Below are 115,343 nucleotides of genomic sequence, written 5' to 3'. Positions count from 1 at the left end.
CACGACGTGCACCACCGGCTCACGCCCATCGAGGCCGCCCGGCTCGGGCGCAGCCTGGAGCCGTACGCGCTGACCTGGATGGAGGATCCGGTCCCCGCCGACCTTCAGGAGGGCTTCCGGTTGATCCGGCAGCACACGACCACCCCGGTGGCGGTCGGCGAGGTCTTCAACAGCATCTTCGACGCCGCCCAGCTCATCCGGGAGCAGCTCATCGACTACATCCGCACGACAGTGGTGCACGCCGGTGGCATCACCCACCTGCGCCGGATCTTCGACCTGGCGGCGCTGCACCACGTCCGCAGCGGCTCGCACGGCGCCACCGACCTCTCCCCCGTCTGCATGGCCGCTGCGCTGCAACTCGACATCTCGATCCCCAACTTCGGGTTGCAGGAGTACATGCGGCACACCGCGCAGACCGACGAGGTGTTCCCACACGGCTACCACTACGCCGACGGCTACCTGCACCCCGCCGAGGCCCCCGGTCTCGGTGTGGACATCGACGAGGAGGCGGCGGCACGGTATCCGTACGCGCCCGCGTACCTTCCGGTGAACAGGTTGGAGGACGGCACCGTCCACCCCTGGTGACCGGAGGATCAGTAGATGCGTCGCCCCCGCGCGTCCGGCACACCCGACTTGCGGAAGAAGTACGTGTTGATCTGGTCGCGCCACTCGGTGGCGCAGCGCACCTGCTCGTCGAGGCGTTCGGACACCCGCTCGTACACCGCCGGGTCGATCATTCCGTTGAGCGTCCGCCACCGGCGCCGCATCGTCTCCACCTCCTCGACGCCCGCGAAGTGCGTGTCGTAGATGTGCTGGATGACTGTCGAGCCGCTGTGCAGGACGTGCGAGTACGGGACGTGGTGGAAGAAGAGCAGCACCTCGTCGGGGCAGGTCCGGGGCGACTCGTACACCTGCGCCCAGTACGGCGGGTACTGCCCGGCGAAGCCGGTGCCCGACGCGCGACTGCGGTCCACGCCGACGCCGTCCCGGTCGGCGAAGTGGTAGGTGCCCCACCGTGAGTACTCGTACCCGTCGACGTCGGGGCCGTAGTGGTCACCCGGGTGAACCATGAAGCCGACGCCCAGCGGGGCGGTGTACCGCTCGTAGGTACGCCACGAGTCGTCCATGATCTCGTGCAGGGTCCGCCGGACCAGTTCCGGGTCGGCTGTCGCCGACGGCGGGAAGGTGAGCGTCATCCACTCGTCGAGGATCTCCGTCGGGTCGCGCCACGGGTCCCAGGCGAGGCGCCCGAAGGTGTACAGGTTGGCCTGCGCCAACGGGTGTCCGGTCCAGGACGGATCGTCGCCGGTGTTGGCGACGGCGACCAGGCCACCGCCGGCCCCCGCCTCCCCGACGGCGACGTCGGCGATCGTCCGTCCACCCGGTCCCCAGGGGGCGAACCGCAGCACCTCACCCCACCAGGGGCCCAGATGGCAGATGTGCCGCTGCTGGCCCGTGTACTCCTGGGTGACCTGCAACTCCAGCGCCAGCCGGGTCGCCGGCATCGCGGCGAGGACCGGTGAGACAGGCTCGCGCGTCTGGAAGTCCACCGGGCCGTACTTCACCTGCAGGACCACGTTGGTGCGGAACCGCCCGTCCAGCGGTGTGAAATGGTCGTACGCGGCCCGCGCCCGGTCGGTGGACCTGTCCCGCCAGTCCTGGTGGTGGTTGTAGACGAACGCCCGCCAGTGCACCACTCCCCCGTGCGGGGCGAGGGCCTCGGCGAGCAGGTTCGCCCCGTCGGCGTGGTCGCGCCCGTACGTGAACGGGCCGGGCTGCCCCTCCGAGTCGGCCTTGACCAGGTAGCCGCCGAAGTCCGGGATGCGGTCGTACACCCGGCGGGTGGTGGCGGCCCACCAGTCGCGCACGGCCTCGTCGAGCGGGTCGGCGGTCGACAGCCCGCCGAGGAGCACAGGCGCGGCGAAGCTGACCGACAGGTGCACCCGGATGCCGTACGGGCGCAGCGCGTCGGCGATCTCGGCCACGTCGCCGAGCCGGTCGGTGAGCAGCAGCGCCTCGGTCCGGGCGACGTTGACGTTGTTCACCGAGATCGCGTTGACGCCGCTGGCCGCGAGCAGCCGCCCGTACGCGCGCACCCGGGCCAGGTCGCCGCGCGGACGGCCGTCGCGCCAGAAGATCGAGCCGCCCGCGTACCCCCGTTCGACCTGGCCCATCACCGGGTGCACGGCCACGTTGTCCCAGTGGTTCAGCATGCGCCGGCGCAGCGCCGGCCGGTGTCGCTCCGGCGGGCGGGCCGGGTCGAAGGCCGCCGCGCAGAGCCGGACCACGTGGAACAGCCCGTACAGCAGGCCGGCGGGCGCGTCGGCGAGCACCACAGTCACCTCGCCCTCGCGGGCCAGCAGGAATCCCTCCTCGCCGAGCGGTTCGCCGTGGCCGATGTCGGCGAGCGCCGCCTCCCCCGCCGACCGTGCCGCCTCCACCGCCGGATTGGGCAGCTCACCGGCACCCCGCAGGGCGAGCACCAGGTCCACGTCGACGTCCCACGACGGGGAGTGCCACACCCGTCCGCCGTAGCGCGCGCAGGCACGCGCGACCTCGTCGAGGACGGTGTCGACGAGCAGGCCCTCGCCGTGTACGAGGACGCGGCGCGCGCCCAGCGACCGGAACGCCTCAGGGGGCAGCCAGGCGGCGTGCACGCGCGGCTCGTGGGTTTCCAGTGGCTCGTCGACGAACACGAGGTGCTCCACATCGGCGGACTTGTCGGCCTTCACACGTCCTCCCGCCCGACGACGCTGTACGCCGGGTGCGGCCCGGCCTCGGGGTCGTGGTCGCCCCCGAAGGGCACCTCGGCGGTGACGGGCAGGCTCATGCGGTGAACTCCTTGCGGATCAGGTGGAGCATCGGGTCGCCGACGCGCAGGAACGCCAGGACCGCCACCGAGGCGAGCATCGCGAGGACCGCCTCGGAGAACACCGCCGTGACGCCGGCCGCCGCGGCCAGCAGCAGGGCGTTGCCCACCGTGACACCGGGGGTACGGACGACGAAGTGCACGGCCAGGCGGAGCACGTCGCGGGTACGGAAGTCGAACAGCGCGGTGATCAGCAGGGCGTTCGCCGCGCAGAGCGTCACACCCACCACGATCAGGACCAGCGGCACGGTCCACCAGCCCGGCAGATCGACGGCGTCCCGGTAGGCGAGGTTCACGGCGAGCACTGTCAGCCACAGCAGCGTCGGCACCCAGATCCGCAGCGCGCCGGCCAGGTTGGCCCGGTACCCGCGCCAGAACACGGCGGCGGGGCGTAGCTCGGCCAGGTCGGGACGCTGGTGGCGCAGCGCGTACAGGGCGGCGGCGACCGCCGGGCCGACCGGCACCAGCAGGAGCGCCGCCAGCGGCAGGTTGCTGGCGTCACGGCCGAGCAGGATCAGTGGGAGCAGGCCGGGCAGTGTGGTGAGCAGGAGCAGCAGCTCGACCACGAGCAGAATGTAGACCCGGGAGGCGGCCCGGGACAGCGGCCCGTCGCCGAACTGCCGCCAGGCGTGCCCGGCGCCGCTCACGGCCGGCCTCCCGGGTCGGCCCGAAGCGGGCGCTCGACGCGGCGCCGCCAGGCGTCGGTGCGGCCGTCGGCGCGCTCGTCGGAAACGGTGATGCGCATCGCTGTCCTCGTGGTCGTCGGGGTTTGGTCGGGCGACGGGGCGCCGCCCGACCGGACCCCACAGGTCAACCGTTGTTCTTCTGGAACCGCTCGTACGCCTTGTTGACCAGGTCGATGTACTGGTCGGAGTTCTTCGCCTTCAACTCGGCCACGTACGCGTCCCACTCGCTGAGCGGACGCTGGCCGAGGGCGAACTTCAGCGTGTTCTGGGTGACGTAGTCCTTCAGTGGGGTCTCCCAGAGCGACACCTGCTCGCGCTCCTCGTCGCTCAACGGGGCGGGCGGGGGCACCTCCCTCGGCTTGCGGGCGTCCATCACCTTCTGGAACTCCAACTCCTCGGGTGAGAAGAACCCTCGGACCAGGTCGGGGGTGCCGCCGTAGGCGAAGACGCCGTTGTGGAACCCGAAGTCCTTCTGCAGGTGCTTGGGCGCCTTCGGGTGGAGCCCCAGGAAGTCGATGCCGGGGTCGAGAGTGCGCTTGCCGGACGCGTCCTTGGTGAAGGTGGTGCCCTCGACGCCCCAGCGGGCGAACTCCAGGCCTGCGTCGGAATACCACAACCAGTCGATGAACTGCATCATGGCCACGAAGTTCTTGCTCTCCCGGGCCTTCGTGGAGATCATGATGCCGTTCTCCAGGCGGGGGAACGGGTTGATCTCGCCAGCCGGGCCGATCGGCAGCGGGATCTTCGCCATCTTCGCGTTCGGCAGGGTCTTGGCCAGGTCGGGCCGGTGGTTGTTGACAAGGGTCTGCGCGTTGCCTGTGACCACGAAGGACTTGCCGTTGGCGAGCTTCTGCCGGGCCTGGTCGTCGGTCTGGGTGAAGCTCTCCGGGTCGAGCAGGCCCTCGGCGACGAGCTTGTGCAGGTACGTGACCATCTGCTTGTACTGCTCGGACGCGCCGGTGTAGCTGAACTTCTTCGCCGCCGGGTCCCACGTGGCGTGCTGGTAGTCCCAGCCCGCCTGGGTGCCGTGGGCCGAGCCGAGGATGTTCAGCAGGGCGCCTGTCGGGTTGGGCTTGCTGAACAGGTCGGAGTACGGGTAGACGTTCGGGTACTTCGCCTTCATGGCCTTGAGCACCGTGTACAGGTCGTCCCAGGTCTTCGGCACCGCCAGGTTGAGTTCCTGGAGGATGTCCATGCGCATCAGGACCGTGTAGTCCTGCGTGGGCTTCTCGTGCATCCCGGGCAGCAGGTAGAACTTACCGTCGGACTGCCGCAGGTTGTCGATCTCCGGCTTGAGGTTCCACTTGGCGATCTTGTCCTTGAAGTTGGGCATCAGATCGATGTAGTCACTCACCGGCAGGATCGCCCCGGAGGACACGAACGCGTTCTCCTGCGGGTGGTACGTCTTCGGGATGATCAGCGGGGCGTCCCCGGCGCCGATCAGCAGGCTGCGCTTCTGCTCGTAGTCGCTCAACGGGACGGCGACCGGCTCGATCGTGACGTTCGTCCGCTTGGTCAGCTCGGACCAGAACAGCCAGTCCTGCTTGAGCGGGTAGAAGGTGTGGTTGTTGTAGAGGGTGGGGAAGGACAGCGCCTCGGTGGCCTTGAACTGGTCGCCGACGCCGTAGCTGGCCATCGCGCCTACCTTGTTCTCCGAGAGGTCCGACGACTCGCCGGGATCCTCGGAACAGGCGGCGATGACTGTGAGCGCGAGCAGACCCGCGGTGGCTGTCGCCACGCGACGCCACGGCTTGAAGAGCATGGCTCGTCCTTTCGGTGGTGGGGTGGAAGGTGATGCGCCGCTCAGCCCTTGACCGCCCCGAGCATCACGCCGCGGACGAAGTACCGCTGGACGAAGGGGTAGACCGCCAGGATGGGCAGGGTGGTGAGCACGACGGTCACGGCCTGGAACGTGGCAGCCGCCTGGACCTTGTCGGCGTCGGCGGCGGCCGACTCGGCGCTGGTGGCGCCGACGATCAGGTTGCGCAGGTAGACGGTGACCGGGAGCAGCTCCTGCCGGTCGAAGTAGAGGAACGCGCTGAACCAGGAGTTCCAGAAGGAGACCGCGTAGAAGAGGACCATCGTCGCGATGATCGCCTTGGACAGCGGCAGCACGATGCGCAACAGGATGCCGTACGTGTTCAGCCCGTCGACGGCGGCGGCCTCCTCCAACTCGGTCGGCAGGCTCTCGAAGAACGCCTTCATGACCAGCAGGTTGAACACGCTTATCGCGTTGGGGATCACCACCGCCCAGATGGTGTTCTTCATTCCCAGGCTGGTGACCAGCACGTAGTTGGGGATCAGGCCGCCGGAGAAGAACATGGTGAACAGCGCGACGCCGACGAGCAGGCCACGGCCCTTGAGCTGCGGCTTGGACAGCACGTACGCGTAGCACGTGGTCAGCACTATCGAGATGAGCGTGGCGACAACCGTGTACACCACCGTGTTGCGGTAGTTCGTCCAGAACATCGCGTCGGACATCACCAGCTTGTACGCGGTCAGGTCGAACCCGCGCGGGACCAGGCTCACCTTCCCCGCGAGGAGGTACGCCTCGTCGCTGAGCGAGCGGGCCACGATGTTGAGGAACGGGAACAGCGTCACGATCACGACGCCGATCAGGACGATCGTGTTGACCACCCGGAAGATCCGGTAACCGCGGCTGTCTGCCGGCCCGCGCGTCGTCGGGGCGTCCGCCTTCCGGCCGAGGATCACCACAGGCTCGTCCCCACCGTGCGACGGGAGATGAGGTTCGCCGACAGGACCAGGACCAGCCCGATCACCGCCTCGAAGAGACCGATCGCGGCCGCATAGCTGAAGTTGCTGGACTGGAAGCCCATCCGGAACAGGTAGGTGGAGACCACATCCGCGGTCGGGTATGTCAACGGGTTGTAGAGCAGCAGGACCTTCTCGAACCCGACAGCCATGAAACTGCCGATGTTGAGGATCAGCAGCGTCACCATCGTCGGCCGGATCCCCGGAAGCGTGACGTGCCAGGTCTGCCGCAGCCGGCTTGCGCCGTCGATCCGGGCCGCCTCGTAGAGGTCCTCGTCGATCGTGGTGAGCGCGGCGAGGTAGAGGATCGTGCCCCAGCCGACGGTCTGCCAGACCTCCGACGAGACGTAGATGGTGCGGAACCACTGCGGCTGTTGCAGGAACGCCACCGGGTCTCCCCCGACCATCCGGACCAGTTGGTTGGCCGCGCCGTCGATGGAGGTCAGCTGCATGACCATCGCCGCCACGATGACGATCGACAGGAAGTGCGGCAGGTACGACACCGACTGCACGAACCGTTTGAACCGGCGGGCGCGCACCTCGTTGAGCAGCAGCGCCAGCACGATCGGCAGCGGGAAGCAGAAGAGCAGCGTCAGCGCCCCGAGCACCAGCGTGTTGGTGAAGACCTCCCAGAACGTCGGGTCGGTGAAGAACATCCGGAAGTACCGCAGCCCGACCCAGTACTCACCGAAGATGCTGCCGCCGGGCTTGAAGCGCCGGAACGCGATGATGTTCCCGACCATCGGCAGGTACCGGAAGATCAGGAAGAACAGCAGCGGCAGGACGGCCAGCGAGTAGAGCTGCCAGTCCCGACGGAGGGCCTGGCGCCAGCTCCGGCGCCGCCGCGGGTGGGACGCGGGCTGCGCGGACCCCGCCGCAGCTCGGGGAGCGGCCGGCGGCGGAGGCCGTAACGTCGATGTCATCCTCGGTCTCCTAGTCGGAGTGCGGGACGGCCACGAGGGGCTGGACCCGCACCGACGTGAGCAGTTCCCGTTGGTGACCGACCTGGCGCTCGACGCCTGTCAGCCGCAGCGCCAGGGTGGCCACCACGTCGCCACTGGACCTGCCGAACCGCAGCTCGACGTCGCCGGGTTCGACGATGCGTCGCCCGGACAGCCCGACGAACGACGCGACGTCGGCCGGTACGCCGAAGGTCACGTGCGCCGCCTCGCCGGCCTCCAGCGGCACCCGGGTGAAGCCGACCAGCCGGACCACCGGTCGGGTGGTCTGCGCGACCGGGTCGTGCAGGTAGAGCTGCACGACCTCGACGCCGGCCCGCGCGCCGGTGTTGCGGATGGTGATCCGCACCCGGGCCGTACCGTCGACCGGCCAGGCCGCCGGGTCGGCGGGGACCTGCTCGTCCGCCGGCCCCAGCACCGTGGCGTCGGACCAGTCGAATGTGGTGTAGCTCAGCCCGTGGCCGAACGGGTACGCCGGCGTCGGATCGACCGACGAGACCTCGTTGCGGCGACCCAGCGGCGGCATCAGGTAGGTGCCGGGCAGTCCGCCCGCGTCGCGGGGAACGCTCACCGGCAGGTGCCCGGACGGATTCACCTCGCCGGTGAGCACCTCGGCGAGGGCCTGCCCGCCCCGCTGGCCGAGGAAGAACGCCTGCACCACGGCGGCCGCCGCGTCGACCTCGGGACCGAGCGCGTACGGCCTCCCGGTCATCAGCACCAGGACGACTGGGGTGCCGGTGGCAAGGACCGCCCGGACCAGGTCGGCCTGGACGCCCGGCAGTCGCAGGTCTACGGCGTCGCAGCCCTCGCCGGAGGTGCCCCGGCCGAACATGCCCGCCCGGTCGCCGACGGCGAGCACGCAGACGTCGGCGTCGGCGGCCGCGGCGACCGCCGCCGGGATGCCCGAGGTGTCCTCGCCGGTGACTGCGCAACCCGGCTCGTGGGTGAGCTGCGGGACCCGGCGGGCCAACTCGTCGCGCAGCGAGGGGATGTCCAGCCCGAGCCCGTACCCGCTGTGGTGCACGCCGACGTGGTTGGGGAAGGTGTAGCAGCCGAGCAGGGCCATCGGGTCGTCGGCGAGCGGACCCACCAGGGCGACCCGCCGGCCGGCGGGCAGCGGCAGCACGCCCGTGTTGCGCAGCAGGACGACTGATTCCCGGGCCAGGCGTACGGCGACGTCCTGGCTGGTCTCGTCGTCGAGGCGCAGGTCCGCCACGTCGTCGGGCAGTTCCCGCCAGTCCTCGTCGAGCAGGCCGACCTCGATCTTCTGGGTGAGCACCCAGCGGAGCGCGCGGTCGATCAGCGCCTCGTCGACCTCGCCTCGGCGGACCGCCGCCACCAGCGGGGGGCCGAAGGCGTCAACTGTGGGCAGTTCGACGTCGATCCCGGCGCGCAGGGCGAGCCGGGCCGCGTCGGCGGCGTCGGCGGCGACGCCGTGCAGGGTCTGCAGGAAGCGCACGGCGAAGTAGTCGGCGACCACAGTCCCGGTGAAGCCCCACTCGTCGCGCAGCAGACCGGTCAGCAGCTCCTCGTCGGCGGCGACCGGCAGGCCGTCGATCTCGGCGTAGGAGTTCATCACCGAGCGGGCGCCCCCGAGCCGCAGGGCCATCTCGAACGGCGGCAGGATCACGTCGGCCAGCTCGCGGGGACCCATCGGCACGGGGGCCAGGTTGCGCCCGCCCCGGGAGGCGGAGTAGCCGGCGAAGTGTTTCAGGGTGGCCACGACACCTGCGCGTTCCAGACCGCGCACGTACGCCGCCCCGGTCGTCCCCACCAGGTACGGGTCCTCGCCGATCGTCTCCTCGGTGCGGCCCCAGCGGTAGTCCCGGGTCACGTCGAGGACGGGCGCCAACCCCTGGTGGACGCCCGCTGCGCGCATCGACCGCCCGATCCGGCCGGCCATCTCCTCGACCAGTTCGGGATCGAAGGCCGCGCCCCAGCCCAGCGGGGTGGGGTAGACGGTGGCCCGCCAGGCGGCGAAGCCGGTGAGGCACTCCTCGTGCACCTGCGCCGGGATACCGAACCGGCTGGCGGCCACGATCTGCGCCTGGGACGCGGCAAGCGACCGGGCGCCGAGCACCGGGTCGACGGGCGCGGTGCCGAACGGGCGGGTGAGCTGGCCGAGCCCGTACCTGATGATCTCGGCCCAGGGCGGCGTGCCGTCGATCATGTCGGACTGGTGCGGAGCGACGCCCTCGCCGGACGCCTCGGCGCCGACCCAGACCCCGACCAGCTGGGCGATCTTCTCCTCCAGCGACATCAGCGACACGAGTGCCTCGACCCGCTCGGCAGGCGGCAGGTGCGGATCGCGCCACGGCGCGACGCCGCTGTCGACGGGCGACTGACTTCTCATGCCGAGACCCCTTAGCTCCGGCCACATCCGCGCCCTGAGAGGCCAGCTTCGCGGCGGACATTTCACGATCCGAAATTTTCCGGAAACCTGCGTAACCTTTTCGGCAACCTAAGTGTCCCGCCGGGGCATGTCAAGAGGTTCATCGATGCCTCGGTGGGGTCGAGTCTGCGCTCCGTCAGGTGATCGCTGACCTCCGTTGCGAGCGAGCGACGCCGACGCGGGGAACGGGAGGATCGACTGCCGGATCGGCTGGCGTGAATGGCCCGTCATGTTAGGGTCTTCCGAAACTTTCGGATGCTGTTGAGGCTGCGATGACAGAGCACCGCCCGCTCGACCCACCCGCCTCCACCACCATCGCGACCATCGCCAATGACGTCGGAGTCTCGGTCGCGACGGTTTCCAAGGTCCTCAACGGCCGAGGTGATGTGGCGCCCGGCACCAGAGCGCGGGTCGAGGAGAGCCTGGACCGCCACCGGTACCAGCGCCGCAACCGCCGGTCCTCGTCCGGCGGCGGACGCGTGGATCTCGTGTTCCACGAGTTCGACACCGGTTGGGCGATGGAGATCCTGCGCGGCGTCGAGGCGGTGACAAGCGCCGCCGGGCTCGGTCTGTCCGTCGCCCAACTCGACGGCGCGCACCGCCCGCCGCCACGCTGGCTGGACGCACTGCTCGCCGACCGTCCACTGGGGGTGGTGTTAGTCCTCTCCCACCTGGCCGAGGTCCAGCAGCAGCACCTGCGACGCCACGGCATCCCGTTCGTCGTCGTCGACACCGACAGCGCGACCTCGGCGTCGGTGCCCACCGTCGGGTCCAACAACTGGAACGGCGGCCTGCTCGCCGCCCGGCACCTGCTGGACCTGGGACACCGGAGGATCGCCATCATCTCCGGCCCACCCGACATGCTCTGCAGCCGCGCTCGCGCCGCCGGCTTCCAGTCAGCGCACGAGGAGGCAGGGGTGCCGATCGACCGCGAGTTGACCCGTTACGGCAGCTTCTCGGCGGGTGCCGGGCACAGCCACGGGCTGCAACTGCTGCGGCTGGCGGACCGGCCCACGGCCATCTTCGCCGGCTCCGACATCCAGGCGATGGGGGTGCTCCGGGCCGCGCGGCAGTGCGGCCTGCGCGTGCCCGAGGACCTTTCGGTGATCGGGTACGACAACCTGCCCGTCTCGGCCTGGACCGACCCGCCTCTCACCACCATCAACCAGCCGCTGCGCGACATGGCCGGCATCGCCACCCAGATGCTTCTCGAACTGGCCCGCGGCAACGAGCCGGCGACCAGCCGGATCGACCTGGTGACCGAGTTGGTCGTCCGGGAGAGCACCGCGCCCCCCGCCCAGCCGCACTGACCCTGTGAGGACCCGTGCCGCATCCACCCCCGCACCTCGACGACCTGGAGCGATACTCGCCCACGATTGTCGAGCCGGACGACTTCGAGCAGTTCTGGAGCGACACCCTCGCCGAGGCGGCCGCCCGACCGGTGCTCGTCGACGTCCGCCCCGAGCCCACCGACCTGCCGCTGCTGGACTGCTGGAACGTCACGTTCGCGGGTTTCGGCGGCGACCCGGTCCGCGCCTGGTACACCCGTGCGGCGGGGGCGCGAGGTCCACTGCCCGCCGTGGTGGAGTACGCCGGGTACGGCCGTGGCCGTGGACTACCGCACGAGCGGCTCACCTGGCCGGTGGCCGGGTACGCGCACCTGCTGATGGACAACCGGGGCCAGGCGGGGCAGTACGGCGCCGGCGACACCCCCGACCCGCACGGCGCTCCCGGCGGCCCGTGGCCTGTCACCTGGGGAATCCTCGATCCGCGTGACTACCACTACCGCCGGCTGATCACCGACGCGGTCCGGGCGGTCCAGGCGGTCCGCGCCCTGCCGGGGGTCGACGCGGGCCGGGTCGCCGTGGTCGGCAACAGTCAGGGCGGCGGACTCGCGCTTGCCGTTTCCGGCCTGGTGGACGACCTCGCGGCGGTGCTGTCCACCGCCCCGTTCCTCTGCGACATGCGACGGGCCGTCCAGCTCAGCGACGTCCCGCCGTACGGCGAGATCGCCCACTACCTGGCCGTGCACCGGGAGGCCGAGGAGGCGGTGTGGCGGACGCTGTCCTACGTGGACGCCGTCAGCCTCGCGCGTCGTGCCACGGCGCCGGCGCACTTCGGGATCGGTCTGCGCGACACCGTCTGCCCGCCGAGGACCGGCTTCGCCGCCTACAACCAGTACGGCGCCGCGGCCGGCCGACCGGTCCCGCCGGAGCGGGAGATTCACGTCTACCCGTTCAACGGCCACGAGGGCGGCGAGGCAGTCCACGTCCGTCGTCAGCTGCGCTGGCTCGGCGCGAGGCTCCGTCCGACGTACTGAGCGAGCGCACCCTGCCCCGCGTAACAGGCGAAGGGGCGGCGACGGCGGGTTTCAGCCCGCCGTACCCCGGTAGAGCCGGCTGACCGTCTCGGCGACGCAGACCGGCTTGCCACCGCCGTCGCTCTCCACGGTGACCGTCGCGACCAACTGCACCCCGCCGCTGACCGGGGACACCTCGGTGAAGGTGACGGTGGCCCGGACGGCGGCGCCGACGCGGACCGGGGCGGGGAAACGCACCCGGTTCAGGCCGTAGTTGACACCCATCGCCACCCCCTCGACCCGGTACAGCCCGCCGGCCAGCGCCGGCAGCATCGACAGGGTCAGGTAGCCGTGGGCGATCGTCCCGCCGAACGGTCCCGAAGCCGCCCGGACCGGGTCGAGGTGGATCCACTGGTGGTCGTCGGTGGCGTCGGCGAAGAGGTCGACGCGGCCCTGCTCGATCCGCTGCCACGGGCCGGGGCCGAGGGTCTCGCCGACCGCCGTGGCCAGCTCGTCGAGGGAGGTGAAGACTCGCATGCCGGGCTCCTTCGAGCTAGAAGGCGTTGACGCCGGTGAGCGCGCGTCCGATGAGGAGGTGCTGGATCTGGCTGGTGCCCTCGTAGAGGGTGGCGACCCGGGCGTCGCGCAGGTACTTGCCAACCGGGTACTCGTCGATGTAGCCGTACCCCCCGAAGACCTGGACCGCGTTGTTGGCCGCGCGTACGGCGGCCTCGCTGGCGAACAGTTTGGCCATCGACGCCTCGGTGGCGAACGGCTGGTCACGGTCGATCAGGTCGGCGACCTGCCACACCAGCAGGCGGGCGGCGGCGGTGTCCACCGCGATGGCGGAGAGCAACTGCTGCACGAGCTGATGGCCGGCGATCGGCTTGCCGAACTGGGTCCGCTGCCCGGCGTAGCCGACAGCGGCGTCGAGGCAGCCCTGGGCGATGCCGACGCAGCCGGCGGCGACCGACATCCGCCCCTTGGCCAGGGTGGCCAGGGCCAGGCGGAACCCCGCGCCCTCGGTGCCGAGGCGTGCCGCGTCGGGTACGCGTACCTCGTCGAAGCGCAGCTCGCCGGTGGCCTGCCCGCGCAGGCCGAGCTTGCCGTGGATCTCCCGGCGGGTCAGCCCCTCGCTGCCGGTGGGCACCAGGAAGGCGGTGATGCCCCGGTGGCCGGGACCGCCGGTGCGGGCGAAGACTAGTGCCACGTCGGCTGTGGTGCCGTTGGTGATGAACGTCTTGGTGCCGGTGAGCAGCCAGTCGTCGCCGTCGCGGACCGCTCGGGTCCGCAGCGCGGCCGCGTCCGAGCCGCTGTCCGGCTCGGTCAACGCGAAGCATCCGAGGGCGGTGCCGGCGCAGAGCCGGGGCAGCCACTCGGCCCGCTGCGCGGCGGAGCCGTGGGCGGCGATCGACTTCGCGACGAGGCCGAGCGATACCGAGACGATGCCGCGTACGGCCGAGTCGCCGCGGCCGAGCTCCTCCAGGACGAGGCAGTACGCGAGGTGGTCGCCGCCGGAGCCGCCGTCGGACTCGGCGATGGTCAGGCCCAGGAAGCCCAGGTCGCCGAGCATGCCCACGACTGCCGGGTCGACCGACTCGCGCCGGTCCCAGGTGGCCGCGTGCGGCACCAGCTCCCGGTCGACGAACTCGGCGGCGAGTTGTCGGACGGCCACCTGTTCGGCGGAGAGGGTGAGCTCCATGGCCCATAAACTAGCGGTGATAGTTTACCGCGTCCAGAGCGGATGATCACCGGTCCGGCTCGGCCCCCGGCCCAGGCACCGAAACGAACGCGCGCGCCAGCTCGGTGCGGGAACGGATCCCGAGCCTGTGGAACACGTTGCGCAGGTGGTGGTCGATCGTGCGGGTGGACAGGAACATCCGGGCGGCGATCTCCCGGTTGGTGGCGCCCTCGGCGACAAGCTGGGCGATCCGCAGCTGCTGGCCGGTGAGCAGCCGTGCCGCAGGCAGAGCCGGTGGCCCTACCGACTCCCCGGACGCGCGCAACTCCGAGGTGGCCTGCTCGGCCCAGCACCCCACCCCGAGCAGGGTGAACGTCTCGCGGGCGCGGTGCAGGTGCCCACGGGCGTCGCGGGGGCGTCGGCTGCGGCGCAGCTCCCGGCCGAAGAGCAGCTCGGTACGCGCCCGTTCGAACGCGCCGGCCTCCGTCGGGTGCAGCCGCAGCGCGGTCTGGAACTCCCGGTCGGCCTCCGCGCTGCCCCGGGGTGCGAGCAACGCGTGACACCTGGCGGACAGCGCCCGACGCAGTGGACTGGCGGTGCTGCTGGCCCAGCGGTCGAACACGGTGAGCGCGGCAGTCGCCGCCGGGCGGTGGGCCAGGTGAGCCGCCGCCTCGACCAGGTACGGGGTGGCCATCACCTGCACCAGGACCTGCCCGCGTCCGGTGCCCAGCCGCGCCAGCGACGCCAGTCGGGTCGCCGCCTCGTCGTGCCGACCGTCGACCAGGTCGAGGACCGCAAGCGCCCACCCCGCGAGCGCGTGCGGGCGGCTGCCCGGTGTCGGCGCCTCACCGATCTCCCGGATCCACCGCAGGCTCGTGTCGCGGTCGGCCCGGACGGCGGCCAGCACGGCGAGCATGCCGAGGTGGACGTTCGCGCCGTTGGTCTGACCGCTCGCGCGGGCGACCCGCAGCCCCTCGCGGGACGTCTCCGCCGCCGTCTCGTGCCGTCCGAGCCAGTACTCGGCGACCGCCCGCAGCTCCAGCGCCCGGGACATCATGGACAGCTCGCCCCGGTCCCGGGCCAGGGCGACGGCCCGCTCGGCGAGCCGGTGCGCGGCGCCGTCGACGGCGACCACCAGGCCGGCGGCCGCCGCGCAGGCGAGCACGGTGGGGGTCAACGCCGGGCCGGTCAACCGGCCGCCCAGCACCACCGCCCGGCGCAGCGCCGGGCCGCCCCGCTCGTGATCGCCCCGCAGCGTCGCCGCCACCCCGGCGACCAGACAGCTCATCAGCTCCAGGGCCGGCGGGTCGTTCGGGCGCCGCAGCGCCGCCGCCCGGTGCCCGACCTCCGCGTACCGGTACTGGTCTCCGGCGAAGCAGACGGCCTCTCCTGCGCGGACGAAACCGGTCAACGCCTGGGCCCGATCGGCGGCGGCGACCGCGTCGGCGGCGGCGAGCAGGGTCGCCGACGCGTCCGCTGCCGGCTCGCAGCGCAGCTCCAACTCCCCGCGCAGGAGACCGGCGCGCCCGTCGACGACCCCCGAGGGAGCGGTACGGAGGCGGTCGAGCAGCAGTCGCGCCTGATCGGGCCGGCCGGCGATCCAGGCGTAGCGGGCGGCGGACAGCAGGCGGGCAGCGGCGTGCGCCGGATCGGCGCTGAGATCGGCGGCCCGGCACAACGCGGCGGAGGCGGCGGACCAGTCCCGCTCCCCGTCGGCCGCGGCCTGCTCCAACTCGGCGGCGAGAGCGGGGTCGGCGCCCTCCGCCGCGGCGGCGAGGTGCATCGCCCGCCGGAGACGCCGCGTACGCGGATCGAGCGCGTCGGCGAGCAGCCGGTGCGCCGCCCGACGCTCCGCGAGCGGTGCGCTGGCCGCGACCATCGCGCGGGCCAGCGGGTGGTGGAAGGTGACGCCGCCGGGGTCGACGCGGACCAGGCCGGCGACCTCCGCCGGGGCGAGCGCCACGGCGGCGGCCCGCGCCGGCGCGCCCGGCCCGCTCTCCTCGTCCAACGCGGCGAGCAGCAGCAGCCGGCGGGTGGACGGCGGCAGCCGGTCCAGCCGGGCCCGGTAGGCACGGCCCAGCGCGCCGTCGGTCGGTGGCGCGGCGGGCAGCGACTCCTCGCCCCGCCACTGCCCCGGGGTGAGCACGTCGGCGAGATCCCCCAGGGCCTGCGGGTTACCGCCGCCGATCGCGCCGAGCGCGGCGACCACAGGCGCGGCGGGCCGCTCGGGCAGTCGGTCGGTGCCGGCGGCATCGCCCTGCCGTTGACGCCGCAGCCGGAACCGGTCGGCCAGGACGGCCGCGCTCTCCCGTTCGGTGAGCGGCCGGAGCCGGCACGCCGGTATCCCGTCGATGGTGGTGGCGGCGTCCGCGGTGAGCAGGACGACGACCGGCAGGCGCCGCAGGCGGCGCGCGGCGAAGGCCAGCACCCGTCCGGTCTGCGGGTCACCCAGGTCGACGTCGTCCATCGTGACCAGCAGCGGACGGTCCCGGGCGGCGGCGGCGAGCAACCCGAGCACACCCATCGACAGCGCGAGTTGGCGGGCGTCGGGGCAGTCCTCCCCGCCCAACGCCCGTCGCACCAGGTGCCGTTGCTCCCTGGGCAGGACGGCGATGCGGTCGAGCAGCGGGTCGAGCAGGCGTTGCAGCCCGGCGTACGGCAGGGCGGCCTCCTCGGCGAGCCCGGTGCCGGCGAGCACTGTGGTGGCGCGGCCCTCGACGTGCCGGTGGGCGTGACCGACAAGGGCGCTGCGGCCCGATCCGGGCTCACCGTGCACCAGCAGGGAACCGCCGCCGTCGGTGATGCCGTCGAGCAGGCCCCGGATGGTCCGGCACTCGTCGTCCCGGCCACGCAGCACGGTTAGTTGCACTCTTGATGCAGTAACCATGCGTCCCAGTGTCACCCATCGGTAACCGGATGGAAAGAGGGGACGACCGTCGGCGAGGGCCGGGTCAGTCGGCGGTCACCTCGGCCAGCAGCGCGCCCACCGTACGGGCCATCACCGCGCGGGCCGCGTCCACGCCGAGCCCGAGGCCGTCGCGCAGCATCGACCAGGTCGACCACATGCTCGCCGCCATCAACGCGTTGAGTAGCTGCTCCCGCCCGCGCCCGGCCCGCGCCAGCTCGGCGGCGAACAACTGCTCGACCTCCTCGCGGACCCGGTCGACGTGCTTGAGGCGGTTGCGGCGCAACTGCTCCGAGACCGGCTCGCGCATCTGGGCGGCCCGCGCCGACGGCGCGACGAGCTGGAGCAGCCGGGCTCGCTGCCGGCAGTACGCGTCGACCCGCTTGGCCAGCGGCAACCCGGGTGGGATCGGTCGGTAGGCGGAGTCCTGCTGGCGGAGCACCTCGGCGCCGCTCGCCTCGAACAGGGTCTCCATGTCCTTGAAGTTGGTCCAGAGCGTCCGCAGCGAGATGCCTGCCCGTTCGGCGATGCGTTCCCCGGTCGGCCGCAGGTCGCCCTCGGAGATGAGCGCGAGGTGCGCCTCGACGATGGCCGCGCGGGTGCGCTCCGCCCGGGCGGTCCGCCCGTCGACCCGCCCCGTCGCCTCGACCGTCTCCATCCGCCTTCGCCCCCTCACCGCCACGGCGTCTCCCGCCGCGTCGCCGAGTCTAGCCACGCGATGATCAGCCGGTGGCGGCCGGTGACGATGGAGCGCGGACATAATTTTGCAGCCATGGTGCGGATAGTAGGAGGGCTGATCTGTCTCGGTCAACGCCCCCCGCCGCCGCGCCGGGGCCCGCGCAGCCGTACGACCGGGTGTGGTCACGAGCGGCCACACCCGGTCGACGGCCGGTGGTACGGGTGGTCAGGAGACGGTCGGCACCCCGTTCGCGGGTGGCGCGACAGGCGCCGCGGTGTACTCCTTGACCGCGCCGTCCGCCTCGTCGGTCTCGTACGCCGGCCCGAAGTAGCTCTGCACTCCCCCACTCACCCGGCTCAGCCGCTGGCCGCCGTAGCCGGAGTGGTCGTTCGCGGAGAAGCGCAGCGGCACCAGCCCGGGGCCCTGGAAGCCGCCCTTCTGCACGGCCTCGAGCACCTTCTCCCGGGTGAGGTCCTTGCCGGCGGCGAGCAGCGCCTGCACGAACAGGTAGCCGACCGACATGCCGTAGACGGTGTTGCCGTCGAAGGGCGCGTCCCCGTTGTGCTCCTTGTTCACCTTCATGAAGAGCTGGATCCACGGGTTCGCGGTGTCGTTCTGCATCGGCAGGTAGTTGGTGCCGATCATGCCCTCCAGCAGCGGCGCGGCGGCGCCGAGCTGCTTGGCAAGGGTGGGGTGGTCGGCGCCCACGTTGGAGACCAGCCACTGCGGCTTGAAGCCCAGCCGCGCGGCGGTGCCGATGGACAGCGCCGTGAAGCCCGGAACCGTGGCGAGCACCACGACCTGGCAACCGGCCGCCTTGAACGCGCCGATCTGCGGCGCGACGTTGGTGTTGCTGGTGACGTACGTCTGCTTGACCGCCACCGCACCGGCGCCCAGGACCTTCTCCACGCCGACCAGGCTGTCCCGGCCGAAGTCGTCGTCCTGGCCGAGGAAGCAGACCTTCTGTCCGGCCAGGTTCGCCTTCGCGTAGTTGGCGAGGATCTTGCCCTCCACCGTGTAGTCCGGGTTGAACCCGAACGTGCCCGGATACTTGTCCGGCTGGTCCCAGCTGCGGCTCCCGGAAGCGACGAACAGGTCGGGCACCCGGTTGCTCTTGAGGAAGTCGAGCACGCCCGTGTGGGTCGGCGTGCCGAGGCCGTTGAGGATGGCGAAGACCTTGTCCTGAAGGACGAGCTGGCGGACCACCTGCTGGGTGTTCGCCGGGTTGTAGCCGTCGTCCATGATCTTGTAAGTGATCTTGCGACCGTGCACGCCGCCGGCCGCGTTGACGTAGTCGAAGTACGCCTTCGTCGCCGGAGCGATCTTGGAGTATCCGGCCGAGGCCGGCCCGGTCAGCGGCATGTGGGTGCCGACGACGATCTCGGTGCCGGTGACGCCCGGCACCGCTGCCCCGCCGGGGCCGGAACCGTCGTCACTGCAAGCGGCAGCGGAGACCAACAGGGCTATGGTGCTGGCGATCGCGAGACCGCGTTGTGCCGTACGGTGCATGAGGAACACCGACCTTTCTCGGTCCGGTTCTGTCGGGAACGGTGTGGTGGTGGGGCGCCCGGCCGAGGCCGGGCCGGAAACAGCTCAGGAACGCCGGGCCGACCAGCGGGCCAGCAGTGCCCGGCCCGGACGAGACAGCAGGCCCTGCACACCGCCGGGGGCGGCGATCATGACGACGATCAGGGTGAGTCCGAAGATCGCCAGGGGGAGGTTGCCCTCCAGCCGTTGGGCCACCGCGGGCGAGAGCGTGAGCAGCTCCGTCGCGGAGTGGGTGAGATCGGGCAGGGCCACGAGCAGCACGGCCCCCCACAGGGCGCCGGTCAGCCGACCGAGACCACCGATCACGACTGCCATCAGCAGGAACAGCGACAGGGTCAACGAGAACGCGCCGGGCGACACGCTCTGCGCGAGCACCGCCAGCAGCGCGCCGCCGAGACCGGCGGTGGCGGCGCTGACCACGAACGCGAGGACCTGGGTGCGGGCCACGTGGATGCCGGCGAGGCGCGCGGCCACCTCGTCGTCGCGGACGGCCCGGAAGGTACGCCCGTACCGGCTGCGGATCAGGTTGGCCAACAGCAGCAACGCGAGCAGGGTCGCCGCGCCGGTCAGCCAGAGCTGCCACCGCTCGTAGGGGAAGTACGCGCCGAGCGACGCCGGCGGCGGCTCCACAGGCACCGACAGGCCCTGCTCGCCGTTGAGGACACCGTCGAAGGTCACGGCCAGCGCCGGCACGACGACGGCCACGGCGAGCGTGACCCCGGCCAGGTAGGGGCCGCGCAGCCGGGCAGCGGCCACGCCGACCACCGCGCCTACCGCGACGGTGCTGACGATCGCCGCTCCCAGCGACAACGGCAGCAGCCAGCCGCCGGTCATCCCCCGGTCGGCGAACGCGTTCTGGCACAGGGCCACGGTGTACGCCCCGACGGCCATCAACGCCCCGTGCCCGAGCGAGAGCTGACCGTTGAGCCCGGTGAGGACGGTCAGGCCGGCGGTCGCGCAGAGGTAGGCGGCCACCGTGGCGAGCTGGAAGTTGCGGAACGGCTCGACCGTGTAGCTGACCGCCACCAGCAGCACCCCGACGGCGAGCACGACGGCGAGGTGACGCAGCAGTGTGGAGCCACGGCGCCGGTCGGCCGGCCGGTCCCCCGGCTCGGCCGGGCGGTGTCTCGGCGGCAGGACCGCCCCGGTGGCGCTCACACCCGCCTCGCCGCGACCGGGGCGAACAACCCGCCGGGCCGGACCAGCAGCACCGCCAGCAGCAGGACCAGCACCGCCAGCGGCGTGAGGTCACTGCCGGCGTACCCGCTGACGTACGAGAGCAGCAGGCCCACCACCAGCCCTCCGACCACCGCCCCCGGTGGACTGTCCAACCCGCCGACCACCGCCGCGGTGAACGCCGAGACGAACACCAGGTCCATCGCGTGCGGATGCAACCCCAGCTCGGTCGGGATGACGAGCATGGCGGCCAGCGCGCCCACCCCGGACGCCAGCGCCCAGCCGAGCGTCAACATGCCACCGACGTTGACCCCGAGCAGTCGGGACACCTCCGGCGCGAAGGCCGCCGCGCGCATCCGCAGACCGACAGGGGTACGGGCGAACATCCAGGCCAGCCCACTCACCACGACCCCGATCGTGGCGAAGACGAACAGGTCGTACGGCGACAGCACCGCGACCCCGCCCACGGTGAGGGCCGAGCGGGAGAACGGCGTCTCGGCGGGGCGGAACTCGTTGCCGTACACCATGCCCAGCACGGCCTGGATCAGCAGCACCAGACCGAGCGCGACGATCACCGGATTGAGTGGTGACGCGTGGTCGACGTGCCGCATCACGACGCGGTCCACAAGCGCGCCCAGCAGCAGCCCGGCGACGATCGCCACCCCGAAGCCCAACCAGTACGAGCCGGTCGCGGCGGACACCGAGTAGGCGACGTACGCGGCGGCGACCGCCATCGCGCCCTGGGCGAAGTTGACGACCCGCGCCGCCCGCCAGATGAGCACCAGGGCCAGCGCGAACGCGGCGTACACCGCGCCCCGGGACAGGCCGTCGACGGTGAGGAAGACGAAGCGGTCCAACAGTCCTCCTTTCCGGGGACGAGGTGGTGGTCAGAAACCGAGGTACGCGTGGCGCAGGTCGACGTCGTCGCGCAACCTGGCCGCCGGGGCGGCGACGACGACCCGGCCGAGGGACATCACGACGCCCTGGTCGGCGACGGCGAGCGCGCTGCGGACGTTCTGCTCGACCAGGAGCACGGTCAGGCCGGTCCGGTCACGCAGTTGCCGCAGCAGGGCCATCGTCCGGGCGACCACCCGGGGCGCCAGGCCGAGCGACGGCTCGTCGAGCAGCAGCAGTCTCGGCCGACCGACAAGCGCCCGGCCCAGCGCGAGCATCTGCCGTTCGCCGCCGGAGAGCTGGTGCCCGAGATGCCGCCGGCGGCGGGCGAGCGGCTCGAACAGCTCGTACACCTCGTCGAGGGCGCGGCCCGCGTCGGCCCGGTCACGCCGCCACAGCCCGCCCAGGCGCAGGTTCTCGTCGACGGTCAGCTCACTGATCACGCCCCGCCCCTCCGGCACGTGCGCCATGCCACGCCGGACGAGCTGCTCCACGGGCGTACCCCGCAGGTCCTCCCCGGCCAGGACGACCTGACCGGCGCTCGGGCGGATCATGCCGGAGAGCGCGCGCAGCAGGGTGGTCTTGCCGGCGCCGTTGGCGCCGACGACGGCGGCGATCGTGCCCGCCGGGATGGTGAGGTCGACGGCCCGCAGCACCGGCGCGGCACCGTAGCCGGCCACCAGCCCACGCACCACGAGCAGATCCGGCGCGCTCACGCGGCACCTCCTCCCGCTCGCGACTGCGGGGCTCGCAACCCCGGCTCACTCCTCGCGCTCATAGGGCCTCCTCGACCAGGGCGCCCAGATAGGCGTCGGTCACCGCCGGGTCGTCGCGGATCTCGTCCGGGGTGCCGGCGGCGATCACCCGACCGAAGTCGAGCACCACCAGTTCGTCGCAGACGGCCATCACCAGGTCCATGTGGTGTTCCACGAGCAGCACCGCGCACGGGTCGTCGTCGCGGCGGGGCAGCTGGCGGACCAGCTCGGCCAGCTCGGCGATGTCGTCGGCGCCGAGACCGCCGGCGGGTTCGTCCAGCAACAGCAGTCGGGGCCGCGCGGCGAGCGCGCGGGCCAGGGCCACCCGCTGGCGTACGGCGAAGGGCAGCGTGCCCGGCGCGGCGTCGGCGTGCTCGGCGATGCCCAGGCTGTCGAGGATGTCCAGTGCCTCCCGGCGCAGCCGCCGCTCGTCGCGGTCGCTGGCCGGCAGGCCGAACAGCGCCGCAGCGAATCCCGCACGCGCGGTGTGCGAGGCGCCGGTCAGCACGTTCTCCAGCACGGTGAGCCCGGCGAACAGTCCGGTCCCCTGCAGGGTCCGGGCGATGCCGAGCCGGGTCAGCCGGTGCGGCCGGGGCCGCAGCGGCAGGCCGTCGAGGGTCAACGAACCGGTGTGCGGCGCGACGAAACCGCAGATCACGTTGAACAGCGTGGTCTTGCCGGCGCCGTTGGGACCGATGACGCCCACCACCCGGTTGGGTGGCACGCGCAGCGAGACGTCGTCGAGGGCGGTGAGGCCGCCGAAACGGACGCCGATCTTGTGCAGTTCGAGGCCTCGCTCCATCACCCATCCCTCTGCCGTGGCGGGTGTTATTTACACTCGCAGTGTACGTTTCTTGGGAATTGCGTCAAGACCTTCGATGATCGGACGCGGACGGGGCGGCCGCCCGCCGGCGGCCGCCCCGAAACCCCACAGTCAGGCGCTGGGGCAGGTGTTGCGGTACTCCTCGATCTGCGAGCCGCTCGGCCCCGGGCAGAGGAACTGCTCGTAGCGGGTGTCGTCGTCGACGAACCTCTTGAGCCAGGCCACCATCTGCCGCGCGGTCGGCGTGTTCACCGTCTGCGGGAAGAAGTGGCTCGCGCCGTTCAGCTCCAGGTACGCCTTCTCGGCCGACGACGGGATGCTCGTGTAGAACGGCACCGAGTGCGACGCGACCGGGGCGACGCTGTCGCTCTCCCCGCCGATGATCAGCGTCGGCACCTGCAACTCGGACCAGCTCTTGTCCAGGTTCCAGGGTGCCAGCGGCACGGCGGCCTGCAGCGACGGCCGGGCCGAGGCCGCCTCCAGGCTGCCCCCGCCGCCCATCGAGTGACCGGCCACGGCGAGCCGGCTGCTGTCGATCCGGCTGCGCACCGAGCTGCGCTCGGTCAGGTAGTCCAGCGCGGCGAGCAACTGCCGACCACGGCTGTCCGGCTGGTCGAGCCGGGTGTTGGTCTCGATGCCGATCACCACGAAGCCGTGCGAGGCGATCCGCGGTCCGAGCCAACTGATGCTTGACCAGGAGGCGGTGTAACCGGGTGAGATGGCGACGGCGCCGAAGGTGCCCTCGCTGGTGCTTGTCGGGTAGTAGATGACGCCGCCGCCGAAACCGGTGACGCTGAGTGAGGACACACTCTGCGACGCGGTGGCGAACGGGCCGCGGCTGGCCTCCAGGATCGCGGTGGTCGGGGCGGGGCCCCGCTCGTACGGGCCCGCAGCCTGGGCGACGCCGGTCGGGCCGGCCAGGACGGCACCGGCGACCAGGGCGGCGGCCACGCCGAGCCGGGCTGCGATGGAACGGGGACGGGTGGTGGTTGGTGAGGACACGTCGGGCGCTCCCAAGGGTCGAGGGATATCGACGTGTGTCAGTTTTGGCCGGTCCACCCATCCGCGCATCGGTGAAATCACCAGTCCTGCGGCATCGATTGTGTTTTGACCCCCTGGCCAGGGGTAGCAGGGCAAACGCCCGCTCGTAAAGCGCTCCATGGAGGGGTTCGTCAAGTGGATTCCAGCAAGCCCGCCGAGGCTGTCAAGAACGTCGTGAAGACCGCCTCAGAGAAGATCGCCGACGCGTTGACGCCGGAGGTACCCGGCGCGCCCGGAAGTGCGCCGCCGACGATCGATGAGCCGACGGCCCCGCACGACCCCCTGCCGCCGAAGCCGGAACAGGGTGCGCCGCAGACGCGTACGCCGACCGGCGCCGAGACCGGCGCGCCGGCGACCGCCAAGGGCCAACAGGGCGCCTACCTCACCACCGCGAACGGTGCGCGACTGCGCGACACCGACCATTCGCTCAAGGCCGGTCCCCGTGGCCCGGTCCTGCTCCAGGACCACCACCTGCGCGAGAAGATCACCCACTTCGACCACGAGCGCATCCCGGAGCGTGTGGTGCACGCCCGGGGCGCCGGCGCGCACGGTGTCTTCACCGCGTACGGCACCGCCGAGGCCGTCACCCGGGCCGGCTTTTTGAAGAAGGGACGCGAGACCGAGGTCTTCGTACGGTTCTCCACGGTCCTCGGCTCGCGCGGATCGGCCGACACCGTCCGCGACACCCGCGGCTTCGCCACGAAGTTCTACACCGACGAGGGCACCTTCGACCTGGTCGGCAACAACATGCCTGTCTTCTTCATCCAGGACGCGATCAAGTTCCCGGACATCATCCACGCCGCCAAGCCGCACCCGGACCGCGAGATCCCCCAGGCGCAGAGCGCCCACGACACCTTCTGGGACTTCGTCTCGCTGCACACCGAAGCGCAGCACCACACCATGTGGAACATGTCCGACCGGGGCATCCCCCGCTCGTACCGGACCATGGAGGGCTTCGGCGTCCACACCTTCCGCCTCGTCAACGAGGCCGGGGAGACGGTGCTGGCCAAGTTCCACTGGAAGCCCAAGCTCGGCGTGCACTCCCTGACCTGGGAGGAGGCGCAGATGCTCAACGGCATGGACCCGGACTTCCACAGGCGCGACCTCTACGACGCCATCGAGGCCGGCGCGTACCCGGAGTGGGAGCTGGGCATCCAGGTCTTCCCGGACACCCCGGAGGAGACCTTCGGGGACATCGACCTGCTGGACCCCACCAAGATCGTGCCGGAGGAGCTGGCGCCGGTGCAGCCGATCGGTCGGCTGGTCCTCAACCGGACGCCGACGAACTTCTTCGCCGAGACCGAGCAGGTCGCCTTCCACCTCGGCCACCTGCCGCCGGGCATCGACGTCACGAACGACCCGCTGCTGCAGGGGCGGCTCTTCTCGTACCTCGACACGCAGCTCACCCGTCTCGGCGGACCGAACTTCGCGCAGATCCCGATCAACCGACCGCACGCGGCCGTCAACGACATGCTGCGCGACGGGTTCCACCAGCACGCCGTGCACGCGGGCGTGGCGCCGTACCGGCCGAACTCGCTGGACGGCGGCAACCCGTTCCCGGCCGGCGACGCCGAGAACGCGTTCGTCGACGTGCCGGTGACCGTGGCACAGGCGCCGAAGGTGCGCGCCAACCCGGCCTCCTTCGACGACCACTACAGCCAGGTCCGCCTCTTCTGGCTGAGCATGTCGCCTGTGGAGCAGGAGCACATCATCCGCGCGTACACCTTCGAGCTGGGCAAGTGCTACCACCAGGCGATCAAGGAACGCCAGCTGCAGAGCCTGGCCAACATCGACCCGGTGCTGTGCGCGCAGGTCGCCACCGGCCTGGGCCTGCCCGCGCCGCAGCCGACCGTGCCGCTCGCCGACGTCGCGCCCAGCCCCGCGCTGTCGCAGGTCGGCCGGGAGTGGCCCACCGACGGCCGTACCGTGGGCATCCTCGTGGACCCGGACGGTGACCTGGACGACCTCGGTCAGGTCCAGCGGGCCATCTTCGAGGCCGGCATGGTGCCGCTGCTGATCGCCCCGCACGGCGGCATGGTGGGCGGCCTGCCGGTGCAGCGCACCTTCGCCACCGGCCGGTCCGTCGAGTTCGACGCGCTCCTGCTGGCCGGCGCGCCGGCACCCGCGCCGGACGCGATCCCGGCCCGCGACGCGAAGGCGGGCCGGCCGGGCCCGGCAACCGTGGACCCGCGCGTGCTGCTCCTGGTCGAGGAGTGCTGGCGGCACGTCAAGGCGATCGGCGCCTGGGGCGCCGGCGTCACGGTGCTGGAGCAGGCAGGCGTGGCCGGCACTCCCGGCATCGTCACGGCGGGCTCCGGCACCGAGGCACTGACCGCGGTACAGCAGTTGATGGCCGCGCACCGGGTGTGGGAACGGTTCCCGGCCACGGTGGCCTGACACTGTCGGACGTACACGAGGGCTGACCTCCCCCCACCTGGGGAGGTCAGCCCTCGGTGCTGCGCCGACCCGGCCGGCGACGGCCATTACCGGTTCATGACAATTCGTGGATCACGCGCGGATATCCGGCTGACACCGTCGGACGGGTGATCCGAGGAACGACTGCCACCGTCGACCGGCCCGACGCCGCGATAGTCCGGTCCCACCGCCGCAGCGCGACCGGGCCGGCCGCCGGAGCGCCGCAACGGGCCCAGTGGGCCGACGCCGCGAAGGGCGTCTGCATCATCCTTGTCGTCCTGTGGCACGTCGTCGTGAAGGACTACCTGGGGGTCGACTGGCACATCGGCGTCCCGGTGCCCGGCCTGTGGGGGGCGTTGGGCGAGCAGTTCCTGCCGCTGCGGATGCCGCTCTTCTTCACCATCTCCGGGGTCTTCGCGGCGAACGCCGTCCAGCGGCCGTGGCGGGTCGTCGCCCGCGGCCGGGTCGCCGGCTTCCTCTACCTGTACGCCCTGTGGCTGCTGATCCACACAGTGGTCCTCGCCGTGGCGCCGGACTTCCCGACCGACCGGGCCACGTCCGTCCTCGGTCTGCTGGAGCAGCTCACCGTCACGCCCTCCAACCTCTGGTACCTGTACGCCCTGGCGCTCTACTTCACCCTGGCGAAGGTGACCCGTACGGCGCCTCGCCTCCTGGTGGTCGTACCCGCCGGGGTGCTGTCCGCGGTCGCCGCCGCCGGCCTGCTGGAGACGCCTGGCAACCGGGCGGGCCTGTACCAGAATCTGGTCTTCTTCCTCGCGGGCCTGTACCTGCGGCCGCAGATCGAGCGGTGGGCGGCCACCGCCACCCGGCGCCGGCTCGTCCTGACCTCGGGCGCCTACTGTCTCGCGCTCGTCGCGATGGCGGTGGCCGGCGCCCAACGCTGGTGGGGTGTGTGGCCGCTGGTCTCAGTGGTGGCTGTCGCGTTCGGTGTCACCGCCGCCGCGCGGCTGGAGCGGTGGCCCACCCTCAGCGGCCGGCTCGCCACGCTCGGCCGGGTCACGCTGCCCGTCTACGTCATCCACATGCCCGTCCTGGCGGTGCTGCACCGGTTGCTGCACGGTCCGGTCTCCGGGCTGGGGGATGTCGGCCAGGGGCTGATCGTGCTCGGCTACCCCGTCGTGCTGACCGGTGTCGTGCTCGGTACGAGTCTGGCTCTTCATCGGGGCCTGCTGGCGGTACGCGCGGGCTGGCTGTTCGCCCTGCCCGGGACTCGTCGGGTGGAGCCGGCCCGATGAGCGCGTTGGCGCGGGCGTCCGTCGACCTCGGCGCGATCGCCAGGAACGTGCGGACCATCGCTGCGATCACCGACACCGACCTGATGGCGGTGGTGAAGGCCGACGCATTCGGCCACGGCGCGGTCCCGGTCGCCCGGGCGGCCCTGCGCGCCGGCGCCGGCTGGCTCGGCGTGACCTCGGTGTCCGAGGCGTTGGCGCTGCGCGACGCAGGCATCACGGCCCCGACGCTGAGCTGGCTGCACCGCCCCGACGACGACTTCGCGTCGTTGATCGCCGCCGGCGTCGACGTCGGCGTGTCGACGACCACCCACCTGCACGCGGTCGCGGCGGCCGCCCACCGACTGGGCGCACCAGCGCTCGTGCAGCTCAAGGCCGACACCGGCCTGGCCCGCAACGGGGCCGACGGCGACGAGTGGCCCGAGTTGGTCGGCTGGTCCCGCAAGTACGAGGTGGAGGGCACGGTCCGGGTACGCGGCGTGTGGTCCCACCTGGCCGACGCGGACGTGCCGGGCAGTCCCGCCCTGGCCCGGCAGGTGGCGCGCTTCGAGGAGGCGCTGCGGGTCGCCCGTGGCGCCGGCCTCGACCCCGAGCTGGCACACCTGGCCAACTCGGCGGCCGCGCTGTCGGCGCCGGCCACCCGGTACGACCTCTGCCGGATCGGGCTCGCCCTCTACGGCGTGGACCCGTTCGGCGCGGCCGGTCCCGGGACGTTCGGACTGCACGCCGCGATGACGCTGCGGACCACCGTGGTCAACGTCAAGCGGGTGCCGGCCGGCACGGGCGTCTCCTACGGACCGGAGTACGTGACAAGCACCGCGACCACACTGGCGCTGCTGCCGGTCGGCTACGCCGACGGGCTGACCAGGGCCGCCGAGGGCCGTGCCTCCGTCTGGCTGGGCGGTCGGCGGTGCCCCGTCGTCGGGCGCGTCGCCATGGACCAGTGCGTCGTCGACGCCGGGGACCTGCCCGTGTCGATCGGCGATCAGGTGGTGGTGTTCGGCCCCGCCGACGGTGACCGGACCCCACCGACTGTCGGCGAGTGGGCCCGGTGGGCCCGCACCAACCCGCACGAGATCCTGACCGGCATCGGGGCCCGGGTGGCCCGCGATCACCACCACGAAGGGGCAATGAGTTCATGACAACCCGACTGGCATTGCTGTACGGCGGGCAGAGCGGCGAGCACGAGGTGTCCCGCCGGTCGGCGGCGAGCATCCTCGCCGGGCTGGACCGTGACAGGTACCAGGTCACCGAGGTGCTCATCGGCCGCGACGGCGGCTGGCACGTCGACGGCCGCTCGACGCCGCTGCCCCACGCGCTGCGGGTGCTGCGCGCCCAGGACGTGGTCTTCCCGGCCCTGCACGGCCCGTACGGCGAGGACGGCACAGTCGCGTCGCTGCTGGAGTGGCTCGGCGTGCCGTACGTCGGCAACGGGGTCTTCGCCAGCGCGGCCGGCATGGACAAGGGTGTCACCAAGCGGCTGCTCGCCGTGGAGGGCCTGCGGGTCAGCCCCGGGGTGACCCTGCGCCCCGGGGAGGATCTGACGGCGACCGACCGGGGACGGCTCGACCTGCCGGTGTTCGTGAAGCCGGCGCGGGCGGGTTCCAGCCTGGGCGTCGTGAGGGTGACCGACTGGACGGACCTGCCCGCCGCGCTGGAGCGGGCCCGCGCGGTCGACCCGAAGGTGCTGATCGAGCAGGGAGCGCGCGGGCGGGAGATCGACGTCGCCGTCCTGCAACACCCCGACGGCCGGGTGCAGGCCGGCCCGCCGCTGGAGATCCGGGTGAGCGGGACGGGCTTCTTCGACTACGACGCGAAGTACGACGGTGGGGCCGTGTTCCAGATCCCCGCCCCGCTCGACGCGGCGACGACCGAGGTGCTCCAGGACCGGGCGATCCGCGCCTTCCACGCCCTGGACTGCCGGGGCCTGCTGCGCGTCGACTTCTTCCTGCCCGAGCACGGGTGGCGCGAGCCCATCGTGAACGAGGTGAACACCTTCCCCGGCTTCACCACCGCGTCCCAGTACCCGCAGATCTGGCAGCGGGCGGGACTGGGGTTCGCCGACCTGCTCGACATCCTGGTCGACGGCGCGTTGGCCGACCACGGCCGGGCCCGACCCGGGACGGTCGTCCCGGTCACTTGATCGAGCAGGGCTCAGCCGGTCGGGCGCCGTCGGACCCGACGATGGTGACGGGGACGAAGTACTCCGCCTGACCGGCCTGCGCGGCGGCGTCGGCCACCGTGCAGATGATCTGGTCGGCCGCGTCGGTCGACAGTGGACGCACCGGACCCTCCACCGTCGCCGTGAGGCCGTCCGGTCCGCCCGACACCGCCGCCGGGGAGCCCGGTGCGGCACCTGTCGGCGGCGCGATGGGAACCGGGCGCAGACCCGCCGGCACCTCGCTGGTGAACCCGTGGCGTCGTTCGTTCTCGTTCGGACCCGCCAGGAGCAGGGCCAGCGACGCCTCGGGCGACGGTGTTCGGTCCGGTTTGGCCGCACGGACGACAACCGCGACCTGCCCGCGCCACAGCAGGTAGAGCCGAATCCCCTGGGACGCGCCGGACTGCGCCGGTCGGCCCTCGATGACCTCGCTGGGTCGTACCCCGCAGCCCGCCACGAGCAGCGTGAGCAGGAGCCCGCCGGTGAGCAGCGGGCGGACCACCGCCCGTCGCGCCCTCACCGGGTTTCCCCGGTGTCGTCCGCCGCCACCCGGGGCAGCCGGAGGGTGAACACCGCGCCGCCGTTCGGGGCGTTGCCGGCGGTGAGGCTGCCCTGCTGCCCGGGGGCGCGGTGCAGTCGCGCGTTCTCCCACGCGATGGCGAGGCCGAGGCCGCTGCCCTCGGACCGGGTCCGCGCGGTGTCGGCCTTGTAGAAGCGGTCGAAGACGTGCGCCAGCACCTCCGGTCGCAGACCCGGCCCCTCGTCGGCGACCTCGATGGTGAGCCAGTCCGGCTCGGCGCGCAGGAGCAGGGACACCGGCTCGGCGCCGTGCCGGAAGGCGTTGCCGACCAGGTTGGCGACGATGACGTCCAGTCGGCGGGGATCGAGGCGGGCCACGACACCGGGCGGCAGGTCCGCGCGCACCCGGTCGGTCCAGCCGCGCAGCCGCAGGGTCGCGGTCACCGCGGCGGCCACGTCGACGTCGTCGAGAGCGAGCCGGGCGGTGCCCGAGTCGAACCTGCTGACCTCGATGAGGTCGTTGACCAGCTGGGTGAGGCTCTGCGTCTCCTGGCTGACCAGTCGCGCGGCCCGACCGGCGTCCCCGGGCAGCCGGTCGGCCTCCTCGTCCAGCACGTCGGTGACCGCCGTCATCGCGGCCAACGGCGTACGGAGTTCGTGCGACACGTCCGCCACGAAACGGCGCGCGTCGGCCTCCATCCGGCGCAGCTCGCCGACCTGCCGTTCCAGGGTCGCCGCGGTGTCGTTGAAGGTCCGCGCCACGTCGGCCAGCTCGTCGGCGCCCCGCACCGACAGTCGCGTCGTCAGGCGGCCCTCGCCCAGACTGCGCGCCGCGCGCCCCAGTTCGCGTACCGGTCGCAGCACACCCTGGGCCGCCAGCAGGGCCAACAGGACGGCGAGCACGAGGGAGAGCCCGCCGGTCAGCCAGGCCAGCGTGGCGAGCCTGTCGATGCTCTGCTGCTCGGGGGCGAGGCTACGCAGCGAGTAGACCTCCAGGCCGGACGGCAGCGACGCGCCGTCGGGTCGGTCCAGCTCCAGCTGGGTGCCGATGAGCAGCACCGGTTCGCCACCGACCGAGACGCGTTGCCAGGCCACCACGCCGTCGCGGACCGCCTGGCGCAGCTGCGGGGTGATCAGGTCGGGCGCTTCGGAGCCCTGCGCCCGCATGTCCCGGTACACGACCACGGCGTACCCCTCCCGGTCGGACAGGCGCTGGGCCAGCGTGTCGAGGTCGTCCTGGGTGGGCGGAAGTTGACGCAGTGGGTAGAGCTGGGCGAGTTGGTCGGTCAACGACATCACCGCGGCGTCCTGCGCCTGTTGGAGGATGACCGTCCGGGCCTGGAAGTAGCTGCCGCTGGCCACCACGGCCGTGGTGGTGACGCCCAGCAGGACGAAGGCCAGCAGCAGCCGTACCCGCAAACCGAACGCGCGCGCGTCGGCCCAGCGCCGCCGTGTCACAACGGCCCGAACCGGTACCCGAAGCCGCGGACGGTCTGGATGTACACCGGCGCGGACGAGTCGTCCTCGATCTTGGCGCGGACCCGCTGCACGCAGGCGTCCACGAGCCGCGAGTCGCCGAGGTGTCCGTGCTCCCACACGGCCTCCAGCAACTGTTGGCGGCTCAGCACCTGCCCGGGGGTGTGGGACAGTTCGAGAAGCAGGCGCAGTTCCGTCGGGGCGAGGCTGACCGGCACCCCGTCCTTGCTGACCACCAGCGCGGCACGGTCGATGCGCAGGGCGCCGTGCTGCTCCGGCCCGGACCGGTCGCCACCGCCGCGCCGCGACTCGCCGGCGGTCCGGCGCAGCACCGCGCGGATGCGTGCCTCCAGGACGCGCGACTGCACCGGCTTGACCACGTAGTCGTCGGCCCCCGCCTCCAGGCCCGCGACCACGTCCATGTCGTCGTTGCGGGCGGTCAGCATGATGATCGGCAGGTCGCCGAGCCGGCGGATCCGGCGGCAGACCTCGAACCCGTCCATCCCGGGCAGCATCAGGTCGAGCACCACGACGTCGGCCGAGCCCCCGTACAGCCGTTCCAGCCCCTGCTCACCGGTGGCGACGGCGTCGACCGTGTGACCCTGGCGGGTCAGCGCCAGCTGCAGTCCGTCACGCACCGTCTGGTGATCTTCGATCAGCAGGACCTGGGACATGTCACCAAGTATCGCATCATGAATGGGTTTAGCCTTTCGTCGATCGGTTCACCGGCCGGGCGAGGTCGACCGACCGCAGCAGGTACACCGCCGACCCCACGGCCAGGACGACGGGTACGGCCACCGCCAGGACGGCGACGAGCGCCCCGGGCGGCAGAGCCGCCCGCAGGCCGGGCACCACCAGCAGGAGCAAGCACCCCAGAGCGAGCAGGCCGACCACCCCCTCGGTGAGCCCGGGCCGGACCGCGCCCGCGCCGGCGGGCGCGGATCGGACAGCACCGGGCGCGGACCGGACAGCGCCGGGCCGGCCTGCCAGCACGGCCGCGGCCAGACAGAACAGCGCGACCCCCAGCAGGACGCCGCCGAGCGCGTCGCTGAACCGGTGCCAGCCCGCGACCATGGTGGCACCGGCGATCACCGTGACACCCGCCGCGCCCGGCAACGCCAGCCACCACCGCGCCCGGGCGGGCAGGACCAGCAGGAACGCGAGCAGCAGGGTCATCGCCGCCGCCACGTGACCACTGGGAAAGCTGTTGTGGGTGGTGGAGGTCTCGACCTGGAGATCCGGGCGCAGCAGCGCCGACTTCGTCGCGCCGGCGACCAGCACCGCGCAGACGACGGTGCCCACACCCGCGAGGCCGGCCAGCAGACGCCGGCCGACGAGACCCACAAGCAGCACCGCGCCGAGCAGGCCGGCCAGCGTCGTCGTCCTACCGAACGCGGCAAGCACGCTGCGGGCCGGGTCGAGCAGGGTGCTCTGCTGCGCGTACCCGCCGCCGCGCTCCGCGCGCGGCAGGAGCACCCCGTCCAGCCACTGACCGGGGTACGTCCAGACGAAGAACGCGCCGGTGAGCGCCAGGCCGAGCAGGACGCACACGGCGGCGGCGAGCAGCCTCGGGCTCGACGACACGGCTGCGCGGGTGTCGGGCAGCGGCGGCGGGCCGGGAGTCGCCCGACCGACGGAGTACGACGATCCGATGGACATGTCGAGCATGCTCGTCCCGGCAGGTGCCGGTGCCGTCCGCGGATTGTCTTCGTTCTGTCACAGTTTCCGGCCGCGCCGGCACCGGCGTCGCGACCGGCCGTCAATTTACATGCTTACATGCAACTATGTTTTACCCGGCCGAGACGCACCACCACTAGGGTCAAGACGCCGATCGATGTGGGCGATCGGTGATGCGGGAACGCCATCCGGAGTGAGCTGGAACCGGAAGGGGTGGAGAACATGCCCGGAATTCCGGTCGCCTCCCTGGTCATCGGCATCGCGTCCTCGCCGGCCGAACGCCGACAACTGGCGCGACTGCTCGGCGGGAGCGACGCCTTCCTGATCGTGTCGAACGTCGACCAGGCGCGGGAGTTCCTCGGAGTGGTCGAGATGCCTCCCGTCGCACCTCCCCCGGCCCGGGCCGTCCTCGCCGACGCGACGCCGAGCCAGCCGCCACCACCGGCCGACCTGATCGTCGACTCCGACCGCCGGGTGGTGCGGTGGCGGGACAAGGAGATCGACCTGACCCGGTTGGAGCACGACGTCCTGCTCTGCCTCGTCCACGCCCCCGGGCAGGTGTGGACGTACGAGCGGCTGCACCTCGAGGTCTGGGGCAACCGCCACCTCGGTCGCGGGTCGGACATGCACTCGGTGGTCCGGCGGGTACGCCGCAAGCTCGCCCGGCTGAACGCGACAGCGACGATCCACGCGGTGCGCGGGGTCGGCTTCCGGCTCGCCCCCGTCTGATCCCCGACACGGTCCGGCCCGCCTGGTCGACGACCAGGCGGGCCGGGATCGGTGTGCTACCGCTCAGTTGTCAGCACCGCACGGGCGCCAACCCGAAGTTCTCCACGGTGGGCGTGGTGGTGTCGATCCTCGTCTGACGGGTCTGGGGCTTCCAGCCGTCCTTGGCGACGATCATCGTGAGCGGGTTGTTGCGGCGGTCCACCCAGTGGGCGTACCGGCCCTGGGCGTCGGTCGTGAAGGTCCACGACATGGCCCACGAGTCGACCTGGACCAGCGCACCGGCGATCGGCGCGGACGCGCCCTGACAGCTGGTGCCGGTGACCGTACCCATCAGCTTGCCCCAGGTCTTCGGAGGGTTCGCCGTCATGGTGACCTCGACCGGCGCCACCGAGTAGGGCGTGTTCTCCCTGATCGTGACCGCACCGGAGTACGTGCCCGGCTGGTCGACGTTCGCCGTCATCCCGACGGTGACCGTGACCTTCGCTCCCGGAGCGAGGGTGACTGTCGACTTGTCGATGGTCATCCAGCTGACGTCGGCCGCCGCCTCGGCGCAGCCCTCGAAGCCCGGCAGCACCTCGCTGTCCGGCGCGGCGTTGAAACTGCCGGACGAGCCGCCGATCTTGTAGAAGCCGCACGCCGCAGCACCGCGGTAGCGGGCCGTGTTGGCGTTCGGCAGGTTGGACCACGAACCGACGGCCGGGTCGAAGGCGAAGCCCGCGTTGCTGATGGCCCCACCCTGCGAGCCACCGACGACGAGGAGCTTGCCGTTGGCGACCGCGTACGAACTGGCCCAGTTGTCGACCGGAGCGTCGGCGACGGCGGTCCAGGTGTTGGCACCCGGGTCGTACGCGTAGCTGGCCTTCTGCGCCGCGGAGCCGTCGTTGCCACCCGTGCAGTAGACGACGCCGTCGATCCCGCCGCAGGAGGCGAAGGCCACCGACTTCGGGTAGTTGGCGAGCGTCTCCCAGCTGTCGCTGGCCGGGTCGTACCGCACGACGCTGTTCGACATCGGCAGGCATTCCGCGGTGGTGCAGCCGCCGATGGCGTACAGCTTGCCGTCGGCGACGGCCTGCCCGGCGGCGGCGCGCGGCGCCGGGTTGTCGGCCAGCTCCGTCCAGGTGTTCGCACCCGGGTCGTACGACCAGGTGGCGGCGTTGGGGCCGGCGTCGCCCCAGCCGCCGGTCGCGATGATCGTCCCACCGATGACGCCCACGGTCAGGGCGTTGCGGGCACCGGGAAGGTCGGCGATCGCCGTCCAGGTCTGCGCGACCGGGTCGTAGGCGTAGTTCTTCGTGGTGGAGGCGTTTCCGTCGCCACCGCCGATCGAATACACCTTGCCGTCCAGGTTGACCACCCGGTTGTCCATGATGTTCGCCGGGAAGTCGGTGATGTCGGTCCACGGCGCGGCCTGCGGTCCGTCCGCGGCGACCGCCGCGGTGGCCGCCTTGCCGGACGCCCTGGCGGCGACCGAGGTCGCGACCTTGAGCCGCTGCTCCGGCGCACCGCTGCCGCCGAGCACCTGCGCCCTGGTGACGGTGGACCCGTCCGCCCGCAGGAGTTCGAACCCGTTGTCGCGCTCACCGAACCCGACCTCGACAGGCGCGCCGCCGGTGTTGGTCACCGTGAACGTCCTGCTGGCCTTGCCGTTGGGCATCTGGAGCGTCGCGCTGAGCTGCGTGGGCGTCACCGACAGCCGGCCGGCCGCGAGCTGGAAGTTCGCGGCGGTCGCCCAGTCGGCCTCCACGTCCACCTGCTTGGTCTGGCTGACGTAGTTGCCTGCCGACGCGGTGAACGGGTGGGTGCCGGTGAGCGTCGAGTAGATCCAGTAGAAGCCGTCGGGCAGCCCCGGGTCGTCCGGGGTCGCCACGGTGACGGCCTTCTCCGCCGGCCGGTCCTTGCTGGTGACTGTCGCGCCGTTGACGTAGCTGCTGTCGTTCTTGTCGCGGACGTTGCCGACGACCAGCCCACCGTCGACCGGCACACAGGTGACCTGGCTGCCGATCAGGACGTTGTCGACCTCCCACCACCACTCGTACGAGGCGTCGTAGTAGTGGAAACGGACCTGGACCTGGGCCTTGCCCGCCGCCTGCGGGATCGGGATCTCGGTCACCCTCGGCCCCCGGACGTCGGTCTCCTGGCGGAGCACGTTCGTCCAGGTGGCGCCACCGTCGATGCTCAGGTCGACGTCGGCGGTGTCGTCGTCCAGCTGGTTGAAGTCCTGGTTGAAGCGGATGACCGGGGCCGTGACGGCGGTCAGGTCGACCACCGGGCTGACCAGCGAGGTGTCCTGGCTGGTGCCCGCTCCGTAGTCGTCACTGTCGATCATGGCGAAGTTGCCGCTGCCGCCGGTCAGGTTGCCCCGGCCGCCGTCGTCGGTGAACTTCCAGACCTGCCCGCTGCCCGCGTTGTCCACCACCGTCCAGCCGGCCGGCGTGGTCGTGCCGTCGAAGGTCTCGTACTCACCGTCGGACCCGAAGGTGTAGCCGGGCGCGGTCGTGCAGGTGGTGGTGTCCACCGGCACGGCGACGTTGGCGGTGGTGTTGCCCGAGCCGACCACCACCTGCTTGGTGACGGTCTGGTAGCCGGGGTACTGCGGCTCGTACGTGAGGGTGTACGTCTGCCCGGCCGGCAGCTTGATGCTGTAGCGGCCGTTCGACGGGGTGGTGTAGTCGTAGACGCCCGAGACGCCCGTCACGGTGACCTTCGCGTACAGCGGCCACCCGTGCCCGGAACCGTCGGTGACGGCGCCTGTGACGTTGACGCTCGGCACCGGCGTGAGCGCGACGGTGAGTGTCGTGGTCGCGCCGTCGGTGACCGTGGCCGTCCTGGTCGCGCCGCCGTAGCCGAACGCCGCCACGGCGACCTGGTACTCGCCGGTCGGGAGCTGGGTCGAGAACTTTCCGTCCGCCCCGGTGGTGATCTCCCGGGCCGTCGGGCCGGTGAGCGTCAGCGTCGCACCGGCGATCGGGGCGCCGGTGGCCGCGTCGGTCACCGTGCCGGCCAGCGTGCCGATGTCACCGGTGGGTGCGGCGTTGAGCAGCGCGAGCGCGTCCAGCAGGCCCTCGCCGTAGACGTTGTTGTCGGCCGCCGTGCCGCCACACTGGGTGTCGGACTTGTCGACCGCGGCGCCGTTGAGCAGCGCCCGGGTCGCGGTGACGTCACCGACAAGCGACGGCGCCGCCGAGTACAGCAGCGCGATCGCGCCCGCCAGGTGCGGCGCGGCCATCGAGGTGCCGCTGATGCTGCCGTAGGCACTGCCCGGGATGCTCGACCGGATGTTCACGCCCGGAGCCGAGATGTTGGGCTTGATCTCGCCGTTCTGCCCGGCGCCCCGGCTGGAGAACCCGGCGATGTTGTTGTTGATGTCGTACGCGCCGGTCGAGTAGTTGCTGGCCAGGCTGCCCGGCGAACCACTGGTCTGGCACGCCGGCCCGCTGTTGCCGTTGGACCAGACGCCGAAGATGCCCGAGGCGGCCCAGGCCAGCGTCACGTCCTCCATGAAGGGCTCGTTGGACGGGTCCCGCGTACCCCACGAGTTGTTGATGATGTTCGGGCGCTTGCTGGCGTCCGGGTTCTGGCCGGTGAGGTCGGTCGGCTCCAGCATCCACTGGCCGGACTCGACGAGTGCGGCGTCGCTGGGGCAGCAACCGTTCGCCGCGATCCACTTGACCCCTGGCGCGACACCGATCTGGTTCGTATCGGCCGATCCGGCCATGGTGCCCATCGTGTGCGTGCCGTGTCCATCGTTGTCACAGGGGGCGGCAGAACACGTTCCGGCGGCGTCGAACCAGTTGTAGTTGTGGTCGAACGTGCCGTCGCCGTTGTTGCCCCGGTAGGAGTTGACAAGCGCCGGGTGGTCGAACTGGACCCCGGTGTCGATGTTGGCGATGGTAATGCCCTCGCCCCTGACCCCGTACTGGGACCAGACGTCGTCGGCGTTGATGTTCGCGACGCCCCACTCCAGGGCGTTCACTGTCTTCTCGTCGGTGCCCTTGACGGTTTCGGGAACCTTGTAGGCGACCGGGGCGTAGAGGCCCTCCACCTCCGCGTGGTTGGCGAACTTCTGCGCCATCGCCAGCGAGCCGCTGCTGACCTTGATGGCGTTGGTAGCCCAGAAGGTCTGGTACTTCGCCCCCGAACCGTCCAGTTCGGCACGGACCCGGCCCTGGCTCTCGGCGGCCGTCTTGCGCAGCGCGTCCGCGACGGCGGTGCCCCGCTTCGCCCAGTCCTTGACGGCGCTGGCCTTGCCCAGGTCCGGCCGGTCCTTGAACCGGATCCAGAAGTCCCCTTCGCTCTTGGCCTGGAGCTGCTTGGCGAGGTCCGGACGGATCTTGTCGCCCGGCGCGGTACCCACGCCCATCGCACCGGGCGCGGCCTGCGCGCCCGAGCCGATACTCGCCAGACATGTGGCGGCGAGGATCATCGCCGCGCCGGCGCTCACCAGTGATCTGGCCGAGCGCCTCCATTGTGGACGTCTGAACATCGGTGCTGCCTCCCTCAGAACGACCCAGGGTGAAGATGGGCCATGGTGGACCTCCCCCATGCACCGTGCGGGTCACGCCGGTTGCCCGAGTGGACACTATGATCGAGAAGAAAGGACGATCAAGAACTTGCCGTGAGCAACTTGTCGCTAACGGTTGCCTTGCTGGCGGGGCGCCTGCCCATCATTGTCAGAACCATGACGAAAGCTGGGCAGGGATGCCCTTCGATCCCGGGCGGTGTGGTGGCCGAGGACGAGGACGCTGCGGTGCACGAGGCGGCACCGGCTGACGAGCCGTTCCCGCTGCTGATCGCGGTGACCCCGTCACCTGCCGAGCGCATCCGGCTCGCGGAGCGCCTCGACGGCATCGCCCCCCTGCTGCTGGTGTCCGATCTCGACGAACTGCGCCGGCTCATCGCGGCGCCGGCGCAACCGCCCGGAACGACGGCCGCGCCACCGGCCGCACCGGTGCCCACCGCGACCACCGAACCCGCCCTGGTCATCGACTCGGCCCGCTGCACCGCACGGTACGGGGAACGCGAGGTCGACCTGACCCGGCTGGAACACGACCTGCTGGCCTGCCTGACCGCCGAACCGGTCCGGGTCTGGAGCTACGCCGAGCTGCACCGGTCGGTCTGGCACGACGAGGGGCGCGAGCGCAAGGCGGACGTGCAGTCCCTCGTCAAGCGGCTGCGGCGCAAGCTGCTCGGTCTGGGCACCAACGCCACGATCGAGGCGGTACGCGGCGTCGGCCTGCTGCTCACCGACCGGCAGGAACCCCGGATCGGCCGGGCCTGACACCTGCCTGATGTGGGCAGCCAGCGCGCGTCAGATCAGCCCGGCGCGGGTCCACAGCACCCGACCCGGCCCGGCAACCAGCCCGACGCCCGCGAGGTGGTCGTACACCCTCGACGCCGACCAGCGCAGGGTCTCGCGCCAGTGCGGGTTGGCCCGGGCGGCCGCCCGCCCCACCTGCGGATCGATGCCCACCGCGGCGTACGCCTTCGGGTTCACCAGGCGGTTGGCGATCGTGTAGGCGGCGCGACCGACAAGCAACCGGGCGAACGCCATGCCCATCGGGCCTGTGGCGTCGACCTGGCGGGCCAGTTCGTCGCGGGCGAACCTGACGTGCCGCGCCTCCTCGACCACGTGGATGCGCGAGACCATCCGGATCAGCGGCTGGAGCGACTCGTCCGCCATGATCTCGCGCTGGAACGCGTCGAGGATCTCCTCGGCGATGAGGATCGCGGCGTACATCCGGGGACCGCTGGCGGTGGCCTTGAGGTACCTGCCGAGCCATTGGTCGACGGCGTTCGCGCGGTAGACGGGGCAGCCCGTGGCCTCGATGAGCCGGCCGAACATGATCGAGTGCCTGCACTCGTCGGCGACCTCGGTCAGCGCGTACTGGGCTTGAGGGCTGGTCGGGTCGTCGTCGTAGTACTGCCGGATCAGCATCTGCATGAGGATCGTCTCGAACCACAGCCCGGCGCTGGCCGCGCTGGCCACCTCGTGCTTGGTGAGTTCGATCCGCTGCTCCTCGCTCAACCCGGACCAGAGCGGGGTGCCGTAGAGGCTGCTGCGGTGCGGCGGAAGCCAGTAGGCGCCCGGGGTGTGCGGGGCGTCCCAGTCGATCTCGACCACGGGGTCGTAGCTGGTCCGCAGGGACGAGGTGAGCAGCCGCTCGGCGACCGCAGCGCCCTGGGTTTCCGCCGTCTCCATGGTTCCTCCATATTGACGTGACGACCGGTAACTGTTACGAGTAGTAGCATGCAATCGCCGCGCAAGGATGTCAATGGATCGGACCCGCCGGACGCGTCCGGCGCCGGCACACCGAGAGCGAAGGGCAACGGTCGCCGGGACCGCTGGGCCGACCATCGCGAGCAGCGCAGACAGGCACTCGTCGGTGCCGCCGTACAGGCCCTGCTGCGGCACGGGCCAGAGGTCGACATGGACCAGGTGGCCGCCATCGCCGGCGTCAGCAAACCGGTGCTCTACCGCTACTTCACTGACAAGACGCAGCTCTGGATCGCGGTGGGCGAGGTGGTGGCGGCACGGGTCGTCGACGCCATCGCGCCGGCGATCGACCAGGTCCGCGAGGAACGCGCCCTGGTCGAGGCGACGATCGACGCGTACCTCAGCGTGATCGAGTCACAGCCCGCGCTGTACCGGTTCCTCATGAGCCAGTCCGGGCAACCCGGCATCCACCAGGTCGTCGCCGGGACCAGCCGGCAGGTGGCAGCCGGGCTGGCCCGGGTGATCGGCGACCGGCTGCGCGCGCTGGGCCTGGACGCCGGCCCGGCCGAGCCCTGGGCGTACGGCCTGGTGGGGTTCGTGCAGGCGGTCGGCGACTGGTGGACCACCCACGGGCAGCCGATCAGCCGCGGCGCCCTCACCGACTACCTCACCACCCTGCTCTGGAGCGGGATCGAGGGCGTCCGGGCAAGCGCCGACCTGCCGCCCGAGTTGACCCGCGCCCACGAGCGGATCGTGCCGTGAGCTACCACGGCCCGGCGAGCATCGCGGGCTCCCCGGTACGGGCGCACCTCAGCGGACGGTGGGAACCCGTCGACGGCCGCTTCCACTGGGGTGGGCGCATCGAGCCCGACCCGAGCGTGGCACAACTGCTGCGCTCCGGTCGCCGCGACGTCGAGCTGCGCATCGCCGACCGGGCCCGACCCGCCCGACTGGCCGAGGTCGACCCGTGGGGCGGCGTACGGATCACCGGCGTCGGTGAACCGCCCTGGCCGTCACCGACCGGACCGGATGTCGCAGCCGAGCATATGGAGGACTGATGGAGACAGACGTTGCCATCGTCGGGGCCGGTTTCGGCGGCCTGGGCGCGGCCATCGCCCTGCAACGGGCCGGCTTCACCGACTATCTCGTCTTCGACAGGGGCGACGACGTCGGTGGCACGTGGCGGGACAACACCTACCCCGGCTGTGCCTGTGACGTCCCGTCGCACCTCTACTCCTTCTCCTTCGCCCCCAATCCCCGCTGGTCCACCACCTTCTCCAGCCAGCCGGAGATCAGGGACTACCTGCGCGGCTGCGTCGACCGTTTCGGGATCGGCCCGAAGCTGCGGCTGCGCCACGAGGTGCACGAGGCACGCTGGGACGACAAGCGCCAGCGCTGGCTGCTGCGGACCTCCGGCGGCGATCACACGGCCCGGGCGCTGATCTGCGCGACCGGCCCCCTGAGCGAGCCCGCCACGCCCGACCTGCCAGGCATCGACGAATTCGCCGGCACGGTCTTCCACTCCGCCCGCTGGCGGCACGACCACGACCTGACCGGTCGCCGTGTCGCGGTCATCGGCACCGGCGCGTCGGCTGTCCAGTTCGTGCCGCGGATCCAGCCGGCCGTCGAGAGGCTGACGCTGTTCCAGCGCTCCCCCGCCTGGATCATGCCGAGACGCTCGCGCCGCATCAGCCGGGTCGAGCAGGCCGCGTTCCGCACCGTGCCCGGCGCGCAGCGGGCCGCCCGGGCCGGGCTCTACCTGCTCCGCGAGACCATGGGCCTGGGCTTCCTGCACCCGACGGTCAACCGCCTCGCCTCGCGGCTGTCCCTGCGGACGCTGCGGCGCCAGGTCACCGACCCGACCCTGCGGGACAAGCTCACCCCCCGGTACGCGATGGGCTGCAAACGGGTCCTGATCTCGAACGACTACTGGCCGTCGCTCACCCGGCCGAACGTCGACGTCGTCACCGAGGGCATCGCCCGGGTCGTGCCGGACGGCCTGGTCACCTCCGACGGCGTGCACCACCCGGCGGACACGATCATCCTCGGCACCGGCTTCCACGTCACCGACTCCCCCGTCGTACGGCGCATCCACGGCCGCGGCGGGTGCAGCCTGGGTACGGCCTGGACGCCAAGCATGCACGCGTACCGGGGCACGACCATCGCCGGCTTCCCCAACCTGTTCTTCCTGCTCGGCCCGAACACCGGGCTCGGGCACACCTCGGTGGTGCTGATGATCGAGGCGCAGTTGCGCCTGGTGCTCGCGGCACTGCGCCACCTGCGGGCCACCGGCGCGCAGGCCATCGAGCCGACCACGGACGCGCAACGACGCTGGACCGAACAGATCGACAGGAAGATGGCCGGCACCGTCTGGCAGACCGGCTGTTCGAGCTGGTACCTGGATGCCACAGGCCGCAACACCACCATCTGGCCGGGCTTCGCCACCAGCTTCCGGATGCGCCTGCGCCGGTTCCGCCCCGCCGACCACCGGCTCATCACTGCCGACCACAGCCCCAACGAACCGGAACGGGAGCACGCCGATGCGGTATGACCTGGCGGACCGGACCATCTTCATCACCGGCGCGGCACGCGGCATCGGTGCCGAACTGGCCCGCGCGGCCGTCGCCAGAGGTGCCCGGGTCGCCCTGGCGGGACTGGAGGGCGAACGGCTCAGGCAGCTCGGCGACGAGCTCGGCGCGCACTGGTACGAGTGCGACGTCACCGACCAGGCGGCGTTGGACGCCGCGGTGGCCTCCACGGTGGACCGTTTCGGCGGCATCGACGTGGTCGTCGCGAACGCGGGCATCGCGAACCTGGGCACCGTGGCCGTCGGACCGGTCGACGCGTTGGTGCGTACCGTCGAGGTCAACCTCTGCGGCGCGATCCGCACGGTCAGCGCGGCCCTGCCGCACGTCACCGCTGCCCGGGGTCACGTCCTGATCGTCTCCTCCGCCGCCGCCTTCACGGCGATGCCCGGCATGGCCGCCTACTGCGCGTCCAAGGCGGGCGTGGAGCAGTTCGCAAACGTGCTGCGCCTGGAGGCCCGCGCCGCAGGCGTCACCGTCGGCACCGCGCATCCGATCTGGATCGACACCGACCTGGTCCGCGACATCCGTGCCGACCTGGCGTCGTTCAACGCCACGCTGCGCCGGTTGCCGTGGCCGCTGTCCACTGTGGTTCCCGTCGAGCAGTGCGTCGACGCCCTGCTGAGCGGCATCGAACGCCGCAGACGCAAGGTGTACGTGCCACGGTCGTTGGCCCTGGTGCAGGCGCTGCGGCCGGTGGTGCTCAGCAGCCTCTCGGACGCGCTGATCACCAGGTTCGGCGGCCGCACGATGGTCGGTCAGATGGAGGACGAGGTACGCCAGCTCGGCCGGTCCTTCGGCAGGTCGTCGGTGGAGGTGCGCAGATGAGCATCCACTTCCGTCGCGCGGGCAGCGGTGAACCGCTCGTGCTCATCCACGGCATCGGTCACCGCCACCAGGCGTGGGAGCCGGTGTTCGACAGACTCACCGCCCACCACGACGTGATCGCGCTCGACCTGCCCGGCTTCGGGAACTCGCCGGCGCCCGGCACCGGGATGCCCGCCGACATGGCCGCCACCGTCGCCGCGATGCTGCCCGTCCTGAGCGAGTGGGGGCTGGAGCGCCCGCATGTGGCCGGTTACAGCCTCGGTGGGGCGATCGGTCTGGAACTCGCCGCTACCGGCGCGGTCGCATCGGCCACCGCCTTCTCCCCCGCCGGTTTCTTCACACCTGCCGAGCGGCGCCGGGCGCTTGCCATCCTCAGGATGCTGCGGGCCAACTCGCGCCTGCCCACCCCGATCATGCGGGTCGCGCTGCGGTCGGCGTACCTGCGGGCGTTGTGCTTCGCGCCGCTGATGGCCCGCCCGACACTGTTGGACGTCGACCGCGCGGTGGGCGACGCGCTGGCCCTGCGGCGAGCGGTGGGCTTCAACGCCGTGGCCCGAGCCGCCCGCGACTACCGCTTCGACTGCCTCCGGCTGGCCGAGGCGCCCGTGCCGGTGACGATCGGCTGGGGCGACCGCGACCGCATCTTCGGGGTTCACCAGGCCGAGCGCGCCCGGGCCGGGTTGCCGGCGGCCCGGGTGGTGACGCTGGCCGGCTGCGGGCACGTGCCGATGAGCGACGACCCGGACCTGGTCGCCGCGCTCATCCTGGAGACCACCGGGGCCGTGCCCCGCGGTCAGGTACATCACTTCACAGACTAAAAACTTGCAGGCTATGCAAGTTTGCTCCTAGCCTCGGTCGCGTGACCGACACCGACCACGCTGCCATCGGGCGTCGAGACCGCAAGAAGGCACAGACCCGGGCCGCGCTGACCGCCGCCGCGTTGCGACTGGTGGCCGAACGCGGTCTGGAGCACGTGACCGTGGAGGAGATCAGCGAGGCCGCAGACGTCTCCTCGCGTACCTTCTTCAACTACTTCACCTGCAAGGACGAGGCACTCACCGACGATCCGGCACTCGACGGCACCCCGGTCGTGGCACGTCTGGCGGCAGTCCCCGCGCACGTACCGGCGTTGCGTGCCGTCCGGCTGGCCCTCGACGAGGCGATCGACACGATCCAGGCCGACCGGGAGTTGTGGCGGCTGCGGCTCGCGGTCATCACCCAGAACCCCACGTTGCTGCCTCGACTGGTGTCCAGCAACATCGCGACCGAGCGGGCCATGGTCTCGGTCGTCGCCACCCGCCTCGGCGTGGGGCCCGACCACGGCCTCCCGCCGCTGATCACCGCCGTCACCAGCGCCGCCTTCCACACCGCGATGCTGCGCTGGGCCGCCGGCGACGACACTCGCCCGCTTCGCGACTTCGTCGACGAGGCGTTCGCCGCGCTGGCCGCCGGCCTGCCGGACCCGCCGCCCGCCTCCTGACCCACCGGATCCCGCCCCGCCGCAGATCGGCTACGGGGACAGTCACTCCGCCACAAACCCGACAAGGGAGCATCAATGACCACAACCGTCCCGCCCGCCGACACCGCCGCCGTCGGCACGCGCATGTCGCGTCGGGAGGTTCTCCAGGCCCTGTCCGGCCTGATGGTCGGCCTGTTCGTGTCCATCCTCGCCTCCACCGTGGTGGCGAACGCGCTGCCGCGGATCATCGCCGACCTGAACGGCAGCCAGACCGTCTACACCTGGATCGTCACCAGCGAACTACTCGCCATGACCGCGACGGTGCCGCTGTGGGGCAAGATGGCCGACCTGTACAGCAAGAAGCTGCTGATCCAGCTCTCGCTGGGCCTGTTCGTGGTGGGCTCACTCATCGCCGGCCTCACGCCGAACGTCGAGGTGCTGCTGCTCAGCCGTATCGTCCAGGGAATCGGCGCTGGCGGCATGACGGCGCTGGCCACGATCGTGATGGCGGCGATGATCCCGCCGCGTGAGCTGGGCCGCTACGCCGGCATCTTCGGCGCGGTCTTCGGGGTCGGCACCATCGCCGGCCCGCTGATCGGTGGCCTGCTCGTCGACACGTCGTGGCTGGGCTGGCGGTGGTGCTTCCTGATCGGCGTCCCCTTCAGCATCATCTCCATCGCCCTGCTCCAGCGCACCCTGCACCTGCCGGTCGTCCGCCGCAAGGCGAAGATCGACTGGCTGGGCGCCCTGCTCATCACCTCGGGCGTCTCCACGCTGCTGATCTGGTCGTCCCTGGCCGGGAACAAGTTCGACTGGGCCTCCGGCTGGACGGCCCTGATGGTCGTCGGCGGTCTGGTCCTGCTGGCGCTGGCCCTCGTGGTCGAGTCGCGGGCGGTCGAGCCGATCGTCCCGCTCGACATCTTCCGCAACCGCACGGTCTCGCTCGCGACGATCGCCAGCGTGCTGGTGGGTGTGGCGATGTTCGGCGGCACTGTCTTCCTGTCCCAGTACTTCCAGATCTCGCTTGGCAAGTCGCCCACCGTCGCGGGCCTCATGAGCCTCCCGATGATCTTCGGTCTGCTGGTCTCGTCGACGGTGGCCGGTCAGCTCATCACGAAGTACGGACGGTGGAAGGCCTACCTGGTGGCCGGCGCCGCCGTGATGACCGTCGGCATGCTGCTGCTGGGCACCATCGACGCCGACACCAGCGTCCTCGTCCTGTCGGTCTACATGGCCGTGCTGGGCGTCGGCGTCGGCATGCTCATGCAGAACCTCGTGCTCGCCGCGCAGAACGACGTGCCGGCGCAGGAGCTCGGGGCCGCCACCTCCGTGCTGACGTTCTTCCGCAGCATGGGCGGCGCGATCGGGGTCAGTGCGCTGGGCGCGGTCCTGGCCAGCCGGGTGACCTCGCTGACGACCGAGCGGCTCGGCCCGGCGGCGACTGCCGGCGGCGGCTCCACGGAGGTGCCCGACCTGTCCACCCTGCCCGAACCGGTGGTCCGGATCGTGCAGGACGTCTACGGCACCGCCACCGCCGACCTCTTCCTGGTCGGCGCGCCGTTCGCGCTGCTCGCACTGATCGTCGTGCTGTTCATCAAGGAGAAGCCGCTGCACACCGTCAGCGGGGACGAACGACGCGCCCAGGAGGAGGCGGCCGCGAAGGCCGCGATCCACTGAGCCGAACGACCACAGTCGGGGGCGGGCCGGTCGGCCCGCCCCCGTTTCTGTGCCGGCACGCCAGCGGGCCGGTCGGGCGGGCTGCGAGGGCATTCGTTGCCGCCTTTGCTCTGCTTCAAGCCGCCAACGGTTTCGGGCCGTAAGTGTTGCCACGGTTGCAGCAGAGCAAAGGCTACGAGCGGATTCCGACCCCTCGGTTTGCGAGCCGGCGTCCCCGTGCCCGTGTTTCGCATTATGACGAGGTGCGAACCGGCCGCCACGTAACGTGAGAATGCAGCCGGCCAACGGCTGACGCAGGCGGGCACCGGGCCGCCACCAAGGGCGGCACCGCTCTGTCAGCTACCGGCACGGGCAACCCTGCCCCGCCGCCGGCCCGCTCAGCCGCAGGAGGTGCGGACGATGCCCATGCTGTCGGTATTCGACCCTCGGCACACCGTCGCTCCCCCGGGATACAGCCGCTGGCTCATCCCGACCGCGGCGCTGGCGGTGCACGTGTGCATCGGGCAGGTCTACGCGACGAGCGTCTACAAGAACTCCCTCATCGCGCATTTCGACACCAGCCAGACGGCGATCGGTGCCATCTTCAGCATCGCCATTGTCATGCTGGGTTCGTCCGCGGCGGTGGGTGGACGGTGGGTGGAACGCAACGGGCCGCGCCGGGCGATGTTCGTCTCCGCGTGCTTCTGGGCCGTCGGCTTCCTCGTCGGTGCGCTCGGCATCGCCACCCAGCAGTTGTGGCTGCTCTATCTCGGGTACGGCGTCATCGGCGGCATCGGGCTCGGCATCGGCTACATCTCGCCGGTCTCGACCCTGATCAAGTGGTTCCCGGACCGGCCGGGCCTCGCCACCGGCCTCGCCATCATGGGGTTCGGCGGCGGCGCCCTGGTCGCCGGCCCGCTCGCACGCCAACTGCTCTCGCTCTACGACTCGGACTACAACCCGGCCAACCCGGCGGCCGTCGCGTCGGGCCATGCGCTCGTGGCGCTCTTCGTCACGTTCGGCATCGGCTACTTCGTGATCATGATGTTCGGCCCGTTCAACGTCCGGGTTCCGGCGCCGGACTGGCGGCCCGCCGGGTTCGACCCCGCGACCGTCGCCAGTCGGCCTCTGGTGACGAGGGCGAGCGTGTCCGCGACGAACGCCGTGCGTACCCGGTCGTTCTGGCTGTTGTGGATCGTGCTGTTCTGCAACGTCACAGCCGGCATCGGCATCCTGGAACAGGCCAGTCCGATGATCCAGGACTTCTTCCGGGACAACGGGTCCACCGCCGTCTCGGTGTCGGCGGCTGCCGGTTTCGTGGGAGTGCTGTCGCTGTTCAACATGGCGGGACGGTTCGTCTGGTCGACGACGTCGGACCTCATCGGCCGCAAGCCCATCTACATGGTGTACCTCGGCGTCGGCATGATTTTGTACGTGCTGCTCGCCGTCGCCGGACACGCCGCGACGGCTGTCTTCGTGCTGATCGCCGCCGCGATCATCTCCTTCTACGGCGGCGGCTTCGCCACCATGCCCGCGTACCTGCGGGACCTGTTCGGCACCTTCCAGGTCGGCGCCATCCACGGCCGGATCCTGACCGCCTGGTCGGCAGCGGGTGTCGCCGGCCCACTGATCGTCAACGGGATCCTCGACACCCAGGGCAAGCCGGGCACCCTCACCGCCTCGGCGTACCGGCCCGCGCTGTTCACCATGGTCGGCATCCTGGCCATCGGCTTCATCGCCAACCTGCTCGTGCGTCCGGTGCCCGACCGGTTCCACGAGCCGGACCGGGGATCGACGTCGCCCGTGGCCAAGGCCACCGTCACCGAGCCGGTCGCCCTCGACCCGCAGAGCAACCCCCCGGTACCGCAGCACGTCGGCAGTCAGACCGGGCGGCTCTGGATATCGTGGCTGCTCGTCGCGGCACTGCTCGGCTACGGCATCGTCCAGACCGCCATCACCGCAGCGAAGCTGTTCACGGGCTGAGCGGGTGGCGTCGCCGCCGACGTGGTCCGGAGGCGGCGACCCGTCCTGCGGGTGGCGCGTCGCGGCCGCTCAGGATCGGGGCGCCGCCGTGTTCTTCTCCTCGAGTCGCTCCCGCTGGGGTACGACCGTGTACTTGGGGTCACGCGCCGAGACGCGGCCGGCCTCGAAGACGCCGAACCGGGTGGCCACCGACGAGGCCACGAGGGCCGCGCCGGAGATCGCCGCCAAAAGCCGGCTTCGGCGACTGACAAGCGCGGCGGCGGTGCCCACGGCGAGCAGTACCCGCCCCGCGGTGATCAGCCGGCCGCTGCGGCCGCGCGCGTACGGCTCTCCGGTCAGACCGAGCCGTTCCAGCTGGCGTCCGCCGGCCATCTCGACCGTCGCGGCGGCGAGGGCGAGTCGCCGCAGCGGAGCGGCCTGCCTGGCCGGCGCCGCGATCAGGCCGACCCCGGACGCGGCGGCGAGCGCGCTTCCGGCGAAGACGAACGGCAGCGACGGGTAGGCGTCGTGCCAGGACGGCACGGCCGTGTCGGCGAGCAGCACCCCGGTGTACGTGGCCAGCGCCGGCGCGACGGCGGCGGCGGCCAGGCCGGCGGCGGCGCCGACCGGGGGCGCCAGCCGGCGGGCGAGGCCGAAAACGCCGTGCTGTGGGAGCAGCGGCGCGAGTTCGGCGACAGCCGCAACCCCGGCCAGCGGCCCGAACGCGGCGAGGATCCAGGTCCCGACGGACATGGGCGAGGTCAGCTTCGCGACCCGGAGCATGTGGTGGAACCGGTCCGGCCGCCCGAGGTCGTGAATCAGCAGGTACGTGCTGGCGGTGACACCGCCGAGGGCCGTCCAACGGCCCACTGTGCACAGTTCGGGACGGCCGGTCACCTGGGCGCCGGCGCCGATCAGCGCGCCGCCTGCCGCGAGGCCGCCGGTGAACAGGTACCCCGCGATGTCGTACTTCCAGACCGGCGGTTTGAGCACCGGCCTGCCGTAGTACGAGCTGAAGTCGGCGGGCGGGACGGCGAGCTGTTCGCCGCCTGCGCGTCCCCGCCGCCGGTGCCCGTCGGGCGATGTCGTGTCGGTCATGGCCGCCTGCCCAGGAACGCGACAAGAGTGACGGCGGCCATCGTCACCGCGGCGAGGCCTGCGCGTTTCCACATGGCCGGCAGGTCGCGGGTGGTCACGATCGGGTCCGGTGGCAAGCCGTACACCTCGGGCGCGTCCAACAACAGGAAGAACGCCCCGTCGCCACCCACACCATCATTGGGGTCGTGCCCGTACAACCGGGCCTCGGGCACCCCCCGCTCATGCAGCGTCGCCACCCTGGCCGCAGCCCTCTCCCGCAACTCCTCGAGCGGCCCGTACTGGATCGACTCCGTCGGACACGCCTGCGCACACGCAGGCGTCATCCCCGCACCCAACCGGTCGTAGCACAACGTGCACTTCCACGCCCGACCGTCACCCTTACGCTGATCGATCACCCCGTACGGACACGCCGAAATGCAGTACCCACACCCATTACAGATGTCCTCCTGCACCACCACCGTGCCGAACTCCGTCCGAAACAACGACCCCGTCGGACACACATCCAGACACGCCGCATGCGTGCAGTGCTTGCACACATCCGACATCATCAACCACCGGAAATCCGTCCGACCCCCCACACCCGAACCCCGCCCCGGCGGCTGCGCCCCCGGCATCCCCAGAAACTGCGGGCCGGCCGACATGCGGGCCGCCGCGGCCGGCGAGCCGGGCGAAAGACCCGGGACCGTTCCGGTGTCGCTGCCGGTGCGCGCGCCGACCGCCGCCGTGGCCGCGCTGACCGGCGGCCCGTCCGGTTGCCCCTCGAACGGTGGGATCTCCTGGCCCGTCGTGCGGGGTTGCTCGACGAACGCGACGTGCCGCCACGAGTTCGCCGTCAACGCACCCGTGTTGTCGTACGACATGCCCAGCAGGTCCAGGCCGCTCTCCGGGACGAGATTCCACTCCTTGCACGCCACCTCACACGCCTTGCACCCGATACACACGCTGGTGTCGGTGAAGAACCCCATCCGGGGCGGCGCGTCCACGTAGCCGGCATCGGGCGCCGGGTCCAGCGGCCCGTACAGGGCGTTGGGGTGGGGCATCGGTCAGCCCTCCTGGTCGCTGCTGCTGTCGGCGACGTCGGTCGTGACCAACGGTGGATAGCGGTGGCTCAGGTCTCCCGACCGCCGCCGGTAGTCGTACACGAGGTCCCGCAGATCCGGTCCCCTCGGGCGCCGGCCGGGCCGGATGTCGCAGGTGCCGACCTTGCTCTCCTGGATCAGCACGTTCGGGTCCAGGGTGATGCCGAACAGGTCGTTCGCCGAGTCGCCGGTCACCAGGCCCTCGTAGCCGAAGTGGTACGGCAGCCAGACCTGGTGGATGACCCGGCCGTCGACCCGCAGTGGGGTGACGCGGTCGGTCACCAGGACCCGCGCCTCGATGGCCGCACGGGTGGTGATCAGGTGCGCCCAGCCGAGGTGGTCGAGTCCGCGTTCGGCGGCCAGCTCCGGTGACACCTCGACGAACATCTCCGGCTGCAACTCCGCCAGCGGCGACACCGTACGGCTCATCCCACCCGCCGTGTGGTGCTCGGTGAGTCGGCTGACAGTGAACACGAGCGGGAAGACGTCACTGTGGTCCTCCGGCGGGCTCGGGTTCAGCGTGTTGATGGGGTGTGTGTAGACCTTCCGGGTCGGGTTGGCCTGCTGGCGGTACAGCGGGTTGCGCACCGGCGACTCCACCGGCTCGTAGTGCGTCGGCAGCGGCCCGTCCAGGACACCGCTCGGCGCGAACAACCAGCCCTTGCCGTCGCCCTGAAGGATGAACGGGTCGTCGCCCGCGATGCCCGCCACGCCAACCGTGTTCGGCGGCGGCCGGTACGACGGCGGCTTGGCCTTCTCGAAGTCCGGCACGTCGTAGCCCGTCCACTCGCCCTTGTCGGGGTCCCACCAGACGTACTTCTTGCGCTCGCTCCACGGGTTGCCGTCCGGGTCGGCGGAGGCACGGTTGTAGAGGATGCGGCGGTTCGACGGCCACGCCCAGCCCCACTCCAGCGCCACCAGGGACTGCTCGGCGCCGGGTTTGCGCCGGGCCGCCTGGTTGACGCCGTCGGCGTACACGCCCGTGTAGATCCAGCAGCCGCCGGCAGTGGAGCCGTCGTCCTTCATCTCGGTGTAACTCGACAGCGGGCGGCCGCTGGCCACGTCGTACCCGTTGATCTCGTACAGCACCGACTCGGCGCTCGGCTCCGCGGTGGGGCCGTGCGTCGGATAGTTCCAGTTCAGGTCGAGCAGTGCCCGGTCCCGGGGACGGGTCGACTGCGCCAGCCGTTCCCGGATGATGCGGCCGAGGTGGTAGAAGAACCACAGCTCGGAGCGGGCGTCGCCCGGCGGCTCGACGGCCTTCTCCCGCCACTGAAGCAGCCGCTGCGTCTGGGTGAAGCTTCCCTCCTTCTCCACGTGCGAGGCGGCGGGCAGGAAGAACACCTCCGTCCGGCACGCCTCGGGCACGATCTCGCCGGTCTCGATCTCCGGCGCGTTCTGCCAGAACGTCGCACTCTCGATCATGAACAGGTCCCGGACGACCAGCCAGTCCAGGTTCGCCATACCGAGCCGCTGTGCGCGACCGTGCGCGGAGCCGACCGCCGGGTTCTGCCCCAACAGGAAGTACCCCTTGATCTTCCCGTCGATCATGTTGAGCACCTGCTGGTAGGTGCCGTGGTCGCCGGTCATCCGCGGCATGTAGCCGTAGCAGAAGTCGTTCTCGGAAGTGGCCGCGTCACCCCAGTACGCCTTGAGCAGGTTGACCCCGTAGGCGCGGGCGTTGCCCCAGAAGCCCTTCTGCCCCGGGTGCCGGATGCTGTCCACCCACTCGTCCAGAGTGGGGTGGTCGGCGTGGTGTGGCATCGGCAGGTAGCCGGGCAGCAGGTTGAACAGGGTCGGGACGTCGGTGGAGCCCTGGATGCTGGCGTGTCCCCGTAGCGCCATCACACCGCCACCCGGACGACCCATGTTGCCCAGCAGCAATTGGATGATCGCTCCGGTCCGGATGTACTGCACACCCACGCTGTGCTGCGTCCACCCCACCGAGTAGACGAGCATGCTCGTCCGTTCCCGGCCCGAGTTCGCCGTCCAGGCCTGCGCAAGTTCGAGGAACTTCTCCTGAGGGATCCCGCAGACCCGCTCCACCATCTCCGGCGTGTAGCGGGCGTAGTGCCGCTTGAGGATCTGGTAGACGCAGCGCGGATCCTGCAATGTCTCGTCGCGCTGGGTCTGCCCGTTCACAGGCGCGCCGTGCGACTCGTGTTCCAACCCGGCTGCCGTTTCCCGCTGGGTCTCGGTGTCGCCGCTGGAGGGGTTCTCGTCGGTTCCCTCGTACTGCCAGCTGCTCTGGTCGTAGCTGGCGTTGTCCTCGTCAAAGCCGGAGAAGAGGCCATGCAGGTCCTCGGCGTCGCGATACTCCTCGGTCACGATCGTCGCGGCGTTCGTGTAGGCGACGACGTACTCCCGGAAGTCCAGCTCGTTCTCCAGGATGTAGCGCACGACCCCGCCGAGCAGGGCGATGTCGGTGCCCGCCCGGATCGGCAGGTATGCGTCCGCCACCGCACTGGTCCGGGTGAACCGCGGGTCGACGTGGAAGACCTTCGCGCCGCGACGCTTGGCCTCCATCACCCACTGGAAGCCCACCGGGTGCGCCTCGGCCATGTTCGAACCCTGAATGACGATCATGTCGGAGTTCGAGAGGTCCTGCTGGAACTGGGTGGCCCCGCCGCGACCGAAGCTGGTCCCCAGACCGGGGACGGTGGCGGAGTGTCAAATACGGGCCTGGTTCTCGATCTGGAGAGCGCCCATCGCGGTGAACAACTTCTTGATGAGGTAGTTCTCCTCGTTGTCCAGCGTCGCCCCACCCAGACTGGAGATGCCGAGCGTCCGGTTGAGTGGTCGACCCTCGTCGTCGACGTCCTCCCAGGTCTCGTCCCGGGCCGCCAGCACCCGGTCGGCGATCATGTTCATCGCCGTGTCGAGGTCAAGGTCCTCCCACTCGGTGGCGTACGGCCGGCGGTAGCGGACAGTCGTCTGCCGCAACGGACTGGTCACCAGGCTCTTGCTCGCCGCCCCCTTGGGACAGAGCCGGCCCCGCGAGATCGGGCTGTCCGGATCACCCTCGATCTGGGTGATCTGCCCGTCCTTGACGAACACCCGCTGGCCACAACCCACGGCGCAGTACGGGCAGACCGAGCGCGCCATCGAGTCGGCGGTGTCGGTGCGGGCGGTCAGCGACAGCGAGCCGGCGGACTTGGCCGCAGCGCCCCGGCCGAGCGGGTCGGTGCCGGTGAGCTGCCGGTAGAGGGGCCAGCTCTGGACCCAGCGGCGCACCCCCATCGCAGCACCTTCCCGACTAATACCGTCAAACGTGAACAGTCCGACACTAGACGAGGCGTGGGTGGGGTCGCAGCCGGATACCAGAGCCGTACCTCCTGCTGCCGTTTCCGAGCAGACCAGGTACGACCTGGTGTAGGCGGTCGGTGGTGTTCTGCTTGTCGCCGGGATTCCACCTGTTCAGAGGTCGTGCACCAGCCGGAAGCGCTCGGTCACCACGAGGGTGTCGTCGTCGACGGTGAAGTCGGGGTCGCCCAGCGGGGCCGGCGCGACCAGGCGTCAGGTCTCCTAGGGCCGCCACCACGGTTCGAGCAGGGCCGGGTCGGCGACGTAGTCCCTGACCTGCGTACGCTCCGCCTCGGTAAGCGTGAGCGCGCGCAGCCGGGCTCCCCATTCGGGCACCCGGTCCGTCTTGCCCAGCGCGACAGACAGTTCGATGAGCCCGGCGAGCGCCATCGCCTGCTCGACCACCGGAGGGTCAGCGGCCCGCCGGCGCATGCCCGAGTCCAGCGCCCGGTAGGCCGCCCGGTCGTCGGTCTTGAACTCGCGCAGGATCCGCGCGTTGTCGAGCACCCGGGCCAGCCCGTCGAGTTCCTTCGACCCGCCGTACTCCAGATCCTGCGGCTCGTCGCGGCGGATGAAGACGATGGTGTTGCCGGACGGGTCGACGATGCTGAACCGCGACGCGCCGGCACGGTAGCGGGTGATCCGGGGTAGTCCCTTGACCAGCACCTTTCCGTAGGCGCTGCGCATTGCGTCGGTGAACGCCGCGTGGTACGGCGCGACCGAGTCCACCAGGACGAGGCAGCCGCCGCTCTGCTCCCTCGCCGGGTCGAGGTCCTTCGACGCGGGGCCGTAGTGCAGGTCGAACCCACTCCACCGCAACGCCAGGTACACGTACGGTCTCGTCTGCTCGTAGGTCACCTCGAACCCGAGCGCACGCCAGAACGCCTGGGTCTCCTGCGGTGCCGGGCAGGGCAGCAGCGGCACTGTCGTCTCGTTCGGGTGGACACGGTCCTCATTGGTCGTCATCGTCACTCCCGGTCCGGCTCGGCAGGCCGGCCATTGTGCCAGCACCCGTGACCCGGCCTCGACAGATTTCGTCGCCTCCTACCCGGGGAGGAGGCCGCCTCCCACCGTAGGTCGCGGACGGGGCTCCGGGTCGGACGCGACCGACGGGTACGACAACGAGCATCTACAGACATGACTACCGTTCTGCACAGGGCGACACACTGGAACCGCCCACTCATGGTCCTTGTCGGCGCGATGGCGGTGCTCGCCGTCGTCGCCACGGCTGGCGTTCTCGTCGATCCACGCGTCCTCACCGGGGTGCCGATCTGGCTCAAGCCGCTCAAGTTCGCGGTGTCCTTCGTCCTGTACGGCGGCACGCTCGCCTGGATGCTCTCGCTCCTCCCGCGACGCAGCCGGATCGCCGAGGGCGCGGTCACGGTCATCGTCGCGGTGGCGGTGGTCGAGATGGCGGTGATCGTCGGTCAGGTGGTACGCGGGCAGGCCAGCCACTTCAACGACAGCACTCCCCTGAACACCGCGCTGTTCGCGACGATGGGCGCGGCGATCATGGTGTTGTTCCTCGCGCACCTCGTCCTCGGGATCGTCGTGTTGATCAGGCGGATCCCCGATCGGGTCGCCGCGACCGCCGTCCGGTGGGGACTCGGCCTGTCCCTGCTGGGGATGCTCGCGGCGGTGCCGATGACGCTGCCGACGCAGGACCCGGGGATCGAGGGGATCTCCGGGGCGCACAGCGTCGGCGTGCCCGACGGTGGGCCGGGACTGCCGGTCGTCGGCTGGAGCACCACCGGCGGCGACCTGCGGATCGGGCACTTCGTGGGCTTGCACGCCCTGCAGGCGCTGCCGATCCTGGCGATTCTGCTGAGCCGGTTCGCGGCGCGGCTGGACGAGCGCACCCGCGTCCGGCTGCTGGTGGTCGCGGGCGGCGCGTACGGCGTCCTCACCGTACTGTTGACCTGGCAGGCACTGCGCGGCCAGCCGCTGCTGCGCCCGGACGCCGGCACGCTCGCCGCGGTCGCGGCCCTGGTCGTGGCGTCGGCGACCGCGACCGGCCTGGTGCTGGCCCGCCGCCGCCGACCGGAACTGGAGCTGGTCGCATGACCGCCGCGCTGTTCTCCCTGACGTTCGCGGTGGCCGCGCCGTTCTGGGCGTTGATGATCCTGCTGCCCCGCTGGTCGTGGACCACCCGGATCATCGGCTCGCCACTGATAGTGCTTCCGGTCGTGGTGATCTACGCGCTGCTGGTGCTGCCGGCGTTCGGTGAGGTGCTGCCGGCGGTGGCGTCGCCGACCCTGGCCGGAGTGCGCGACCTGCTGGGCACCTCCGACGGGGCGGCGGCGGGTTGGGCGCACATGATCGCGTTCGACCTGTTCGTCGGGCGGTGGGCGTGGTTGGACAGCCGGGCACGGGGGGTGCCGGCGCTGGTCATGGCCCCGGTGCTGGTGCTGACCATCCTGCTCGGACCGCTCGGCCTCGCCGCGTACCTGGCGGTCCGGACCCGGTGGCGGCCACCGGCGGCCGCCACGGCCGTTCCGCAGCACCTAGGCTGACGTCCGTGGGGTGGCCGCGGCGCGTGTTCGACATGCGGGACACGCTCGTGCGGATGGTGCTACTCGACCTCACAGGCGTGGGCTACCTGCTCTTCGGTCCCCATTCCACACGCACACCGCCTGCGACACAGTGGATCCTCGCCGTGCTCGCGTTCGCCGTGGCGCTGCTGGCGCACCGCCGGCCGCTGGTCAACCTGGTGGCGCAGGCCGCCCTGCTGGCGGTCGCGGTCCAGCTGGTCGACGACTTCACGATCAACCAGGTCGGCGCCAGCTGGGCGCTGCTCGAGGTCACCATGCGGGCCCGCCGTCCCCGCGTCATCTGGTTGGCCACCGCGCTGCTGGTGGTGGTGGACCTGACCGATTCGATCGGCGACCCGGCCCGCCGGGTCGCCTCCGGCGTCGTCGGGCTGGCCCTGGAGGTCGGCGTGCCGGTGCTGCTCGGTCTGGTCATCCGCGCCAACCGGGAACTCGGCCGGCAGGCCGTCGAACGGGCAGCCGCCGAGCAGCGGCGGCACGAGTCGGAGAGCCGCGCGGCCCGCGCCGACGAACGCAGCGCCATCGCCCGCGAGCTGCACGACGTCGTCGCGCACCACGTGGCGTCGATGGTGCTGCGCGTCGGCGTGGCCCGGCACGTGCTCACCGACGTCGACCCCCGGGTGGGCGCGGTCTTCGACGACGTGCACGGCACTGGCACCGCGGCCCTGGCCGAGCTGCGCCGGCTGGTCGCGGTGCTGCGCGACCCCGACGGGGTACGCGGTGACGCGGCGCTGACCGCCATCGACCCGTCGGCGCTGCCGGCGGCCCTCGGCGCGACTGTCGACCGGGCCCGGCAGACAGGCGTCAGCGTCGAGGTCGACATCGACCCGGCGGTCGGCGCCCTCGACGCGGTGCGGGGCCTCGCGGTGCTGCGACTGACCCAGGAGGCGCTGACCAACGTGGCCAAGCACGCGGGCACCTCCGCGCTGGCGCGTCTCGTGGTCGCCGTCAGGGATGGGGCCGTGCACTGGGAGGTGTCCGACGACGGGCTGGCGGGTGAGCCGGCGGCGGTGCCGACCGGCGGTGGCCACGGCATCACCGGCATGCGTGAGCGCGTCGAGGTCCTCGGCGGGCGGTTGGAGGCGGGCCCGACACGGACGGGGTTCCGGGTGCGTACCGTCCTTCCGGCGCTGACCCCCGCCGCCGGGGCGTCGGCACCGCCGGCTCCCCGGGACCGCGCGGCCGGGTCGCCCACGCCGGAGCCGGCGTGATCCGCGTCCTGCTGGTCGACGACCAGCACCTCATCCGCGCGGGGCTGCGCATGCTCTGCGACGCCCAGCCCGACATCGAGGTGGTCGGCGAGGCGGACAACGGTCGCGACGCCGTCACCCTCGCCGCGCGGCTGCTCCCCGACGTCGTCGTCATGGACCTGCGGATGCCAGGTGTCGACGGGATCACCGCGACCAGCCGGATCCTCGCCGAACGTCCGGCCACCCGCGTCCTGGTGCTGACCACGTTCGGCGACGACGACCACCTCTACCCGGCGCTGACCGCCGGGGCGTGCGGGTTCCTGCTCAAGGACGCTCCCCCGGGCGACCTGCTCGACGGCATCCGCCGCGCCTCGGTCGGTGACAGTCCGTTCAGCGCCGACGTGCTGCGCCGCCTCGTCCAGCGTGCGGTCGACGCGCGCGCCGAGGCGCCGCGACCGGCGCCGGGCCTCACCGGCCGCGAGCGGGACGTGCTGGCGCTCGTCGCCGAGGGCCTGTCCAACACCGAGATCGCCGACCGGCTGCACATCGGTGTCACCACGGTCAAGACCCACATCACGAGCCTGATGACCAAGACCGGCAGCCCCAACCGGGTACGCCTGGCGCTGTTCGCGCGCGGCGTCTGAGGGGTCAGGCCCGGATCCGGGTGGACAGGGCGATGACGAGCACGAGCGGCACGATCAGCAGCACCGGCGCGGCCAGCGGCAGGTGCAGGGCCACCAGGGCGCCGACCGCCGCGCCTGTCATCAGGGCCAGCAGCACCTGAGCCTTGGGCCGCAGGCCGCCCCACGGGCTGCGCGCGGCGACACCGGCGATGAGGCTCGTGAGGGTGCCGGTCAGGTACGTCGAGGACAGTCCCGGCACGCCGAAGCGCTGGATGGCACTGCTCTGCACGCCGAGCGCCGTCGCCGACAGCAGGAGCAGGGCGAGGTCGACTCGGTCGCTGTGGGTGGGGAGGTTGACCACCCAGACGACGAGGAAGACACCGAACACGAGCAGCTCCAGGACGAGCGCCCAGGTGACCCGGCGGGGCCAGACGGGATCGTCCGGTTGTGGCGAGCCGACGACGCGTGCGCCGGCCAGGACGCCGACGATGAAGCTGACGATCGCGCATCCGGAGGTCAGGGCGAGGTCCGCGTCGCCTCTGCCGGCCGAGAGTCCGAGCAGGACCATGTTGCCGGTCATGACGCTGGAGAAGGCCCCGCCCAGGGACAGGAAGCCGACCGCGTCGGCGCTTCCGGTGAGGAACGTGAGCAGGACGACGAGGGCGTGCCGTCGTCGCAGGAGACGATCGTCGTCCCGGGGGCCGACGCGAGGACTGGTGACGCGGGGCGCGGTGCTCGACACTGTCGCTGTCCTCCAAAAATTGTTCTTCGTATACACTTTTCCCGGACGGATCACGGAGAGGCGACCAGGTGGCGGAAGACCTGCGGGACAAGCTTGGCGCTCAGCACCTGCCGCTACGCGACCAGGTCCTCACGGCGCTGCGGACCGCCATCATCGACGGCGACTACCTGCCCGGCGAGCGGCTGACCGAAGACCGGCTGGCGGAGGACTTCGGCGTCTCCCGCAACCCCGTCCGGGAGGCGCTGCGCGTCGCCGAGGCCGAGGGCTTCGTGGTGATCCTCCCCCGCCGGGGCGCGGTCGTCGCCTCGCCGAGCAGCGGCACCATCGGGGACATGTTCGCCGTCCGCGAGCGCCTGGAGGCGCTGGCCGCCCGGCTGGCCGCCGAACGCGCGAGCGCGGCGGACGTCGCGGCCCTGCGCGCGCTGCTCGACCAGGGCCGCGAGGCGACCGAACGGCAGGACCTGCCCCGGGTCGCCGAACTGAACAGCGCCCTGCACCTGCGCATCCTCCAGATCAGCGGAAACCCCTGGCTGTCGTCGATCGCCAAGTCGCTGTACCTCCACGTCCAGTGGGTCTTCCGGCTGGGGGCCGAGCAACGCGCGCCGCACTCGTGGGCCGAGCACATCCAACTTGTCGACGCCATCGAGTCAGGCGACGGTGACCGCGCCGAACGGGCCGCGCTGGCCCACCTCGACGCGGCCTCCGCGGCGGCGTACGAGAACGCCGAGGGCGGGTACGGCGCCCGCTAGCGACCGCACGCGTACCCCTGCATACCGCGCGGGTTCGCCCCGGCGGCGAGCACCCCGGTGCCCGGATCCCTGGTGACCGCACAGAGCCGGCCGAGACTCCACGCGTCGGAGATCCGCACGTCGTGCCCGTACGACAGCAGTGCCTCCCGCACGTCCTCGTCGAGGCGTTCCTCCACCACCAGGACGCCGGGCTGCATGTCGCGCGGATAGAACGACCCCGGCAGGCTGACCGTGTGCCACGCGGGCGCGTCGATCGCCTCCTGGAGCGACTGCCCCGCGACGAGGTGACGCAGCAGGAACGGCAGCTGCCACTGGTCCTGCTGGTCGCCACCGGGCGTGCCGCACGCCAGGATCGGCTCACCGTCGCGGTGCACCATCGTCGGGCTCAGCGTTGTACGCGGCCGGCGGCCGGGCGCCAGCGACGACGCCAGACCCTCCTCGAGCCAGAACATCTGCAGGCGGCTGCCGAGCGGGAACCCGAGCTCCGGGATGGTGGGCGAACTCTGCAACCAGCCGCCACTCGGGGTCGCCGAGATCATGTTGCCCCACCTGTCGACCACGTCCACGTGGCACGTGTCGCCCCGGGTCACGCCGTCGGACTGCACGGTCGGCTCCCCTGTCGTCGCGTCCGACGGATCGGTACGACGGCCGGCGCCGGGCCGGACGTGCGCCGCGAGGCGTGGCCGCGCCCCGTCGGGGTGCCCTGGCCGCAGCTCCGCCGAGGCGCGGTCACCGATCAGGGCGGCCCGCTCCCGCGCGTACTCCCGCGAGAGCAGCGCCTTGGCGGGCACGTCGGCGCTGTCGCCGTACCAGGCCTCCCGGTCGGCGAAGGCGAGCTTGAGCGCCTCGACCTGGGCGTGGATGCCGGCCGCGGTGGCCGGGTCGTACGCGCCCGGATCGTCGAGCGCGTCGAGGACCGACAGCGTCTCCAGCAGCACCGGCCCCTGCCCCCAGAAGCCTGTCTTCGCCACCGAGTAGCCGTGCCAGTCCAGGGTGGCCGGCTCCTCCCACGTCGCCGAGTACGCGGCCAGGTCGTCGCCGGTGACCAGACCGGCGTGCGGGCGTCCACTGGAGTCCTGGAACGGCAGCCGGCTGAACCTGTCGACGGCGTCGGCGACGAAGCCCGTACCCCAGGCCCTGCGCGCCGCCTCGATCTGCGCCTCCCGGTCGGGACCGGCGGCCCGTCCCGCCTCGACGAGGCGGCGCAGGGTGTCGGCGTACGCCGGGTTGGTGACCATCTCCCCGGCGGCCGGTGGCCGGCCGTCGCGCAGCCAGAGCTGGGCGGACGTGGGCCAGTGCTCCTGGAACAGCGAACGCACCGCCGCCACGGTGTCGCCGACCCTGCCCACCAGGGGGTGGCCGGCGGCGGCGTAGCCGATGGCCGGCTCCAGCACCTCGGCGAGGGACAGCGTGCCGTGCTCGCGCAGCAGCAGGAGCCAGGCGTCCACGGCGCCGGGTACGGCCGCCGCGAGCGGCCCGGCGCCCGGGATCAGGTCCATGCCGAGGGACCGGAAGTGCGCGATGGTGGCGCCCGCCGGCGCCGGGCCCTGCCCGCACAGCACCTTCGGGGTCGGGTCCTGGGCGGTCGCCACGATGGCCGGCACCTCGCCGCCCGGCCCGTTGAGGTGGGGCTCGACGACGTGCAGGACGAACCCGGCGGTCACCGCCGCGTCGAAGGCGTTGCCCCCGCGTTCCAGGATGCCCATGGCCGACTGGCTGGCCAGCCAGTGCGTCGAGGACACCATGCCGAACGTGCCCTGCAACGTCGGTCTGGTGGTGAACGTCATGACAACACCTCACTCGGATCTGCGGTGCGGACGTCGGGGCCGGTGCCATCCGGCTGGACCAGGTGGCAGGCTGCCATGCCGTCGCCGATCGGCACCTGCGGCGGCACCTCGGTCGCGCACCTGTCGAACGCGAGCGGGCACCGGGTCCGGAAGCGGCAACCGGACGGCGGGTCCAGCGCGGACGGCAGGTCGTCGCCGAGCAGCACCGGCTGTCGCTGGCGCTGGCGTACCGGGTCGGCCACCGGCGCGGCCGCCAGCAGCGCCTGCGTGTAGGGGTGGGCGGGTCGGGCGAAGATCCGCTCGCGGGAGCCCTTCTCGACGAGCTGGCCCAGGTACATGACGGCGATGTCGTCGGCCAGGTACTCGACAGCGGACAGGTCGTGGGTGATGAACAGGCAGGCGAAACCGATGTCGCGTTGCAGGTCGGCGAGGAGGTTGAGCACCGAGGCCTGCACCGACACGTCGAGCGCGCTCGTGGGTTCGTCGGCGATGAGCAGCATCGGCTCGGAGACCAGTGCCCGCGCGATGCTGACCCGCTGGCGCTGCCCGCCGGACAGCTCGTGCGGGTAACGCCGCGCCACCTCGGCGCGCAGGCCCACCCGTTCGAGCTGCGGAGCGACGCGGGCCTCCCGCTCGCGCCGCGGGACGCGCCGGCCGGCCAGCCGCAGCGGCTCGGCCACGATCTCACCCACCAGCATGCGCGGGTCCAGGGAGGCGGCCGGGTCCTGGAAGACGATCGACACCGCGTGGCGGTGCGGACGCAGCTGCCGGCGGGACAGGTGGGTGACGTCCGTGCCGGCGATCCGGACCACGCCCGCCGTCGGTTCGACGAGGCGTACGACGCACCTGCCGACTGTCGACTTGCCCGAGCCGCTCTCTCCCACCAGGGCCGTGACCCGGCCGGCGGCGATGGTGAGGGACACCCCGTCCACGGCGCGGACCGGGCCGAAGTGCATCACCAGGTCCTCGATCTCCAGGGCGTTCGGTCGGGATGTCATCGGTTCGCCTCCCGGGGTTGCGGCGGGCACGGGTGCCAACACGCCGCGAGGTGGTCGATCCCGTCCCCCGCCACCTCCAGCGGCGGCGCGGACTCGCGGCACCGCGCGTCGGCCGCCGGGCAGCGGTCGGCGAACGTGCAGGCGTCCGGCTGGGTCGACAGGACAGGCACCAGACCGGGGATCTCCGCCAGCCGCGCGGTGCTGGCGTGTCGCCCCGGCTTCGGCGACGCCGACAGGAGTCCGGCCGTGTAGTGGTGGTACGGGCGCGCGAACAGGTCGGTGACCGGCGCCCGTTCCACCACGCGGCCGGCGTACATAACCACGACGCGGTCGGCGATGTCGGCGATCACCCCGAGGTCGTGCGTGATGATGAGGATGCTCGTGCCGAGCCGGTCCCGCAGGTCCCGTAGGACCTGGAGGATGCCGGCCTGGACGGTGACGTCGAGCGCGGTGGTCGGCTCGTCGGCTACCAGCACCTTCGGGCCACAGGCGACAGCCATCGCGATCATCACGCGTTGGCGCATGCCACCGGACAGTTGGTGGGGGTACGCGTCGACGCGGTGCGCCGCGGAGGGGATGCCGACGAGGGTCAGCAGCTCCACGGCGCGGGCGTGGGCGGCCCGCCGCGACATCCGCTCGTGAACCTGGAGCACCTCGGCGATCTGCCGCCCGACGGTGAGCACCGGGTTCAGCGACGTCATCGGCTCCTGGAAGATGTACGCGATCTCCCGGCCGCGTACCCGACGGAGTGCGGATTCGCGGGCGCCTACCAACTCGGTGCCGTTGAGGCGTACCGAGCCGGTGACCCTGGCGCTGCCCGGGAGCAGACCGGCGATGCTCATGCCTGTGACGCTCTTGCCACAGCCCGACTCGCCCACCATCCCGACGATCTCCCCGGCCGCCAGGTCCAGGGTGACCCCGTCGACAGCCGAGACGGTGCCGGTCTCGGTCGGGAACGAGACCGACAGGTCGCGCATCTCCAGGACGGCCGTGGCGGTGCTCGCGGGGGCCGTGGTCATCGCCGGTCTCCCTTGGGGTCGAGGGCGTCGCGCAGGGCGTCACCGAAGACGTTGAACGCCAGCGCCAACCCCATGATCACGACACCGGGCAGGACGGCGGCCCAGGGTGCGCGGGCGGCGAACTGCTGGGCGGTGGCGAGCATGGTGCCGAGGCTGGGGGCCGGGGGTTGGATGCCGAGGCCGAGGAAGGAGAGCACGGCCTCGCCGAGGATCGCCGCCGGGATCGCGACAGTGGCCTGCACGAGGATCACCGACGTCGCGTTGGGCAGGATGTGCCGGGCGAGAACCCACAGGTCACTGGCGCCGTCCACGACGGCCGCCGCGACGAAGTCCAGCGACTTGAGGCGCAGCGTGTCCGACCGCACCACCCGGATCACGCCGGGGATCTGGGCGATGCCGATGGCCACCGCGGCGTTGCCGAGGCTGGCGCCCCGGATCGCCGCGAGGCCCACCGCCATGATCAGGAACGGAAACGCGAGGAGCAGGTCGGTGAAGCGCGAGATCACCGCGTCCCAGGCCCGGAAGTAGCCGGCGGCCAGCCCGAGGGGTACGCCTATGACAAGCGAGGTGGCCACGGCCAGGAGCCCCACCTGCAACGACGCCCGAGCACCGAGCATGATCCGGGACAGGACGTCGCGCCCCAGGTCGTCGGTGCCGAGCAGGTGACCGGAGGTCCCGGGTGGCGCGAAGGTGCGGGCGAAGTCGGTCTGGTCGACGGAGTAGGGGGCGAGCCACGGCGACAGCAGCGCGACGGCTGCCGCGAGCGCGAGGACGACGAAACTCACGACGGCGAGCGGGTTGCGACGCAACCGGCGCAGGACGCGGGTCCGGCGGGTGATGCTCACCGCGTCGGTCTCCGCCATCGGTACGGCGAGGACGGTCATGCCGGATCTCCCGTCACCCGAATGCGGGGGTCGATGACCGAGTAGAGCAGGTCCACGAAGAAGTTGATCACGATGTAGGCCGTCGCGGTGAGCAGCACGACCGCCTGGATCACCGGATAGTCGCGCTGGAACACGGCGTCGATTGTCATCTTGCCGAAGCCCGGCAGTCCGAAGATCTGCTCGGTGACGACCGCGCCGGAGATCAGCCCTCCGAGTTGGAGGCCCACGACCGTCACCACCACGATGAGGCTGTTGCGCAGCGCGTGCCTGGTGACGACGGCGCGGGGGCGCAGGCCCTTCGCCTTCGCCGTGCGGACGTAGTCCGAGGAGAGTGAGTCGAGCATCGCCGACCGGGTCTGCCGCATGATGATGGCGGCCAGGCCGGTGCCGAGGATCACCGCCGGCAGGACGATGTGGTGCAGGTTGTCGACCGGGTCCTCCAGCAGCGGCACGAACCCGGACGCGGGGAACAGGCCGGTCGCCACCGACAGGTAGAGGATCGCGAGCAGCCCGAGCCAGAAGTGCGGCACCGACAGCCCGATCAGGGCGAGCGCGTTGGCGCACCACTCCGCCGGGCGGCCACGGCGGACCGCCGCGAGCACCCCGGCGCCGACCCCGAGCAGCGAGGCGATGGCGATCGCCAGGACGGACAGCTCGACTGTCACCGGCAGGGCGGTGGTGAGCATCGACGAGACGGGCGTTCCGGTCCGGATCGACACACCGAAGTCGCCCTGCGCCACGCGTTCCACGTACTGCGCGAACTGGACCGGCAGCGGCTGGTCCAGGCCGTAGTGCCGGCGGATGGCCTCGAGGGCCTCCGGCGACCGGTCCTCCCCCGCCAGGGCGAGGGCCGGGTCGCCGGGGAGCGCCCGTACGCCGACGAACACCACGATCGTCGACATCAGCAGGGTCAGGGCCGACTGCCAGGCGCGGGTGAGCAGGTATCGGGCCACGGCGACCTACTTGGTGTAGCCGGCGAACGCGGCCCGGATCACGCCGTCCGGGAAGACCTGCAGACCCTGGATCTGCTTGGCGACGGCGGTCAGGTTGCGCTGCCGGTACAGGTAGATGAGCGCGTCGTCCTGCTGGAGCAGCGTGACCGCCTGCCCGTACAGCTTCTTGCGCTCCTCGACGTCGCCGGCCTGCCGGGCCTGGGTCAGCAGCGTGTCGAGCTGGGGGTTGCTGTAGCCGGAGACGTTCTGGCTCGCGCCGGTGCCGACGAAGTTGGTGATGTTGGCGTCCGGGTCGATCCGTCCGCTCCACCCGAGTTGCAGCAGCTCGAAGTTGCCCCGGTCCTGTTCGTCGAGGAGCGACGAGTACTCCACCGGGTTGATCTTCAGGTCGAACCCGCCCTCCTTGACCATCGCCTGGAGTGCCTGGGCGAGGCGCAGCGTGTCAGGTGTGTTCGACGCGAGCACCGTCACCGGGTACGGCGTCTGCACGCCCGCCTCGGTCAGCAGTTGCTTGGCCTTGGCGGGGTCGTGCGCCGGGCAGGTCTGGGCTTCGGGGGACGAGAAGGGGCTGGCGGGTGAGATGGGCGAGCAGGCGGCGGTGTGCACGCCGTTGAAGACGGCGCCGACGAGGGCCTTGCGGTCGATGGCGTGCTCGAAGGCCTGGCGGACCTTGGCGTTCTGCGCGAGCGGCCGGTTGATCGGCTTGGGTGCGGTGCCGACCCCGTCGACGTTGCCGACGTTGATGGTGAGGCCCTGGTAGCCGAGGGACTGCGACTGCAGGACGGTGACCGAGGAGTCCTGCCGCAGCGACGCCACGTCCTGCGTGGAGACGCTGTCGGCGACCTGGGCATCACCGGAGCGCAGGTTGGCGGCCCGGATGCTGGCGTCGCTGAGGATCCGCCAGGAGATCGCGTCCAGGTGGACCTTGTCGGCCTCGTAGTAGTTCGGGTCCTTCACCACGTCGATCGAGTTCTGCGGGACCCGCTTGGCGAACTTGAAGGGGCCCACGCAGACCGGCGCCGACGCGAAGTCGTCGCCCAGACTCTGCAACGCCCTGCTGCTCATGATCATGCCGGCGCGGTCGGCGAGGGCACCGACCAGCGGCGCGAACGGCTGCTTCAGCCGCAGGACGACGGTCTGCGCGTCGGGGGTGTCGACGCCGTCGATGGGGCCGAGTTCGCTCTTGCGCGCCGACCGGGCGTTGGTCAGGTGCCGTTGCAGGGTGGCCTTGACCGCGGCGGAGTCGAACGGGGTCCCGTCCGCGAAACGCACGCCCTGACGCAGCGGGATGGTGACCGTCCGCCCGTCGCCGCTCGTCGTGGGCAGCGCGGTCGCGAGCTGGGGTACGACCTGCGCCTGCTCGTTGACGTCGTAGAGCTTCTGGCACATGGCCTGGAAGACGTACCGGGAGTAGAGGCTGCGCGAGAGTGTCGGGTCCAGCGCGTCGGGCTCCGCGGAGAGGGCGATGACCAGCTTTCCGCCCTGCTTGACGGCGGCGGGGTCGGCAGGCGTACCGAAGGAGTCCTGGCCTGCCGACTGGCTGTCGCCGGAGCCGGTGCCGCCCCCGTCGTCCGACACCGGTGAACAGGCGACGACGGTGCAGGCGACGGCGACGACCGCCACCGCGGCCCGGAGTAGACGGCTCGGTTCGCTGGCGGAGAGGTTCGTCATGGAGAGCTCCTCGAGTGGGCGATTCGGGGAGCGTATGTTGTATACGATGACCGCCGCAAGACCTCCGCGCCCCGGACAAACCCGACCCGCGATCAGCCCGGGGACCGGGTCCGGCCGCCGCGCAGCAGGCTGAACAGCACACCCAGCGCGAGCACCGCCACCACCCCGCTGAAGATCTCACCGGCGGGACGCAGCCCGGTCGCCTGGATCAGCAGCCCCACCCCTACCGCTGGGACGCCGAGCGTGGCGAAGAGGATGGCGAAGAAGGTCGACACCACCTCGGCCTGGTGCTGCGGCGCCGTCCTCATCGTGATCGTCGCGACGCCGTCGCCGACGGCCACCCCGGCGGCGATCCCGATGAGCGCCGCGCTGACCATCAGCGTCGCCAGCACCGCCCTCCACATGCTGAACCCGAGCAGACCGGCCCCCACGACCAGACCGGCGCAGGCGTACGCCAGCGCGGCGCGCGACGACAGGACGCGGGTCAGGAGCTGACCGAAGGCCGCGCCGATGAACGCCAGGAAGACCACGAGCGCGGCAAGCGTGTGGGACGTCCTGTGCAGGACCATGCCGAGGAACAACCCGGTCACCGACGTGAGCACTCCGAGCGCGGCGAAGCCCGCACCGCCGGTGATCGCCGAACGGACGAAGTCACCGCGGATGTTCGCCGGTACGGAGAGCCGCTGCACCCGGATCGTCACAGGGGAACGCTCCCGCACCGTCTCCGGCACCCCGCGCAGCGCGACGATCGCGACCACCGCGAAAATCAGCACGATGGCCCAGGGCAGCCGCAGCGGCTCGGGTGCCACGTCCGACACGACCCCGGCCAGCAGCGTGCCGGCGGCGAGACCGCCCAAATTCGCGAAGATCGAGACGGTGGCGGCACGCTTGGGGTGCCGGGGGTCGATGAGCTCGGCCAGGGCGGCTGTCGCCGCTCCGATGACAAGCGCGGCCGAGAGGCCGGCGAGCACCCGACCCACGATGATCATCGCGAGGTCCACGGCGAACAGGAAGACGGCGTCGGCGGCGACGGAGAGGATCAGCGCGGCCAGGATGACCGGGCGACGGCCGATCTGGTCCGAGAGCCGGCCGAACACCAGCAGCCCCACGACCACCCCCAGCGCGTAGAGGGCGTAGACCACTGTCACCGTCAACGACGAGAAGCCGAACTGCCTCTCGTAGAGCGGGTAGAGCGGGGTCGGCACCGTCGTCCCGACGAGAGTGATCCAGAAGGCGAACGCGACGCGTACCGCGCCGGACGTGGAACGCGACCGAGCCCGGACGCCGTCGGCGTCGCTGGCCTTGGACATGGTCAGTCCCTTCCGGGTCCGGACCCGTGCTGCGGGCCGCCGCGCCTCCTGTCCCCCGTGCAGCATGGGTCGTGACCACCGGCCCAGGTGCGGCAACTGCCGCAAACGCCCCTCATCAGGTGGCGCCACCTGCGGGGCGAGACCCGGCCGCGCCGGCCGGGAGAGGCCGCGTCTCCAGCCCGCCGCGTCTCCAGCCCGCCGCGTCCTCAGCCCGCCGTGTCGGTCCGGCGCGCACCCGGCGGCCACAGGACCGTCGTCGGGATGTCGCGCTGCCGCGCCCAGCCCACGGTACGGTCGGTCGCCGCCTCGTGGCAGCCGCGCTCCCCGTCCCAGACGGCCACCAGACGCTGCACCCGGCGCAGCAACTCCCGGTTCGCGGCCACGTACGCGGCAGTGCCGGAGTGCCGGAATCCGGTGTGGACGACCTCGACCGCCCCGCCGAGCAGTTCGTCGAAGGCGGCCCGGCCCGCCACCGGGATCGCCCGCTCGCGGTAGTCCGGTGCCGGCAGGACCACCTCGTACACGCCGCCGGTGGCACGCACCGCCCGCGCGAAGACCTGGTCGGCGCCCGCGGCCAGACAGGTGACACCCCGCACCGGCCGCTCGCTGATCCGGCGCAGCTCGGTACGCAGCGCGTCGTACACGAGCCGTTCGGTGGCGGGGGTCAGGTTGATGTGCCCGGTGATCCCCACCCGGACCGGCCGAGGGTCCAGCGTCATCCGCCGATCATCTCCCCCGACGCGCCGCCCGACGTACGCGGGGACTCGCCCGCTGCGCCGCTCTGCCGGGGCGGCGCGGGCGGGCCGGGGGTGGGCTCGGCGCCCTCGGCGGTCAGCCGGATCATCTCGAAGCCGGCGTTGGACAACACCTCCGGCAGCGCCCGGATCTCGTTGCGGTTCATCTCCTGGACGTCCGGCGGCAGCTCGTCCCAGGGCCGCAGCGTGGGATGCCGGCGGCGGGCGTCGTCGCGCGGCTCGCCGTACACCCAGCCCTCCCCCCGCCGTTCCCGGCACCACCGCTCGTGCTCCATCCGGGCCAGTTCGTCGATCCGGTCGTCGATCGCCCGGCTGGCGCCCGGATCCGCCGTACCGCCTGTGGTGCCGTGCCGGGGCGCCACCACGCAACCGAGGCTCAGCAGCTTCCCGGCGATGTCCTGCACGTGGGCGCGGTTGGCCCGGCGCAGCGACTCGGGGAGCCGGGCCCAGTCCACCATGGCGGGCGCCGAACCCCGGCGCACCCCGGCCTCGGCCTGCGACTGGAGGTACTTGTCGTGGATCTGCCGGGCCAGCCGTTCGGTGAGGTCCTCGGCGATCAGCTGGGCGTCGCAGGCCCGGGTCAGCACCGGGTAGAGCTGGAGCCTGCCGTGCACCTCGTCGAGCAGGTCGTGCCGCCGGTCGCCGTGGAACGCGGCCGCGAGCGCCGCCTGCCGGTACACGGGTACGAAGACGGTGCTCTCCGCCCGTTGCCACAGCGCCGGGGTGTCCAGCGCCAACTGGAGGCCGTTGCGTTCGTCCACCGCGCAGACGTAGAGCCGGTCGTAGCCACCGCGCAGCATCCCCGACCCGACCAGACCGTCGAGGTCCAGGTCGTACGCCCGGACCTGGCAGGCGGCCGGCAGGAAGGGGTGCCGGGCGGTGGCCAGCTCGAGTTCGACTGTCGCGTCCGGCGCCACCAGGTCGACGCGCAGCGGCGGCACCTGCCGACCGGGCGGCGCCTCGGCCTGGCGCAGCTGCCAGTGCCGGGCGCTGGCCACCAGCGCGGCGCGGCGGAAGCTGCCCCGGCCGGCGATGAGGATCCGGACCGGTCGGCCCGCCGGGGTGGGAAGGGGGTGGTGCCGGTGCAGGGCCCGGGCGGCGACGTCGTCGACGTGGAAGTAGTCCAGCCGCAGCCGGCTCGAACCGGCCGCACCCAACCGCCGGGCCTGCAACGACAGGCACATCTCCGGGTCGTGGACCTGCACGTAGACCCGGGCCGGTTGCCGCCGGTCCTGGATCAACCGGCTCGCCGCGTTGGCGATGGCGTGGTTGCGGTCGTCGTCGTCCGTACAGGCGTAGACCGTGTGGGCGTGCGGCAGACCGGCGCCGCGCAGCACCTCGGGGCTCGTCGGGTCGCCGGTGACCCCCAGGTAGCGGCGCCGCCGGTACTCCAGCGGCCCGAACGGCTCGGCGCGTACGACGATCACCCGCTCGCCCTCGCTGAAGAGCCGGTCGGCGAGCATGTGGGCGAACTGGGAGTCGCCGCAGACCACCGCGTGCCCGCGAGCCCGCCTGGCGCGCAACCGGCGGATCTCGGCGGCCAGCAGCAACCGGCTGGCCTCCACCACCGCGAGCAGGGTGAACAGCGGGGCCGCGAACCGGGCGACCTGCAACTGCCACGGGTACGGGCCGGGATCCTGCAACGGCTCCGCGCCGAGCACGAAGAGCTGGATGTCGTAGTAGACGACGTCGTACAGGTCGTAGCCGCTGCCCGGCTCGGCCCGCAGCATCCGGTCGAAGCCCACGTAGCCGAGCACCAGCGCGAGCAGGCCGATCACCGCGAAGACCATCCGCAGCGCCCTCCCGGCGGGGCGGTACGCGCCGGGGACCGGACCCGTCATCGACCAACTCCCTCGTCCGCGCGACGCCGCGATCCACGGGACCGGGCCACCTCGTATCGTATTCGACGCAGTCGATCCGACCGGACCATCGGCACCCCGGCTGATCGGCTCTTTTCCCAGGTGAACGACGCAGTCGGTGGATGCGTACCGGTCCCCCTGACTCGCCACCGAGGGTTACGATTGCCAGACGGGCCGGAGGGGGCGCAGGAACGGGTCGGCCTCGGGTCCCCCGACACCTGGCGCCCAGGCCGGAGCTACCGGAGGATCACGGAGATGGACGCAGTCGAAGGTCCACCGGCGGCAGGCCCGGTCAATCCCTTCTCCCCGACGGCCGTGGCCCGTGTGACGGAGCAGGGCGCCGGCGGGAGCACGGTGGTCACCACCGCCGTCCGCGACGCCACCGACCAACTCGACGACTACCTCCGCACCGGTGACGGCGCCGTGGTCGCCCTCGTCGGTGACTACGGCACCGGCAAGACCCATCTCGCGGTGGAGCTGCTGGCCCACACCCGGCGGGTCACCGGAGCGGCCGGGCAGGCCATCTACCTGGACGCGCCGGGCGACACGTTCCTGTCACTGCACCGCCGGTTCCTGACCCGACTGTCCCGGGACGCGGTCCGTGAGCTGCTGACCGGCTACCTGCCCGACTCCTCGGCCGATCAGCTCGTCCAGCGGCTTCGCGCGGACCTGGCGGAGGTCACCACCGACCCGGCGTTCGGCACCGCGTTGGCGATGCTGCTCGACCCGGGCACCGAGGCCGCCGCATGGGACTGGCTGTCGGGTCATCCGCCGGGCCCGGCGCTTGTCGCCGCCGGCGTCACCCCCAGTACGGACGTGGAGGCCACCGCCGTCGAGGCGATGGGTGTGCTGGCCCTGCTGCACGGTCGACGGCACGACCGCTTCGTGCTGGTCCTCGACGAGCTCGACAAGATCCTCACCGCGGGTGGCCGGCCCGGCCCGGAGACGATGGCCCGCCTGCAACGGCTGCTCGGCGTGTTCACCTCCGCCGGTGCCCTGCTGGTGATCGCCGGGCTGCCCGACATGCTGCACCTGCTCAGCACCGAGGTGCGCCAGCGGATCGGGCCGATCGTACGGATGTCCGCGCTCGCCGGCGAGGACGTGCGCACGTTCATCAGGCAGACCCAGCTCCGGGCGTTCGGCCAGGCCCGGCTCGCGCCGTTCACCGTGGAGACCACCGAATACCTGGCCAACCTCGCCGACGGGGTGCCCCGGCGGGTGATCCGGCTCTGCTACCACCTGTTCCAGCGCGCCGCCCAGGCCGGCACACCCGTCACCCACGTCATGGTCCGCGAGGTCGTGCGGGTCCAGTTCGACCTGGCCAACCGGCAGGACGTCGCCGCCGACGTACGGCGGGTGCTCACCCAGGACGGCTGGTCGTACCAGCGGGACCATCTGCTCGGGTCGATGCGTGACCTGCCTGTCGACTTCTGGATACCCGTGGAGGAACGCAACGCCGGCTGCTGCGTGCTGCTCAGCGAGTCGATCCTCAAGGCGGAGGAGGTCGACGACCTGCACCGACGGGTCGTCGCGATCCGGGCGGCCGTCCCGGACAGCGAGGTGATCCTCGTCGTCGTCGGCCACCTGCCGACGGAGTTCGCCGCGGAACTCGCGGGCACGTTCAGCGTCGAGCCCATCGTGCACGACCCGCAGTCCTTCGCCGAGGACCTGTCGGGCAGTGTCAAGGCCCTGATGCGCCGGCTGGAGCAGGCGATCGGCGCGGACGCGCTGACCTCGGTACGCCAGCGCGTCGAACGGATCCACCGCCAGCAGAGCAACACCCAGCGCTCCATCGAGCACCTGTCGTACCAGCTCGACGAGATCCGGGGCGAGCTGCGTCCGGCCGGTCTGCTCGGGGTCGTACCGCAGCACCAGCCGGAGGCGGGGGCGACGCCGCCGCTGCCGGGGCGTGTCGCGCGGGTGTTCGTCGAGGCCATCGACGCCCTGGACCAGCTCACCGGTTTCGAACGCCGCCTGCGGGACGCGTTCGCCCCGCACCGCGTGGCGACAGTCGGCGGCGCGGACGGCGGCCAGGCCCTACGGTCGCTGCTGCGCTCGCGGGACGTGCAGCGGGCGGTGGGCACGTCGGTGGTCCTGCGCCGCCTCATCGAGGCGTTCCGCGAGGGCGTGGAGCAGTGGTACGCCGGCCACCGCGCCGATCCCCAACCGACGGACCCGGAGCGGTTGGATCTGCTCTGCGAGACGTACGACGGGATAGCCGAGTACCTGCCGCTGTTCCAGTTGGACACGCTGAGCGGGTTGGCCGCCGCCGGTGGCGGTGGCGAGGACGGCGTGGATCCGGTCGACCACTCGCGTACCTGGTCGCAGGCGCGGTCGGTCTTCGACGGGCTGGGCGGCCGGGTCCGTCAGCTGCTGCTCGCCGGCTGAGCGCCGAGCGGCGTCGGGTCGGCGTCCGGTCGGTGCGCGGTGTCGCCGGGGCCGCCGGGTCGACGCCTGTCGAGCACCGCCGTGGCCAGGGCGTGGATGACGTTGATGACCACGATGGCCGTCGCCACGATCCCCACCGTGCCGGGGAAGTCCCGTTCCAGGACGAGGGCGAGGATCACCGCGGTGATGCCGTTCTGCTGCCCCCAGGCGAGATACCGTCGGTCGGTCGCGGGCAGGCCACGGGTGATCGGCACCGACACCACCAGTTGCGCCGCCACCGCCGCCAGCCCGAGCACCACACCGGGCAGGATGTCGACGCCGTTCACCAGCAGCAGTCCCAGCAGGAACGTGGCCACCAGGTACGCCGCCTGGGTGGACCGGCCGACGACGGGGCCGAGCCGGGGGCGGAAGAAGAGCCCGGCGATCGCCAGGCCGAGCATGAGGAACTGCCAGGCGGCGACCAGGACCATTGCGATCAGCAGCGCCACCGCCAGCCAGTTGAGCGCCGTACGGAGCCGGGGGCGGTGCGCGTCCTCGCGTAGGCCGGCGGCACGCAGCAGTCGCCACACCAGCCAGGCCCCCACGGCGAGGCCCACGTTGGCGAGCAGGTCGAGCAGCAGGTCCAGGGGGCGGTCGCTGATGGCGCCGGCGAGCGCGCCGCCGTCGCCGCCGCTGAGGTCCAGGGCGAACGCGGAGACGTAGACGGTGAGCAGCACCGTGATGGGGTCGTCGAAGGACGCCCAGATGGACAGGATGGACCGGGCCCGCGCGGAGGTGCGGTCGGGTCGGCTCATGGCGGCCACGGCGAGCGGGTCGATCTGGGCGACTGCCACGCCGAGGACCAGGAACGCGGGGTCGCGGAAGGCCAGCACCATCACCGCGGCGATGAGCGCGGCCTTGGCGACCACACCGACTGTGACAGCCAGCAGCACGGTGCCCAGGTGGGCGCGTACCTCGGCGAGACTGATGTCGCGGGTGCTGCCGACCAGGCCCACCGCCAGCAGGACCGAGGCGAGGAGCAGGTACGCGGGGGCGCGTTCGAGCCCATCCACGTCGCCGGCCCAGGCCACGACCAGGCCGGCCAGGGCGGCGGCGGCCACGGCCGCTGATCTCGCCACTACGGTCACGGCCACCCAACCGACGCGTCGAACCCCCCGTTGATCCGAGGTGAGGATATCGACGCGGGCCGACCAGCTCAATCACGAACCGCGTGAATCCTCGCGACAATTCAGGCCGTGAACAGTCGCGCCACCGCCGCCACGTCCTCGTCGGCGCGGGCGACCGAGTCCTGGTCGAGGGTCACACCGACCAGGTAGTCGTCCGGGGAGAGGTGGTAGTAGTAGACGGCGCCCATCTCCACGTCGAGCACCAGCCGGGTCACGTTCCCGACCACGGCCCGGCGCAGGTCCCGGCCCACCTGCAGGGCCAGCAGCGACAGGTCACCGGCGAGGCGCTGGTAGCGGTCCCGCCGATCGGCCACCGTGACGCCCCTGTTGAAGAACGGGTCCAGATCGGGGTGGTCGAGGATGTCGACGGCCCACTCCTGATCACCCATCCGGTGGTGGCTCAGGTAGTGCAGGCCCTGCGGTCGCAACGCGGTGAGCGTCCCGTCCGGCGACGGCGCCCCGATGTGGTGGGGGCGGAACTCGTCCGGCACGGTGGCCGGTGGTGGCGCCGCGTCGTCGCCGTCCCAGCCGCCCGGGTTCTGCGACCGCTGCCGCAGCAGCCGGCGCAGGTCGCCGGCGAGATGCGCGGCGGCCCGGTCGACGACACTGACCCGGCTCGGGTCGGCCACCGGCCCGGTGTCCGCCTCGGGGACGGCGGCGAATCCCACGATGTGCTCGTTGCCGACCACCGAGTTGCAGAAGACCAGGCCCGTACGGGTCTGCACGACAGTCCGGATCAGCGCTCCCGTCTGCAACTCCCCCAGCCGGCGGTGCAGCTCGCTGACCCGGTAGACGAGTTGCGCACCCACCCGGCGGTACACCTCGCGGCGTCGCGACGCGTCCTCCTCGTCCGGAACCGGAACCGACGGGTGGTCGAGCAGGTCCAGTGCGAAGTCGAGGACCCCGCTCGTGTAGTGGGCGACGTGGTAGACGCCGCAGCCGCTGAGCAGCAGCCCCCGGCAGAGGTCCCGTTTCTTCAGAAAGCCCGGGACGTCCTGCTCGGCCGTCTCCTCGACCAGGGCGTCGTGCAGCTCCGGATCCGTCACCTGATCTCTCCCTCAGCCCTGCGGCACATCGATGTCGGAGTCGGTCAGTGCGACGGCACCGGGGGCGCCTTCGCGGAGCGCGCGGATCGCCGCGAGGTTGGCGGCGGCGTCCCGGGTGGCCGGGTGGGCGCGGCCGAGGTAACCCAGGGCTGTCCCGTGCGCCTCCTCCTGCGTCGTCAACGCGGCGTCCAGGTCGCCGCGTGCGGCCAGGTGGCCGGCCTGGGCTGTCGTCGCCGCCAGCGTCCACGGGTGCGCGTCGCCGAGCTTCGCCCGCAGGGGTCGCAGGCCGCTCTCGCCGGACGAGACGGCCTGGTCGAACTCCCCAAGGCCCCGCTGGAACAGGCCGAGGTTGACCGAACAGACCGCGGTGAAGGGATGCTCCGACGCCAGTTTCCGCAGGTAGCCCCGCAGACAACGCGTGGCGTGCTTCACGGCGATCCCGGCGTCGCCGGCCCGGTAGTAGTCGGCCGCGAGGCTGAGCAGGCTGCCGCGGGTGAGCGGGTGGTCCTCGCCGAGGTTCTGGACATAGCCGCGGTACGTCTCCGCGCTGCGCTTCTTCGCCGAGATGGCCAGGCCGAGGCGGCGCTCGGTGACGGCGAGGCTGCGGTTGACCCGCAACTCGTCGAGCAGGCTGCCGGTGGGCAGCTCGTGGATCCGCGCCAGCGCCTCGCGCAGGGTGGCAAGCGACCTGTCGTACTCGCCGACCTCCCGCTCGCACGTGCCGACCTGGCACGCCGCCCGCCAGGTCCGTGGGTCCTCCGGGCCGAAGAGCAGCATCCGGCGATCGCGTTCCTGACGGGCCAGCCGCAGGGCCTCCCGGGCGTCACCGGTGAGCAGGAACGAGATGCCGAGGTTGTTCACCGCCATCCGGGTGTTCGGGTGGTCGTCGCCGACCAGGGAGCGAAAACCCTCGAAGGTGGCCTGGTCCTCGACCAGGGCGTCTTCGAAACGGCCGAGGCCGCGCAGGTCGCCGCCGCGACCCCGGCCGGCGACCAGGGTACGGAAGTGGCGCAGGCCGTAGCGGCGGCGCTGCTCGCTCAGGACCAGCTCGTCGAGCCGCAACGCCTCCTGGTATTCGCCGAGCGCCCGGTTCAGGTTCGCGGTCTGGACGAACAGCCGCATGGTCAACTGGTCGAGTTCCTCGCCGCCGTCCCACCGCTTGCAGGTCGCCGAGGCCAACCGCAGCGCCGAACGCCAGGCGTCGCTGTCGTTGGACAGGAAGAGGTGACGGATCTGCTTGACGACCCAGTGCCGGACCTGCCGGTCGTCGGACTCGAGCGCGCCGCAGGGGACGAGGTGCTGCTGCAACTCGTCGAAGACGCCCGCGTAGCGGCTGTCGTCCGCCTCCGGGTCCGTCGGGGCGTAGCCGGCGAGGCCCCGCAGGACCTGCCGGTGCCGCTCGCCCCGCTCCGGCTCCGGCATGGCACCCCGCAGCAGCACCTGGATGGCGCGGTGCATCCGCAGCGCCGACGCGTGCCCCCAGTCCACGTCGTAGAGCGCGAAGCGCGTGCCCACGGTAAGGACGAGGTCCACCTCGCCGGCGTCGAGCAGCAGCTCGTCCGCGTCCCTGCCGGCGGCGGCGGCGAGCTGGGTCAGCATCGAGGTGGACCGCAGCAGCGGAAGCCCGATGCCCTCCGGGGAGAGGAAGGCGCTCAGCTCGGCGAACCGGATGGCCAGCTCCCCGAAGGGGGTGGCCCGCAGTGCGGCCAGCGTGATCCGCAGGACCCGGGCCACGCTCGAGGTGTGCGACCCGGGGATGCTCTCCCCCAGCTCCTCCTCGGACTGCCGTTCCAGCGCGGCCAGCAGCTCGCGGACACTCTGGCTCACCGCCTCCAGGCTGGGCACCCCGCCGCGCTCCAACGCCAGGGTGCGCTGCCGCATCCAGGCCGTCGCGAGGCGCAGGGCCAGCGGCAGGTGCTCCAGCGCCACGGCGATCGAGCGGGCGTCCTCGGTGCTGATACCGAGGACCCGGCGCAGCATGGCCACGCTCTCGTCGCCGGTCAGGGCGGCGACCTCCAGCGGGGAGGGCAGCCCGGAGGAGCCGTCGTCCCGCGACGTGATCAGGACGTGCCCCACGCCGTCGCGCGGCAGAAAGCCTCTCAACACGTCCGCGTCGTCGGCGTTGTCGTAGATCAGCAGCCAGCGCGGGAAAGCGCCGTCGGGCGCGACGAGCGCCTTCAACGCCGCCTCGGCCGCCCCGGTGCTGTCCACCGCCTTGATCTCGTCGGCGAGCGCGCCGAGGCCGTTCTGCACCGTCTCCCGGTCCTGCGCCGGGATCCACCAGACCACGTCGTAGTCGTACGCGAACCGGTGGGCGAACTCGCGGGCCAGCTCGCTCTTGCCGACCCCCGCGCCGCCGGTGAGGGTCACCGGACCGTCCTCGCTGGTCAGGTGATCGCGCAGCTTTTCCAGATAGTCGTCGCGGCCCACGAACGAGGGGTTGCGGGGAGGCACGTTCACGCGCACCCGCCGGCCGCGGTCCCCCGGGAAGCGCGGCACGTTGCGCCGGTCGCCGACGGGTGGCGCGGGGGCGATCAGACCCAGTTGGCTCAGCAGCAACGACTGCGCCCGGACGCCGTCGGCGCCGCGCACGTCGACGACCTGTTCGGGGGCGAACGGCTCACGCCACGACTCCCCCGCCACCAGGACACCGAGCATCTCCGCCGTGGCGTCGGCGGTGTCCGGACGCAGCCGGGACAGGCCCGTCTCGGCGAGATCCGGCGACAGAACCGCCAGCACCGTGGTGTCCGGGTCCGCATCGGGCTGCTCGCCCTGGCGTACCGGCCGCAGGTGGGAGCGGATGCCGGTGCGGCGCAACTGCCCGGCGATCCAGTCCGCCCACGGTCGGTCGACCGGGTCGTACGCCACGACCGTGTCGCCGAGGTTCTCCGCCTGCTCCAACTGGACCGCGTGCCGGTACCGCCGGCGGATCCGCGCCGGCACCGGGGCTGCCCTGGTGACCTCACCCCCGGTGATCCACCCCGTGATCCGCTCGTACGCGCTCAGCGGGCTGTTCGGGTCGTCCGGATCGTCGGCGAGCACGGACAGCACGTCTTCGAACGTGTCGTAGTTGTGCGCCGGCACCTCCAGGATCCCCGTCGGCGCGGCCCCGCCGGCCGGCTCCTCCAGCAGCCAGGCGAAGGCCTGCCGGACGTAGTCCCGGGACCCTCCGTGCCCGGGGTCGGGAACCTCGTGCAGGGTCGGTGCGGCGAGCACCCGGATTCCGCCGGTGGCCTGCTGCTGCAACTCCTTGGCCAGGCTCGCCGCCTGCTGGACGGACACCCGACGAGGTGGCATGCAGACCACCGCGACGTCGCTGAGCACGGCGGTATGGGTGATCCCCGGCGCGCTCAGGTCCACCGGGGCGTCGATGAGGACGTAGTCGTAGTCGGCCTGCTGGAGCAGGTGTCGGATCCCGATGGCGTCCCCGGTGGGCGGCCCTCCGGTGGTGGCGTCGAGACCGACCATGCTGAAGGTGGCGGTCGAGCCGGACACCGCGTACCGGTAGAGGGTGCCCTGCTCGGGCGGCACAGGCGTGATCACCGTCGACTGGGGCGCCGGCCGGGCGTCAGATGCGGGGGTGAGCACCGCGGCGAGGTCGTCGCCGAGCGTCCGGGCCGCCGGGACGGCGTCCACCTGGACCGGCCGCAGGAAGTCGTACACCCTCGGGGTCTTCGGGCACCAGTCGACGGCGAGCACCTTCTTGCCGCTGCCGGCGAGGATCCAGGCCACGTTCGCGACCGCGCTGCTGCGGCCGGTGTCGTCGGCGGGTGACACGAACGAGACGATCGTGGCGGCCCCCGCCAGCCCATCCTTGTTGATCTTCATCGGTCTCCCCCGGCCCGGGCGGTGGTGCGGGTCGCCGGTGTCACCGCGGCGCCCGTGGGGTCAGTCGTTGCCATCGAGGGCACTCTCGAAGGCTGCGTACTGGTCACCGGCGGCGGCGCGGCGGTCGAGCCGCCCCAGCGCGGCGACGAGGACGCCGTTCGGGATGGCGTCCAGCTCGGCAAGATCCAGCTCGGTCAGGTCGATCAACTCCGAGTGGAGGTCGTCCTCTCCGGTGTCCATCCCCGACCACCGCCTGTCTCCGTGTCGCACCGCACCGGTCGGCCCCACCGCCGGGCCAGACATTGACCGGTCGCCAGATCCGCTGAGTGTGCTCATGATAACCGTGCGCCGCCGCCCCGGCGGACATCCGGACGGCGGCCGGACCAGCTAGGACGGCTCCACCCCGACGCCGGCCGGTCAGCGCGGGCACCCGGAACGTCACGCGTCGATGTATGCTCCACTTTGGTAGGTGGCCCGACCGGTGACCGACAGGACGGCGGAGCGTCTGATGCCCGGACCCGTTGGCAGCCACCGGCCCACACTCGGCACGGTGGCCCGCCCCGCGCCGCCGGGCCCCCCGGTTCCCTTCCGGCAGTTCGTGGTGAAGCTGCACAGCCGCTGCGACCTGGCCTGCGACCACTGCTACGTCTACACGATGGCCGACCAGCGCTGGCGTTCCCGACCCCGGACGATGTCCGCGACGACGCTCGCGCGCACCGGTGAACGCATCGGCGAGCACGCCCGCCGGCACCAGCTACGCCAGGTAAGCGTCGTCCTGCACGGCGGTGAGCCGCTGCTGGCCGGGGTGGCCGGTGTCGAACGGGCCGTCGAGCTGCTGCGGCGCGGCGCCGCCCCGGTGCCCGTGCGGGTGACCGTGCAGACCAACGGCGTCCGCCTCGACGACGGGTTCCTGCGCCTGTTCGACAGGCTCGACGTGGGGGTCAGCGTCAGCCTCGACGGGGACCGCACGGCACACGACAGGCACCGGCGAGGCCCGGACGGCCGGGGCAGCCACGACCGGGTCGAGGCCGCGCTGCTGCGGCTGACCGGGTCGTACCGCCGGTTGTTCAACGGTCTGCTCTGCACCGTCGACCTGCGCAACGATCCGGTCGCCACGTACCGCAGCCTGCTGGCCCACCGGCCGCCGGTGGTGGACTTCCTGCTGCCGCACGGCACCTGGTCGATGCCACCCGCCGGTCGCAGTGCCGACGCGAGGCAGGCCCCGTACGCGGACTGGCTGAGCGCGGTCTTCGACGAGTGGTATTCCGACGGTGGGCAGTCGACAGGCGTCCGGCTGTTCGACGAGATCATCCAACTGCTGCTCGGCGGGTCCTCCCGCCTGTCCGGTGTCGGCATCAGCCCGGTCGCGGTGGCGGTGGTGGAGACCGACGGGGCCATCGAGATGGACGACACGCTCGGCGCCGCCCACGCCGGCGCCGGACGCACCGGCCTGCACGTCGACCGGGACGACTTCGACGCCGCCCTGGAGCAACCAGGTGTCCGGGCCCAGCAGGCCGGTGTGCCCGGGCTCTGCGCGCAGTGCCAGGCGTGCGACCTGCACCGGGTCTGCGGCGGCGGCCTCTACACCCACAGGTGGCGCGCCGGCAGCGGCTTCGACAACCCGTCGGTGTACTGCTCCGACCTGTACCGGCTCATCGGCCACATCCGCCGGACGCTGCGCCGGGACGTGGCGGCGCTGCGGGCGGTGTCCCGGTGACACCGGCCGGGCACCGGCTGCCCGGGGCCGTCCTGGACGCCCTCGCCGCGGGCGGGGGCGGGCCGGGCGCCGTGGACCTGCTGCGCTCCGCCCAGCACAGCAAGAACCTGCTCCTGATCCGGGCGCTCGTCGTCCTCACCCACCGCGTGGACCATCCGGACCGGGCGGCTGTCGAGGCCGCGTACCGGCTGGTCGGTGGCCTGGAGCGGGGCCAGCGCGAGGCGGCGTGGGGCCATCCGCCGGTCGCCTCCTGGGCCTTCGGCACCGCGTCGCTGCTGAGCCGGGGCGAACGCGCCGCGGCGTACCCCGGTCTGCTCGCGGCGGTCGCCGCCGCCGCGGCGGTGCGGGCCCGCGGGGACGCCGACCTGGACGTGCCGCTCGACCCGGCCACGCCGGGCCGGCTGGACCTGCCCGGCCTCGGCACCCTGCGGGTCGACCCCACGGCGACCCGCGCCCACGTGCGCTGCGCCGGCGGGCGCGCGGAGGTGCGCTGCGCCGGGGAGCGGATCGAGATCGGGTACGACCACACGCCCGACCACCGCTGGCGGCCCTACCCGGAGCTGCGGGCCGCCCACGGCGGGCTCACGCTGCGGCTGCTGCTGGACACCGGCACGTGGCGGCACGTGCCGGTGGCGCTCGGGGTGGGCGCCCATCCGATCGCCGGTTCCGTCCGCGACCCCGGCCGCTGGCAGCACCGGCTGCGCGGGGCGTGGCGCCTGCTCGTCGACGAGCACCGGGCGGTCGCCGAGGAGGTGTCAGTGGCGCTGCGGACGCTCGTGCCGCTCAACCCACCCCGGGCCGGGGTACGCAGCGGCACGTTCCACCACGGCTTCGGCGCGGTGGCGCTGTCCCTGCCACCGGACGCCCGCACGGCGGCGGTCGCCCTCGCCCACGAGATCCAACACCTGAAGCTGGCCGCGCTTACCGACCTGTTCCCGCTCGTGGAACCCGGCCCCGACGAGTCGTTCTACGCGCCGTGGCGGCCCGACCCCCGTCCCCTGGAAGGCCTCCTGCACGGCGCGTACGCCCACCTGGGGGTGGCCGGCTTCTGGCGCCGGCAACGGCTCGCCGAACGCGACCGGGCGGCCCGCCAGCACGCCGAGGTCGAGTTCGTCAGGTGGACCCGGGCCGTCGAAGAGACACTGCGTGTGCTTGCCGCGCAGCCCCGCCTGACCCCCGTCGGCAGGCGTCTCGTCGACGGCATGACACCCGTCATCGACAGGTGGGCGCGGGAACCGGTGGATGTCGACGCGGCGGCCGACGCCGCGCGCCTGCTCGGCGCGCACCGCGACGCCTGGGAGCGGGCCGCAGCGCGACCGGCCTGACAGCGAGGTTTGCCGATCTCCTCTACCCTGGGCGGCATGGGGGACGCCAACGAGCAGCCCAACCGGCGCGAATGCTTCGTCATCGCGCCGATCGGCCCGGAGGGCTCCGAGATCCGCGAGCGCAGCGACCAGATCCTCGAATACGTCATCCGTCCGGTGGTCGAGGCCCGCGGATTCCAGGCGATCCGGGGTGACGAGATCGAACGCGCCGGCCTGATCACCTCACAGGTGCTCGACCGGATCATCCAGAACGACCTGGTCATCGCGGACCTCACCGACCAGAACGCGAACGTCTTCTACGAGCTGGCCGTGCGGCACGCACTGCGTAAACCGTTCGTGCAGCTCATGGCGAAGGACCAGCAGCTCCCCTTCGACGTACAGGGCATGCGCACGATCCTGGTCGACCACACAAATTTACGCAGCGTACACACCGCCAAGGAGCAGCTGGGCCGCGCCATCGACTCGATAACCGACGACGCCGACATCGTCACCCCGATGTCGGTCGCCCTCACCCTGCAGGACCTGCGCGGCTCGTCGAGCCCACACGAGACCGGCCTGTCACAGATCATCGAGACGCTGCCGCAGATGATGGACATCCTCCAGGACCTGCAACGGCACATGGGCGGCACCGCCCCCGCTGAACCCTCCGAGGCGGACGACCACCGACGGCTGCGCGGCCTCATCATGTCGCTTACCGACCGTGGGGTGGTGACCGAACAGGACCTCGTCGGCCTGCTCGGCGGGGCCAGCAGCAAGTTCGACAGGTGGGTCCAGCATCTCATCCAGCGCTCCAACGGCGCCGGCTAAGCGTCCCGGTCCGCCAGGGTGAGGCGTCCCTCCTGGTCGTGACGAAGGCGGCCGCTGGCCGGTTGGCTGCGTCGCGGGGTCCCTACGTGCTACGCGGGGCGCTGCCGGCTACCGGCACCCGCCGGCTCGATCACCTGCCGAAACTCCTTCGGCAGCTGGGCCAGCGCGTCCTCGAACTCGACCCGGGTAACAGCCTCACGCAACGTGGTGAGCACCGCGCCGACCCCGGGACCGGCGAGCGCACGGTCGATCTCCGGGTGGTCCGCCACCCGCCGCACGAACTCGTCGAACCCGAACGGCTGGGCATGTTCCTCCCTTCTGTGCGGTGGCGGCTTGCGCAGGTGGTCGTCAAGGCCGTCGGGAAGCTGATAGGCAAGGTCCTCAGCCTGGCCGGCGCTGATCCGATCTGCCAACGTCTCCAATGTGGCGCGGGTGAGCGTCGCCGCCTGATCGGTCGACACCTTCGCCCGTGTGGCCACTGCGTTTATGAAATCATCGTATTCCACCTGATTCTCCTCTCCGGCCCGATCGCGGTCGGACCGCCCGTTAGGTGCGCCCCTGACCTCAATGCGCCGCGTTTCGGCTCGGTGCGTCCTGCCCGATGGCGGCACGACGCGTTTGAACTGGCTGGCCCGTGGGTTCCCGGCGGCGGAGGAAGGATTCCCTGGCGATCCCGCTCGTTGAGCTCGCCCGTGATCCCCAACTGGTGTCGCGCAGCGCCCTGGTACTTCGGCAGCGTGTCCGAACCAGGGGTGACCGTGCCTCATCCCGATCGGGCGAATCAGGAGGGTGGCGAGGCCGGGATCGGTCAGCCTAGCGGTCACCCGACCGGTGGAGAGGACCCGGACGGGAGGCTGATCTTGGTGGACGTCCCCTGAGGCAGGATGTGCGCCATGACGACGCACCACCAGCACCTGGTCTACGGCCACGCCGCCAATCACGACTGCCTGGCCTTCATCGACGCCGCTACCGCGACCGAGGAGGCCGCGGAGATCCGCGCCCTCGCCGCCGCGCGAACCTGGGGCGAGGCGCGACAGGTTCAGATGACCCACCTGTCGCACCCCGCCGGCCCCGACTGCTACGAGCCGGAGGACGGGTACGGCGACGACCAGCCCTTCCACATCGCTGAGGTGGGCGTGGTCGTGGAAGGGTACTGGCCCCCGATGGTCACGACGCGCGCGCTCGACGTCCTGCCGCAGGACCTGCGGGACCGGTACGCCAAACTGGTCCTCACGGTCCACAACGGCGAGTACCTCGATGTTCCTGTCGACTGTGAGGCCGAGCTGGTTGCGGAGCTACGTGAACGCGGCTACGAGGTGACCCGCGACGACGAGCTGATCAACCTGCTCGACGGCGTCAACCTGAGCTCGCTGGCCGCTTGAGGGTTGACGGAGACGCCGGCGTCGCTCGGAAGGGTCCATGGTGGCGGCGCGGCGCGAGCCGGCGTCTCCGTGGCTGGTGCTCAACGTCGGCGCTTGTTCAGACTCGGAAGGCCACCTGGTCTCTCCCGGGTCCGCCATCGGCAGCACCAGCATCCACCGGCCGATGACCCGGGCCAGGCGTTGCGCGGCGGGCAGGTCGGTGGCAACGACGGGCAGGTGGATGACGAACCGCTGGCTCATCGAGTGTGGTCCCGCTCGTTGCGGGCACTGGCCTGATCGGTCTACCAGCGGCGCAGCGTTTCCTTGAGCCGTGCGGCCTCGCGGCGACTCTCACTGAGGGCGACGTAGACAGCGGCCATGTCGACGGCGACCCGGTCGAGGAAGGCGTACACCTCGTCGGGGTTCAGACCGCGACGCCCGAGCCCGGTCGGCGCGAAGCGACGCTCACGCACCTGCCACGACAGCAGACTGGTGTACGCGGTAGAGCGGTAGGTCGCACCACCACTTGCCGTCCCTGGCCGCTGGTTCATGGCGTTCAGGTCTGCCTGCCTTCCTGACGCCGAGAGGCGAGGGTGACACTCGACGCCGCCGCCGAGGCCCTCGAATACAGCCGCCAGAAGACCTGGCGCCTCGAATGCGGCCAGGGCTCAGTCCGGGTGCTCGACGTCAAGGCGATGTGCCGCGCTGTACGGGGTGTCGCCCGAGATGACTGAGGCGATGCGCGGGCTGGCCGTGGAGACGAAGTCGAAGGGCTGGTGGCACGCGTACGGCGATGCGGTGCCGAGCTGGTTCGAGCTGTACGTCGGCCTGGAATCCGCCGCCGCCCACCTCCGCCGTTATGGCAAGTCACTGATCCCTGGGCTCCTACAGACGAAGGACTTTCCGACGACCAAGGGTGGCCGTGCCGCGCCGGAGCCGTCCGTGGTCTACAGCGAGTCGTTGACCGGGGCGCTCTACCTCGACAAGCCTGACGAGTTGGCCGCGTCTGGCGCAAGAGCACCCGCAGCGGCGACAACGGCGGCGACTGCGTCGAGGTCGCCGACAACCTGCCCGACATCGTCGCCGTACGCGACTCCAAGGATCCGGCCGGACCGGCACTCACCTTTCGCCCGACCGCTTGGTCCGCGGTGCCCGCAACAACACGCTGACTAGCTGAAGTTCTACGCCTCGGTGGCCACACAGACGTGGTGACGGCGCTTGCAGTCCGATGCACGGGACCAAACGGCGGGTGACTCGCGGACTGTTCTCACGCAAGACTCGTGCAGTGACTCATCCCGATCCCTATCAGCAGTGGCAGCCGGCGCAGACCGAACACCTACCGGTACCGGTTGCTCAGCAACATCCGGCTCCGGTCCCGACGCAGCCGCTGTACGTTGGACCGCGGGCGGTGCTCGTACCTCAGAAGTCTGCTGGTGCTGCCGTAGCCCTTGAACTGATCCTGGGCCTCTTCGGCATCTTCGGTGTGGGCAACCTGTATGCCGGTCGAACGGCCTCCGGAGTGCTCTTGATGCTGTCGTTCTGGGGGCTCTTCTGGATCAACTTCTTCCTCATCTTCGCCGTCGTCGGCATCGTGACGATGCCCCTGACCTGGATCGCATACCTGGTCCTGGGCCCCCTACTCGCGGCCGGGGGCGTCGAACGACACAACGCCAGCGTTGTCGCCGGCACCCACGCAGCGATCACGCGCTCCTACTGAACTCGGCGCACCGAGCGTCGAGCGACAGGATCTGATCCATACAGCCTGGTGACACTGACCATCCACGTGGGAAGTTGGTCGTTCACCCGTCAACTCTCCGCACTCGCCCGTGGCGGATCAGGGAGGTCACGTGCCGTTTCAGGCGCCCATCACGATCGCCACCGCACTTGAGCGGATGGCGCGGCACGACTACGTCCTCCCCGCCATCCAACGGGAGTTCGTCTGGGGGCCCGACCGGATCTGCAAGCTCTTCGACAGCCTGATGCGTGGGTACCCCATCGGCTCGTTCCTGTTCTGGAAAGTCAGCGGGGACAAGGTCAAGTCCTACACCTTCTACGACTTCGTGCGGACCTATCACGCGAAGAACTCGCCGCACTGCCCCACTCTCGACGTCGAACGCGGCAGGGACGTGACGGCGATCCTCGACGGGCAACAGCGGCTGACCGCGCTCAACATTGGTCTCCGCGGCTCCTACGCCGAGCGGCTCCCGAGGATGAGGCACAACAACCCGCTCGCGTACCCGACGAAGCGGCTCCACATCAACCTGTTGGCCCGCGGCGACGACGACGAGCTGGAGCTGGCGTACCACTTCCGGTTCCTGACCTCTGATGAGGCCAAGGCCCGCGACGAGCACACCTTCTGGTTCCCGGTTTCAGAGATCCGGAGCGTCAACGAGGGTGATCAGGTCTTCGACATCACCGCTCACCACGAGCTGCCCAACGCCGCCGGACGGGTGCTCTTCAAGCTCTACGAAGTGGTGAAGCGGCAGACGTTGATCAACTACTTCGAGGAGGAAGACCAGAGCCTGGAGAAGGTGCTCAACATTTTCATCCGGGTCAACAGCGGAGCGGTCCCGCTCTCGTTCAGTGACCTCCTGCTGAGCATCGCCACCTCTCAGTGGCGCGAGCGCGACGCGCGGGAGGAGATCCACGCTCTCGTCGACGACCTCAACCGCACCGGCCAGGGCTTCAACTTCGACAAGAACAGCGTCTTGAAGACCGGTCTGGTCCTGCTCGGTAAACGGGACATCCGCTTCAAGGTCGACAACTTCGACCGGCACACCATGCTGGCGATGGAAGAGAGCTGGGACGACATCGAGCGGGCGCTGCGGCTGGCCGCTCAGTTGCTCAGCGATTTCGGGTTTTCGTCGGCCACCTTGCCCGCCAGCAGCGTGATCATCCCGCTCGCTCACTACGCGCACCTTCGCCGTCTGGAGACGGGCTACCTGCGGCGTTCGGCCGACGCGTCGGACCGCGACGAACTCCGCCGGTGGCTGCTGCAGGCGGTGGTCAAGGGTGGCATCTGGGGCAGTGGCCTCGACACGTTGCTGTCCGGCCTGCGGGCGGTGTTGGACGCCGAAGCACGCAACGGTTTTCCCCGCGCTTCGCTCGAACGTGAAATGGCCAGGCAGAGCAAGGCCCTCCGGTTCGATCCTCTCGAGGTGGACGAGCTGCTGGACCTGAAGTACGGCGCGACAAAGACCTTCGCGCTGCTGGCACTGCTCTATCCGGGCATCGACGTACGCAACGCGTTCCACGTCGACCACGTGTATCCGAGAAGCAGGTTCACCGCCGCCCGGCTTCGCGCGGCCGGCATCCCGGACGAGGACATTCCCGCCTACCTCGATCGCGTCGACAGGCTGGGCAACCTCCAGCTCCTGGAGGGGACGGAGAACGTCGACAAGCGGGCCGCTCTGCCGTCCGATTGGGTTCGCAGGGCCTATCCCGACCCCGCCGCCCAGCTGGGCTATCTGACCCGTAACGACCTCGGCGACCTACCACCGCTCCCCGAGTTTCTGAGCTTCTACGACCGCCGGCGAACGCTGATGCGCGAACGCCTCCTCGGCCTGCTCGGCGTGGACAGCTCTGCCGTGACGGAAAGGCGGGAACCGACGGAGGACAGCAACGCCGGCCCGCCGACCGGCCACCTCTCGGTCGTGCCGGCGTCCCGGCGACGAGACATCGCCGCCCACATCGGCTCGGCCTTCTTCTCGCAGCCGTCCGGCGCGTTCCTGACGATCAACGAAATCAGGAACCACCGCAGCGAGGAGTACGGCGACGAGTTCCCTTCGGCCGGCGCCATCTCGGCACGCCTCTTTCCGACAACCGGCAGGTGCACCGTGACGGGGGTCGAGCCGGGCGTGAACGAGCGCGGCGTCCGGGGCGCGAGGAAGGTGTAGCGCCAGGACCACGAATGGGCGATAGCGGTCAGCAGCTGCCGAAGATCACTCGTGCATGTTTGTTCCGGCTGGAGAGCCCTGCTACTCGCCTCACCGTCGTCTGCCCAAAGTGGGCAGGCCTGCTGGCAATGCTCGCACCGACGCTGACCATTCGCCATCACGGCACAGGTCACACTTGCGCGAGCCTGGATCTGTGCCCCTGCGGCGAAACGTCTTCCCACAACGCGCGCACTTCACGGTGGCCCACTCTGCGTGACACCGGGAACAACGGGGAGCACCTGACTTCCGGGTCAGGCTGCCATCGCGTCCGCTCAGGCCGCAGCCGACGCATCGCGCCGCGAGCAGTGACTCGGCCCGCTCCTGAGGCCTGATGGCCTTCAACGCGCGCTGTCGCTGCTGCCCCTTGGCCACACCCTGCTTGGCCTTTACGCGCCCGCGTTGCACCGCGAGGATCCGATGCATCTGCTGCCGGGCCTTCGGATCAGAGCAGCTCTTTGCGACGCGTGAGCCTTGCCTCAGCAGGTCCCATGCGGCCCGAGAATCGCCAGCGCTGATCGCGCGATCCACAGAGAGCAGGATCGAGATCAGGCGATCTTCGGGAGCGACCGAAGAACCAGGCCTGCTGGCGCGTTCGCTGCCCGCCGGCACGTTTCGTCCAGCTCGCTGGTCGTTGGTGGTCACCGCACTGGCCCCTGACCGAAGCTTCGTTGCCGGTCGTCGTCATCCAGCCGTCGTAGGTGATCCAGTAGCACCTCCACCTCTGCGGCAGCTGGCGACTCCGAGCCGTACGCTTGATGGACATCGCGCAGGAGGTCACCAAGTTGGCGTCGCGCCTCGGTCACCTCGCCAACGCCGGCCACAAGCATGGCGACCTGTTGCCGCAGCAGGAACAGTTCCGGTGAACCCGGGGACATCACCCGCTGCTCCTCGGCCAGCAACGCTCGCAACTCGGCCAGCGCGGACGTCCCTTCACCCAGCTCCGCCTGGCAGACGGCTGCCTGCTGCCGGCATTGCCAGATCAGCTCCTGGTCCGGCACTGGGCGCGCGGCCAGGTCGGGGATGAGGCGCTGGAACTCCGGCAGTGCCTGCCGGAACGCCCCGGCAAGGACGTACAGGTTGGCAAGGTGGAGCCGCAGCTCCAGGATCTTCGGCTGCTTGGCACCGGACCCTTTCCGGGTCGGACGCAACGCCGTTCTGAGCAGTTCGGCGGCTTGGGTGAACCGCTCCTCCTCGGCGAGCTCCCAGGCGCGCTCCTCGACCTCGGTCAACTCGTCGAGGGACAACGGCTCGACGGCCTCCGGCGCCGAGCGCGGCTGGACGATGTCCACCCTGGTCGGCGCCAGCGGTGCGCGGGGCGGTAGCGGACCGAACGGGTAACGGTATGGCATGGTCGGATCGACAGACTGTCCATCGGCGACCATCACCGCCAGGTCGTCGGCCACGCCGGGCTCGACCACTCCGAGCGGCGCCAGGAGCTCGTACACCTCGGCGGCGGACCCGGGCCGGTCCTGCGGGTCCTTGGCGAGCAAGTGGGCGACGAGCCGCACGAGCACGTCGGGCACACCGGCGCGATGTTCGGTGACCGACGGGATGGGGTCGTTCATGTGGCGGTGCAGCAGGCCGAGCGCGCTGTCCGCGCGGTACGGCGGCTCGCCGGTCAGCAGCTCGAACAGCACGCAGCCCAGCGCGTAGAGGTCGGCCCGCGGCCCGACGGCGCTGTTGAGCGCCTGCTCGGGCGCCATGTAGGTGGGCGTGCCGAGGGTGTGGCTGGTGGCGGTCAGCCGGGGCACATCCGGGCCGAGCAGCGCCGCCACCCCGAAGTCGAGGACTTTGACCGATCCCGTCGGGGTGACCATAAGGTTCTGCGGCTTGAGGTCGCGATGCACCAGGGAGGCGGCGTGTGCGACAGCGAGCACCGAGCAGATCTGCGCGCCGATGGCGGCTGCCCACGGCACGGCGAGCCGGCCACGCTCGGCGATCAGCTCGGAAAGGAGCAAGCCCGGTACGAGCTGCATGACGATGTAGACGTCGTCGCCGTGGTGGCCGACGTCGTGGACGCTAGGCACCCCGGGGTGGTCCAGCCGGGCGGTGACTCGCGCCTCCCGCATGAAGCGTTCGACGGCGTTGTCCCGCTCGTTCTCAGGGATGGTGAGCTTGCGAAGGAACTTGATGGCGACGGGCCGGTCGAGCTTCTCGTCGAAACCACCCCACACCTCCCCCATGCCGCCATGACCGAGCGGGTACGTCAGCTCGTACCGGTCGGCGACGCGCTCCTGCGCCCGCATCAATCCCCCCACTGCGCGTCCCGGCCAATTGCCACTGTCAATGCCGCTAGTGCTTGCCACCGTACAAGTCATTCAGTTCTCGATAGGCGTCGAGCCTGAGCGCTCAGGCGATGCCCTTGCGGCTGCGAATCATCTGGTACGCCTGCCGGCGTGCGAACTGGTTGAGCTGCGACCGCAGGCTCTCGTCGTCCAGGTAGCGCTGCATCAGCTTGCCGTTGTCGTCATGGCGGGACAGGATTACGTCCTCGATGCGCTTGTCGCAGACAACACCGAAGTTGCTCTCGTCGTTGACCATCGCGGCGGCTTCGAGGGTGCCATCCTCGGCCAAGGCGACGATCTGCTGCTCGACCCAGACCTTGTCCGACTCGCCCAGACCGATGCCGAACCGGTCGTTGAACGCGTCGATCAGCTCGGAGAGCACAACCTTTTCCAGGTCGCGCTGCCCGCCCGCTGCCCCGCCGAGGAAACCCGGCAGCATCTGCTCGCCCTCGGGTGACAGCGACGCGTCGTGCTCGCCGGTCTTGCTGACCCGCAGGTGGGTCAACTCCACCTCGCCGATGTCGACGGACGGGTCCTGCCGGCGGGGCAGCCGGTTGAGCAGCGCACGCCCGTACAGGTAGAGCCGTTCCAGGTCTTCGTCGTGGTACGGCACGACCTGGCTGAGGAACGCGTACATCCGGGTGTAGTCGCGCAGCGAGGACCGGAAGGTGTCCGCGGCCTCGGGGTCGTCGGCGGCCAGCGCGTTGAAGCGCTGCACGGCCGGCTCGGTGAAGCGGTAGAGGGCGCCGTGCGCCCGCTGTAGCGCGGTGTCGCTGGTTGCCTTCTGCTCGGCGGCGAGCAGGGCTTCGACGTATGCCTGCATCTCCGAGTCGACCAGGACCGGGTAGGCCGTCACTGCGTTCTGGGCGGTGTAGAGCAGGTTGGGGTCGGTTGGCGTGGTGGCGGCAGTTTCGAAGTACGGCTTGAACTGCTCGGCGATGTCGCCGGCCTCGTTGACGAAGTCCAGAACGAACACGTCACCCTGGGCCTTGAGGGGATGGGTGCGGTTGAGCCTGGACAGGGTCTGCACGGCGGCAACGTTCTTGAGCAGCTTGTCGACGTACATCGTGGTGAGCAGCGGCTGGTCGAAGCCGGTCTGGTACTTCTCGGCGACGACCAGGATCTTGTACTCGATGTCCTGCTTGGCCTTCGGGGTGCCGGCGTGCTTGTCATCGGCAGCGGTATAGGCGAACCGCTCGGGCAGCTCGCCCTCGCTGAACCCGTTGCTCCGTGCTTCGGTGTGCTCGACACCGTCGACCTCCAGGTCGCCGGAGAAGGCGACCAGGGAGTCGCAGCCGACGTAGCCCTGCATCTCGACGTACTTCTTGATGGCGGTGTGCAGGCGGACGGCGGCCTCGCGGGAGCTGGTGACCACCATGGCCTTGGCGCGGTTGCCCAGGCGAGGGGCGGTGTGCTTGCGGAAGTGCTCGACGATGATCTCGGCCTTCTGGGCCTGCATAGTGGGGTGCAGGCTGGCGAAGCGGGCGAGTTGGGCGCCGGCCTTCTTCGGGTCGACCTCAGGGTCGTCGGGGTTGGCGTTGGCCAGCTTCCAGTACGACTTGTAGGTCAGGTAGTTGCGCAGCACGTCGAGGATGAAGCCCTCGTCGATGGCCTGCCGCATCGAATACGTGTGAAACGGCTGCGGGTTGCCGGTGACCGGGTGCGGCGTGCCGAAGAGTTCGAGGGTCTTCGGCTTTGGCGTGGCGGTGAACGCGAAGTACGACAGCGTCTCGTGTCGGCCCCGGGCCAGTGCCGACGCGGTGAGCAGGTCGCCCGACTCGTCCACGTCGTCGCTGCCGAGCTTCAGCAGCACCTTCTTCAGGGCGGCGGCCGAGTCACCGGACTGCGACGAGTGCGCCTCATCGACGATGACGGCGAACCGCTTGCCCTTGAGCCCCTGCACCTGGTTGAGGATGTAGGGGAACTTCTGCATGGTGGTGATGACGACCTTGGCCGTCTCGCCCTGGAGGGCGGCGGCGAGCTGGGCGGAGTCCTTGTCGATCCGCTGCACCACGCCAGGGACGTGCTCGAACTGGAAGACGGTGTCCTGCAACTGCCGGTCCAGCACCACCCGGTCGGTGATGATGATGACCTTGTCGAAGACCGGCTCGTTCGGGCGCAGTCGTTCGTCGTCGACCTCGGGCGCGGTGTGCAGGCTCGACAGCCGGTGCGCCAGCCAGGCGATGGTGTTCGACTTCCCCGACCCGGCCGAGTGCATGACCAGGTAGTTGTGTCCGGAGCCGTTGCGGGCCGCGTGGTCGGTGAGCTGGGTGACCGCATGCCACTGGTGGTAGCGCGGGAAGATCAGCGCCTTGGATTCCTTGTCGGTGTGCAGGAACCGCCGGACCAGGTCCATCCACGTGTCCGGGTGCCAGATCTGCTCCCAGAGGTAGGAGCTGCGGTAGCCGCTCTCGCCCGCCGGAGGGTTGCCGGCGCCGCCGGAGACGCCCGGTCCGTCGGAGCCGGTGTTGAAGGGCAGGAACCGGGTCTTGTCGGCGGCCAGCTTCGTCGTGACGAAGACCAGGTCGGGATCCACGGCGAAGTGCACTAGGGTACGCCGCGCGAAGAGCAGTTCCTTCGGGTCGCGGGTCTCCCGGTACTGCTTCTTGGCGTCCTGGACGGTCTGCCCAGTGAGCGGGTTCTTCAGCTCGGCCGTCGCAAGCGGAATGCCGTTGACGAAGAGGACTAGGTCGAGGGTGTTGTTGTTACTCGCCGAGTAGGCGAGCTGCCGGGTGACGGTGAGGCGGTTGGCGCGGTAGAGCTTCAGCGCGTCATCGGTGATGGCGTGGGCGGGCTTGAAGTAGGCGAGCCGGATGAGGACGCCCTTGTCCTTGACGCCACGGCGCAGGACGTCGAGCGGCCCACGCTCGTCGATTTGCTTGGCGAGGTATTGGGCGAACTGCCGCTGCGCTACGTCCGGATCGTTCCCGTGGTACGCCAACAGCTTCGTCCAACCGTCGGGCTGGGTCGCGCCGATGAACGCGAAGAGCTCGGCGCTGTCGAGCCCCAGGAGTCGGTCGTAGTTGCTGGGCGTTCCGGGACGCCAGCCCGAGCCGAACATGGCTCCCTCAATGGCCTTCTCGAAAGACTTCTCCTGGTGCACAGCGCTCATACGCCCGCCCCCCGAGCCGCTTCCACATCGATCTCGCCGTTCACGGCGGCTGTAACAAGCGCCTGGCGTCGCTCGGTCAACATCTGGACCTGCCTTACGAACAGCTCGTTAAGCTGCCGCACATGCTCCGTCACCTCATCCAACTCACTAACGATTCGATTTTGGGTAACGCGATCAGGGAACGGGAAACGATGAGACCTTAACTGCTCACCAGTTAAATGTCCTATCGTCGTGGTGTTCCCTTCCGCAGAGAAGACATCGAGCGCTGCAGCAGCCTTTAGACAGTAGAACAGCCAGCGAACGGAACTTCTACCGCGGGAGCGCGCGCGATGAAGCGCCTTCTGGTAGTAGATTTCCTCTACCGATCCATCCCAAATCGCAGACCGCCCGGGCTGACCTCCTTCGCAAATCAACAAATCCCCAGCACGAACCAGGTACCGCTGGCGTTCATGCGGCGGGAAGTTCATTTCTAAGAGATCTTCGGTCGTGATTCGATCCCACTGTACGTTAGTGTTTCGGAGGTAGGGCTTGAGATGGTCCCCGCGCGCCCTTTCCTGGTTGAGCATCTTGCCAAGCAGCACCTCGAACTGACTCGTTACCGACAGAACGGGCCAGCTAACGGGAACATCGCCAAGCCACCCGACTCCGCTATGGCGGCGGTGTCCACGCTCAGCCGCTCCCCTGATCGCATGGAAAATCCTCGAATACTCCCGCTCCTCGAGCAAAGCCATCTGTTTCCGCCGACTCTTCACAACACCATCAATCCGCGAACTCTCCCCATCGAGGAAGTCAGCAATCCGCCGCTGATCTTGTAGGTCTGGCAATGGCACCTGAAGATTGGCGAAGTCCTCGAAATCAATGGTCTTACCTTGACGGATACCCTGTGCAATGTTCGCAAGCTGAGCCAGAAAGCGCGCCGATCGGAAATAGTACTTGTAATATCGGTGATCAACTTCTAGCCCCGGCCGAAAGACCGTGTAGGCCGGGCTAACGAGGCCCCGGACACTCGACGACGAAAATCCATGCTGAAACGACCGCAGGCCGATGACGAAGTCGTTAGGCTCCACAAGCTTGTAATTAGAAACATCGTCGGTAGGGTTCCACACCGACTGCTCAAGGTTCTCCCGCAGCTCCACGCCGTCCTTCGTGGCAGAAGCCAGGGGCGCAACCACTCTCCGAACATCACGGCGCCTAAAAATGAACTTTGCTCTGACCCACTTCATATTCACTTTGCCACCTCGCCAAGCAGTCGCTTGATATCGGCCTCCACAGAGGCGATCTCGGCGTCAATTTCGGCAAGCGGTCGAGGTGGAGTGTAAATATAGAAGTGGCGCGTCAGCGGGATCTCGTACCCGATCTTAGTCTTGGACTCGTCGATCCATGCGTCTCGAACGTGCCGCAGCACCTCCCGTTCAAGGTACTCATGGACGTCCTGGTTCAGCGGCACGTTTTCGTAGTCCCGCAAGTCCGGGTCCGCAAACGGCTTTCCCTTGCGGTCGGTTTGCACTTCCCCCGCCGGGTCGCTGACTGAGAACGCCTCCCACACGGCCTTCTCCACCGGCGCTGGCATCTCGCCCAGCCCGACCAGCTTCATCGCGAACTCGGCTCGGCTCGTCGCCTGCGTGCCGATCAGCGTCTTCGCCGTTGACAGCAGTGCTTCGCGCTCGGTGTACCGAAGAACGGCCTTAGCGTCGGCGAGCAGCGCAAGCGTTTCCTCGGTGACTTCAAAGCGGAGTCGGAGCGGGCGCTCGACGGTAATCCGCTGATAGCCGAAGTCCGTGGTCTCGAAAACCCTGACCTTACCGTGCTGCGAGTGGGCGGGGTCGGCGGCGACGGTCAGCGCGCCTACGTATGCCCCGGTCAGGTCGGCAATCTGTTCCTCGGTGATCTGCTTGCGCTTCTCACCCAGACCCTTGCGCATTTTCGTCCAGCAGTCGCGGCCGTCGAGCAGCACGACCGTGCGACGGCGAGCCGGGTCCTTGCGGTTGGTGAGGATCCAGAAGTACGTGGAGATGCCGGTGTTGTAGAAGAGTTGGTCGGGCAGGGCCACGATGCCCTCCAGGAGGTCGTTCTCCAGGATCCAGCGGCGAATCTCCGACTCACCCGACCCCGCGGCACCGGTGAACAGCGGCGAGCCGTTGAAGACGATCGCCAGCCGGCTACCGCCGTCCTCGGGCCGCTTCATCTTCGAGATCATGTGCTGAAGGAAGAGCAGCGAGCCGTCGTTGATCCGCGGCAGCCCGGCGCCGAACCGGCCGGCGTGGCCGCGGGCGTGCTCGGCCTTGATAAACGCCTCAACCTTCTTCCACTCCACGCCGAACGGCGGGTTGGCCAGCATGTAGTCGAAGCGCTCGTCCTCGTGGCCGTCCTGGCTGAACGAGTTGCCGTAGGCGATCTTCGTCGGGTCGCCGCCCTTGAGCATCATGTCGGAGCGGCAGATCGCGTACGTCTCGCCGTTGAGCTCCTGCCCGTACACCTCGACGGTGGCGTGTGGGTTGTGCGCCTGAATGTGGTCCTGGGCCTCACTGAGCATGCCGCCGGTGCCACAGGCCGGGTCGTAGACCTTACGAACGATGCCCGGGGTGACCAGGTCGTCCTCGTCGGGGGCGAGCAGCAGGTTGACCATCAGCTTGATGACCTCGCGCGGGGTGAAGTGCTCACCGGCGGTCTCGTTGCTGATTTCGGAGAAGCGACGGATCAGCTCCTCGAAGACGTAGCCCATCTGGTGGTTGGAGACCACGTCCGGGTGCAGGTCGATGTCGGCGAACTTCGCGACCACCTGATAGAGCAGACCGGCCTCGGCGAGGCGGCTGATCTGGGTGTCGAAGCCGTACTTCTCCAGAACGTCGACCGCACCGGGCGAGAAGCCGCCGATGTAGGCGCGCAGGTTGAGCGCGACGTGGTCCTGGTCGCCGAGCAGCTTGCGGAAGGACATCTCGCTGGTGTTGTAGAACGACAGCCCAGCGGTCTTGCGCAGCACCGGGTCCATGTTCTGCACGCCCAAGTCCCTGAGCTGCGCGTGGCGCGCGAGCACCGCGTCCTTTGTCGGTTCCAGCACGCAGTCGAGCCGACGCAGCACGGTCAGGGGAAGGATCACCCGGCCGTACTCGGACTGCTTGTAGTCGCCGCGGAGCAGGTCAGCCACAGACCAGATGAAGTTCGCGAGCTCTTGGTGCTTGGTACTCACCAGTTTCCTTTCGATTGCCTTAAGTCAGGAGTATTGCTGCTGGCCGGCGTCGTCGGGGTCCCCCACTCGGTGGAGATGATCAACCGAGTGTCAGCGGGTCGTCGCTGGCCGAGTGGTCCTGTCTCGCTAGGTTCGCGAGCATGAGTCGCCGTGTAACGATCTCCGTCCCTGATGACGTGGCCGAGCAGCTCGATGCGCTCCCGGCCCGCCAGGTTTCCGCGTATGTCACCGAAGCACTGCGCCGCCGTCGGATATTTGACGGCACGCGGGCGGCGCTGGAGGCGACTGGGCACGACGGTCCGGGGTCACCGCGGGTCGTCCGGTCGGATTGACCCGCGCGCCAGGCCGTCGGCGGTGAGTTGCGCCAGCTCCGCCCCCAGTGAGGCGGCCTGCCGGATCGCCGACTCGAAGGCGTCAAGGCGCCGGAACGCGTCCCCGTGCGCCCGCTGCTCGCCCAGCGACAGCCTCCGCACCTGCGCCCGTCGAATGTCGAACCGCATCGTGCCCGACAGACTCGACGACTGCTTCTCGTTGGCCGACGTGCGGAGCTGACCGGCCAGGAACCACGGATCCAACGCCGTCGGATTCGGCCGCAGTAGGTACAGGTTGCGTCCCAACAACGCTCCCTCGGCGGTGACCACCCGGGCGGTGAGCTGCCGCGCGATCATCGGCACCACCACGTCCCCCACCGCGAGGGCGATCTCCTGCCCGAACCGGTCGTCCACCCGTCCGGACGCCTCCACCCCGGCGAGCACGTCCTGCACGGTGAGTACCGGCGGCCCGTCTGGTCCGGGTGTGGAGGTGCCGGCGCGCACCGGGCCGATCAGTTGCAGCGCCCCGGTCTTCGCCAACTCCCCAACGGTGAGGAAGAGACCGTCCGGCCCGTCGGGCGCGGGCGTGACCTGCGGCAGCAGCGCCGGTAGCTCGCCGACGATCGCGGCCAGTCGCTCTCTGGTTCGTACCAGATGCTCTCCTGAAGCCTCGCCCACGACGGCGGGTTGCCGGCGTGCGGGGGTGAGGTCGACCTCCTCGTCGAGCAGTTCGATGACCGGGACCGCACGGGCGAACCCGGCCTCTTCGACGTCGCCGTCGGGGGCGGCGGCGAAGGCCCGCCACGCGGCCAGCACGCGCGGCGCGGTGTCGGGCAGGTCGCCACTGGCGGCGTCGATCAGCAGCGCCCGCGCCGGTGGCGGCGCGTCGGTCGCGGCGCGTCGCAGCACCCACAGATGCAGGGGTACGCCGTGCGGCGCTGCGACGCCCGGTGGGAGCGCGATGACGGCGCGCAGGTGGCCTCGGCGCAGTAGTTCGCCGCGAATCCGTTTGCCGGCGCGGCGGCTGGCGACGGTGGGCGGCATCAGCAGGACGGCGTGCCCGCCGACCCGCAGATGGGCCAGGGCGTGTTGCGCCCACGCCAGCTCCGGTTCGGTGCGGGGTGTGGTGCCGACAATCCAGCGGGGGTCGTGGCCGAGTTCATCGTCGCCCCAGTTGGTGGCGCCGAACGGTGGGTGACAGACGACGGCGTCGACGGCGCGGCCGGCGAAGGCGTCGGTGCGCAGTGAGTCGCCGGCGCAGACCTCCCCGGGTACGTCGTGCAGGGCCAACCACAAGCCGGCGAGCCTGGCGAGGTCCTCGTCGAGTTCCTGCCCGTACACGGAGGTGCTGCCGGCGCGGACGGCGGCTCGCAGGACGGCGCCGGAGCCGGCGGCCGGGTCGAGGACTGAGCCGCCGCCGACGTTGGCGAGCCCGATCATCAGGTCGGCGAGATCGTCGGGGGTGGCGAAGGGGCGGCCGGGGCCTGGAGCGGAAAACCGCTGCCACAGCTCGTCGAACGCACCCTGCGGGCCCAAGTCGTCGGCGAGGGCGTCGATGTCGGGCAGCAGCGGCGCGAGTTGCACGTCGGGGCGGCCGGTTCGGGAGCCGCGTGAACGGGCCAGCAGGAGGGCGCCGACGGCGGCGAGGCCGGCGGCCGGGGTGTCGCTGGCCGCGGCGAGGTGCCGCCAGAGCCGGTCGGCGGTGGCCAGCTCGGGGAGCTTGCCCTGGGCGCGGAGCCACTGCTCGACCTGGATCAGGTCGAACTCCGGGCTCGCCGTCGTCCCGCTCACCGGGGTGGGGAAGTCGGAGTGCCGTTTACGCCAGTTGCTGACTGCAGCGCGACCGACGCCGGCGAGCCGGGCGATCTCCGCTGCCGTGATGGTCGGGTTCTCCTGCACCCCGAGAGTCTCGCACGTATGTCAAGCACGAGATTGTCTGTTGACACCGTTCTCGGACGATGCTCTCATTGACGCCGCAACGTTCACATCAGGAGGGACAACGATGCGCAAGACCACGACTCTCGCTCTGATCGCCACCGGCCTCATCGCCCTGGGCTGCGGCTCCGGCGCCGCCGACAAGGCGGGCAACTCCGGCGGCGACGGCAAGGCGAGCGGCTCTACCAGCGACGAAGGCGGCGCCAAGGCCGAGGAGAAGCCGGCGAAGACCGCCAAGATCGGTCAGCCGGCCCGGGATGGGAAGTTCGAGTTCACGGTCAAGTCGTCCAAGTGCGGCGTCGCCAAGATCGGCACCGACATGCTCGGCGCGAAGGCGCAGGGCCAGTTCTGCCTGGTCACGGTCAACGTGAAGAACATCGGCAAGGAAGCGCAGATGTTCGACGGCAGCAGCCAGAAGGCGTACGCGGCCGACGGCACCGAGTACTCCGCCGACTCCGGCGCGGCGATCTACGCGAACAAGAACGCCGAGACGTTCCTCAACGACATCAACCCCGGTAACCAGGTGACCGGCGTCGTGGTCTTCGACATCCCGAAGAACGTCAAGATCACCAAGCTCGAGCTGCACGACTCGATGTTCTCCGGCGGCGTCACCGTCACCCTCGGCTGACCTTTCCGCTTCCGCACCGGGGCGGGCACCGATCTGCCCGCCCCGGCGTCCCCGGCTGTTCACACCACGCCGCTTGTTCACAGAGGAGTCCTGCCGTGACCGACCCGACCACCCCGATGCCGGCGGGCGAGCCCGCCGACCCGTCGCAGCCTCAGGTCCCGCCCACTGCCGATCCGACGTCCACTACCCCTGCGGGCGGCATGCTGCTCGGCGCCCCTGTCCCGGCCACGCCTGGCAAGAGGTCCCACGTCCGGGCGTGGGCGGTGGGTGGTCTCGCCCTGGTCATCGCCCTCTGCTGCGGCGGTGCGGTCATCGGGGCGGTGAGTAGCGATGACGGGAAACCCTCGACCGGCGCGAGCTCCAGCAGCCCCACCCCCGCCGCCACGACGGCGTCGCCGACCACTGCGGCCCCGACGACGGCGGCTCCGACCAGCGCCCCGCCGACGACGGCGGCGGCTCCGACCACGACCCCGCCGGCGCCCAAGCCAAAGGTGATCAAGGGGCGGGGTGATGACGTGGTGCGGATTCCCGAGCTGACCGACCTGGCCGTCGTGAAGTTCACCTGTCGATGCAGCAGCAACACGGTCTTGCGCAGTGACGGGCCCGACGGCCTGCTGGTCAACGCGATCGGCTCGTACAGCGGCAAGCGCTGGATCAACCTTGAGGACGGTGCGCTCACCACTCAGTTCGAGGTCGAGGCGACGGGCAGTTGGACCCTGAGCATCGGATCGGTGGACCAGATGGCCACCAAGGCCCCTTCAGGAAAGGCGTCGGGGAAGGGCGACAACGTCATCGTCCTCGGCGGAGAGGCCAGCGCGGTGAAGATCACCCACTCCCGGGGCAGCTCCAACTTCGTGGTGCACGCCTACTCGCTGGAGACCGGCGAGGGCGGCCTGCTGGTCAACGAGATCGGCGGTTACTCGGGAGTCCGTCCGCTGACGGCGCCGGCGCTCGTGCAGGTGACGGCAGACGGCAGCTGGACCATCGCACCCGCTTGATTCATCTACGCCCTCAGCTTTGTAGCGCGCTACAAGCTCTTTCTCCCCGTGAGACGTCAGGAGGCGTCGTGCGTCCCGATGAGTTCCTCCGCACCCTGGCCCTGTTCCCTCCTCCCCTGCACGACCGCGCTCTCACCCTGCGCGCCTTCACCCGCCCCACCCACTGCGACGACTGCCAGCGCATCGGCGACGCGTCCGCCTGGCCCTCACCGCCGCCCACTACGACGAGCTGACCTCCGCCAGCGAGCTGCTCGACACCGCCGAGCGGCTGGCCGTCGACCACGACATCCACCGCCGGTCCGGCGACGAACCGCAGCGCGGTCGCGGTCGGGTGGTCCGCTGGGCGACGACGTCCGCGCCGCTGGTAGCCGCGACCGACGCCAGCTGGAAGGGCCGCGTCGGCGGCATCGGGTACGTCGTCAGCGATGGCCACTACGGGCTGCTCGGTCGGGGCACCGGTCGGCTCGACCCGACCGGCCGATCCCGTGTGCTCGTCAACGAACTCCGCGCGGTCGACTATCTCCTCGCCGGGTATGACGAGGCACCAGCGGGATTGACCGTGCTGCTGGACAGCCTGACGGCTGTGCGGTACCTGCACCGCTGGCAGGCCGGCGAGACCGACGCGATGCCCACCGGCTACAGCCTGCGGCAGCGCCGCTGGTCAAACAAGCCGACCCTGGTCCGGCTCGCCGAGCAGGTGGCCCGCCGTCCCGACCTGACGTTCGCGCACGTCAAGGGGCACAGCGGCCACGCCCTCAACGAGGCCGCCGACGGCCTGTCGCACATGGCCCGCCGCCGGCGGGAGGAGTCCTTCGACCTGCGCCCGCGGGCACACGCCCTGGTCGACGCGTTCCTGCGCGACTGGCACGCGAACGCGACGGTCTGACCCGCGCAACCGCGGTAGCCCACACATCCACCGCTCCCCCCGGGCGGGCCGACCAGCCGTCGGTCCGCGGACACCACACGCCTGGAGACGACAATGACAGAGCCTCCGCAGCCCACCACACCCCTGATCGAGTTGATCTTCGACCGACTCGCCGCCACTGACGTACCGACCGAGACCGCCGAACTGGTCCTCGCCGCGCTGACCAGCAATGACGACCTGACCGCAGCCCTCGCCGGCACTCCCGCCCGGCTCGACCCCCGCTCCCCCGCCGGAGACGGTCCAACCGAACGGATCTGGCTGAAGTCCGTGACCGTCGCCGGCTTCCGGGGCGTCGGCCCGGAGCGGACCCTCCAGGTCGACCCGGGCCCGGGCCTCACTCTGGTCGTGGGCCGCAACGGCTCCGGCAAGTCGAGCTTCGCCGAGGCCGTCGAGCTCGCCCTGACCGGTGACAGCGCCAGGTGGGCCGACAAGACGAGCGTCTGGCGTACGGGATGGCGCAACCTGCACAACCCGGACCCGTGCTGGGTCGACGTGGAACTGCGGGTCGACGGTGTGGCCACGCCGACCCGGGTGCACAGGGCCTGGCCGGTCGGGGCCGAGCTGGCCGACGCCGAGGTGACGGTCACCAGCGCCCAGGGTCGGCACACCTGCCTGTCCGAGCTGGGTCTGGCCCGTCCACTGGAGCTGTACCGGCCGTTCCTCACCGCCGCCGAGCTGGGCAAGCTCGCCGCCGGCACGCAGAGCCAGCTCTTCGACGCGCTCTTTGCGATCCTCGGTCTGGACGCGCTCACCGACGCCGACCAGCGTCTGCTGCGCGCCACCCGGCCGCACGACACGATCGTCAAGGAGGTACGTGGACAGCGTGCCGCCCTGGTCAACGCACTCACTGACATCGCCGACGACCGGGCCCGACGGACCGCCGCACTGCTGCGCGGCCGGGGCGCTGTCGACCTCGGTGCGGTGACGGCGATCCTCGACGAGCCGGACGAGGCGACCACCGACCAGCAGGTGCTGCTCTGCCGGGAACTCGCCGACCTCGCCCCGCCGCCGGTCGACGAGGTGACCCGGCTGGCCGGCCAGCTGCGGGAGGCGGCGGGCGAAGCCCTGCGGTACGACGGTGGCCGGTCCCGGGCCGCGTTGCGCAGCGCCGAACTGCTCCGCCTCGCCCTCGAACATCACGAGGACGAGGGCGACGGGTCGTGCCCGGTCTGCGCCACCGGCACCCTCGACAGTGGCTGGCGTACCGCCGCCGCGCAATCGCTCACCGAGCTGCGGCAGCGCAGTGTCGCCGCCCAGACCGCGGCGACCCGGCTCACGGCTCTGCTGCGGCAGACGCACCACCTGATCGACGACCTCGCGGTGCCCGAGGGGCCGGGGTCGGAGGCGGCGGTCGGGGCGCTGCGGGACGCCGTCGTGGCGCTGCGGCGCGTACCCGGGGATCCGGCCGACCTGGCCGACCATCTGGCCGCGCGGTACCCGGCTGTGGTGACGGCGGCGGACGCGGTCCGCGCGTACGCGGAAGGGTTTCTGCGGCAGCGCGACACCGGTTGGCGGGCGACGGCTGCCGACGTGCGCGAGTGGGTGGCCGCCGCCGACGGGCTTGCGGCGCGGGAGGCGACCCTTGCCCGGTTGAAGGCCGCGCGCGCCTGGCTGAAGGACGCCGGTACGGCGATCCGCAACGAGCGGGTCGCGCCGTTCGCCGGGCACTCGCAGCGGATCTGGGCGCAGCTACGGCAGGAGAGCAACGTCGAGCTGGGGTCGATGACGTTGGAAGGCGCGAACACCCGGCGGCGGGTGGTCTTCCCGGTCAGCGTGGACGGCGCCGACAACGGCACGGCGCTGGGTGTGATGAGTCAGGGTGAGATGCAGGCGCTCGGGCTGGCGACGTTCCTGCCGCGCAGCTGCGCCTCGGAGAGCCCGTTCCGGTTCATCGTGGTCGACGACCCGGTGCAGAGCATGGATCCGTCGAAGGTGGACGGCCTCGCACGGGTGCTCGCCGAGCTGGCCGAGCAGTGGCAGGTGGTGGTCTTCACCCACGACACCCGGCTGCCGGACGCGGTGCGCCGACTCGACCTGGGCAGGGCACGGGTCATCGAGGTGACCCGCGCGGAACGGTCGGTGGTGACGTTGCGGCCCGGCTCCGACCCGGTGACCCGTTACCTCGACGACGCGTACGCGCTGGCGCGCAACGAGGAGATCCCCGCAGAGGTACGCGGGCCGGTGGTCGCGGAGCTGTGTCGCTCGGCGCTGGAGGCGGCCTGCCATCGGGCGGTCTGGCGGACCCGGGTGGCGCGGGGCGTACCGCACGCCGACATCGAGAGCGCGATCGAGGACGCGTCCCGGCGGGTCGCCACCACCGTCGCTCTGGCGGCGTTCGACGACGCGGACAAGGGCGGTGACGTGCTCGGCTGGCTCGGCCGCCGGCACGGACGACGGGCTGTCAACGCGTACCAGGCATGTCGGGAGGGCGTGCACGGGGCGTACCTGGGGGGCCTGCCCGGCCTGGTTACGGACGCCCGCCTCCTCGCGGCGGCGCTGTCGTGACCGCGCCGACGCCACAGCGCTGCCTGGCGGCGGCCGACCAGCTGCTGCGCGGGGCCGGTCTGCTCGGCGTCGCGGCGGTGTCCGCCGGCTGGTGGCCACGGGCCTGCGCCTGCCTGATCCGGCTCGCCCTCGAAGGCGGGATCGACGCCTACTGGCGGTCGGTCAAGCCGAGCGTCGCGGCCTGCCGGCAGGGCCGCGCGAAGCAGTTGATGCTGCGTGGCCGGCTCGGCCCGGGTGCCGAAACCGCCCGCCGGGTGGCGTTCGCCTGGGCGACGCTCTCCGCCGCCGCGCACCACCACTGCTATGAGCTGGCTCCTACGGCGGCGGAACTGCGACGCCTGCACGCCGAGGTGACCACCCTGCTCGCGCGACTCCAGCCGACCGCCAGCACCAGGAACTGATGCCCGATGACTCATCCAACCAAGAGGGATACGCGCGTTGACCCGCTCACATCACACGAATGATCTGTTCAGCTACTCGCGTTTGGACAATACGCGCGACGAGGCACCTCTCCGGGTGAGCCGCCGTGTCCACGCTGACACTTACTGTGATTCTCCCCGATGTCGATCATGAGGGATGCGGGATGGCAGAACCTGAGGAATCCGAGAGCGAACTTTCCATACCCGTCGACTACGTGCCCGGCGCACGCGGTCACGCCGTTCTCGCCGTCGGTCCCGACACGGCCGGCGCCGAGGCCGTGGCTGTGTGGCGGCTCAGCCCCACCGGACGTGCCGGCGGGGCGTGGGTGGTACGCCTCGACGAAGTCGCGCAAGACGACCAGTTCGCTCGAATCATGTGGATGCTGCAGGGGCGCTGCCTCGTCGGGTGGGACCGGGAAACGTCGACCATGATCCTGGACAGGATCGCCCACGTACTGCCGCAGGAACTGGTCAGCACGCTGCGGGGGTACGTGCTGACCAACCCTGAGCTCCTCACGGAGATCACTGAGCACCGATCCGCCTACGCCGAAGCGGTGGATCGGCAGCGTGCCGTGTCCACGTCAAAGCTCGCCCCGCTCGCCTGGCCCACCGAGGTGCCGGATCACGACGATCTGGCGATCCGGCTCGCCGTGCAGCCCCGCGCCGCCTCGCCGGTCGCCGGGACGGCGCTGGCTCTGACGTCTGCCGTCGCCATCACCGCTCAGCTCTGGCAGGACACCGAACAGGCGCGGTATCGCCGAAAGTATCTGCGCGCTCTTGGCGATCCACAGCCGTTGCCTCCACGGTGGCTGGCCTGGTTGCGTGCCGCCGCCGACAGCTCCGCTCCGGCCACGATCTGAGGAGTCGACCCGACGTGTACGCAGTTATCGACTTGGAGACGACGGGCCTGCGCACCAGTTGGCATGACCGTGTGGTCGAGGTCGCCGTCATCCACCTCGACGGCGCCGGGCAGGTGACGCACGAGTGGTGCAGCCTGGTCAACCCCGACCGGGACCTCGGGCCGCAACTCATCCATGGCATCTCGGCCGCCGAGGCACGGCGCGCACCGGAGTTCAGTCGGCTCGCCGGCCACCTCGCCAGCCTCCTTCGCGGGAGGGTGCTGGTCGCTCACAACCTGCACTTCGACGCCACCTTCCTCCTCGCCGAGTACCGGCGACTGCGGATTGAACCGCCAATCAGCCCGGCAGAGGGACTGTGCACCATGCGGCTCGCCGCGCACTTCCTCCCGTCGGCCGGCCGCAGCCTGCATGACTGCTGTCGCGCCGCGGGGTTGCCGCCGCACCAGGCACACTCCGCCCTGCATGACGCGCGAGCGGCCGCGCACCTTCTGGCCCGCTATCTGCGGGACGCGGGAACGCCGCCGCCGTGGACGTCCGTCCTTGACGCCGCTGCGGCTGCCCCTTGGCCGCCCTTGACTGCCGAAGCAGTGGTGCCGGTGCCCCGGCGAGGCCCGGGGCACCACACGGAACACTTCCTGGCTCGTCTGGTGGACCGGCTTCCGCGGCTCCGTGAACCGCAGGGTGACGCGTACCTGGACCTGCTCGACCGGGCGCTGCTTGACCGGCACATCTCCGCCAATGAGGCGGACGCACTCGTCGCCACTGCCGAGGAGCTCGGCCTCGCCCGTGTCGACGTCGACCACCTGCACCGCACCTATCTGGCGAGTCTGGCGGCGGTGGCGATCGAGGACAACGTCCTCACGTCGGCCGAACGCCACGACCTGGACCAGGTTGCCTCGTTGCTCGGGCTGCAGGCCTCCGATGTCGACCACGCCCTCAAGATCGCTCGCGATACTGGCACGGCCCGGCCGCACACCAACGTCTGGCGGCTCCAAGCCGGCGACGTGGTGGTCTTCACCGGGGCGATGGAACCACCACGGTGGTCCTGGGAAGAGAACGCTCGGGCGGCAGGGCTTCAGGTCGGCGACAACGTCACCAAGAAGACCCGCCTCCTGGTGGCCGCCGACCCCGACTCGATGTCCGGCAAGGCCAAGAAGGCCCGCCAGTACGACGTTCCGGTCGTGCACCCCATCGCGTTCCAGGACATGCTCGCCGACCTCGGTCGGTAGTGCGCATTCAACGAGCTAGGAGTTCAAGGCATGGCAACAGACGCCCTCGATGGACCGGATCCAGAAGCAGCCGTACCCGGGCAGCGAGTCCTCGACCTCCTGGATAAAGCGATCGCCCTCCAGAGCCCACTGGTGCGAAAGAACATCGCCCGAGCCCGCCAGCGGAACCCGGAGGCGACACCAGCAGAGGTAATCGGCAATCTGGAGCGGATGTACGTCAGCGCCCTGACCGGGACAGGTGCTGCCGTTGGAGGAGCTGCGGCGGCGCCCGGCGTCGGCACGGGCGTCGCACTGGCGCTGTCGGCCGGCGAGTTTCTCTCATCTCTTGAGCTGAGCGCCCTCTTCGCGCTCTCGATCGCCGAAGTCCACGGCGTCCGCATCGACGAGATCGAACGCCGTCGAACGATCGTGATGGGAATCATGCTTGGCGGGTCCGGCTCTGCGACCATCACCAAGGTCGCAGAGCGGACAGGGCAACACTGGGGACGTCAGATTGTCGCCAAGGTACCTCTACAGACGTTGCGTCAGATCAACAAGGTCCTGGGAAGACACTTCATCACGAAGTACGGGACCAAGCAGGGAATCATCGTTCTCGGTCGGATGGCACCGTTCGGCATCGGCGCCGTGATTGGTGGGGGTGCCAACGCTGCCCTCGCCACTCTGGCCGTGCGGGCCGGTCGTCGCGCCTTTGGCCCACCCCCGCCTACGTGGCAGCCAGCTGACGCAGGGCACTCCGCCGACGTCCCGCGGGTAGGGTCCGATCATGACGATTCCCCACCTGACCGCCGCTGACGGCACCACTTTGCCGGCGATCGGGCTCGGCACGTACCAGCTGAACGGCTCGGCGGGAGTCGATGCGATCGGCCACGCGATCCGGGCGGGTTACCGGCTGATCGACTCGGCGGTGAACTACGAGAACGAGGGCGCGGTGGGTCGGGCCGTACGGGCTGCCGGCGGCGTACGCGACGAGTTGATTGTGACGTCCAAGCTGCCGGGGCGGCACCACCGTTTCGACGAGGCGTTGACCACCATCGAGGAGAGTGTGTTCCGCACCGGTCTCGACCGGGTCGACCTCTACCTGATCCACTGGCCGAACCCGAACGTCGACAGGTACGTGCAGGCGTGGCGGGCGCTTATCGAGGCGCGCGAGCGTGGCCTGGTACGGCACATCGGCCTGTCGAACTTCCTGCCGGAGCACATCGACCGGTTGGTGGCCGAGACGGGGGTCGCTCCGGTGGTCAACCAGATCGAGGTGCATCCGTACTTCCCGCAGCAGGAGGCGATCGACTACCACCGGGAGCACGGGATCCTCGTGCAGGGTTGGAGTCCGCTCGGGCACGGCAACGACCTGCAACAGCACCGCACGATCGTGGAGATCGCGTCCGCCCACGGCGTCAGCCCGGCGCAGACCATCCTCGCCTGGCACGTGGCGCGCCAGGTGATTCCGCTGCCCAAGGCGGCCTCCCCGCAGCGGCAGGTCGAGAACCTGGACGTCTTCGGCGTCACGCTCACCGACGCCGAGGTGGAAGCCATCACCGCCTTGGGTCGCCCCGACGGGCGGCTCGCGGACCAGGACCCGGCGGTGTACGAGGAGTTCTGACCGCCCGAGTCCGCTGTTGCGTGCTCGACGGACGTGACGACATCGACCGGGTGCGGTGACGCGGCTGTCGACGGCAGATGGCCATAATTGGGCCGTCCGGGAGCACCCCGACGTACCGTGAGGTCGTGCCGACGAGAAACGTACTCACCAAGGCTGACCTGGCTGAACTGCGCCGCTCGGCGCTCGGGGCGGCCGATCCGCTGGGTGTCGCCGCCGACCTGGCCGAGGCCGCCGAGCAGGGCCGCCTGGAGGATCCGGACGACGCCGGTGACGCGCTGACGCTTGCCGCCGAGATCGCGGAGATCCGGGCCAGGCCGGATGCCGCGCTGCGGTACGCGGACGAGGCGTTGCAGGCGTACCCGTCGGGTGATGATCCTCGGGCCGGGGTGGCGCGCGCGTTGCGGGCGCGGGCCCTGTTCCGGGCCGGTGGTCGGGACGACGAGGCGATGGCGGAGCTGACGGCGCTGCGTCCGTTGCTGCTCACGCAGCCCGACGCGTCGGCGTACCTGAGCGCGGCGCTGGACGCCGGCGGTCGTTCGTCGATCGCTGAGACGTGGTTGAGCGAGGCGGTCGACGGCCTGCTCGGTGAGCGCGGCACGGCGGCCGACCCGGAGGTCGGTCCGCCGGACGCGCCCGGCGTGATTTTCTTCCTCCTGCAACAGCGCCATCGGGTACGCCGGAATCTCAACCTGCCGCACGACCGGCAGGACGACCTGGCCGACCGGCTGGAGAACCAGCTCGTCCGGCGGGCGTCGGAGCGTCAGGGCGGCGATTCGGATCTGCTCCTGTGGCGCCGGGAAGAGTTCGACCGTCTGCTCGCCGAGCACGCCGAGCTGACCGACGTGTACGGACCGGACTGGGACGCGCACCGCGCGCGGCTGGAGAAGGCGCTGGTCCAGTTGGCGAGCGCCGGCCGCACGGGGTTGGGTGTGTTCGTCGCGACGGTGGCCGGGTTGGACGCGTTCGCCAGGCGCCGCGACGGGGACCCGTCCGATCCGCAGATCCGGGCCGGCTACGCGGCCGAGGTGGCGGCGCGGCCCAGCGCCCGGTTGCCCTGGCCGCCGGAGCGCAACGACGCCTGCTGGTGCGGCTCGGGCCTGAAGTACAAGAAGGACTGCCTGCCGCGTTCCCGCAGCTGAGGGCACCTGTCAACGGGCGGTGGCACGACGCTGGTAGTGGCGGGCGACGCGGGCCCGGTTGCCGCAGGACGGCTTGCACCATTCCTGACGCGGGTGGTCCTTGACGAAGTAGCGGACGCAGCGCGGCGCGGGGCAGGCGCGCAACTCCGCCCGGGTGGGGCCGGCGAGGAACTCGACGACGGCGCGGGCCAGCCCGGCGGTGAGCGCCAGGCGCGCGTCGGCCGCCTCGCCCTGCCAGGTGAGGGACGGCGCGCTCTCGTCGGGCCAGGTCAGCACCGGCCGGACCGGCATCGCGGCGGCGGCCAGGTTGAGCCTGTCGACCGCCTCCTGCGGTGGCAGCAGCGCCGACGAGTCGGCCCGGCTGGGCGGGCCGGGCCGGACCGCCCGGGCGAAGAGGGTACGCGCGGCGCGGCGTACCGCCACCACGTCGAGCCGGGTCCGCTCGTCGCCGTGGATCGGGCACACGCCCGCGTACTCCCGCAGGGGTTCGGCCTGCTCGGCGAGCCAGGCGGTCAGGCCGGCGACGTCGACGAGGTCGTCGGCGACGCCACCGTTGCCGTCGTGCCGGATGGTGCTGACCAGGGCGAGCGCGAGCTGCGCCGACATGCGCGTCCTCTCCGTGGTGGCTTGTGCGGGCGACGGATGCGAGCGTACCTTCCCTAATGCCTTTAAGCGCAGCTAGCCATTAGGGGGCATCGTGCTGGTCGTCGCACACCTCAGTGACACCCACCTCGACAGCCATCCCCGGTCGGCCGAACGGACCGCCCGGGTGATGGACCATCTGCACGCCCTGCCGCGACCTGTCGACGCCATCCTGATCACCGGGGACATCGCCGACCACGGCGAGATCACCGAGTACGAGACGGCCGCGAGGCTCTTCGACTCTCCGCTGCCGGTCCTGGTCTGCCCGGGCAACCACGACGTGCGCGACGCGTACCGCAAGGGTCTGCTCGGCGACGACAGTGGTGGCACCGGCCCGATCAACACCCGCTACGACGTGGCCGGCGCGGTCTTCCTCCTGGCCGACTCCTCGGTGCCCGGCGAGGACCACGGCCACCTCGACGAGGAGACGATGACGTGGCTCACCGACGAGTTGGGCTCGGTGCCGGCGGGCACGCCGACGTTCGTCGCCCTGCACCATCCGCCGGTCGTGCTGCACCACCCGGTCATCGACCCGATGCGGCTGGTGCCGGCCGATCCGCTGGCCGAACTGGTCAGTGCCCACCCGCAGGTCGTCGCCGTGCTCACCGGGCACTTCCACACCGCAGCGGCGAGCACCTTCGCCGGCCGTCCACTGCGGATCGCGCCGGGTGTCGTCTCCACCCTCCGGATGCCCTGGGAGGGCCCGGGCCCGTTGACCACCCAGACCCAGCCGCCCGGCGTCGCCTTCCACGTGTACGACGACACCGGGCTGCTCACCACCCACTACCGGGTGGTGGTCTGAGCGTGCGGACGGTCGCCGTGCTCGGTTTCCTCGTCGCGGTCGCGCCGATCACCACCGCGCCGGGCACGAGCCTGACGCTTGTCGTCTCGCGGGTCGCCAGCGGCGGGCGGCGGCAGGGGTGGTGGGTGATTTTGGGTACGGTCACCGGGCTCTACGTGCACGCCACTCTCGCCGCCGCCGGCCTGGCCGCGCTCGTGCTCCGCTCGTCCCAGGCGTTCTGGGTCGTCAAACTCGTAGGTGCCGCCTACCTGGTCGGGCTCGGGGTCTGGCTGCTCTGGACCGCGTCCCGCCGACCCCCGGCGTCGCGGCGGCCATCGGAGGCGCGGGCACGGAGGCTGCCCTGGCGCGTCGACCACCCGTACCTTCAGGGACTGCTGGGCAACGTGCTGAACCCCAAGGCCGCCGCCATCTACCTCACCCTCGCACCACAGTTCCTCGAGCCGGGCCGACCGGTGCTCGTGCCGATGGTGCTGCTCGCCACGGCCCACGCCGCCCTGCACACCTGCTGGCTCGCCGGCTGGACAGTCGTCGCCGGCGCCGCCGCCCGGCTGCTGCGTACGGCAGGTGTCCGTCGCATCCTCGATCGGCTGGCCGGGATGATCCTGGTCGGTCTCGGTGTGCGGGCCGCGGTGACCTGAGGACACTGGATCCCCGCCGACGCCGTCTACCTGGCCGCGTTGCGCCGCGACAGCTGATTGCTGCACGATCGACGTCCACTCGACCCCACCCGAGGAGACGCCGATGTTCGAGGAGTTCATGGGCATCCCCGCCCACCCTCTCGTCCTGCACGCAGCGGTCGTGTTCGTGCCGCTGCTGGCTCTCCTGACGATCGGCTACGCGCTCGTCGCACCGATCCGGCCACACACGCGGTGGGTGCTGGGTCTGCTCGCCCTGGGCGCGCCGCTCGCCGCGCTGCTGGCGAAGCTCACAGGTGACGCCTTCTTCGAGCGGATGCGCTCCGCCAACCGGGTCACCCCGGAGTTCGTGCCGAAGCTGGAGGCGCACCAGGACTTCGGCGACCTCACCCTCTACGCCACGATCGGGTTGGCGGTGGTGGCGTTGGCGCTGGTCCGGTTCGTGCCGCCGCGCGCCACCGAGGGCGTACGCCCCGGTCGGCCGCTGACCCTGGCGTTGCAGGTGCTGTCGGTGGTCGCCGCGGGCGTCGCCGTCTACTACGTGATCCGTACCGGCGACTCCGGCGCGAAGGCGGTCTGGGAGGGCCAGTGACGACCGGTGGTGCGGCCCGATAGCTGTCACCACGCCCGGCGGGCAGTCTCCAATATGAACGAAAGCCGTATCCCCGTCCGAAGGGATCGACGGATCGCCCACCCGCACCTAGCATGACGGACGAATGGATCTTCACGATTCGTCCTGCCGAGACCCGGCTACCAGCCCGACCGAAGGGAGACGCGCATGCGTCGACCCCGCCATCTGGCCCTACTGAGCGTCGGTGTGTCCGGCGCCCTGGTGCTCAGCGCAGCCCCCACCGCGGCGGCGGCCCCGCCCACGGCCACCACGCCCACCGGCATCGTGGTCGCCGACGGCATGACCCAACCGGTGTTCTCGCTCGCCGACGCGATCGAGGAGCGGGTGTTCGTCCAGACCCCTGTGGACAGCGACCACGACGGCCGACCCGACCGCGTCGCGATCGACATCTCCCGCCCCCGGGAAACCGCCACCCAGGGCTTCAAGGTGCCTGTCATCTTCGAGCACAGCCCGTACCGCAAGGACACCTGGGACGAGGTGCCCTACCCGAGCGTGCTTGTCGACGACCTGCCGCAGAACGGCCTGACCGGCTCCGGACGTCGGGCGATGGACGTGGGCGCCCAGCGCGCCCAGGCGAAGGCCAACCTGCCCGGCTCGCTCGACGACTACTACGTGCCCCGCGGGTACGCGGTGGTGCTCGGCCAGAGCATCGGCACCGGCGACTCGGACGGCTGCCCCACCAGCGGCGACCAGGCCGAGACCCTCGGCACCAAGGCCGTCATCGACTGGCTCAACGGCCGCGCCAAGGGGTACGACGCGAACGGCGCCCCGGTCACCGCCGGCTGGACCACCGGCGCGGTCGGCATGACCGGCGTCTCCTACAACGGGACGCTGCCCAACCAGGTGGCCACCACCGGGGTCAAGGGACTGAAGACCATCGTGCCGGTCTCCGCCATCAGCAGCTGGTACGACTACTACCGCGCCAACGGTCTGGTCGTCGCACCCGGGACGTTCCAGGGTGAGGACCTCGACGTCCTGGCCCAGTACACGGCCGGGCAGGCACGGGCCGAGGGCACCTGCGCCGACGAACTCGCGAAGATCACCGAGGAGCAGGACCGGGCCACCGGTGACTACTCGCCGTTCTGGCGCGACCGCGACTACCTCGACGCCCGCGACGTCAAGGCGAGCGTCTTCGTCGTGCACGGCCTCAACGACTGGAACGTGAAGACCGGGCACTTCGCCAACTGGTGGGACCAACTCGCCGAGCGGGACGTACCCCGCAAGATCTGGCTGCACCAGGGCGGGCACGGCGGCCCCGGCAGCAGCGCGTCGGTCACGCTGCCCGACGGCCGCGCCTGGACGTACAAGCAGACCGAGAACCGCTGGTTCGACTTCTGGCTGTGGAACGTGCGCAACGGCATCATGGACGAGCCGACCGCCGTCATCCAGCGTGAGAACCGGGCCTACACCACGTACGCCAACTGGCCCGACCCGGGCGCACGGGACGTCGCGCTGCGGTTCGCCGCCACCGACACCACCGCTCCCGGCACGCTGACCACCGGCAAGCCGCCGAAGGCCAAGGTCGAGCAGCGTTTCGTCGACGAGGGCCGGACCATCCCGCCGGGCACCCTGGTGGCCAACCCGGACACGGCCAGCGCCAACCGACTCCCGTACCTCTCCCCCGCGCTGGCGCAGGACGTCCGGTTCTCCGGTCGCCCCGAGATGCGGCTGCGGATGGCCATCGACAACAAGCCGGACGCGAACCTCACCGCGTACCTGGTGGATTATGGTCCCGCCGGGTCGACCGCCGCGCCCACGGTGGTGACGCGCGGCTGGATGGACCCGCAGAACCGCAAGAGCGCCGACCGGACATCGCCGGTACGCCAGGGCAAGCTGTACGACTACAGGTGGACCATGGAGCCGAAGGACTACATCTTCCCGGCGGGCCACCGGATCGGCGTGGTCGTGTTCTCCACCGACCAGGAGTACACCCTGCTGCCACTGGGTGGCACCGAACTGCGGGTCGCGCCGAACGACAGTGAGCTGCGACTGCCTGTCGTCGGCGGGCGGGGCGCCCTCGGGTTCTGAGTCTCGCCATTGCGCCGCGGGTGGGGCAGTCCGACATGGTCGGGCTGCCCCACCCGCGTTGTCCGGTGTCGCTACGCCGGGCCGGGCCAGCCGGTCAAGATCCGCGCAGTTTCAGGGATGTTGCTGTGTCAGCGTGTCGTGAGGCAGCAGTTTCCCTGACGTTGTGGGGATCTTGGGGGTCGTGTCGGGTGGGTGATGGACCTCCGGCCGTGGTCATCCACGGCCGCCTCGGGTGCGGTCCGTTGCCTCGAGGCGCCATCTGGTGAGAGTGCCTGGTTCCGAGGGTGCTCGGGTGCGCAATCCGGTCTGGCGGCGAATGGGCGCGGTGTCCGGTTCGACGGATCCGGCGCGGTGGGCGCTGTCCGGTCTGGGTGTCCTTGTCCCGTGGCCGGCGCCACCGTGGCGGCGGAATCGGGGGCCGGGCGGGGTCGTTATACCTGGCATGCCGCCGCGACCTCGGGTCGTGGGGCGCCTCCCAGCACCACAAGCCGGGAGCCCGGGTGGACTGACCCGCCCCCCGGCACCGTTACACCCTTCCCGACGCCGGCCCCCCGGGGCCGCCGGGAGCGAAGACCTTTTCCCCCTTGCACGTGCGGCACGCCCACCCCCTTTGGCGTGCCGTGTATCCCCCGACATGCAGAGGAGCACGCCATCATGCGTACCGATCTGATTCGTAAGACCGCTCTGACCGCCGCTGGCCTGGCGTTCACCGGTGGCGCCATCGCCGGACCGGTGACCGCCGCCTTCGCCGCCCCGAACACCAGCAAGCCCGCGTCGCAGGCGCAGTCCGACCGCAAGGGCAACGGTGAGCGTCAGCTGGGCGTGCGCTACGAGGCCCAGCCGAACTTCTACTACTGCGGCCCCGCCGCCGCCCGCAACGCCCTGTCCGTGCAGGGCAAGGACATCAGCGTCGACGC

93 protein-coding genes and 3 pseudogenes (1 of these 96 running past the window's edge) are annotated in these 115,343 nt (G+C 71.0%); 47 read left to right on the top strand and 49 right to left on the bottom strand.

The genetic code is table 11. From position 1 onward, the window contains the following. A protein-coding gene (manD, locus tag ACFY1S_RS16030) for a D-mannonate dehydratase ManD (protein WP_387117989.1) crosses the window boundary here: on the top strand, positions 1-585 show its end. Its footprint begins 624 nt before the window's first position; 585 of the gene's 1,209 nt are visible here — the last part of the coding sequence; its start codon lies beyond the left edge, outside the window; its stop codon occupies positions 583-585. An 8-nt stretch (positions 586-593) separates the two neighbouring features. On the opposite strand, the gene ACFY1S_RS16025 is transcribed toward manD, so the two are convergent. The 6 genes from ACFY1S_RS16025 to ACFY1S_RS16000 all read right to left on the bottom strand — a co-directional run bounded on the left by ACFY1S_RS16025 (position 594) and on the right by ACFY1S_RS16000 (position 9,639). Further along, the gene (locus tag ACFY1S_RS16025; RefSeq protein WP_387117986.1) at positions 594-2,732 is read right to left on the bottom strand and encodes an alpha-glucuronidase; all 2,139 of its coding nucleotides are present in this window, start codon (positions 2,730-2,732) and stop codon (positions 594-596) included. Between the two features lie 94 nt (positions 2,733-2,826). Further along, positions 2,827-3,516, bottom strand: coding sequence for a DUF624 domain-containing protein (locus tag ACFY1S_RS16020; RefSeq protein WP_387117983.1), 690 nt, complete (start codon positions 3,514-3,516; stop codon positions 2,827-2,829). A 163-nt stretch (positions 3,517-3,679) separates the two neighbouring features. Next, entirely contained in the window at positions 3,680-5,317 is a 1,638-nt protein-coding gene (locus tag ACFY1S_RS16015) for an extracellular solute-binding protein (protein WP_387117980.1), read from the bottom strand. Between the two features lie 41 nt (positions 5,318-5,358). Then, positions 5,359-6,267, bottom strand: a complete 909-nt coding sequence (locus ACFY1S_RS16010) for a carbohydrate ABC transporter permease (RefSeq protein WP_387117977.1) — start codon at positions 6,265-6,267, stop codon at positions 5,359-5,361. After that, a complete protein-coding gene (locus ACFY1S_RS16005; protein WP_387117974.1) occupies positions 6,264-7,250 on the bottom strand; it encodes an ABC transporter permease in 987 nt (328 codons plus the stop codon). The genes ACFY1S_RS16010 and ACFY1S_RS16005 overlap by 4 nt, the downstream gene beginning before the upstream one ends. 10 nt (positions 7,251-7,260) lie before the next feature. Continuing rightward, positions 7,261-9,639: a glycoside hydrolase family 3 N-terminal domain-containing protein gene (locus ACFY1S_RS16000; protein WP_387117971.1), complete on the bottom strand. Its 2,379-nt coding sequence runs from the start codon at positions 9,637-9,639 to the stop codon at positions 7,261-7,263. 311 nt (positions 9,640-9,950) lie between these two features. Here ACFY1S_RS16000 and ACFY1S_RS15995 point away from each other — a divergent pair, with 311 nt between their 5' ends. Next, on the top strand, positions 9,951-10,988 hold the full coding sequence (locus ACFY1S_RS15995; RefSeq protein WP_387117968.1) for a LacI family DNA-binding transcriptional regulator: 1,038 nt from the start codon (positions 9,951-9,953) through the stop codon (positions 10,986-10,988). A 14-nt stretch (positions 10,989-11,002) separates the two neighbouring features. Then, positions 11,003-11,998 (top strand): acetylxylan esterase, encoded by a 996-nt coding sequence (locus ACFY1S_RS15990; RefSeq protein ID WP_387117965.1) that lies wholly within the window; start codon positions 11,003-11,005, stop codon positions 11,996-11,998. A gap of 51 nt (positions 11,999-12,049) precedes the next feature. Here the strand turns inward: ACFY1S_RS15990 and ACFY1S_RS15985 are convergent, their stop codons facing one another. The 10 genes from ACFY1S_RS15985 to ACFY1S_RS15940 all read right to left on the bottom strand — a co-directional run bounded on the left by ACFY1S_RS15985 (position 12,050) and on the right by ACFY1S_RS15940 (position 23,440). After that, positions 12,050-12,514, bottom strand: a complete 465-nt coding sequence (locus tag ACFY1S_RS15985; protein WP_387117961.1) for a MaoC family dehydratase — start codon at positions 12,512-12,514, stop codon at positions 12,050-12,052. Between the two features lie 16 nt (positions 12,515-12,530). Beyond that, a complete protein-coding gene (locus tag ACFY1S_RS15980) occupies positions 12,531-13,679 on the bottom strand; it encodes an acyl-CoA dehydrogenase family protein (protein WP_387117957.1) in 1,149 nt (382 codons plus the stop codon). 46 nt (positions 13,680-13,725) lie between these two features. Then, positions 13,726-16,545 carry an AAA family ATPase gene (locus tag ACFY1S_RS15975; RefSeq protein WP_387117953.1) on the bottom strand — a complete coding sequence of 940 codons (2,820 nt, stop codon included), beginning with the start codon at positions 16,543-16,545 and terminating at the stop codon, positions 13,726-13,728. A gap of 64 nt (positions 16,546-16,609) precedes the next feature. Further along, positions 16,610-17,221, bottom strand: a complete 612-nt coding sequence (locus ACFY1S_RS15970) for a TetR/AcrR family transcriptional regulator (RefSeq protein WP_387117950.1) — start codon at positions 17,219-17,221, stop codon at positions 16,610-16,612. Positions 17,222-17,467: 246 nt separating this feature from the next. Then, entirely contained in the window at positions 17,468-18,751 is a 1,284-nt protein-coding gene (locus ACFY1S_RS15965; RefSeq protein WP_387117947.1) for an ABC transporter substrate-binding protein, read from the bottom strand. A gap of 84 nt (positions 18,752-18,835) precedes the next feature. Then, positions 18,836-19,948 carry a branched-chain amino acid ABC transporter permease gene (locus tag ACFY1S_RS15960; protein WP_387117943.1) on the bottom strand — a complete coding sequence of 371 codons (1,113 nt, stop codon included), beginning with the start codon at positions 19,946-19,948 and terminating at the stop codon, positions 18,836-18,838. Next, entirely contained in the window at positions 19,945-20,823 is an 879-nt protein-coding gene (locus ACFY1S_RS15955; protein WP_364363857.1) for a branched-chain amino acid ABC transporter permease, read from the bottom strand. The genes ACFY1S_RS15960 and ACFY1S_RS15955 overlap by 4 nt, the downstream gene beginning before the upstream one ends. Positions 20,824-20,853: 30 nt before the next feature. Beyond that, positions 20,854-21,576: an ABC transporter ATP-binding protein gene (locus tag ACFY1S_RS15950; protein WP_357987341.1), complete on the bottom strand. Its 723-nt coding sequence runs from the start codon at positions 21,574-21,576 to the stop codon at positions 20,854-20,856. 58 nt (positions 21,577-21,634) lie between these two features. Further along, complete coding sequence (locus tag ACFY1S_RS15945; protein ID WP_387117939.1) at positions 21,635-22,417, bottom strand: ABC transporter ATP-binding protein; 783 nt, start codon at positions 22,415-22,417, stop codon at positions 21,635-21,637. A gap of 132 nt (positions 22,418-22,549) precedes the next feature. Next, positions 22,550-23,440: an alpha/beta hydrolase family protein gene (locus ACFY1S_RS15940; RefSeq protein WP_387117936.1), complete on the bottom strand. Its 891-nt coding sequence runs from the start codon at positions 23,438-23,440 to the stop codon at positions 22,550-22,552. A gap of 174 nt (positions 23,441-23,614) precedes the next feature. Between ACFY1S_RS15940 and ACFY1S_RS15935 the strand changes: the two genes are divergently transcribed. The 4 genes from ACFY1S_RS15935 to ACFY1S_RS15920 all read left to right on the top strand — a co-directional run bounded on the left by ACFY1S_RS15935 (position 23,615) and on the right by ACFY1S_RS15920 (position 29,290). Beyond that, positions 23,615-25,876: a catalase gene (locus tag ACFY1S_RS15935; protein WP_387117933.1), complete on the top strand. Its 2,262-nt coding sequence runs from the start codon at positions 23,615-23,617 to the stop codon at positions 25,874-25,876. Positions 25,877-26,022: 146 nt separating this feature from the next. Continuing rightward, positions 26,023-27,150, top strand: coding sequence for an acyltransferase family protein (locus ACFY1S_RS15930; RefSeq protein ID WP_387117929.1), 1,128 nt, complete (start codon positions 26,023-26,025; stop codon positions 27,148-27,150). After that, entirely contained in the window at positions 27,147-28,289 is a 1,143-nt protein-coding gene (gene alr / locus ACFY1S_RS15925) for an alanine racemase (RefSeq protein WP_387117926.1), read from the top strand. The genes ACFY1S_RS15930 and alr overlap by 4 nt, the downstream gene beginning before the upstream one ends. Continuing rightward, a complete protein-coding gene (locus ACFY1S_RS15920; protein WP_387117923.1) occupies positions 28,286-29,290 on the top strand; it encodes a D-alanine--D-alanine ligase family protein in 1,005 nt (334 codons plus the stop codon). Before alr ends, ACFY1S_RS15920 begins: the two co-directional genes overlap by 4 nt. On the opposite strand, the gene ACFY1S_RS15915 is transcribed toward ACFY1S_RS15920, so the two are convergent. The 4 genes from ACFY1S_RS15915 to ACFY1S_RS15900 are packed head-to-tail and all read right to left on the bottom strand — an operon-like array spanning position 29,283 to position 32,962. Continuing rightward, entirely contained in the window at positions 29,283-29,828 is a 546-nt protein-coding gene (locus tag ACFY1S_RS15915; RefSeq protein WP_387117920.1) for a hypothetical protein, read from the bottom strand. The two genes, ACFY1S_RS15920 and ACFY1S_RS15915, sit on opposite strands and share 8 nt — an antisense overlap. After that, complete coding sequence (locus ACFY1S_RS15910) at positions 29,825-31,285, bottom strand: ATP-binding protein (protein WP_387117917.1); 1,461 nt, start codon at positions 31,283-31,285, stop codon at positions 29,825-29,827. Before ACFY1S_RS15910 ends, ACFY1S_RS15915 begins: the two co-directional genes overlap by 4 nt. After that, on the bottom strand, positions 31,282-31,977 hold the full coding sequence (locus ACFY1S_RS15905; RefSeq protein WP_387117914.1) for a response regulator: 696 nt from the start codon (positions 31,975-31,977) through the stop codon (positions 31,282-31,284). Before ACFY1S_RS15905 ends, ACFY1S_RS15910 begins: the two co-directional genes overlap by 4 nt. Before the next feature lie 28 nt (positions 31,978-32,005). Beyond that, complete coding sequence (locus ACFY1S_RS15900) at positions 32,006-32,962, bottom strand: phosphatase PAP2 family protein (RefSeq protein WP_387117911.1); 957 nt, start codon at positions 32,960-32,962, stop codon at positions 32,006-32,008. 240 nt (positions 32,963-33,202) lie between these two features. On the opposite strand from ACFY1S_RS15900, the gene ACFY1S_RS15895 reads away from it, so the two are divergent. Continuing rightward, positions 33,203-33,709 carry a winged helix-turn-helix domain-containing protein gene (locus ACFY1S_RS15895; protein WP_387117908.1) on the top strand — a complete coding sequence of 169 codons (507 nt, stop codon included), beginning with the start codon at positions 33,203-33,205 and terminating at the stop codon, positions 33,707-33,709. A gap of 70 nt (positions 33,710-33,779) precedes the next feature. On the opposite strand, the gene ACFY1S_RS15890 is transcribed toward ACFY1S_RS15895, so the two are convergent. Further along, complete coding sequence (locus ACFY1S_RS15890) at positions 33,780-38,192, bottom strand: S8 family serine peptidase (protein ID WP_387117905.1); 4,413 nt, start codon at positions 38,190-38,192, stop codon at positions 33,780-33,782. A gap of 195 nt (positions 38,193-38,387) precedes the next feature. Here ACFY1S_RS15890 and ACFY1S_RS15885 point away from each other — a divergent pair, with 195 nt between their 5' ends. Beyond that, positions 38,388-38,987: a winged helix-turn-helix domain-containing protein gene (locus ACFY1S_RS15885; RefSeq protein WP_387117902.1), complete on the top strand. Its 600-nt coding sequence runs from the start codon at positions 38,388-38,390 to the stop codon at positions 38,985-38,987. Between the two features lie 30 nt (positions 38,988-39,017). Here ACFY1S_RS15885 and ACFY1S_RS15880 read toward each other — a convergent pair whose 3' ends face one another. Beyond that, the gene (locus ACFY1S_RS15880) at positions 39,018-39,908 is read right to left on the bottom strand and encodes a diiron oxygenase (RefSeq protein WP_387117899.1); all 891 of its coding nucleotides are present in this window, start codon (positions 39,906-39,908) and stop codon (positions 39,018-39,020) included. A 48-nt stretch (positions 39,909-39,956) separates the two neighbouring features. Here ACFY1S_RS15880 and ACFY1S_RS15875 point away from each other — a divergent pair, with 48 nt between their 5' ends. From ACFY1S_RS15875 to ACFY1S_RS15840, 8 genes are all read left to right on the top strand, one after another. Continuing rightward, positions 39,957-40,685: a TetR family transcriptional regulator gene (locus ACFY1S_RS15875; protein WP_387117896.1), complete on the top strand. Its 729-nt coding sequence runs from the start codon at positions 39,957-39,959 to the stop codon at positions 40,683-40,685. Next, the gene (locus tag ACFY1S_RS15870; protein WP_387117893.1) at positions 40,682-40,981 is read left to right on the top strand and encodes a DUF4873 domain-containing protein; all 300 of its coding nucleotides are present in this window, start codon (positions 40,682-40,684) and stop codon (positions 40,979-40,981) included. Before ACFY1S_RS15875 ends, ACFY1S_RS15870 begins: the two co-directional genes overlap by 4 nt. Further along, positions 40,981-42,474: a flavin-containing monooxygenase gene (locus ACFY1S_RS15865; protein ID WP_387117890.1), complete on the top strand. Its 1,494-nt coding sequence runs from the start codon at positions 40,981-40,983 to the stop codon at positions 42,472-42,474. The genes ACFY1S_RS15870 and ACFY1S_RS15865 overlap by 1 nt, the downstream gene beginning before the upstream one ends. Then, the gene (locus ACFY1S_RS15860; RefSeq protein ID WP_387117887.1) at positions 42,464-43,336 is read left to right on the top strand and encodes an SDR family oxidoreductase; all 873 of its coding nucleotides are present in this window, start codon (positions 42,464-42,466) and stop codon (positions 43,334-43,336) included. The genes ACFY1S_RS15865 and ACFY1S_RS15860 overlap by 11 nt, the downstream gene beginning before the upstream one ends. After that, on the top strand, positions 43,333-44,154 hold the full coding sequence (locus ACFY1S_RS15855; protein WP_387117884.1) for an alpha/beta fold hydrolase: 822 nt from the start codon (positions 43,333-43,335) through the stop codon (positions 44,152-44,154). Before ACFY1S_RS15860 ends, ACFY1S_RS15855 begins: the two co-directional genes overlap by 4 nt. A gap of 41 nt (positions 44,155-44,195) precedes the next feature. Continuing rightward, positions 44,196-44,816 (top strand): TetR family transcriptional regulator, encoded by a 621-nt coding sequence (locus ACFY1S_RS15850; protein ID WP_364363791.1) that lies wholly within the window; start codon positions 44,196-44,198, stop codon positions 44,814-44,816. Between the two features lie 75 nt (positions 44,817-44,891). Next, positions 44,892-46,472: an MDR family MFS transporter gene (locus tag ACFY1S_RS15845; protein WP_387117880.1), complete on the top strand. Its 1,581-nt coding sequence runs from the start codon at positions 44,892-44,894 to the stop codon at positions 46,470-46,472. Between the two features lie 405 nt (positions 46,473-46,877). Continuing rightward, positions 46,878-48,434, top strand: a complete 1,557-nt coding sequence (locus ACFY1S_RS15840; protein ID WP_387119300.1) for an OFA family MFS transporter — start codon at positions 46,878-46,880, stop codon at positions 48,432-48,434. 69 nt (positions 48,435-48,503) lie between these two features. Here ACFY1S_RS15840 and nrfD read toward each other — a convergent pair whose 3' ends face one another. From nrfD to ACFY1S_RS15815, 5 genes and pseudogenes are all read right to left on the bottom strand, one after another. Next, positions 48,504-49,511 (bottom strand): NrfD/PsrC family molybdoenzyme membrane anchor subunit, encoded by a 1,008-nt coding sequence (nrfD, locus tag ACFY1S_RS15835; RefSeq protein WP_387117877.1) that lies wholly within the window; start codon positions 49,509-49,511, stop codon positions 48,504-48,506. Then, positions 49,508-50,551: a 4Fe-4S dicluster domain-containing protein gene (locus ACFY1S_RS15830; protein ID WP_387117874.1), complete on the bottom strand. Its 1,044-nt coding sequence runs from the start codon at positions 50,549-50,551 to the stop codon at positions 49,508-49,510. The genes nrfD and ACFY1S_RS15830 overlap by 4 nt, the downstream gene beginning before the upstream one ends. A 3-nt stretch (positions 50,552-50,554) precedes the next feature. Continuing rightward, on the bottom strand, positions 50,555-53,830 hold the full coding sequence (fdh, locus tag ACFY1S_RS15825) for a formate dehydrogenase (protein WP_387117871.1): 3,276 nt from the start codon (positions 53,828-53,830) through the stop codon (positions 50,555-50,557). Between the two features lie 177 nt (positions 53,831-54,007). Next, positions 54,008-54,085: pseudogene (locus tag ACFY1S_RS15820) on the bottom strand (RNA-binding protein); the annotation flags it as partial. Between the two features lie 30 nt (positions 54,086-54,115). Next, positions 54,116-54,859, bottom strand: a complete 744-nt coding sequence (locus ACFY1S_RS15815; RefSeq protein WP_387117868.1) for a glyoxalase — start codon at positions 54,857-54,859, stop codon at positions 54,116-54,118. A gap of 171 nt (positions 54,860-55,030) precedes the next feature. On the opposite strand from ACFY1S_RS15815, the gene ACFY1S_RS15810 reads away from it, so the two are divergent. From ACFY1S_RS15810 to ACFY1S_RS15795, 4 genes are read left to right on the top strand one after another with little or no spacing between them, the layout of a single operon-like run. Beyond that, positions 55,031-55,957, top strand: a complete 927-nt coding sequence (locus tag ACFY1S_RS15810) for a hypothetical protein (RefSeq protein WP_387117865.1) — start codon at positions 55,031-55,033, stop codon at positions 55,955-55,957. After that, positions 55,954-56,406: an ABA4-like family protein gene (locus tag ACFY1S_RS15805; RefSeq protein ID WP_387117862.1), complete on the top strand. Its 453-nt coding sequence runs from the start codon at positions 55,954-55,956 to the stop codon at positions 56,404-56,406. The genes ACFY1S_RS15810 and ACFY1S_RS15805 overlap by 4 nt, the downstream gene beginning before the upstream one ends. A 53-nt stretch (positions 56,407-56,459) precedes the next feature. Further along, on the top strand, positions 56,460-57,653 hold the full coding sequence (locus tag ACFY1S_RS15800; RefSeq protein WP_387117859.1) for a sensor histidine kinase: 1,194 nt from the start codon (positions 56,460-56,462) through the stop codon (positions 57,651-57,653). After that, positions 57,650-58,276, top strand: a complete 627-nt coding sequence (locus ACFY1S_RS15795) for a response regulator (protein ID WP_387117857.1) — start codon at positions 57,650-57,652, stop codon at positions 58,274-58,276. The genes ACFY1S_RS15800 and ACFY1S_RS15795 overlap by 4 nt, the downstream gene beginning before the upstream one ends. 4 nt (positions 58,277-58,280) lie before the next feature. On the opposite strand, the gene ACFY1S_RS15790 is transcribed toward ACFY1S_RS15795, so the two are convergent. Then, on the bottom strand, positions 58,281-58,997 hold the full coding sequence (locus tag ACFY1S_RS15790) for a YoaK family protein (protein ID WP_387117854.1): 717 nt from the start codon (positions 58,995-58,997) through the stop codon (positions 58,281-58,283). A gap of 68 nt (positions 58,998-59,065) precedes the next feature. On the opposite strand from ACFY1S_RS15790, the gene ACFY1S_RS15785 reads away from it, so the two are divergent. Next, complete coding sequence (locus tag ACFY1S_RS15785) at positions 59,066-59,746, top strand: GntR family transcriptional regulator (protein WP_364363761.1); 681 nt, start codon at positions 59,066-59,068, stop codon at positions 59,744-59,746. Here the strand turns inward: ACFY1S_RS15785 and ACFY1S_RS15780 are convergent. The 9 genes from ACFY1S_RS15780 to ACFY1S_RS15740 form a co-directional block, all read right to left on the bottom strand. Further along, positions 59,743-61,533: a gamma-glutamyltransferase family protein gene (locus ACFY1S_RS15780; protein WP_387117851.1), complete on the bottom strand. Its 1,791-nt coding sequence runs from the start codon at positions 61,531-61,533 to the stop codon at positions 59,743-59,745. The genes ACFY1S_RS15785 and ACFY1S_RS15780 overlap by 4 nt on opposite strands. Next, on the bottom strand, positions 61,530-62,531 hold the full coding sequence (locus ACFY1S_RS15775) for an ABC transporter ATP-binding protein (RefSeq protein ID WP_387117849.1): 1,002 nt from the start codon (positions 62,529-62,531) through the stop codon (positions 61,530-61,532). The genes ACFY1S_RS15780 and ACFY1S_RS15775 overlap by 4 nt, the downstream gene beginning before the upstream one ends. Next, a complete protein-coding gene (locus tag ACFY1S_RS15770; RefSeq protein WP_387117847.1) occupies positions 62,528-63,550 on the bottom strand; it encodes an ABC transporter ATP-binding protein in 1,023 nt (340 codons plus the stop codon). The genes ACFY1S_RS15775 and ACFY1S_RS15770 overlap by 4 nt, the downstream gene beginning before the upstream one ends. After that, positions 63,547-64,434: an ABC transporter permease gene (locus tag ACFY1S_RS15765; protein ID WP_387117845.1), complete on the bottom strand. Its 888-nt coding sequence runs from the start codon at positions 64,432-64,434 to the stop codon at positions 63,547-63,549. Before ACFY1S_RS15765 ends, ACFY1S_RS15770 begins: the two co-directional genes overlap by 4 nt. Further along, positions 64,431-65,387, bottom strand: coding sequence for an ABC transporter permease (locus ACFY1S_RS15760; RefSeq protein WP_387117843.1), 957 nt, complete (start codon positions 65,385-65,387; stop codon positions 64,431-64,433). Before ACFY1S_RS15760 ends, ACFY1S_RS15765 begins: the two co-directional genes overlap by 4 nt. Before the next feature lie 6 nt (positions 65,388-65,393). After that, entirely contained in the window at positions 65,394-67,058 is a 1,665-nt protein-coding gene (locus ACFY1S_RS15755; RefSeq protein WP_387117841.1) for an ABC transporter substrate-binding protein, read from the bottom strand. Positions 67,059-67,150: 92 nt separating this feature from the next. Continuing rightward, the gene (locus ACFY1S_RS15750) at positions 67,151-68,368 is read right to left on the bottom strand and encodes an MFS transporter (RefSeq protein ID WP_387117838.1); all 1,218 of its coding nucleotides are present in this window, start codon (positions 68,366-68,368) and stop codon (positions 67,151-67,153) included. A gap of 206 nt (positions 68,369-68,574) precedes the next feature. Further along, the gene (locus ACFY1S_RS15745) at positions 68,575-69,087 is read right to left on the bottom strand and encodes a hypothetical protein (protein WP_387117835.1); all 513 of its coding nucleotides are present in this window, start codon (positions 69,085-69,087) and stop codon (positions 68,575-68,577) included. Further along, positions 69,084-70,964 (bottom strand): RyR domain-containing protein, encoded by a 1,881-nt coding sequence (locus ACFY1S_RS15740; RefSeq protein WP_387117832.1) that lies wholly within the window; start codon positions 70,962-70,964, stop codon positions 69,084-69,086. Before ACFY1S_RS15740 ends, ACFY1S_RS15745 begins: the two co-directional genes overlap by 4 nt. Before the next feature lie 273 nt (positions 70,965-71,237). On the opposite strand from ACFY1S_RS15740, the gene ACFY1S_RS15735 reads away from it, so the two are divergent. Continuing rightward, positions 71,238-73,370 (top strand): AAA family ATPase, encoded by a 2,133-nt coding sequence (locus ACFY1S_RS15735; RefSeq protein WP_387117829.1) that lies wholly within the window; start codon positions 71,238-71,240, stop codon positions 73,368-73,370. Here the strand turns inward: ACFY1S_RS15735 and ACFY1S_RS15730 are convergent. The 4 genes from ACFY1S_RS15730 to fxsA all read right to left on the bottom strand — a co-directional run bounded on the left by ACFY1S_RS15730 (position 73,349) and on the right by fxsA (position 79,650). Next, positions 73,349-74,503, bottom strand: a complete 1,155-nt coding sequence (locus ACFY1S_RS15730; RefSeq protein ID WP_387117826.1) for a hypothetical protein — start codon at positions 74,501-74,503, stop codon at positions 73,349-73,351. The two genes, ACFY1S_RS15735 and ACFY1S_RS15730, sit on opposite strands and share 22 nt — an antisense overlap. Before the next feature lie 95 nt (positions 74,504-74,598). Further along, entirely contained in the window at positions 74,599-75,582 is a 984-nt protein-coding gene (locus tag ACFY1S_RS15725; RefSeq protein WP_387117823.1) for a hypothetical protein, read from the bottom strand. A 12-nt stretch (positions 75,583-75,594) separates the two neighbouring features. Then, positions 75,595-79,410 carry an FxSxx-COOH system tetratricopeptide repeat protein gene (gene fxsT, locus ACFY1S_RS15720; protein ID WP_387117820.1) on the bottom strand — a complete coding sequence of 1,272 codons (3,816 nt, stop codon included), beginning with the start codon at positions 79,408-79,410 and terminating at the stop codon, positions 75,595-75,597. A 60-nt stretch (positions 79,411-79,470) separates the two neighbouring features. Continuing rightward, positions 79,471-79,650, bottom strand: coding sequence for an FxSxx-COOH cyclophane-containing RiPP peptide (fxsA, locus tag ACFY1S_RS15715; protein ID WP_364363719.1), 180 nt, complete (start codon positions 79,648-79,650; stop codon positions 79,471-79,473). Positions 79,651-79,918: 268 nt separating this feature from the next. On the opposite strand from fxsA, the gene ACFY1S_RS15710 reads away from it, so the two are divergent. From ACFY1S_RS15710 to ACFY1S_RS15700, 3 genes are read left to right on the top strand one after another with little or no spacing between them, the layout of a single operon-like run. Next, a complete protein-coding gene (locus ACFY1S_RS15710; RefSeq protein ID WP_387117817.1) occupies positions 79,919-81,127 on the top strand; it encodes an FxsB family cyclophane-forming radical SAM/SPASM peptide maturase in 1,209 nt (402 codons plus the stop codon). Further along, entirely contained in the window at positions 81,124-82,452 is a 1,329-nt protein-coding gene (locus ACFY1S_RS15705) for an HEXXH motif domain-containing protein (RefSeq protein ID WP_387117814.1), read from the top strand. The genes ACFY1S_RS15710 and ACFY1S_RS15705 overlap by 4 nt, the downstream gene beginning before the upstream one ends. A 36-nt stretch (positions 82,453-82,488) precedes the next feature. Continuing rightward, positions 82,489-83,259: a hypothetical protein gene (locus tag ACFY1S_RS15700; protein WP_387117811.1), complete on the top strand. Its 771-nt coding sequence runs from the start codon at positions 82,489-82,491 to the stop codon at positions 83,257-83,259. Between the two features lie 89 nt (positions 83,260-83,348). On the opposite strand, the gene ACFY1S_RS15695 is transcribed toward ACFY1S_RS15700, so the two are convergent. Further along, positions 83,349-83,765 carry a DUF2267 domain-containing protein gene (locus ACFY1S_RS15695; protein ID WP_387117809.1) on the bottom strand — a complete coding sequence of 139 codons (417 nt, stop codon included), beginning with the start codon at positions 83,763-83,765 and terminating at the stop codon, positions 83,349-83,351. 387 nt (positions 83,766-84,152) lie between these two features. Between ACFY1S_RS15695 and ACFY1S_RS15690 the strand changes: the two genes are divergently transcribed. Then, positions 84,153-84,641 (top strand): hypothetical protein, encoded by a 489-nt coding sequence (locus ACFY1S_RS15690; RefSeq protein ID WP_387117806.1) that lies wholly within the window; start codon positions 84,153-84,155, stop codon positions 84,639-84,641. Positions 84,642-84,922: 281 nt separating this feature from the next. Here the strand turns inward: ACFY1S_RS15690 and ACFY1S_RS15685 are convergent, their stop codons facing one another. Continuing rightward, positions 84,923-85,171 (bottom strand): DivIVA domain-containing protein, encoded by a 249-nt coding sequence (locus tag ACFY1S_RS15685; protein WP_387117803.1) that lies wholly within the window; start codon positions 85,169-85,171, stop codon positions 84,923-84,925. 42 nt (positions 85,172-85,213) lie between these two features. Here ACFY1S_RS15685 and ACFY1S_RS15680 point away from each other — a divergent pair, with 42 nt between their 5' ends. The 4 genes and pseudogenes from ACFY1S_RS15680 (at position 85,214) to ACFY1S_RS15665 (ending at position 88,516) form a co-directional block, all read left to right on the top strand. Continuing rightward, on the top strand, positions 85,214-85,354 hold the full coding sequence (locus tag ACFY1S_RS15680) for a hypothetical protein (protein ID WP_387117800.1): 141 nt from the start codon (positions 85,214-85,216) through the stop codon (positions 85,352-85,354). A 264-nt stretch (positions 85,355-85,618) separates the two neighbouring features. Further along, positions 85,619-85,789: pseudogene (locus ACFY1S_RS15675) on the top strand (DUF397 domain-containing protein); the annotation flags it as partial. 116 nt (positions 85,790-85,905) lie between these two features. Beyond that, a complete protein-coding gene (locus ACFY1S_RS15670) occupies positions 85,906-86,337 on the top strand; it encodes a hypothetical protein (protein WP_387117797.1) in 432 nt (143 codons plus the stop codon). Between the two features lie 130 nt (positions 86,338-86,467). Further along, positions 86,468-88,516: a DUF262 domain-containing protein gene (locus tag ACFY1S_RS15665; protein WP_387117794.1), complete on the top strand. Its 2,049-nt coding sequence runs from the start codon at positions 86,468-86,470 to the stop codon at positions 88,514-88,516. Positions 88,517-89,193: 677 nt separating this feature from the next. Here the strand turns inward: ACFY1S_RS15665 and ACFY1S_RS15660 are convergent. The 5 genes from ACFY1S_RS15660 to ACFY1S_RS15640 form a co-directional block, all read right to left on the bottom strand. Continuing rightward, positions 89,194-90,801 carry a serine/threonine-protein kinase gene (locus tag ACFY1S_RS15660; protein WP_387117792.1) on the bottom strand — a complete coding sequence of 536 codons (1,608 nt, stop codon included), beginning with the start codon at positions 90,799-90,801 and terminating at the stop codon, positions 89,194-89,196. A gap of 103 nt (positions 90,802-90,904) precedes the next feature. Then, positions 90,905-93,952: a type I restriction endonuclease subunit R gene (locus tag ACFY1S_RS15655; RefSeq protein ID WP_387117789.1), complete on the bottom strand. Its 3,048-nt coding sequence runs from the start codon at positions 93,950-93,952 to the stop codon at positions 90,905-90,907. Beyond that, entirely contained in the window at positions 93,949-95,088 is a 1,140-nt protein-coding gene (locus ACFY1S_RS15650; RefSeq protein WP_387117786.1) for a restriction endonuclease subunit S, read from the bottom strand. The genes ACFY1S_RS15655 and ACFY1S_RS15650 overlap by 4 nt, the downstream gene beginning before the upstream one ends. An 89-nt stretch (positions 95,089-95,177) precedes the next feature. Next, positions 95,178-97,139: an N-6 DNA methylase gene (locus tag ACFY1S_RS15645; RefSeq protein WP_387117783.1), complete on the bottom strand. Its 1,962-nt coding sequence runs from the start codon at positions 97,137-97,139 to the stop codon at positions 95,178-95,180. A gap of 305 nt (positions 97,140-97,444) precedes the next feature. After that, positions 97,445-99,349 carry an N-6 DNA methylase gene (locus ACFY1S_RS15640; RefSeq protein ID WP_387117780.1) on the bottom strand — a complete coding sequence of 635 codons (1,905 nt, stop codon included), beginning with the start codon at positions 99,347-99,349 and terminating at the stop codon, positions 97,445-97,447. A 103-nt stretch (positions 99,350-99,452) separates the two neighbouring features. Between ACFY1S_RS15640 and ACFY1S_RS15635 the strand changes: the two genes are divergently transcribed. The 11 genes from ACFY1S_RS15635 to ACFY1S_RS15585 all read left to right on the top strand — a co-directional run bounded on the left by ACFY1S_RS15635 (position 99,453) and on the right by ACFY1S_RS15585 (position 109,688). After that, on the top strand, positions 99,453-100,013 hold the full coding sequence (locus ACFY1S_RS15635) for a DUF4352 domain-containing protein (RefSeq protein ID WP_387117777.1): 561 nt from the start codon (positions 99,453-99,455) through the stop codon (positions 100,011-100,013). Between the two features lie 95 nt (positions 100,014-100,108). Beyond that, positions 100,109-101,011: a hypothetical protein gene (locus ACFY1S_RS15630; RefSeq protein WP_387117774.1), complete on the top strand. Its 903-nt coding sequence runs from the start codon at positions 100,109-100,111 to the stop codon at positions 101,009-101,011. 68 nt (positions 101,012-101,079) lie between these two features. After that, positions 101,080-101,244 (top strand): hypothetical protein, encoded by a 165-nt coding sequence (locus ACFY1S_RS15625; RefSeq protein WP_387117771.1) that lies wholly within the window; start codon positions 101,080-101,082, stop codon positions 101,242-101,244. A gap of 98 nt (positions 101,245-101,342) precedes the next feature. Beyond that, positions 101,343-101,897 carry a ribonuclease HI gene (locus ACFY1S_RS15620; protein ID WP_387117769.1) on the top strand — a complete coding sequence of 185 codons (555 nt, stop codon included), beginning with the start codon at positions 101,343-101,345 and terminating at the stop codon, positions 101,895-101,897. A 93-nt stretch (positions 101,898-101,990) separates the two neighbouring features. After that, positions 101,991-104,441 (top strand): AAA family ATPase, encoded by a 2,451-nt coding sequence (locus ACFY1S_RS15615; protein WP_387117766.1) that lies wholly within the window; start codon positions 101,991-101,993, stop codon positions 104,439-104,441. Beyond that, entirely contained in the window at positions 104,438-104,842 is a 405-nt protein-coding gene (locus ACFY1S_RS15610) for a hypothetical protein (protein ID WP_387117763.1), read from the top strand. The genes ACFY1S_RS15615 and ACFY1S_RS15610 overlap by 4 nt, the downstream gene beginning before the upstream one ends. Positions 104,843-105,024: 182 nt before the next feature. Further along, complete coding sequence (locus tag ACFY1S_RS15605) at positions 105,025-105,720, top strand: DUF6218 family protein (protein WP_387117760.1); 696 nt, start codon at positions 105,025-105,027, stop codon at positions 105,718-105,720. Between the two features lie 14 nt (positions 105,721-105,734). After that, on the top strand, positions 105,735-106,949 hold the full coding sequence (locus ACFY1S_RS15600) for an exonuclease domain-containing protein (RefSeq protein WP_387117756.1): 1,215 nt from the start codon (positions 105,735-105,737) through the stop codon (positions 106,947-106,949). Between the two features lie 30 nt (positions 106,950-106,979). Continuing rightward, entirely contained in the window at positions 106,980-107,741 is a 762-nt protein-coding gene (locus ACFY1S_RS15595) for a hypothetical protein (protein ID WP_387117753.1), read from the top strand. Then, positions 107,713-108,549, top strand: coding sequence for an aldo/keto reductase (locus tag ACFY1S_RS15590; protein ID WP_387117750.1), 837 nt, complete (start codon positions 107,713-107,715; stop codon positions 108,547-108,549). Before ACFY1S_RS15595 ends, ACFY1S_RS15590 begins: the two co-directional genes overlap by 29 nt. Positions 108,550-108,674: 125 nt before the next feature. Next, a complete protein-coding gene (locus ACFY1S_RS15585; RefSeq protein ID WP_387117747.1) occupies positions 108,675-109,688 on the top strand; it encodes an SEC-C domain-containing protein in 1,014 nt (337 codons plus the stop codon). Positions 109,689-109,697: 9 nt separating this feature from the next. Here ACFY1S_RS15585 and ACFY1S_RS15580 read toward each other — a convergent pair whose 3' ends face one another. Next, positions 109,698-110,294 carry a CGNR zinc finger domain-containing protein gene (locus ACFY1S_RS15580; RefSeq protein WP_387117744.1) on the bottom strand — a complete coding sequence of 199 codons (597 nt, stop codon included), beginning with the start codon at positions 110,292-110,294 and terminating at the stop codon, positions 109,698-109,700. Positions 110,295-110,385: 91 nt separating this feature from the next. Here ACFY1S_RS15580 and ACFY1S_RS15575 point away from each other — a divergent pair, with 91 nt between their 5' ends. The 5 genes and pseudogenes from ACFY1S_RS15575 to ACFY1S_RS15555 all read left to right on the top strand — a co-directional run. Then, a complete protein-coding gene (locus tag ACFY1S_RS15575) occupies positions 110,386-111,132 on the top strand; it encodes a metallophosphoesterase (RefSeq protein WP_387117741.1) in 747 nt (248 codons plus the stop codon). Between the two features lie 2 nt (positions 111,133-111,134). Continuing rightward, positions 111,135-111,770, top strand: a complete 636-nt coding sequence (locus tag ACFY1S_RS15570; protein WP_387117738.1) for a LysE family translocator — start codon at positions 111,135-111,137, stop codon at positions 111,768-111,770. A 103-nt stretch (positions 111,771-111,873) separates the two neighbouring features. After that, on the top strand, positions 111,874-112,359 hold the full coding sequence (locus ACFY1S_RS15565; RefSeq protein WP_387117735.1) for a DUF2231 domain-containing protein: 486 nt from the start codon (positions 111,874-111,876) through the stop codon (positions 112,357-112,359). Positions 112,360-112,545: 186 nt separating this feature from the next. Beyond that, positions 112,546-114,426, top strand: coding sequence for a Xaa-Pro dipeptidyl-peptidase (locus ACFY1S_RS15560; RefSeq protein ID WP_387117732.1), 1,881 nt, complete (start codon positions 112,546-112,548; stop codon positions 114,424-114,426). 654 nt (positions 114,427-115,080) lie between these two features. Further along, a pseudogene (locus ACFY1S_RS15555) lies at positions 115,081-115,343 on the top strand (phytochelatin synthase); the annotation flags it as partial.

It is taken from the genome of Micromonospora sp. NPDC000663 (assembly GCF_042898105.1).
In the GTDB taxonomy this organism is placed as follows: domain Bacteria; phylum Actinomycetota; class Actinomycetes; order Mycobacteriales; family Micromonosporaceae; genus Micromonospora.
The sequence above is the reverse complement of the archived record's forward strand: the minus strand, read 5'-3'. Positions and strand labels throughout refer to the sequence as shown.

Excerpts from the sequence above, each read along its gene's own strand:
- ACFY1S_RS15700 (WP_387117811.1), top strand. The coding sequence starts at position 82,489 with ATGGGGGACGCCAACGAGCAGCCCAACCGGCGCGAATGCTTCGTCATC.
- ACFY1S_RS15605 (WP_387117760.1), top strand. The coding sequence starts at position 105,025 with ATGGCAGAACCTGAGGAATCCGAGAGCGAACTTTCCATACCCGTCGAC.
- ACFY1S_RS15635 (WP_387117777.1), top strand. The coding sequence starts at position 99,453 with ATGCGCAAGACCACGACTCTCGCTCTGATCGCCACCGGCCTCATCGCC.
- ACFY1S_RS15580 (WP_387117744.1), bottom strand. The coding sequence starts at position 110,294 with ATGTCGGCGCAGCTCGCGCTCGCCCTGGTCAGCACCATCCGGCACGAC.
- ACFY1S_RS15775 (WP_387117849.1), bottom strand. The coding sequence starts at position 62,531 with ATGACATCCCGACCGAACGCCCTGGAGATCGAGGACCTGGTGATGCAC.
- ACFY1S_RS15860 (WP_387117887.1), top strand. The coding sequence starts at position 42,464 with ATGCGGTATGACCTGGCGGACCGGACCATCTTCATCACCGGCGCGGCA.
- ACFY1S_RS15595 (WP_387117753.1), top strand. The coding sequence starts at position 106,980 with ATGGCAACAGACGCCCTCGATGGACCGGATCCAGAAGCAGCCGTACCC.
- ACFY1S_RS15845 (WP_387117880.1), top strand. The coding sequence starts at position 44,892 with ATGACCACAACCGTCCCGCCCGCCGACACCGCCGCCGTCGGCACGCGC.
- ACFY1S_RS15750 (WP_387117838.1), bottom strand. The coding sequence starts at position 68,368 with ATGTCCAAGGCCAGCGACGCCGACGGCGTCCGGGCTCGGTCGCGTTCC.
- ACFY1S_RS15765 (WP_387117845.1), bottom strand. The coding sequence starts at position 64,434 with ATGACCGTCCTCGCCGTACCGATGGCGGAGACCGACGCGGTGAGCATC.
- nrfD (WP_387117877.1), bottom strand. The coding sequence starts at position 49,511 with ATGACCGACACGACATCGCCCGACGGGCACCGGCGGCGGGGACGCGCA.
- ACFY1S_RS15800 (WP_387117859.1), top strand. The coding sequence starts at position 56,460 with ATGGTGCTACTCGACCTCACAGGCGTGGGCTACCTGCTCTTCGGTCCC.
- ACFY1S_RS15780 (WP_387117851.1), bottom strand. The coding sequence starts at position 61,533 with ATGACGTTCACCACCAGACCGACGTTGCAGGGCACGTTCGGCATGGTG.
- ACFY1S_RS15710 (WP_387117817.1), top strand. The coding sequence starts at position 79,919 with ATGCCCGGACCCGTTGGCAGCCACCGGCCCACACTCGGCACGGTGGCC.
- ACFY1S_RS15890 (WP_387117905.1), bottom strand. The coding sequence starts at position 38,192 with ATGTTCAGACGTCCACAATGGAGGCGCTCGGCCAGATCACTGGTGAGC.
- ACFY1S_RS15830 (WP_387117874.1), bottom strand. The coding sequence starts at position 50,551 with ATGCCCCACCCCAACGCCCTGTACGGGCCGCTGGACCCGGCGCCCGAT.
- ACFY1S_RS15590 (WP_387117750.1), top strand. The coding sequence starts at position 107,713 with ATGACGATTCCCCACCTGACCGCCGCTGACGGCACCACTTTGCCGGCG.
- ACFY1S_RS15810 (WP_387117865.1), top strand. The coding sequence starts at position 55,031 with ATGACTACCGTTCTGCACAGGGCGACACACTGGAACCGCCCACTCATG.
- ACFY1S_RS16005 (WP_387117974.1), bottom strand. The coding sequence starts at position 7,250 with ATGACATCGACGTTACGGCCTCCGCCGCCGGCCGCTCCCCGAGCTGCG.
- ACFY1S_RS15560 (WP_387117732.1), top strand. The coding sequence starts at position 112,546 with ATGCGTCGACCCCGCCATCTGGCCCTACTGAGCGTCGGTGTGTCCGGC.
- ACFY1S_RS15875 (WP_387117896.1), top strand. The coding sequence starts at position 39,957 with ATGCAATCGCCGCGCAAGGATGTCAATGGATCGGACCCGCCGGACGCG.
- ACFY1S_RS15920 (WP_387117923.1), top strand. The coding sequence starts at position 28,286 with ATGACAACCCGACTGGCATTGCTGTACGGCGGGCAGAGCGGCGAGCAC.
- fxsA (WP_364363719.1), bottom strand. The coding sequence starts at position 79,650 with ATGGACACCGGAGAGGACGACCTCCACTCGGAGTTGATCGACCTGACC.
- ACFY1S_RS15880 (WP_387117899.1), bottom strand. The coding sequence starts at position 39,908 with ATGGAGACGGCGGAAACCCAGGGCGCTGCGGTCGCCGAGCGGCTGCTC.
- ACFY1S_RS15655 (WP_387117789.1), bottom strand. The coding sequence starts at position 93,952 with ATGAGCGCTGTGCACCAGGAGAAGTCTTTCGAGAAGGCCATTGAGGGA.
- ACFY1S_RS15945 (WP_387117939.1), bottom strand. The coding sequence starts at position 22,417 with ATGGAGCGAGGCCTCGAACTGCACAAGATCGGCGTCCGTTTCGGCGGC.
- ACFY1S_RS15755 (WP_387117841.1), bottom strand. The coding sequence starts at position 67,058 with ATGACGAACCTCTCCGCCAGCGAACCGAGCCGTCTACTCCGGGCCGCG.
- ACFY1S_RS15895 (WP_387117908.1), top strand. The coding sequence starts at position 33,203 with ATGCCCGGAATTCCGGTCGCCTCCCTGGTCATCGGCATCGCGTCCTCG.
- ACFY1S_RS15690 (WP_387117806.1), top strand. The coding sequence starts at position 84,153 with ATGACGACGCACCACCAGCACCTGGTCTACGGCCACGCCGCCAATCAC.
- alr (WP_387117926.1), top strand. The coding sequence starts at position 27,147 with ATGAGCGCGTTGGCGCGGGCGTCCGTCGACCTCGGCGCGATCGCCAGG.
- ACFY1S_RS15770 (WP_387117847.1), bottom strand. The coding sequence starts at position 63,550 with ATGACCACGGCCCCCGCGAGCACCGCCACGGCCGTCCTGGAGATGCGC.
- ACFY1S_RS15735 (WP_387117829.1), top strand. The coding sequence starts at position 71,238 with ATGGACGCAGTCGAAGGTCCACCGGCGGCAGGCCCGGTCAATCCCTTC.
- ACFY1S_RS15970 (WP_387117950.1), bottom strand. The coding sequence starts at position 17,221 with ATGGAGACGGTCGAGGCGACGGGGCGGGTCGACGGGCGGACCGCCCGG.
- ACFY1S_RS15900 (WP_387117911.1), bottom strand. The coding sequence starts at position 32,962 with ATGTCCATCGGATCGTCGTACTCCGTCGGTCGGGCGACTCCCGGCCCG.
- ACFY1S_RS15975 (WP_387117953.1), bottom strand. The coding sequence starts at position 16,545 with ATGGTTACTGCATCAAGAGTGCAACTAACCGTGCTGCGTGGCCGGGAC.
- ACFY1S_RS15985 (WP_387117961.1), bottom strand. The coding sequence starts at position 12,514 with ATGCGAGTCTTCACCTCCCTCGACGAGCTGGCCACGGCGGTCGGCGAG.
- ACFY1S_RS15840 (WP_387119300.1), top strand. The coding sequence starts at position 46,878 with ATGCTGTCGGTATTCGACCCTCGGCACACCGTCGCTCCCCCGGGATAC.
- ACFY1S_RS16000 (WP_387117971.1), bottom strand. The coding sequence starts at position 9,639 with ATGAGAAGTCAGTCGCCCGTCGACAGCGGCGTCGCGCCGTGGCGCGAT.
- ACFY1S_RS15885 (WP_387117902.1), top strand. The coding sequence starts at position 38,388 with ATGACGAAAGCTGGGCAGGGATGCCCTTCGATCCCGGGCGGTGTGGTG.
- ACFY1S_RS15980 (WP_387117957.1), bottom strand. The coding sequence starts at position 13,679 with ATGGAGCTCACCCTCTCCGCCGAACAGGTGGCCGTCCGACAACTCGCC.
- ACFY1S_RS15965 (WP_387117947.1), bottom strand. The coding sequence starts at position 18,751 with ATGCACCGTACGGCACAACGCGGTCTCGCGATCGCCAGCACCATAGCC.
- ACFY1S_RS15855 (WP_387117884.1), top strand. The coding sequence starts at position 43,333 with ATGAGCATCCACTTCCGTCGCGCGGGCAGCGGTGAACCGCTCGTGCTC.
- ACFY1S_RS15815 (WP_387117868.1), bottom strand. The coding sequence starts at position 54,859 with ATGACGACCAATGAGGACCGTGTCCACCCGAACGAGACGACAGTGCCG.
- ACFY1S_RS15660 (WP_387117792.1), bottom strand. The coding sequence starts at position 90,801 with ATGCGGGCGCAGGAGCGCGTCGCCGACCGGTACGAGCTGACGTACCCG.
- ACFY1S_RS15905 (WP_387117914.1), bottom strand. The coding sequence starts at position 31,977 with ATGTCCCAGGTCCTGCTGATCGAAGATCACCAGACGGTGCGTGACGGA.
- ACFY1S_RS15745 (WP_387117835.1), bottom strand. The coding sequence starts at position 69,087 with ATGACGCTGGACCCTCGGCCGGTCCGGGTGGGGATCACCGGGCACATC.
- ACFY1S_RS15805 (WP_387117862.1), top strand. The coding sequence starts at position 55,954 with ATGACCGCCGCGCTGTTCTCCCTGACGTTCGCGGTGGCCGCGCCGTTC.
- ACFY1S_RS15740 (WP_387117832.1), bottom strand. The coding sequence starts at position 70,964 with ATGACGGGTCCGGTCCCCGGCGCGTACCGCCCCGCCGGGAGGGCGCTG.
- ACFY1S_RS15615 (WP_387117766.1), top strand. The coding sequence starts at position 101,991 with ATGACAGAGCCTCCGCAGCCCACCACACCCCTGATCGAGTTGATCTTC.
- ACFY1S_RS16015 (WP_387117980.1), bottom strand. The coding sequence starts at position 5,317 with ATGCTCTTCAAGCCGTGGCGTCGCGTGGCGACAGCCACCGCGGGTCTG.
- ACFY1S_RS15685 (WP_387117803.1), bottom strand. The coding sequence starts at position 85,171 with ATGAACCAGCGGCCAGGGACGGCAAGTGGTGGTGCGACCTACCGCTCT.
- ACFY1S_RS15565 (WP_387117735.1), top strand. The coding sequence starts at position 111,874 with ATGTTCGAGGAGTTCATGGGCATCCCCGCCCACCCTCTCGTCCTGCAC.
- fxsT (WP_387117820.1), bottom strand. The coding sequence starts at position 79,410 with ATGAAGATCAACAAGGATGGGCTGGCGGGGGCCGCCACGATCGTCTCG.
- ACFY1S_RS15865 (WP_387117890.1), top strand. The coding sequence starts at position 40,981 with ATGGAGACAGACGTTGCCATCGTCGGGGCCGGTTTCGGCGGCCTGGGC.
- ACFY1S_RS15995 (WP_387117968.1), top strand. The coding sequence starts at position 9,951 with ATGACAGAGCACCGCCCGCTCGACCCACCCGCCTCCACCACCATCGCG.